The following is a 115,343-nucleotide window of genomic DNA, read 5'->3' as shown; positions in this document are numbered from 1 at the left end:
CGGGCCGCTGGCCTTGCTGAGAACCGGCGATATGGTCGAACTCGATATCCCGGCACGCAGCCTCAATATGCTGGTTTCTGACGACGAACTGGCTGCCCGCCGCGCGGCGTGGCCAACGCCGGAACCCAGATATGAACGTGGCTACGGCTTCGTCTTTTCCAAACATGTCGAGCAGGCCGACAAGGGCTGCGATTTCGATTTCTTGAAAAACGATTTTGGCCGTCCGGTTGACGAGCCGGTCATTTATTAAGGGGCAAACCGATGTCAGACTATATTCTCTCCGACGAAACACGCGCGAAATTGAAGAAGGTTTCAACCGCATCCGTTGCCACGGCTCTCTATAAGCGCGGACTGCGTAATCAGTTTATTCAGGGTTCGGTTCAGGTGGCGCGTAAACCTGAAAACATGGTCGGTCAGGCTTTTACGCTGCGCTATATTCCGGCGCGCGAAGATCGCAATCCGATCACGGTCTTCCGCAATCCCGATCACAAGCAGCGTGTGGCCATCGAAACCTGTCCTTCGGGCTGGGTGTTGGTTATGGACGCGCGCAAGGATGCGCGTGCGGCGACCGCAGGTTCCATTCTGGTGACGCGACTTGCCCTGCGGGGCGCTGCCGGGATTGTTTCGGACGGCGGCTTTCGCGATGTGAAGGGTATTGGTGAACTCGACATGCCCGCTTACTGCGCCAAGGCATCGGCCCCGACAAACCTCACTTTGCATGAAGCCATCGACATCAATGTTCCGATTTCCTGCGGGGATGCAGCGGTGTTTCCGGGTGATGTCCTGGTGGGCGATGCCGATGGGGTCATGGTCATCCCCGCACATCTTTGCGAGGAAATTGCCGATGAATGCATCGGAATGGAAGTCTTTGAAGATTTCGTTCTTGAAGAGGTGAAGAACGGCGCGGCAATTATCGGCCTTTACCCTTGTACGAAGGAGGAAAACCAGCGAAAATTCGACGATTGGCGTAAGGGCAGGCCGGAATGACAGGGCGTTGAGCGACACGCGCATATGCTTTCCCGTCAAGGTTATCGGCATCAGCTGACCTTCGCTTCGCGGGCGATCCGGATGAGCATCTGGTTGAGAGCGGCAATGGACGCGCGCGTATCGCCACGCCGCCAGACAAAGGCGGATTGAATCGGCGGCAGATTTATTTCCACGAAAGCCAGGCGCGGTGTGGCAAAATATTGCGCGGCTCTTTTCGTCAAAAAGAACACACCATGGCCTGCCACCGCTGCCGCAATACCTTCACGCACGGTTCGGATCATCGGGCCGGGCTTCAAAGAAATGCCCGCCGGCGTTTTCAATGGAAAATGATATTCCGACCATTTTGTGCCCGTTTGCGTCGCGGGCACGCGCAACATTGTTTCCCCGCACAATTCTTCCGCATCAATGTGATCGTATCTTGCCAGGCGGTGCTCAAGGTTCACGCAGACCACCCTTGGGTCCGACATGACGATCGGTCCAGATTCAAGCCCCGCCAATCCAACAGGCAGACGACAGAAAGCCATGTCGACTTCATCATGGACGATCGCGGAAAACTGCGTCTCATAAGATAATTCGATGAATTCCAACGCCAGATTGGGGTATTCAAGCTGGCAGCTATGGGCGAATGGCTGGTAAAGCTCGTAAAATCCGCCGCCCAGAAAGCCGATCCGCAGGACTTCTCCAATCTTGTTGTCTCCTCGCTCGGCCTCACGCATCGCGCTGCGGATCGCCTTGACCGGGTCACGGACCCGATGGGCCAGAATTTCTCCCGTTTCCGTCAATGTCACCCGCCTGCTTGTCCGGTCGAACAAACACCGCCCAAGGCGCGCCTCAAGACGGCGCAAATGCTCCGAGACGGAAGACTGGCTCATGCTCAATCTCTCGGCCGTCTTACCAAAGTGCAGTTCCTCACTCAAAACGAGGAAGACCTCCAGTGAACGAATGTCCATCGGCAAACCCGCTATAAATGGCAATTAATCGGAAAATCCGATTGATTGCCATCATATATCAATTTGATCGATCGTAAAGCGACTGTCATTCTGAAGCCTGACAGGCCTCTTCAGGCTGCGGGAATTGAGGAACTTCAAGTGGATCATATCAGTAGAAAAGTTCAGTATTCGGTCGCAGGTGACGAAATTGTCGGCACTTTCTATCTCCCGACAGGATCGGATCAGGCCAATCTCGGCTGTGTTGTGCTGGGTCATGGCTGGGGTATGGTCGCAGGTGGCGACCTTGAGGATTATGCAAAAGCGATTGTCGCACGGGGCCTCGCAGCCCTGACCTTCGACTATCGTAACCTCGGCAAGAGCGGTGGCGCACCGCGGCAGCATATCGATCCATCGAAACAGGTTGAGGATTACAAGGCAGCAATAAGTTTCGTTCGAAGCCAGCCGGAAGTGGATGGCGCGCGCATTGGAGTATGGGGGTCAAGCTATGGCGGCGGTCATGCCCTGACCGTGACGGCGACCGATCCGCGCGTGCGCTGCGTCGTTAGTCAGGTTCCCACGATCAGCAGCTGGCAGGCAGCCCGCGCACGCATGGATCAAGCGGCGTGGAGCGGGCAATGGCAGACCTTTATCGCCGACCGGGAAGCGGTGTTCCACGGTGCCGAACCCGCCACGATCCAATCGGTGAGCGAGGATCCCGATGCTCCCGTGGCATATCGCGGTCGGGATTCTTTCGACTATATGACGGAAGAGGGACGCAACTGTCCGGAATGGCGAAACTATACGACGATCGCATCCCTTGAGCTTGCCCGCAACTATGAGCCGGGGAGTTATCTCTATCGCATCACCGACGTTCCGGTTCTGATGATCATCGCCGACAGTGACACGATTACTCCGACTGACTTGCAGCGCGCGGCATTCACCGCGTTGTCGACGGAAAAGAAGCTGCTCGTGGTGCAGGGCGGCCATTATTCCGTCTATCGGGAGCATTTTCAGACAACAAGCACGGCCGCAGCCGACTGGTTTGCGGCACATCTCAAATAATCAATCAACTCCTGGGAGGAGTATTCATGGCTATTTCGCTGGCGCCCTATCAGGGGCGGCTGAAATCCTTGCGCGCGGCGGCAGTCGGCAATGCGCTGGAATGGTTCGACTGGACCTTATACGGCACATTCTCTGTCTATCTGGCGCGCAATCTCTTTGACAAGGCCGACCCCCGCTCTGCCTTGCTGTCCACCCTTGCCGTCTTCGCGGTTGGTTTCGTCGCACGACCGGTGGGCGGTCTGGTCTTTGGCCGCCTGGGCGACAGGTTCGGGCGCAAGAACATAATGGTTCTTACCATGGTTCTTCTGGCGCTCAGCAGCTTGGGCATGGCGCTCATCCCGAACTACCAGCAAATCGGCATCCTGGCCTCGGCCCTTCTGTTGTTCTTCCGCCTGTTGCAGGGACTGGCGCATGGAGGGGAGACCGGCGTTTCCTACACTTATGTTGCCGAAATCGCGCCGAAAAAATGGCGGGGCCTGTGGTCGAGCTCAGTCTTTGTGAGTGTTACGATCGGCGTGATCGCGGCAACCGCTGTGGCTGCGGCGCTGACCTCGTTCCTGGGCACGGAAGCGATGAATACCTATGGCTGGCGCATCGGCTTCGCGATTGGCGGGCTGCTGGGTATCTATGCACTGTTTCTGCGTCGCAACGCTGAAGAGTCGCATGTCTTCAAGGTGGAGCAAGATGCAACGCAGCCACAGCGCAAGCTGTCGCGCGGTGAAATCATCCGCATTGCGCGCAACATCATCATGATCGCGGCTGCGTCCAATGTCACCTATTATACCTGGGTTACATTCGCCCCGTCGACCGCCATTGCACGCGGCATGGATGCATCGGGAGCCTATATCGCGAGCCTTATCGCGCAGGTTCTCTGCCTGCTCTGGTTGCCGGTATGCGGCTGGCTTTCTGATCGGGTTGGACGCCGGCCGATGGTTGTCGTGTGGGGTGTGTGCGTCATACTTCTAACCTACCCGATTTCCGCCATGGTTACGACGGAGCCCTATACACTGTTTCTGGCTCAAATTCTGGGCTTGGGCGCCTGGTCGCTGCTTGCGGCTATTTTCCCGGCTGTTCTGTCCGAGCAGGTTCCGACGCAGGCCAGGGCGCAGGGCGTGGGATTTGTGTCTTCCCTTTCGGTTGCGCTCTTCGGTGGAACCGCGCCCTATCTCAACACCTATCTCTCAGGCGCGGGGCTGGAACACATCTACGTTGTCTATGTCATGGTGCTTGGCGCTCTTGCAGTGTTCGCCGGATTTATCATCCGCGAAACCGCGGGCGAGGATCTGGCCGATATCGGCCTCCCAGACAGCAACGCCTCTTCAACTTCCTATTCGGGCAACAAGGCAGTGTCAGCGCATGAATAGTCCCATTGATCTCACCGGCAAGATAGCAGTCGTCACCGGCGCAAATGGCGGTATCGGTAAAGCAATTGTCGCCACGTTGCGCGATCATGGCGCCACGGTGGTGGCAACAGACCGGCAAATCGATACCGACGCCCATTCAGATGTTCACAGGCTCGACGTCAGTGACGTTGCGGCACTGAGATCCTTCGCGTCGGATGTGAGCGCGAATTATGGCGGGCTGGATATCTGGATCAACAATGCCGGAAGCCTGTCGCGGTCGTCGCTGCTTGAACTTGAGGAGGCTGACTGGAACAAGGCGCAGGACGTCAATCTGCGTTCGGTGGTCTTCGGCAGCCAGGCGGCGGCACAATCCATGGCCCGGACCGGCGGCGGCGCGATCATCAATCTCTCCAGCTATGCGGGATTGAAGGCGCGGCCGAACTGTATCGATTACGCATCGGCAAAAGCCGGGGTCCATCACGCCACGAAATGCCTTGCGGTGGAACTCGGCCCTCTCGGGATAAGGGTAAATGCGATAGCGCCCGGCTATATCAACACCCGAATGAGCGGCTGGATGCACGACAACCCGGACCTGCGGTCCGAATACCTCGCGAAAACCCCATTGGGCCGGTTGGGCGAACCCGAGGAAATCGCCATGGGTGCGCTCTATCTCGCCAGCCCGATGTCTTCTTTCATGACCGGCCATACACTCGTTATCGATGGAGGAATTATCCATGGCTAATTTCTGGAATGACAAAACCGTTATCGTGACGGGTGCCGCGCAGGGCCAGGGTGCCGCCGAAGTGCGTGCATTGTTCGATCTCGGCGCCACCGTCTTCGCGCTCGATGTGGTCGACGCCAAAGATCCGCGCTGGGCCTCGCTTCAGGATCACGCGAAAAGCGATCCGGGCAGGCTTAGAATCCAGCAGCTCGATGTCGCTGACGAGTTTGCGTGGGAAAAACTTGCCGAAAGCCTCTCGGCCGAAAATGTCCGGGTCCATGGTCTCATCAACAATGCCGGTATCACCTTGCGCAAGACGGTGGGCCAGACCACGCCGGAGGAATGGCGGCGCGTCCTGTCGATCAATCTCGACGGTGCGTTTTTCGGCATTCACTATATCGCTCCCTTGATGCAATCGGGCGGGGCGATCGTCAATATTTCATCCACGGCGGGGCTCACGGGCTATTTCAGCGCGGCTTATACCGCCAGCAAATGGGCATTGAGAGGCCTCACGCGCTCGGCCGCGCAAGAACTTGCCGATCGCAATATCCGGGTCAACAGCATTTGTCCGGGCCTGGTGGAAACGCCGATGATCCATAAGGCCAATGCGGTCCACGACGCGGAAAAAGCAAAGCTTTTTCACGAGGGGAACCGGCAGGCGACCCTTCTCTCGCGCGGTGCCGCTCCGGAAGAAATCGCCAGCGTGGCAACCTTTCTTCTCGGGCCCGATGCTTCCTTTATAACCGCAGCCGATATTCCGGTCGACGGTGGAATGACCGGTGGCGGCATCTACTGGAAAATCGGAAAGATGACAGGAAATCTGTGATGAGAACAGCGGTTGTGACCGGTGCTGCCAAGGGAATAGGCGAAGCGGTTGCCAACCGCCTTGAAGCCGATGGCATAAAAGTCATCCGCGCCGATATAAATGGCAATGCGCCGGTTCGTCTCGACGTCAGCGACAGCCATGCGGTTGAAACTTTTTTCGCCACGCATCGCGACATCGATATTGTGGTCAACAGCGCCGGTATTGCCGGGCCAAGCGCATCCGTGGCAGAAACCACGGATGCCGATTGGGCCAGAACCATATCGGTGAATCTGACCGGCACGTTTTTCATGTGCCGGGCTGCTGCCCGGATCATGTCGGAAAGAGGATGGGGACGCATCGTCAACTTTGCGAGCATTGCAGGCAAGGAAGGCAATCAGAACCAGGGCGCCTATTCCGCCAGCAAGGGCGGTGTCATTGCCCTGACCAAATCCCTGGGCAAGGAGCTGGCCCATTCAGGTGTCATTGTAAACGCAATCGCCCCCGGCCTCATCGGCACCGATATCGTGTCGGACATGTCGGAAGAAAACCGAGCGCGATCCCTGTCCAAAATCCCGATGGGACGGATGGGAAAGGTGTGCGAGGTCGCAGAACTGACCGCGTGGCTCGTGTCGGACAAGGTGTCCTTCTCGACAGGAGCCGTCTACGATATTTCCGGCGGGCGGGCGACTTATTGATCCCTGATCCGGCCCCTCGTGATGCAATGCCACTCCATGACACGTGGTGCAAGGCGCAGGCGGCGCCGTGGATTGGGGGCCGGATAAAGGTACAACAGAAAAACGCAACAAGCGTGCCTGCGCGAACGGTTTCGTACAGCCCAATAAGCTCGGCTTGGTTATGTTGCGCCGACAGCCGTTTCGACTTCACGCAGCGATTTGGCGATGATTTCGAACATCTCGTCCGCCTGGTTGCGCGTGATGATCAAGGGCGGGCAGAAGGCAACGGCATCGGTCATGTTGCGTGAAATGAGGCCATTGCGCTGCATCGCCGCATTCATCAGGCCCCCGAGGGTGCCCGGCATATCGACGGACTTTCCGGCCTTGTCATTCACCAGTTCCACCGCCGATATCAGCCCCACGCCGCGCACTTCTCCCACCAGCGGGCTCGATTTCAGACCTTCCAGCCGTCCGAGGAAGTGCGCGCCGATATCGCGGGCGTTTTCCACCAGATTGCGTTCCCGGATGATGGCGAGGTTTTCCAGCGCAACGGCAGCGCCGAGCGGATGGCCGCCCGCTGTAAACCCATGGCCGAACGTGCCTATCCGGTTGCTTTCATCCGCGATGGGATCGAAGACGCGCGCATTGACCATCAGCGCCGAGAACGGAATATAGCTCGACGTAATCTGCTTCGACATGACCATGATGTCGGGGCGGATATCGTAAGTGTGCGAACCGAACATGTTCCCCGTTCGGCCAAACCCGCAGATCACCTCATCGGCGACGAACAGAATGTCGTATTTCGCAAGGACAGCCTGGATTTTCGCGAAATAGGTTCTGGGCGGGGTCACGACGCCTCCCGCGCCCATGACCGGTTCCGCAAAGAATGCCGCGATGGTTTCCGGCCCTTCACGCCGGATCAGCGCATCGAGGTCCTCGGCGCATCGTGTCGCGAAGTCTTCTTCCGTTTCACCGGGGCGCCCATCCTTCCAGTAATGGGGCGAAGACGTGTGCAGAACGCGGTCGATGGGAAGGTCGAAAGAACGATGATTATTCGGAAGGCCGGTGAGGCTCGCGGCTGCGATCGTCACGCCATGATAACCGCGCTGCCGGGCGATGACCTTCTTCTTTTCCGGCTTGCCCATGGCGTTGGAGCGGTACCAGATCATCTTGAGCGCGGTGTCGTTGGCCTCAGAGCCTGAGTTTGTATAGAAAACCTTGCTCATCGGAACCGGAGCAAGCGCGATGAGCTGCTCGGCAAACTCGATGGCGGGGCCGTGGCTCTTGTGCCCGAAATTGTGATAGAAGGGCAGCTTCAGCATCTGCCGGTTAACCGCATCCACCAGCCGCTGCTCCTTGAAGCCCACGCCGACGCTCCACAGGCCGGACAGCCCTTCGATATAGCGGTTGCCCTCATTGTCGAAGACATAGATGCCTTCGCCGTTTTCGATAATCATCGGCCCGACTTCCAGATGCTTTTTCGCATTGGTATAGCCGTGGAAATGAAATTCGATATCCTTGGCTTCGAGCGTATCGTCGAAATTCGGGAACGTGTTCATGAAAACTATCCTTGCCTGAAGAGTTTGTTCGGGGATCAGCCCGCCGCCAGAAACCAGGAGCGGCGCGCCTGGTTCAGGCCCAGTGCGTAGATGACAAAGGCTGTCACCGCCGTGGCGGGCGCGGAAAGCTCTGCATAAGCCCCGCCCCAGATGTGCAGGGCAATACCCAGCGCCGCCGCGACGAACCAGGCGCTGATGCCGAGCGGGTTGAAGGCGGGGACATGGCTGGAGCGGTATTCGATGGTGCCGCCGACCAGCGCGCTGTAACGGTCGATGAGGATATGCGCCATGGCGACCGCCACCCAGGCGACCACGAAGATGCCCTGATAGGCAAGGGCGGTCAGCAGATAGGCGAAGACATCCGCGAGCATCAGCATATAGACAATCGCACCCACCGCTATCGCCCAGCCGAACCGGCCGAACGGCAAGCGTCCGAAGAGTTGCACCAGGGCCTCCAGATTGACGGCGGCGAGGTAATAATTGGCCGTGTTGATGCGGGTCTGCGTGACCCAGACGAACAGCAGTCCCCATATGCCCATCAGCTTCAGCAGCGCCAGCAACACGCTGACTTCGGAAAGTGCGCCCAGATCCGGCACCGTGCCGATCATGAACATTCCGAAAAGGCCGCTGACGATGAAAGCCATCGCGTAGAAGGGCATTCCGAAATTGAACCAGGCATGGTAGCCCGCATCCTCTTCGCGACCGAAGCGGGCATAGTCGAAGGTGAACATCATCAGCACCCAGACGCCCATATAATAGACGAAGCAGGACCACCATCCGCCAGCCAGCGCACCGGCCTCCGGCCCGAGGTTCAGCCATTTGTCGCTGTAGCCATATTCACCGATGGCAAGCGCCACGGCAACGATCAGGCCCAGAATGTAGAAGGGCAAAAGCACACCGTTGAACTTGTCGAGCCAAGTCTGGATGCTGCCGAAAATCAGCGGTACGCTATAAAGCACCACAATCAGGCCAGCGACCGGATAGGAAATGGCAGGCACGATGGTGGTGATGCCGACGGCGATGACCGAGCCTTCGAAAACCGCATAATAGATTGCCGTGGCGCAGAAGATGAGCGTTGCGAGCCCCGCTCCCACATTGCCGAACAGGACGCGGGAGAAAAGCGCGACTGAAAGCCCGGTGCGAATGGCAAACCGGCTCAGCACCGCGTTGACAAGGCCGTAAACGACGACCGACAGCACCATGCCGATGATGGCGTTGCGCGTACCGAAATTGAGCGCCATCGCTGCCCCCACGACGATGTAGAAGACAGCGCTGCACACCGCCCACCATGCCATGGTCAGGGCCGCTTTCGGCATTCGCGCATGGGGCGGTACTGCCATGTTGGAAAAGTCGGAAGTCTCAGCCTCGCTGGCCGATAATGTGCCTGCCATTGTCAAACTCCTCCCAGGTTCGAAACAGCCGCCCCGCACTGACGGCGGGGTGCGCCGTCAGTTTTGTCTTGTCAGCAGATAGCTGCCGCTTTCATGCAGAACGCTTGTCCAGCCGGGTTCGATGACGATGGTTGTCGTCACCTCCTCGATGATGGCCGGGCCTTCTATCCTTGATCCGGCGCCAAGCTTCCCGCCGTCATAGATCGGGGTGGAAACAGGTTTTCCCGATTGATCGAAGATCGCATCGCGATGGCCTTTCAGCGCATCCTTTTCCTGGCCGTTTTCGGCAAGTTTCGGCGGACGGACTTTCTCTATACGGCCATAGATGGTCGATTCCAGATTGACGACTTCAACGGCGCTGTGCCGCTCGGCATAGGTATAAAGTTCCTCATGGCGCGCGTGGAATGCGTCCTTCACCTTTTCAATCGTTGTCTCATCGATCGGGAAAGTACCGATATCAACCGTGCATTCGTGCACCTGGCCGACATAGCGCATGTCGATCGAACGCTTGATGTCGATGCCTTCCGGCGCAAAGCCATCTGCCTCCAGATGCGCCACGCCCTTCGCCTCGATCTCCTTGAACAGGCTGTCGATCCGCTCATAGGCGGCCGCATTGTCGAGACGGACGGGGGCTGGCGCCATATAGTTGTATTTGACGTCCGAGATGATCTGGCCGAAGGCGCAAAGGCCGGAGGCGAGTTTCGGCAGGATGATCGTGTCGATCCCCATTTCCCGCGCCAGCGCCGTGATATGCGCCGCCGTTGCGCCGCCCGCGCCGACCAGCACGAAATCACGCGGATCATAACCGCGTTCGACCGAAACGCGCCGGATGCCGTTGACCATGCTGTTATTGACGATGGCGAACATGCCATAGGCTGCTTGTTCCACGGAAATGCCGAGCGGTTCGGCCACCCGCGCCACGGCCGCACGTGCCTTTTCAAGGTCAAGCGGCAGCTTGCCGCCCAAAAGCCCTTGCGGATTGAGGTAGCCGAGCACGAGATTGGCATCGGAGGTGGTGGGTTCCACGCCGCCACGGCCATAACAGGCCGGACCGGGCTCGGAGCCCGCCGATTGCGGGCCGACCTGCAAAAGACCGAGTGGGTCGATCCAGCCGATCGAGCCGCCGCCCGCCCCCAGCGTCTCCACCTGGATCATCGGCACGCCGATGCGATAGCGCAGGAAGTCGATGTTCTTGTTGAGATTGGTCTGGCCGTTACGGGTGAGCGTGATATCGAAGGAGGTTCCGCCCATATCGACCGTGATGACATTTTTCTGCTCGAAGGGGGCGCCCGCATAAAGCCCGGCCTGCGGCGCGGAGGCTGGGCCGGAATTGATGGCATAGACCGAGCGGTCGGTCATGACCTGCCCCACGGCCAGCCCGCCGTTCGACTGGAAATAGCGCACCGGCTGTTTCGCGCCGAGTTTGCGGAAATAGGCATCGACCGCGGTAACATAACGGCGCATGACCGGCGCGAGATAGGCATTGGTCGCGGCGGTGGAGGTGCGCGTATATTCACGCACCTGCGGGTAGAGCTCGCTGCCGACCGTCAGGATGGCATCCGGCATCATTTCACGCACGATCTCGGCCGCCCGCCGTTCATGGCTCTGATCGAGCACTGACCAGACGAAGGATATGGCGACAGTCTCGACACCTTCCTCCAGGAACAGCCGGCAGGCTTCACGCACATCCTCTTCGTGAAGGGGGGTGCGTATGGTGCCGTCCGACAGGATGCGCTCGCGCACACCGCGCCGCAGATAGCGCGGGACAAGCATCGTTGCCGCGGGATATTCGGGATCGTAGCGGAAGCCGTCTTCCTTGTGGCCGTTGCGGATTTCGATGGAATCCTCATGGCCCGCCGTGCAGATCAGCCCGGTCTTGCCGCCGCGATGGGTGATGAGCGCATTGAGGCCGACCGTCGTGCCATTGATGCACAGGTCGCAGCTGGCAATGATGTCCTCTATCGGTTTGCCGAGTTCTGCGGAGATGAGCCCAAGGCCGTTCTCGATTGCCTTTGTGGGGTCAGAAGGCGTGGAGAGGGCCTTGAACAGCTTGACCTCGCCTGTTTCGCGGTCTGCGATGACAAAATCGGTAAAGGTGCCGCCAGCGTCGATGCCGAGGCGATAGGAGTGCATGGTCATGTCTGGTCTTCCTTACGCAGTGGCTCAAGAGCATTTCCAGCAAAGGTGTGAAACGGTTTTGCGTTCGGAAATGCGGCAAAAACAAATAGATAGAGCGGTTCCGACGATTCCGTTTAAACCGGAACCGCTCTCAGGCGTGCAGTCGCAGCCGTATCGACTTCGAGTGTCCGGGCATTGGCGATCACCACGCCATAGTCGAGGCGAGCGCCTTCGATGGAAACAAGGCCGTTGCGCACGTCCCAGACAACCTTTTCGACCGGCCGCTCGAAAGGATTGCCATAGCCGCCGCCGCCGGGATTGAGGTTGGTGATCGTCTGGCCCGGCTTGATGGTTTCGATGATATTCTTGCGGGCCACCTCGACATTGCCGTCGCGGCGAAGCTCGACACGACCGACCTTGGTGTCCACCATCGTCGATTTTGCGCCCGCAGCGCCCATGGCAGGAATGCGGCGTCCTTCACCGAAGCCGATACACATCATGTCGCCATTGAGGGGCTCGACCTCCCAGGCCGTGCCCGAACCGCCGCGGAATTTGCCCGCGCCGCCTGAATCCGTCATCAGCGAATAGCGATGAATGACGATGGGATAGGAATATTCCAGCAGCTCGACATCGCCCGATGTCAGCGCGCCGAAACAGCATTCCGGGCCGACTGCGTGCCAGCCGTCCTGCTTCGGGGTCGCCCCGCCGCCGGAAATGATGGTGGCGAGAACCATGGTCACGAACTCCTCATTGGTGCGGGCATCGCGGCCGGCAATGTTGAGACCGTTGGCATGTCCCCAGGAGGCCGCGACCTTCGACGGCATCGCCTTCTCGAATGCGAGGCGGACGGCATCGGTAAGCGTTTCCATGGGCGTGGTTGTGCAGTTCATGTGCGGGGCTGGCTCCTGCGCATTGCAGAGCGTACCCTTCGGGCCGAAATCGACACTGACGCAGCGATAGAGCCCCTCATTGTAGGGCGGCGGCAGCGCGGCAAACATCATCAGCCCAAGATAAACGCCCGAATGGGAATTTCCCTCATAGGAATTGATGAAATAAGGCACCTGCGGTGGGCTATCGATGGCGATATGGCAGCTGTCGCCCGTGATCGTCACCTTGGCCTTGATTTCAAAATCTCCGAAACCGTGCCCGGCATCTTCCAGGATGGCCGAACCTTCATAGGTACCGTCCGGCACGGTGGCGATCAGCGTGCGCATATGCCTTTCAGCCATGTCGAGCAGCGTATCCACACAGGCGTCCACCTCAGCCTTGCCGTATTTGTCCAGCATGGCGATCAGGTTGCGCTCGCCCACCTGACAGGCGCCGATCAGCGCGCGGAAATCGCCCTCCTGATCGCGACGCGCACGCATATTGGTGAGGATCATGTTGAGAACATCGTGGCGCGGCTTGCCGCGATCCCAGATCTTGACGGGCGGAATGCGCAGGCATTCGGCGTAGATCTCGGTCGCATTGGGGTTATAGCCCGCCGGAACCGGCCCGCCGATATCGGTCAGATGGCCCTTGCAGACGGTCCAGTACACCAGTTCGCCCTTGTAGAAGACGGGCTTATACATGCAGGTATCGATGGCATGGCTGCCGCCAAAGGCGGGATCGTTGTGAAGGAACAGGTCGCCCTCATGGATATCGTCACCGAAGAAGGCTGCTACTGCCTTCATGGCCGGAATGAGGGAGCCCAGATGGATCGGAATATCCTGCCCCTGAAGGATCATCTCGGGCCGCGCATTGAAGAGCGCGGTTGAATAATCATGCGCCAGGTTGAAGACCGACGATCGTGCGGTTTTCTCCAGGGCAAGCGTCATTTCGCGCTGGGTTGTCTCAAGCATTCCGCGCACGACCGAGAGCGTGATCGGATCGACTTTGGAAGTCTGGGAATGTAGCATCGTGTTCCCGCTGGTTGAGGGCGAGAACCGGCAACCCGGAAACCGTTCTGTCGTCGTGTTGAAAGTCTGTTCTGTTCCCTGGCCGCCGGTATCTGTCGCACCGTTGAAGCTGACATCAATCTAGGCAGAATTTTTCGCGGCGGTCTTTGCAGGGAAGGAACAATAAATTGCGCGGGAATGCACAGCATGTCATTTTTGTTGCATAGCAAATAATCATGTGTGTACCCTTTTATCCAAAAAGGGGAAGCCGCATGAAGACGAGCATCACCACAAGCGCGACTCGCGCACCCGATCGCAGCCGTCACTGGCACGATGCCATCGCTTCGGCCTATTTTCCGCTGGACCTTCATTTTCGCGAGGCCGACCGTTTTTCCGGTGACCTGACGACGTGGGAATTCGGAAACGTCTCAATTTCCCGGCTGACCAGCGACGCGCTGCAATATCTGCGCCTGCCCCATCATTTCGGCAGCTCGCGGGAAGAAGAGTTTCTCGTCACCGTTCCCGTAAAGGCGGAGGTATATTTTTCGCAGTGTGGCCGGGACGTCCGATGCCGACCGGGCGGCTTTTTCCTGGAGCGCAGCAGCGAGCCTTATCATTTCAGCCATGCCGAGGCGGCGGATATGTGGGTGCTGAAGGTCGAGGGGGACGCGCTCGGCGGCCGTATGCGCGCGCCTGACCGTTTCTGCACGCTTCAATTCGGGGCGAACAACGGCGCAGGCGGTCTCTTTACCGATATGTTGCAGCTTCTGCCCGATCGCTTCGACGGCATGACGCAGGAGGCGCGCATCACCGTCGGCCGGCAATTGGTCGATCTGCTCGTCCTGGCTATCAAGGCCGATGACCGTGTGCTGACTTCAGGCAATTCGACGGTGCGCAGCGCTCATCTCGCCCGCATCGAAGCCTATATACGCACCAATCTGCAAGATTTTCGGCTCGACCCGGATCGCATTGCGCGGGCGTGCGGGATTTCCACCCGCTACCTGCATGAACTGTTCAAGGATACCGGCCAGACGGTTCGCCACTGGATACGGGAGCAGCGCCTCGCGGCATGCCGGGAGGCGCTGGAGGACCCTGATAATATCCAGACCGCCGCCGAAATCGCCTATAGTTGGGGTTTCAACGATCAGGCCCAGTTCTCTCGCGCCTTCAAGGCGCAGTTCGGCCTGCCTCCCGGCGAGTTCCGGCAGAAAAAATGGATTGGGTAGGCTCAGGACCTGCTCATTTGATCCCGGACTTTGGGAACTGCGCGGTTCTCGATCGAGGTCCAGGCCGGTACACGACAATCTGACTGCCCCCAGCGACAACCGACAGAGCATGCGCTATCAAACGGTGTGGTTATCGAAGGATGCAGAATGGTGAATCTCGATCGCTCCGTATTGGCTGATCTCAACATATTCGTGACGATCGTACGTCGGCAGAGCATGAAACAGGCTGCGAACGAGCTTGGGGTCACCACCTCCGCACTCAGCCATCGCATGCGCAAGCTGGAGGCAGATCTGGGCGTTCGGCTGCTTAACCGCACCAGCCGTTCCCTCACGCCGACCGAAGCCGGCGCAGCGCTGGCGGGTCAGCTCGAGGCTGGATTGCGGACGATTGCGGAAGCCCTCGAAGCGCTGACCAGCCAGCGGGATTTTCCCTCCGGGCGCATAAGGCTCAATGCGCTGCGCGACGCCGCGCGCCTCATCATCGCTCCCATTTTGCCGCGCTACACGCAGACCTATCCTGACATGCATCTCGACATCACCATTGATGACCAGATGGTGGATATTGTCGCCGAAGGGTTCGATGCGGGGATTCGTTATGGCGACCGGGTGCCGCAGGATATGATTGGTGTTGCGCTGACCGGCCCTCTGCAATGGATCGTGGTTGGCGCTCCGGCATTGATTGCCAGGCTTGGGCGTCCCGAAACGCCGGACGATCTGCTCCGTTTGCCATGCATAGAGACGAGGCTTGGCGACAATTCCCGCTATGCTTGGGAACTGGGAAACGGCGCATCGCTGCGGCGCGTGGACGTAAGGGGCCCGATCTGCGCCAATGAGACCGAGCAAGCCATAGAAGCTGCCCTTGGCGGCATTGGCTTTGCCTATTGTCTGGAGCCGCTGGTGCAGAAATATATCGATGCGGGCGCACTTGAAGCAGTGCTGCCGGATTGGGCTTCGGAGGGACCGCCCCTGACCATGTATTATCCCAGCCGGCGGCAGGTTCCTGCCGGCCTGCGGCGGCTGATCGATCTTATCCGTGAAGAGCAGGGTTTGACGAAATTGGTCGTCGCGGAAGAAACGGGAGCATTTTGATCCACCAATTGTTGAAAGATGCTCATCCTTTCGTTGATTTCAAATCAATCTCTTCTTGTTGCCTTACGCGACCGGCGGGTCCAAATATGCGCCAAGCCTGACATGCGTGGGTTTGGCGCCGCCTTCCATGCATGGTCAAACCGTTTCATTCATGGAGAAGCGTCATGCATTATTCTGCCGCGGCAGATCGCTATCAGACGAATATGATCTATCGCCGGACTGGCCGCAGCGGCATTGATCTGCCCGCCGTCTCGCTGGGCCTGTGGCACAATTTCGGCGGCAGGGATGTCTTTGAAAATGGTCGCGCCATCCTGCGTCGCGCCTTCGATCTGGGTGTCACCCACTTCGATCTGGCGAATAATTATGGCCCGCCTCCGGGATCTGCCGAAGAAAACTTCGGCCGCATCATGGCCAGTGATTTTCGGCCCTATCGCGACGAGATGATTATCTCCTCGAAAGCCGGTTGGGATATGTGGCCGGGGCCCTATGGCGGCATCGGTGGCAGCCGCAAATATCTGATCGCCAGTCTCGACCAGTCGCTGAAGCGTATGGGGCTTGATTATGTCGACATTTTCTATTCGCACCGTGTCGATGCCACGACGCCGCTGGAAGAAACGATGGGTGCACTTGCGCATCTGCATCGACAGGGCAAGGCGCTTTATGTCGGCATTTCCAGCTATTCGCCGGAACTTACACAAAAGGCGGCGGCGATCCTGAAGGAAGAGCGCGTGCCGCTTTTCATCCATCAGCCCAATTACAATATGTTCAATCGCTGGATCGAGAACGGGCTTCTCGATACGCTGGAGGGGCTGGGCACCGGCTGCATCGTCTTCTCGCCGCTGGCGCAGGGTTTGCTGACATCGCGCTATCTGAACGGCATTCCGGAAGGCGCGCGGGCGAATCAGGGCGGGTCCTTGAAGGCAAGCGCACAGAACGAGGAACTGCTGGGCCGCATCCGGGCGCTGAACGCGATTGCGGAACGCCGCGGACAGACTTTGGCCCAGATGGCGATTGCCTGGACACTTCGCGATCCGCGTGTCACCTCTTCACTGATTGGGGCAAGCTCTGTGGCGCAGCTCGAAAACTCTCTTGGCGCCTTGAGGGGACTGGACTTCAGCACCGAGGAATTGGCCGAAATCGACCAATATGCGCATGATGGCGGCACTGACTGGTGGAAGAGTTCGACTTCACTCTGATGTGTTGAATCTGAAGAGCGGAATATCAAAAGGCCGTGCGCTTTGCGTGCGGCCTTTTTGCTTGGAATATGGCGGCGCGAAAGCAATTCACCTGGGCTGACGAAGTTGCTATAGGCGGATGGGGTTCAAGACTGGCGTTCTGTCTTTCGCGCGGCCAGGCAATCGGGGAAATATATTCAGGACGATGTCGCTGCGGTCGATAAAGGGGAGTTTGAAATATCCGCTGATCCGGGCGGGGCTGGAGGCCATCGCCTTTTCCGGCGCGTCGGCGCTGTTCCCTTCTGCCGGTGGGCGTGGCGTTGTCTTCACGATGCATCACGTCAAGCCGGAAGATGCAGCGGACCGGATGGACCCGAACGCCATTCTTTCGATTACGCCGCAAACGCTCGAAATGGCGATAGAAACGGCCTTGGAGGCAGGGCTTGTTCCGGTGCACCTGCATGATTTGCCGAAGCTTCTCGGCGAGCCGGATGACAACCGCAAATATGTCGCCTTCACACTGGATGACGGCTACCGGAACAATGCGGAATTCGCGGCTCCCGTCTTTGCCCGGTACAATATTCCCTACACGATCTTCATCACGACCGGCTTTGTGGAACGCAGCCGATCCATGTGGTGGCGAACCATTGCCGCTCTTGTGACGGAAGCCGACAGCTTCCCGTTCGACTTCGGCAAAGGCGTGGTCGATGTCCGTTCGGCAAACCCGGCACAAAAATCCGCGGCCTTCGCCCGGCTTGTCCAGTTCATGCAGTGTTTCGACGAGGATGAGGCGGTTGCCCGCATTGATGCGGCAGCGAAGACGGTCGGGATCGATGCAATTGCTCTTGTCGATGAATCGGTGATGAGCACATCGGCGTTGCGCAGCCTCGCGCGCGATCCGCTTGTGCATTTTGGAGCGCACACGGTCACGCATGTCAATTTGCGTCGTGTCGATGATAAAAGACTGGCAATGGAAATCTCTCACTCGCGCGCTCGGGTGGAACTTTACACAGGCTGCACGCCACGATCCTTTGCCTATCCCTATGGATGGAAGACGGCGGTCGGCGAGCGTGAAGTCAAAGCCGTTTCCGAAGCAGGCTTCGATGCGGGTGTGACGACGCAACCGGGTGTCTTGCAGCAGACAAGCAATATGCAGGTGGCAGCGATCCCGCGAATTTCGCTCAACGGCTATTTTCAGAAGAAACGCTATATCAAGGCGCTTGTTTCGGGCCTGCCGTTCAAGCTGCTTTAGCTGGGTTTCGAGAATCTGCGTCCAAAACACGAAAGGCCGCCTGTCGGCAGCCTTCGTAAAGCCCGATCTGAAGAAAAACTGGAGCGGGCGAAGGGATTCGAACCCTCGACCCCAACCTTGGCAAGGTTGTGCTCTACCCCTGAGCTACACCCGCTCGCGCCAGTCGTTCCGGAAACCGTTCGTTTCCGTCAGGCAGGCGCTATATGGACCAACGCTTCCGAGATTGCAACAGGGAAATTTGCTTCTTTGTGCAAGAAATTTTCCCCTTCACTTCAAAGCTGTGGATGAAATCAGCGCCCGAGGCGTGTGACGCTGATAAGCGAGGCGAATAGCGCAAATCCGGATGCGAAGAAGAGAATATAGGGTGTTCCTTCCACGCCCCATTGCGACAGCAGAAATGCGACGAATGCCGCCCCCAGCGACTGGCCGAGAAGGCGCGCCGTGCCCAGCATGCCGCTTGCCGCACCGCTGCGTGCGCGTGGCGTGGAGGTAATCATCATGCGGTTGTTGGGTGCCTGAAACAGTCCGAAACCGACGCCGCAGATTGCCATGCGCCAACAAATATCGGCGATCGACGGATGTTCCGGCAGCATGCCGACCAGAGCAAGCCCGATGGCGAATATGATAAGGCCGAGCAGGCCCAGGATCGCCGGCGAATGCTTGTCGGACAGTTTGCCCGATAGCGGTGCGACGATGGCAAGGGCGATGGGCCAGGGCATCATCAGGAAGCCGACTTCAATCGGCTTGAAGCCAAAGACGATCTGAAACAGAAACGGCAAGGAGATGAACGCCATCATCTGCGCCAGAAACGACATGATCGACGTGCAGATGGAAAGCGTGAAAACCGGAATGCGCAGGAGATCGAGCGGAAGCAGCGGGTCCGCCATGCGCAACGACCGCCGCGTGAGAAGAGCGCCTGCGAGCACACAGCCGGCTGCCTGCAACAGCACGACCGAAGAACCGATTTCGTTGCCTGCACTGTCGATGGTCGTGACCAGCAAGCCAAAGGTGAGTGCTGACAGGATTGCGCTGACCATATCGAATTTACGAGCAGAGCGGTCATTGTCGGGCAGGCTTTTGAGTCCCATCACGACGGCTGCGACGCCGAGTGGAATATTGATGACGAAAAGCCAGGGCCAGCTCAGCGAAGACAGCATCACTCCGGCAAGTGTTGGCCCGATGGTCGATGAAACGGCGACGAAGAGCGCGTTGAGGCCGATAGCGGTGCCGAATTTCGCCTGCGGCACCGTATAGCGCAGAAGGGCCGTGTTCACGCTCATCAGCCCCGCGGCACCCAGACCTTGTACGATGCGGGCGAAAGTGAGCGCTTCCAGCGAGCGCGAGAAGACGCAGGCCACGGAAGCGAGCGTAAACAAGGCCACCCCGCCAAGATAGACGCGCCGATAGCCATGGATTTCGCCGAGTGCTGCCAGCGGCAGCAGCGTGACCACGATGGCAAGCTGGTAGCCGTTGACGATCCAGATCGAAGCGGCAGGCCCGGCCGAAAAATCGGCGGCGATCGTCGGCAGGGCGACATTTGCAATCGTGCCATCGATGACGGCGAGTGTCAGGCCCACCATCAGGGTCGCCCATGCCCAATAGATTCTCGGTTTGGGCAAACCGTCCGGAGCTGCGGACGTGGCTTGCTGGATGGCAGTTTCGTGCTTCATGTCGTGACCAGTGTTCGGGACCAGAGCGGCAGGCGGTTCCGTTTGAACCGTTCCAGATGCCGCAGAATAAGAGACAGGCTTCCTGTAACCTTAACCGTATCGGGAAGGTCAGCAAGCTATCTATCCGAAAAATGCCGGGCGGACACTGTTTTCGGGCCACAAACTGGCCGGATAACGCTATTGTGTGCCGCTTTCCGCCAGAACCGGCAGTTTCATCACATGCGCATATTTGCGGGGATTGAAGCGCAGATAGAGCGGGCAGATGCTTGCGACCAGAACGAGATGCATGATCCAGCCCGACGCGAACGAGCCGGTCAGCCCATGCAGGAAAGCGGTGGCGAGGGGGCCGAGAGCGGCGATCAGGAAACCGCCGCCCTGCATCATGGCGGCCAGCGCGCCTGCTTCTTCCGGCCTTGGCAGATGATCGAGCGATGTAATCATGGCAAGCGCGAAGCTGCCGCCGAGGCCAGCGCCGCAGATGGCGGACCAGAAGAAGGGCGAAAGCTGCGGTGCGAAGGCAAGGCCTGCGAAGCCGACGGCTTGCATGGCCAATGTCAGCAGCAGCCACGGGCGGCGATCGATGCTGTGGCGGGCGAGAAGCGGCAGGCCAAAGGCCGAGAGCGCCTGTGCCACGGCCATCGCCGCGACGAGATTGCCGGTGGTGGAGGCCGCCAGCCCCAGCGACTGGTAATAGGGGGCGAGCCAGGCGACCATGGATGAATAGCCTGCATTGACGAGACCGAAGGCGACCATCAGCACCCATGTGCGTGGGCGGCGCAACAGATGGCTGGTGATTCCCGATCTTTTGCCCGCCGCCGCGGTTTCGCGGAGAATGGGAATTGCAGTCAGCAGCGCCAGCACGGCTGGAATGGCAAGGACGGCGAGTGCGAATCGCCAGCGATGCTCTGCGCCTGCAAGCCAGGGGGACAGCCTTGCGCCGAGTGCCCCGCCGGCCATGATCATGGCGGAATAGAGCCCCGTCACCGTGGCAATGCGCGATGGGAAATTGGCCTTGATGAGGCCGGGCATCAGGGCCTGGATCATCGCCACGCCCGCGCCGCACAAAATGGCGGTCAGCACCAGCGAAACACCATCAGGAACAATGCCGCGCAGGAGGGAGCCGGCAGCAAGAACCGCAAGTGACGCGAACATGCTGCGGCGGGTGCCGAACAGCGACTGGATGCGCGGCGCGGCGAAAGCGCCAAGCCCCATCAGCATCATGGGCAGAAAGGTGAGCAGGGAAAGCGCACCGAAACCCATGCCGGTATCGGCTGCGATGTCTGAAAGAACGGGCCCCGGCGCGGTCAGGAACGGACGCAGGTTGAGGCCGATCAGGACGACAAGCGCGATGAGCGCGAGGTTTGCTGCGTACTTGCTGCCGGTTGCCGGATGGGGGGTGGTTTGCATGGTTCAGGCGCCTGCCTTGTTCTTGTTTTTCCAGGCCTGGTAGAGTTCGGGATCGTTTTTCAGTGGCACATGCTTGAAACTGATGCCGGTTTGCGCGCTCGGAGGCTTGGCAAGTTCGGCAGCGATTTTCGCAGTCGAAAGACCGAAAGGTTCGGCCTGTTCGTTGGAATAGGCGAAACGGATTTTTTCGATGCCTGCCATGCGCATCGCGGCAAAGCACATGGGGCAGGGCTGGCCGCTGGCATAGACTTCACAGCCATCGAGGCGCGGCGATTGCAGCGCCTTGCCTGCCGCGCGCAGCGCCAGCAATTCGGCATGGGCGGTCGGGTCGCAATCGGCCTGCATGCGATTGACGCCTGTGGCGATGACCTTGTCGCCCTTGACGACCACGGCGCCGAACGGGCGACCGCCTTGTTCGATATTGTCGAAGGCAAGCCTTATGGCCTGATCGAGAAATGTGCTGTCGCTGGTCATTTCGCGCCCGCCTTTTCCAGCAGGGCAACCATGGGCGCATAGCCGCGGCTGCGGGCATGTTGAAGCGGCGTGACGCCATCATTGTCCGCCAGATTGACGTCGGCTCCGGCATCGATGAGAAGCTTGACGATATCGACATGGCGCTGGCCGCCATCGCCCAGCATGATGGCCTCAAGAAGCGCTGTCCAGCCAAGATTGTTGACGTGGTCGACCTTGACGCCAGCCTTGATCAGCGTTCGCACCGTTTCGACATGCCCGCGTTCGGCGGCGGGAATGAGCGCCGTTCCGCCATAGCGATTGGTGCTTTTGAGGTCCGCGCCATGCGCAAGCGTCAGTTTCAGGATTTCGAGATGTCCGCGCGCACCCGCATAAAGATAGGGACTGTCCTTGATGGCATCCTTGGCGTTGACGTCGGCGCCAGCATCAATGAGCGCGCGGGCGACATCGACGTGATTGGCATGGGTGGCTGCAAGAAGTGCCGTCTCACCATTCTTCCCGCGCGCTTCAAGGTCTGCTCCGGCCTTGATGGCAGCGTTGACGGTAGCCAGATCGCCAGATGCTGCGGCCTGAAGAAGGGAGGCCTGGGCCTTTGCTGCGGCGTGGTGGCCGGGCAATGTCGGTTCGCTCATAATAAATGTCCCCGCAATCAAAGCCAGGGCACTCAAGCTGAATATCGTTTGACGCATCGGCTGGTTCTCCTGCTTGTTGCGTTCATACAAGCCGACTGTCATATTTGGAAATTAAATGTTTAACTGGTATCCAGTGGCTTTATGAATACTATTTTCAACCTTGATCTCCTGCGGGCCTTCGTGGCTGTCGTCGACAGTCGCAGTTTTACGGCAGCGGCCTTGCAGTTGCACTCGACCCAATCGACCGTAAGCCAGAAGATCATGCGGCTGGAGGACGCTGCCGAACAGGCGCTTCTGGACCGTGCCCGGCATGATGTGCGGCCGACCGATGCAGGCGAAAAGCTGCTGGGTTATGCGCGCCGCATCCTGCATCTGCATGACGAGGCCGCAGCCGCGATGGCCGGGACGGCGCTTGCCTCCGTGTTCCGCCTTGGCCTGCCGGAAGATTTTGCCTCAAGGCTGGTGACGCCCGCGTTGGCACGTTTCATGCGCGCGCATCCCAATACGAAGCTCGAAGTGACGAGCGGTCTCAGCCGCGATTTGCAGAAAGGTTTCGAGACAGGGGAATTCGATCTCGTCATGGTGAAGCAGAAGCGCGGCGAAACGGCCGGCGTCATGCACTGGCCGGAGCCGCTTTCATGGCTCGATAGCGCCGATTTTCCCGTTTCCCATGTCGATCCGCTGCCGCTCGTCGTCTTTCCGCCGAACGGGCTTTATCGCAGCGACATGATGGAAGCCCTCGACCGGGCGGGCAGGCGCTGGCATGTGGTTTTCACCAGTTCAAGCCTTGCGAGTATCCAGAGCGCGGTTGCGGAAGGGCTGGGTGTCAGCCTGCTGCCGACGCGCGTGGCGCTGCCCGGTCATCGGGCTGTGCCTGCCGCAGCGGGACTGCCATCCGTGGAGCCGATGGAGATCGTCATCCGGCATATGGACAATGGCTCCTCTATTGGCGGTTTTGACCAGATCCGCCAGCTTGCCGAAATGCTGGCGGAAATCGTTGGCGAATAAGCGCTCTCCAACCGGCCGCCGATGCCCTCCGCGACAGTTCTTGTCGTTTTGAACCAAGTTTGCGAAATTTCCGGTCTTTCAATCGCCTGTTTATTTCTGAAAAGCGCATTCGTTTTCAGATTGACTGATTTTGTATCCAGGATATTCTGTGCAAAAAAGTTGGGAGGCTTTTCTATTGACGGCTTTTGAATGGCGCAGTCAGACCCGTTTGCTGGACGAAGTGGCGGAAGCGCTTCGCGAGCGGATTTATGCGGGTGATTATGCGCCGGGCGCGATACTCCGGCAGGAGCATATTGCGGCTGAATTCGGCATCAGCCGGACGCCGCTGCGCGAGGCCTTGCGTGTTCTGGAGCGTGACGGGCTTGTCATTCACCTGCCGGGCCGGGGGGTGCGGGTCGCATCCGCCGATCTCACGCGCCTGATCGATGCTTATGCGGTGCGCGAGGTGCTGGACGGCGTGGCCGCGCGTTTTGCCGCCGAACGGGCAAGCGATGCGGATATCGCAAGGCTGCGCGCGCATGTTGCGGGACAGGGTGCGGTTGTCGATCCGTGGGACCCGAAAGCCTATACCCAATCCAATGTCGATTTTCACATGGCGGTGATGAGCACGGCGGGCAATGCCTCGCTGATTGCCTTCGTGCCGCTCCTGCGCATGACATCGCAGGTTTTTGCGCCGTCCTTTTCGCTGTCGGTGGACCGGGCACGCGATGCAATCCGTGAACATGGAGCCATTGTCGAAGCCATTGCGGCGCGCGATGGCGAGGAGGCCGAGCGGCTGGCGCGGGCGCATATTCGCGCAACCACGGCAAGGTTGGAGGCCGAAATGCCTCTTCGGGAGAATGACAATGAAGCATGAAAACAAGACGGGAGGAGCGGGCTTGCTCCGTTATGGCAATTTTATCGCGGGCGTGTGGCAGGATGCCGTTGGCGGCGAGCACATCACGCTCAAGAATCCGTCCGATGGCAGCGATTTGGCGCTGATTGCGCGCGGCGCCAAGGCCGATATCGACCTGGCGGTGGCTGCGGCCCGCAGCGCGCTTTCCGGCGACTGGGGCAGACTGACGGCGACCGAGCGCGGCCGCGTGCTGCACCGTATTTCGGAAGAGGTTTTGAAGAATATCGACCTTCTGACCGATCTGGAATCGAAGGATGTCGGCAAGCCGATCACACAGGCTCGCGCCGATGTGGTGGCGCTCGCACGCTATCTCGAATTCTATGGCGCGTCCGCCGACAAGGTGCATGGCGACACGCTGCCCTATCAGAACGGCTTCACGGTCCTGTCGATCTATGAGCCGCATGGTGTCACGGGCCATATCATTCCGTGGAACTATCCGATGCAGATTCTGGGGCGCAGCCTTGGCGCGGCACTGGCCATGGGCAATGCAGCCGTGGTCAAGCCTGCCGAAGAAGCCTGCCTCACCATTCTGGAATTTGCCAGGATCGCCGAAAAGGCCGGCCTTCCGAAAGGCGCGCTCAATGTCGTGACCGGGCTTGGCGCGGAGGCAGGCGCGGCGCTCTCCGAACATCCCGACGTCAACCATATCTCGTTTACCGGCTCCGTTCGCACCGGCGAGGCGGTGCAGGCTGCGGCGGCGAAGAACACCGTGCCGGTGACGCTGGAACTCGGCGGAAAATCGCCGCAGATCGTCTTCGCCGATGCCGATCTCGACCGCGCCTTGCCGTTTCTGGTCAATGCGGGCATCCAGAATGCCGGGCAGACCTGCTCGGCCTCGTCGCGCATTCTGGTCGAGCGCAGCATTTATGAAGAAGTCGTCGCCCGCATGAGTGAACGCTACCGCGCGTTGAAGGTTGGCCCGGCCAGCGCCGATCTGTCGGTTGGCCCGGTGGTGTCCGAGCGCCAGAAGGCGATTGTCGATAGCTATCTTGATCTTGCCAGACAGGATGGCCTGGCGATTGCCGCGCAGGGTGTGCTGGCTGAAGACGCGCCGGAAGGCGGGGCCTATGTCCTGCCAACGCTGATCCGTGACGTGCCTGCCGATCATCGTCTGGCGCAGGAAGAAATTTTTGGCCCCGTACAGGTCATCCTGCCTTTCGACACGGAAGAAGAAGCCGTCGTGATTGCCAATGGCACGCATTATGGCCTCGTCTGCGGCATCTGGACCAAGGATGGCGGACGGCAGTTCCGCCTCGCCCATGCCATCCATTCAGGTCAGGTGTTCATCAACAATTACGGCGCGGGTGGCGGTATCGAACTGCCGTTCGGCGGCGTGAAAAAATCCGGCCATGGCCGTGAGAAGGGTTTCGAGGCGCTCTATGGATTCGCCTCGCTGAAGACGATTTCCGTATATCATGGTTAGGGTAAAGCACGATGTCGCTTGAAGGTAAGGTCGCGCTCATCACGGGAGCAGGTTCGGGGTTTGGCGAAGGCATGGCAAAGCGCTTTGCCGATGGCGGCGCAAAGGTCGTCATCGTGGACCGCGACGAGGCGGGCGCGAAACGCGTTGCGGGTGAAATCGGCGATGCGGCGCTGGCCGTGGCCGCCGATATTTCCAGGGAGGCCGATGTCGATGCGGCGGTGGAAGCCGCCCTGTCGAAATTCGGCAAGGTCGATATTCTCATCAACAATGCCGGTATCGGCCACAAGCCGCAAAATGCCGAACTGGTGGAGCCGGAAGAATTCGACCGTATTCTTGGCGTCAATGTACGCGGCGTCTATCTGATGACGCGCAAGCTCATTCCGCACATGAAAAAGAATGGGGAAGGCGTCATTCTAAATGTCGCTTCGACCGGTGCTGGTCGTCCGCGTCCGAACCTTGCCTGGTACAACGCGACCAAGGGCTGGGTTGTTTCGGTGACGAAGGCGCTGGCCATCGAGCTTGCACCGGCGAAGATTCGCGTGGTCGCACTGAATCCGGTTGCCGGTGAAACGCCGCTTCTCACCACCTTCATGGGTGAGGACACCGAGGAAATCCGCAAGAAATTCCGCGATTCCATCCCGATGGGCCGCCTGTTGAAACCCGACGATCTGGCTGAAGCTGCGGCTTTCCTTTGTTCGCCTCAAGCCTCTATGATTACAGGGGTTGCGCTCGACGTGGATGGCGGGCGCTCGATTTAGATAAAGAAGGATACAGGGGAACAATGGGTAAATTGCTGAAAGCCGGGCTGATAACAGCCGCGATGCTGGCATCGATCAACGGTGCTTTTGCGAAGGATACGCTGGTGGTCGGCGAAGTGCTGGAGCCGCCGGGTCTGGATCCGACGGCCAATGCCGCCGCCGGTATCCGGCAAGTTACCTATGCGAACCTTTATGAAGGGCTGGTGCGCATTGTCGAAGACGGCACGGTGAAGCCGCTTCTGGCTGAAAGCTGGACCGTCTCCGACGACAAGAAGACCTATACCTTCAAGCTGCATGATGGTGTGAAGTTTCACGATGGCACGCCCTTCGACTGCTCGGTCGTGAAATTCTCCTATGAACGCGCGGTTGCGCCCGATTCCACCAATGCGCAGAAGGGTCTGTTCGAACCCATCGAAAAGACAGAATGTCCCGATCCGCTGACTGCGGTGGTGACGCTGAAGCGCCCGACATCGAACTTCCTGTTCAATATGGGCTGGGGCGATGCGGTGATGGTCGCGCCGAACACGGCTGCGGGCAACAAGACCAAGCCGGTCGGCACCGGCCCGTTCAAGTTCAAGCGCTGGGTGCAGGGTGATCGCGTGGAGCTGGAGCGCAACCCGGATTACTGGGGCGAGCCTGCAAAGCTTTCCGCCGTCACCTTCCGCTTCGTCAGCGATCCGTCGGCCGCCGCCGCCGCCATTCTTGCGGGCGATATCGATGCCTTCCCGATGTTCCAGGCCCCGGAACTCATCAGCCGCTTCAAGAGCGACGACAAGCTTCAGGTGGAAGTGGGCGATACGGCGGGCAAGGTTCTGCTGTCGCTCAACAATGCCAAGGCGCCGTTCGACAATGTGAAGGTGCGTCAGGCGCTGGCCCATGCCATCGACAGCAAGGCGCTGATCGAAGGCGTTTATTCCGGTTTCGGCACGCCGATCGGCTCGCATTATGCGCCGGTCGATCCGGGCTATGTCGATCTCTCGCAGACCTATCCGTACGATCCGGCAAAGGCGAAACAATTGCTGGAAGAGGCGGGCGTTCCGGCTGGAACGTCGATCACCATCACGCTGCCGCCTCCGGCCTATGCGCGTCGCGGTGGCGAGATCATTGCGGCCATGCTGGCGGAAGTGGGCATTCAGGCCAATCTTGTGCCGATCGAGTTCGCCCAATGGCTGGATCAGGTGTTCAAGCGGTCGGATTTCGATGCGACGATTATCGCGCATACCGAAGCGCGCGATCTCGATATCTATGCCCGCGACAAATACTATTTCAATTATAACAACCCCGAATACAAGGCGCTCTACAAGGCCTATGCCGAAGCCGGTAGCGATGAGGAACAGCTCGAACTGGTGAAGAAGTTGCAGGAAAAGCTTGCCGCCGACGAGCCGAACATCTTCCTCTATGCGCTGCCGAAAATCGGTGTGTGGAACAAAAACGTCAAGGGTCTGTGGAAGAACATGCCGATTCCGGCAGACGATGTGACCCAGGCCTATTGGGCCGAATAAAAACATCCGCCCCGGCCCTTTGGCAAAGGGGCGGATAACAACACGAATGGCCGCGCACCCCATAAAGACAAGGGGAGGGCGTGCGGCGGATTGGAATGTGGAAAGCGGATATCCGTCTTTTCAAGGAGGTCGTTTTGCTGGCTTACATATCCGGGCGGTTGGTTTCGCTCCTGCTGACGACGCTTGCGGCTTCCGTCATCGTCTTCCTGCTGATGCAGGTGCTGCCGGGCGATCCGGCGGCGGTGATCCTCGGCATCAATGCGCAGCCCGAGACGCTGGCCGCATTGCACAAGCAGCTCGGCCTCGATCAGCCGCTCTGGTGGCGCTATCTCACATGGATCGGCGGCTTTCTGAAAGGTGATTTCGGCACAAGCTACACCTATTCCGTGCCGATCAGCGAGTTGCTCGGGCCGCGCATCATGGTCACGCTGCCGCTGGCGCTTCTGTCCATGGTGCTGTCGGTGGCCGTCGCCATTCCGGTCGGTGTCTATGCCGCGTCCAAGCGCGGCAAGACCGGCGACGTGCTTTCCATGGGCGTGGCGCAGGTCGGCGTTGCGATCCCGAATTTCTGGCTCGGCCTGCTTCTGATCCTGCTGTTTGCCTTGCAGCTTGGCTGGTTTCCGGCTTCGGGCTTCGCGGGCTGGGAAGGCGGGTTCTGGAACGGCATCCGTTCGCTGTTCCTGCCCGCATTGGCGCTTGCCCTGCCGCTTGCCGCCATCCTGGCCCGCGTCACCCGATCCGCCGTCATCGAAACGCTGGGCGAGGATTTCGTTCGCACCGCGCGCGCCAAGGGGCTGACACGCAAGGCAGCACTCTGGCGGCATGCCGTGCCCAATGCGTTGATCCCGGTCGTCACCATCATCGGCCTGCAATTTTCCTTTCTGCTGGCGGGAACCATCATCATCGAAAACGTCTTCAATCTGCCCGGCCTTGGAAGGCTGGTGTTTCAGGCCATCGCCCAGCGCGATCTCGTGACCGTGCAGTCGCTGGTGACGCTGCTTGCCGCTTCCGTCATCGCGGTCAATTTCGTTGTCGATCTGGTCTATGGCTTCATCGATCCGCGCCTTTCGACGGGAGGCAGCCGATGAGCGAAGCGCAGGCTCTCCCGAAACCGGGTGTGTTCAAAACGGTGCTGCTGAGCCGCAGTCTGTCGATCGGCTCACTCATCACGATCATTCTGGTCGCGATGGCTGTCATTTCCTACGCCTGGACGCCCTATTCCCCGACCGCGATGAACTTTCGCGACAAATTGCAGGGGCCGGGTCTAAGCCATCTGTTCGGGACGGATAATTTCGGGCGCGACGTGTTTTCCATGATCATGGTCGGCGCGCGCAATTCCATCGCCGTGTCGATCATCGCCGTCCTGGTCGGCGCGGGCATCGGCATTCCGCTCGGGTCGCTTGCGGCGGCGCGCGGCGGGCTGATCGACGGCTTCGTCATGCGCATGACCGATCTCGCCTTTGCGTTTCCGGCCCTTCTTACCGCTGTCATCATAACCGCGATCTTCGGACCCGGCGCCGTCAATGCGATGATCGCCATCGGCATTTTCAACATTCCGGTCTTTGCGCGCGTCACACGCGGCGCTTCGCTTGGTTTGTGGAAGCGCGAATATGTGCAGGCGGCGCGTTGTGCGGGCCGTGGCGATATATCGATCACGCTTTTGCATGTGCTGCCCAACATCAACCACGTGCTGATCGTGCAGGCGACGATCCAGTTCGCGCTCGCCATCGTGGCCGAAGCGGGCCTGTCCTATGTCGGGCTGGGCACCCAGCCGCCGATGCCAAGCTGGGGCAAGATGCTCAACGACGCACAGACCTATATTTATGATGCGCCATGGCTCGCCATTTTCCCCGGTCTTGCCATCACGCTTGCCGTGCTTGGCCTCAACATGCTGGGCGACGGTTTGCGCGATGTGCTTGACCCGCGCGTGAGGAGGCAGAGATGACGGCACCTTTGCTCGAAATGGAGAACATGTCGGTCGAACTGCCGATCGGCCTCAAGGTTGCGGATATCGTGTCCGATATCACTTTGACGCTCAATCGCGGCGAACGCCTCGGCGTGGTGGGTGAATCCGGCAGCGGCAAGTCGATCACTGCTCTTGCCGCCATGGGCCTTCTGCCCGACCGGATGCGCGTGCGCGGCACTTTGCGCTTCGACGGGCAGGACCTTGCCGCCATGCCGGAGGCAGAATTGTGCAAAATGCGCGGGCGGCGCATGGCGATGATCTTTCAGGAGCCGATGACGGCGCTCAATCCGGTCAAGTCCATCGGCGCGCAGATTGCGGAAGGCCGTCGCCTGCATCTGGGCGAAAGCCGCGCCGATGCGGAGCGTGAAGCGCGCCGCCTTTTGGATCGCGTTGGTTTGCCTGCACCCCGCTTCAATCTCGATCTTTATCCGCACCAGCTTTCCGGCGGGCAGCGCCAGCGCGTGATGATCGCCATGGCGATTGCCTGTAAGCCGGACCTGCTGATCGCCGACGAGCCGACCACGGCGCTGGATGTGACGGTGCAGGCGCAGATTCTCGACCTGATGGACGAGCTGATCGACGAAACCGGCACGGCGCTGATGCTTATCACCCATGATCTTGGTGTGGTTTCGGAAATGACCGACCGCATCGCGGTCATGTATGCGGGCCGCATCGTCGAGACGGGGCGCACGGACGCGGTGTTCCACCGCATGGCGCATCCCTATGCACGCGGCCTGTTCGCGGCCTCGCCCCATGGGGCCGCGCTGGTGCGGGACAAGAGCAAGACCCGGCAGCGCCTTGCCGCCATTCCCGGCGTCGTGCCCGACCCGCTGGCGCGCCCGCCTTACTGCACCTTTGCCGACCGCTGCGCTTTTGTCGAGGGCGATTGCCGTCAGGCAATCCCGCCGCTCGACCGGCTTGGCGAGGATGAAGGCATCGCGCATCGCGCCGCCTGTTTCCATCCCCGCGACGGGGAGGTGGTGTTATGAGCAAGATGATTTTGCAGGTGCGCGATGTCGTGCGCGAGTACCAGCTTCCGCGTCCGTCATTCCTTTCCAGGCCGGGTTCCTTGCGTGTCCTGCATGGCGTGAATGTCGAGATCGAAGCAGGGCAGAGCCTTGGCATTGTCGGCGAAAGCGGTTCCGGAAAATCCACGCTGGCACGCGCCGTGATGGGGCTGGAGCGTCCGCAATCCGGCCAGATTCTCATCAACGGACAGGATATTTATGCGCTGGATCGCTCAGGCCTGCGCGAGGCGCGCAAGGGCTTTCAGGCGATCTTTCAGGACCCCTATGGCTCGCTTGATCCGCGCCATACCGTCAAGCGCATCATTTCCGAGCCGATTGTATCGCTGGAACGCGGCACAAGCGCCAAAGACCGCGACGACCGCGTGGCGGAAGTGCTGGAAGCCGTCGGTCTGCCCAAGGCTTCGGCGGAAAAATATCCGCACGAGTTTTCCGGCGGGCAGCGCCAGCGCATTGCGATTGCGCGGGCATTGATCACAAAGCCGGCCCTGATCGTTGCCGATGAGCCGGTTTCGGCGCTGGATGTTTCGATCCAGGCGCAGGTGTTGAACCTGATGATGGATTTGCAGGAAAAGTTCGGCCTCTCCTATCTGTTCATCAGCCATGATCTTGGCGTCGTGCGCGCCATTACCGACCGTGTTGCCGTGATCTATCGCGGCAATATCGTCGAGCAGGGGCCGACGAACGAGGTCTTCGACAACCCGCGGCACGATTATACGCGGGCGCTGGTTGATGCCGTGCCGAAACCGTTCTCAGGACGCCGCAAACGGGCGCGACGCTCCGATGTCATAACCTTGCTTGAGTGATTTGAGGAAATACCCAATGTCGAATCCAGCCGATTTGTCAGCCGTCGAACTCGTGTCCGCCTATAAGACGAAGTCGCTGTCGCCGGTCGAAGTCACGGAGGCCGTCATCACCCGCATCGAAGCCTATGAGCCGAAGCTGAATGCGCTTTGGGCTTATGATCCGGATGCGGCGCGGGCGGCGGCCAAGGCCTCGGAAGCGCGCTGGGCAAAGGGTGAGCCTGCCGGTCCCATCGACGGTGTGCCGCTGACGATCAAGGAAAACATCGCGACCGAGGGAACGCCCGTGCCGCTTGGCTGCGCGGCGCTGCCGTTGAAGCCTGCCGCCGCCGATGCACCGCCTGCGGCGCGCACCCGTGAGGCTGGCGGCGTGCTGCTGGCCAAGACCACCATGCCGGATCTGGGCATGTTGTCGTCAGGCCTATCGAGCTTCCACAAGTTGGCGCGCAATCCGTGGGACCTCAATACCAATCCGGGCGGTTCGAGCGCGGGCGCGGGAAGTGCGGCTGCCGCCGGCTACGGCCCGCTCCATATCGGCACCGATATTGGCGGCTCCATCCGCCTGCCTGCGGGCTGGTGCGGTCTGGTCGGACTGAAGCCCTCCTTCGGGCGTATACCCATCGATCCGCCGTTCCTTGGTCGCGTTGCAGGGCCGATGACGCGCACGGTGGCTGACAGCGCGCTTTACATGTCGGTGCTGTCGAAGCCCGACAGCCGCGACGGCATGAGCCTGCCCCCGCAGGATATCGACTGGATGAACCTCGACATCGACGTCAAGGGCCTGAAGATCGGCCTGTGGCTTGATGCCGGTTTCGGCGAGCCGGTGGGTGCGGAAACAAAGGCGGCAGTGGAAGCGGCTGCGAAGCTGTTTGCCGATGCTGGCGCGATCATCGAGCCGGTCGCTCCCTTCCTCAACCGCACCATGATCGACGGTCTGGATCGTTTCTGGCGCGCGCGTTCCTGGTCCGACATCAAAAAGATGACGCCGGAAAACCGGGCGAAAATCCTGCCTTACATCTGCCAGTGGACAGAAACGGCCGAAGGGCTTTCCGGCGAGGAAGTCTATCTCGGTTTTGCCCAGATGGACGCCATGCGCAACGCCGCCCTTGCCGCATCGAAGGGTTTTGATTTCATCATCTCGCCAACCGCGCCGATGCCAACCTATCCGGCGGAATGGGCCTCGCCAATCAACGATCCGCAACGTCCGTTCGAACATATCGCCTTCACCGTTGCGATGAACATGTCGGAGCAGCCGGCCATTTCGATCAATTGCGGTTATACGGCAAAGGGCCTGCCCATCGGCTTGCAGATTTTCGGCCAGCGTTTCGACGATTTGGGCGTGTTGCGATTGGCGCGTGCTTATGAGCAGATACGGCCAGTGCAGAGGCCGTGGCCGGTCCTCTAGATTCCGCCTCTGGCTGCCTGCAAATGGCGTCGCTCTGCGCTTCCGGTGCTCATGTACGTTAAGTACACTCCGCTCCGGTTCTCGAGCGCCACCATTTTCGGCTACCCATAGACGGAATCATCCGCACCGCAAGAAAAGGGCGCTGAATGCGGCCCTTTTACTTCTTTGCCCGTAGAGGCGCCCGTTCCTTGTAACGATCCATGGCGGTGAGCTTCTGGATCAGCGGGTCGGCGTCGCGCCAGCCGTAGATCTCGGTGCGCAGATATTCGAGTTCGGCTTCGAGTTCTTCTTCGCCGATCTCCGTCCACCATGATTTCGGACGCCCATCGCTGCCATCCGACCAGCGATAGCCGCGCGCCTTCAGGTGATCCTTCATGTCGAACGGGCTATTCTCGGCATAGATGCGCATCCGCGCGTGCTGGCTTGCCTTCAGCAGTTCGGCAAAGGGCGTGGTTTCGCCGGATTTTTCCTTCAGTACGGCCAACAGCGCCTGGCAGTCATCTTCGGCCCGGTGTCCGTTGTGGAAATAGCCGCTCTGGCCGATCAGATAACCGAGCTTGGTGCCTTCAAAACCGCGTGCGGTCCAGTCGATCTCCTTGACCGAACAGGCCCATGGCTTGTTGGCGAAGGCAATCGAGAACCGTTCGAGAAACGGGCGGTCGAAACCGGCATTATGCGCGATGATGATATCAGCCTCGCCGATGAGCGCGTCGAGTTCCTCACGCGGGATCGTCTGGCCTTTCACCATGTCGTCGGTAATGCCGGTGATGCGGGTGATGTCCGCCGGGATCGGTTTTGAGGGCTGTTGCAGCGCGCCGAATGTGGCGCAGACATCGCCTATCGATCCATCATCGGCGTAGCGAAAGGCCACCGCACCGATTTCGATGATTTCCTCCTGCGCCGGATTGAGGCCGGTCGTTTCCGTATCCACCACCACGCCGAGACGCGGGAAGGCGATCCTGTCGGCATCAGGAACCGTCGGCGGCGGATCGAGCCGTTGCAGGATGCGGTAGCGCCCGCTGTCTTTCAGGCGCCTCACCATTTCCGCTTCATCGATGCCGGTCGTCTTGCCGGGCCTGGTGCGGGCAGGGCGCAGTTCTGCCCGTTCCTCTCCTTCCTCCGGGGAAGGAGCAAAAAGGTCGAACTGATGGCGCATGTAACATCTCCGCAAGGGGGAACCGGATTTGGCAAAGAATGCCATTTTGCGGTGCTGTAACCAAGGCCGCAATCGTATAAATAACAGGTAATCATCCTGTCGAGCCGCGGCAAGGCCGGGTGCTTGCATCGGAAAAGGCATGAGGAGGGGACTTCGTGGCAGATTATGATTACTGCGTCATCGGCGGCGGCATTGTCGGGCTGGCGACAGCAAAGGCATTGCAGGAAGCCGAGCCGGGCGCAAGCATCATCCTGCTCGAGAAGGAAGGCGATTTCGCGCGTCACCAGACGGGACACAATAGCGGCGTCATCCATGCGGGCATCTATTACCAGCCGGGTTCATTGAAGGCACAGCTTTGCCGCGCGGGTGCGCAAGCCACCAAAGCGTTCTGCGAGCAATATTCCATTCCGTTCGAAACCTGCGGCAAGCTTCTGGTCGCCACTTCTTCCCAGGAGGTTGAACGCATGGAGGCGCTCGCCAGGCGCGCGGTCCAGAACGACATCACCTTCCAGCATGTGGACCAGCAGGCGTTGCGCAAGGTCGAGCCTGCGCTTGCAGGCCTCGGGGCGCTGCTCGTTCCCGCGACCGGCATCGTGGATTATGCAAGGGTTTCGCGCGCCATGGCTGCGGAAATCGTCGAGCGCGGCGGCATCGTGCGGCTCAATGCGCCGGTGACGGCAATCCGGGAGGATGACAGGGGCGTCACGGTGACGACGAACGGGGAGACTGTGCGCGCTTCCAGGCTCGTTGCCTGCGCCGGGCTGCAATCCGACCGCGTGGCGCGGCTTGCCGGGCTGGACATCAGCCATCGCATCGTTCCGTTTCGTGGCGAATACTACACCCTGCCGCAATCGAAGGCGCATATCGTCAGGCACCTGATCTATCCGATCCCCGATCCCGACCTGCCGTTTCTTGGCATTCATCTGACGCGGACCATCGATGGCGGCGTGACGGTGGGGCCGAATGCGGTTCTTGGTTTTTCGCGCGAGGGCTATGCCAAGGGCAGTTTCCGCGCTGGCGATGTCGCGGACATGTCGACATTTCCGGGCTTCTGGAAAATGGCGATGAAGAATTGGCGCTCGGCCCTGTCCGAGTTCAGCAATTCCGCCTCCCGCGCGCGCTATCTGAAGGAATGCCGCAAATATTGCCCGTCGCTACAGCTTGCCGACCTTGGCGCGCCGGGCGCTGGCATCCGCGCGCAGGCGGTTCTGGATGACGGGACGCTGGTGCATGATTTTCTGTTCAAGGAGACAGAGCGGATGCTGCATGTGTGCAATGCGCCGTCACCGGCCGCGACCTCATCCATCCCCATCGGTCGCATGATTGCGGAAAAGCTTCTGGGGATAAGTTTGAAGGTAAAAACTGCGTGAAAATAGTTTTTCGCTGGAGGATGTTGTTTCCAGTTATTTTTTAGCATTCACTTAATCTCGAAACTGCTCTTTTAGACTTTAGTGTTCATAAATATTCTGAACTAAAAACTTGACTTCGAGCCGCCTTTGTAATTGCACATGGGCTTCAATCTGAAATGCCGTTTTCTTGCATTCCCATTTTTAACCGATTTAGGGCCTGTTCGTGAAGTTTGTGCCGCCGCTGGTAGTCTTGCTGTTTGCTGCGACGATGTTGGGCGTCTGGATGCTCGACACGAAGCGCCGGCATCTTTTGCTTTTCGGCCTGAGCTTCGCATGTTTTGCTTTCGGGCTTCTGGTGCCGATATCGCTGATCTCCAACAGCCTGACCCTGACCTCGCCCTTTGCCACGACGTTCCATTTCCTGGGCGGCTGGCTGCTCTGCCAAGGTGTCATGACGCGCATGGGCGGGCATTATTCCCGCGTGGCATCGGGCCTGATCGGGCTCGCTCTTTTCGGAGCCATGGCCTATTTCATTGCTAATGATGCGAGTTATCAGCGGATCGCGCCTGCGGTCAATCTGGCTTTGGGCAGTCTGATCGCGGTCCTGTGCATCCAGGCTCGCGATCTTGCCCGACGGAGCTGGATCGAACGCGTGCTGTTTGGCGCATTGCTGTTGCTGGTGATGCATTTCTCTGTGCAGGCTGGACTGTCAGTTGGCCTTTCCACCGATATTGCACGGCCGTCCGACCTCATTCATTCGCGTTACTGGCAGGGTGTCATGATATTCGGCGCCTTTGCGGGGGTTTTTGCCGGCCTGGTTCTGCTGGTCGTGACCACGTCGGATGTAGTGAGCGAACTCCAGGCGGAACGGGATGCCGATCCGCTGACAGGTGTTCTCAACCGGCGTGGCCTGGAGCGCCATGCGCATGTGCGCCTGACAGAGGCCCAGCGCGGTGATTATGGGGTCATCATTGCCGATATCGATCACTTCAAGTCGATCAACGATGAACTGGGCCACGCAACCGGAGACCGCGTTCTGGTCGAATTTGCCCGCATTCTGCAAATGGCGGCGGCCGGCACGTCGATCGTCGGGCGCGTCGGCGGCGAGGAATTTGTTCTTCTCGTTCATGGCGATGCACAAGCCTGTGAGCGTCTGGGCAACAGGCTCTGCGGAATTGTCGCCCGGCATCGGTTCTCCATGCTGCCCGCAGACCGTGGAATGACGTGCAGTTTCGGCATAGCCATGGTGCGGGGCGGCGAAACATTGTGGGAGACGGCCGCGCGCGCCGATCTTGCCCTGATGCGCGTGAAACATCGCGGGCGCAATCGCGTGGCGGTGGAGGGGCTGGAGTTTCCCAGTGCCAAACAGGGCACCTATCTGCTGACGGCCTGAACCGGTTCTGAGCCGGATTTCTTCATCGCGTAAAGGATTTGGTTACCATAATTAGCGATGCTGGAGGCGACCTTCCAGTCACCGCTTTGCCATGTCCTGTTCGTCTTTTTGCCGAACTGACATGCAAGGCGGTGCCGCGAAAGTTGATTTCCACTCGGATTTGTATCATGGCGTGTGTAACAGAAGTGTATGGCCATGCGGCTGCGCGTAGCAACGGCATCAGGCTTCCGTTCGGTTTCAAGGGCTTTACGCGCATTGCGCTCTTCGCCGCGACGGGGCTCGTGGCCGGAAGCTGGATGATGACCGCGCTTGGCACGCTGGAAACGGTCGTGCCCGCCTTTGCGCCTGTCGCGCCGGTCATGCGCCGTGTTGCGTTGACGGCTCCGCAGGCGCTTGCCGTCGTCGATCACAAGATCGTGCCCTCGCAGCGGATCAGGCGAAGCTTCATCAAGGCCTACACTGCCGATACGGCTTATTCCAATCTCGATTGGCGCCGCACAAAAAGCGCAGGCGACGAACCGATCATCGCCGATATCGGGCCCGATTCCGTGATCGAGGACAAGCCTGTCGATACGGCATCCCTCGTCGAATTGCGTGCCGATCGCGTGCGGCGGGAAGAACCCGCCACGGCGGCGGTCGCCTATGCGCCAATGCCGGCTGCATCGGGCGCTGCGTCGGCGTTCAGCAAGATCGAACCGCTTTCGCAAGCAGAAGAAGCCGATGCTGCTGAAAAGCAAGCCGGTCTTCCAATTGGCAATGCCATTCCTGTTCCGCAGTTTGCGCCTGACCAGAAGACGGACATGGCCGCGGAAGACGACGCCACCCCTGACGCATTCCTGCCCGATGATGTGCCGCTGCCGGGCGCAAGACCATCGCTCCGCCGCTCGCGTATGCGTGAGAGGACCGAGCTTGCCTATGCACCGGAAAGCGGAGCCACGGAAGAACCGCGTCCCGGCCTTTTCAGCCCGCTTCTCAATCAGGCCGCCCGCAGCAAGGTTGCCATCTACGACATTTCCGCAGCCACCGTTTACCTGCCGAGCGGCGAGCGTCTGGAAGCTCATTCCGGCCTTGGACCAATGCGGGACAATCCGCGTTATGTGAACCAGAAGAATCGCGGGCCGACCCCGCCACACACCTATGATCTGCGCATGCGCGAGGCATTGTTCCACGGTGTCGAGGCGATCCGTCTCACGCCCGTCGACGGCAACAACCGCTATAATCGCGACGGGCTTCTGGCACATACTTTCATGCTGGGGCGGCGTGGCGATTCCAATGGCTGCGTGGTGTTCAAGGACTATCCGCGCTTCCTGCGCGCCTTCAAGCGCGGCGAGTTCAACAAGCTGGTTGTCGTGACGCGAATGCAGTCTTCGAAGCCTGCGCGGATCGCCTCGCTTTTCTGATAGATTGCCGCCGTCGGACGATTTTTCGAAAGATGAGGGGGGCACAAAGAAATGTGATCCCCAATTCCTTGCGAGGCGCATCAGAATTGATAGAAATCTATCATCGAAACCGATGGGAGATTTCCATGAAGCTTTATTACAAGGCTGGTGCCTGTTCGCTCGCACCGCATATCATTTTGAGCGAGGCGGGCCTGCCTTACGAGCTGGAAGCGGTGGACCTCAAGGCCAAGAAAACGGCCGATGGTGCCGACTATTTCGCGATCAATCCGCGTGGCGCGGTCCCGGCTCTGGAAGTAAAGCCCGGCAGCGTCATCACGCAGAACGCGGCAATCCTTCAATATATTGGCGACCATTCGGATGTGGCTGCATTCAAGCCTGCCTATGGCTCGATGGAACGCGCCCGCTTGCAGGAAGCGCTCGGTTTCTGTTCCGATCTGCATTCGGCCTTCGGCGGTCTGTTTGCACCCAATCTGACCGAGGAAGCCAAGGCCGGCGTCATAGCCAATATCAATCGTCGCATGGGCCAGTTTGAAGCTATGCTGTCCGACAAAAACGCCTATTGGCTCGGCGATGATTTCACGCAAGCCGATGCCTATGCCTCGGTCATCATCGGCTGGGGTGTCGGCCTCAAGCTCGATCTGAGTGCCTATCCCAAGGCGTTAAAACTGCGCGAGCGCGTGCTGGCCCGCCCGAATGTGCAGAAAGCATTCAAGGAAGAGGGCCTGCTTTAACATGCCGCCCGAAAGCGGGAACCGTTTTCGGGAAAAAGACATGCGATAAATAAAGTAAAGCCGCCGGGCGTTACAAGCCCGGCAGCTTCTGAATGGGCAGACAGGTTGGTTCAGGCGTCCGTTCTGGAATAAGGCCATTTCCAGTCGCGAATTTCCGGCATGTCCTCACCGTGGGTGCGCACATAGTTTTTGTGAAGCGCCAGTTTTTCCGTCAGTTCCGCTGTCAGGGACGCCGCGGTTCCATCCGCCAATGGAAGCCGTGCGATAGCTTCCATGGCAAGGTGGAAGCGATCCAGCTCATTCAGCACGGTCATATCGAAGGGCGTCGTTGTCGTGCCCTGTTCGATGAAGCCCCTTACATGGAAATTGGGGTGGTTGGTGCGTTTATAGACCAGCCGGTGAATGAGATAGGGATAACCATGATAGGCGAAAATGACCGGCCTGTTGGTGGTGAATATCCGGTCGAATTCCTCGTCGGAAATGCCATGCGGGTGGTGTTGCGGCGACTGGAGAACCATAAGGTCCACCACATTGACGACGCGAATGCGCAGATGCGGCAGCGACTTGCGCAGGATGTCCACCGCAGCGAGGGTTTCCATCGTTGGCACGTCGCCGGCGCAGGCCATCACGATATCCGGTTCCAGTCCGTCCTCGGTGCCGGCCCAGTCCCATATGCCGAGCCCGGCTTCGCAATGACGCACGGCCTCATCCATCGGGAGCCACTGCGGCTCCGGCTGTTTTCCGGCCACGATGACGTTCACCCGGTTCCATGTCTTGAGACAATGATCGCCGACCCACAGCAATGTGTTGGCATCCGGCGGAAAATAGACACGCACGATATCCGCGCTCTTGTTGGCGACGAGATCGACGAAGCCGGGGTCCTGATGCGAAAAGCCGTTATGGTCCTGCCGCCATACATGCGAGGTCAGCAGGTAATTGAGCGAGGAGATGGGTTCGCGCCATGTCAGTTCACGCGCCACCTGCAGCCATTTTGCATGCTGGTTGAACATGGAATCGACGATATGGATGAAGGCTTCATAACAGGAAAAGAAACCATGCCGCCCGGTCAGAAGGTAGCCTTCCAGCCAGCCCTGACACAAATGCTCGCTCAAGACCTCCATGACGCGACCATCTGCCGACAGATGGTCGTCTATGTCGCGTGTTTCCGCCATCCACACCCGGTCGGTCGCCTCGAATACGGCGCTCAAACGGTTGGAAGCGGTTTCGTCCGGGCCGAAAACACGGAAATTCTTTTCGGTTTCGTTCAGTTTGAGCACATCCCGCAGATATTCGCCAAGGATTTTGGTCGATTGCGCCTCTATCACGCCGGGTTCTGAAACCGGGACGGCATATTCGCGGAAGTCCGGCGTATGCAACTCCTTGCGCAACAGGCCTCCATTGGCATGGGGATTGGCCCCCATCCGCGATTTGCCCTTCGGTGCGAGCGCGCGCAGTTCCGGTCTGAGGGCGCCTTTTTCGTCGAACAGGTCCGAGGGATCGTAGCTTTTCATCCACGCTTCGAGGATCTTGCGGTGCGCATCGTTTTCACGGCAGTTGGAGACGGGTACCTGATGGGAGCGCCAGTAATTCTCGACGACAAGCCCGTCGACGACCTTGGGGCCGGTCCAGCCTTTCGGGCTGCGCAATATGATCATCGGCCAGCGTGGGCGTTCGGGCGATTTTACATCGGCATTTTTCTTGATGGTGGCGATCCGGTCGAAGATCGCATCGAGTGTTGCCGCCATTTTCTGGTGCATGGCAGCGGGGTCGCTGCCCTCGATGAAGTGCGGTTCATAGCCATAGCCTCTGAAAAGGTCGGCCAGATCATCGTCCGAAAGGCGCGCAAGCACGGTGGGATTGGCGATCTTGTAGCCGTTCAGATGCAGGATCGGCAGGACTGTGCCGTCCCGGGCGGGGTTGAGAAATTTGTTGGAATGCCAGGAGGTGGCAAGCGCGCCGGTTTCCGCTTCGCCGTCGCCCACCACACAGGCGACGACCAGATCGGGATTGTCGAACGCCGCACCATAAGCATGAACGAGCGCATAGCCAAGCTCACCGCCTTCATGGATTGACCCCGGCGTTTCCGGTGCCACATGGCTTGGTATGCCGCCTGGAAAGGAAAACTGCCGGAACAGCCGACACATTCCGGCTTCATCCTCGCTCACCGCAGGATAGATTTCGGAATAGGTGCCTTCCAGATAGGTATTCGCCACCATGCCGGGCCCGCCATGACCGGGGCCGCACACATAGATCACATCGGCGTTTCGTTCGCGAATGATGCGGTTGAGATGCGCATATATGAAGTTGAGGCCCGGTGTCGTGCCCCAATGGCCGAGCAGCCGCGGCTTGATATGCTCCGGCTTCAGCGGTTCGCGCAGCAGGGGATTTTCCATCAGGTAAATCTGCCCGACGGAGAGATAGTTCGCGGCACGCCAATAACGGTCGATAAGGGAAAGCTCTTGCGGTGCCAGGGGTCCGTGGGCCGATGCGTTACTCATGTCTGATCTCCTTCGCTGGTTTTGCGTGCGTGCCGCTGGCATCTATGACCGTTCTTGAATGACCTCGAGCGCTTCCGAGGCGATGATCTGCTCTTCATCTGTCGCAAGGACGAAGGCGGCTGTTTTGCTGGACTGTTTCGTAATCCGGAAAGCGTTCTCATCATTGGCGGCTGTATCCAGATCGATGCCGAGCCATGCGAGGCGCTGGCATATGGCTGCGCGGATTGCGGGCTGATGCTCGCCAATTCCTGCGGTAAAGATGAGCGCATCCAGCCCGCCGAGCGTGGATGCGAGCCGACAGACTTCGCCTGCTATGCGCAGGGTAAACACATCAAGCGCTTCGCGGGCTTCAGCCGCGCCGCTCGCGAGCAATTGCCGGGTATCCCCGCTCAATCCCGAAAGGCCAAGCAGGCCGGAGCGATGGTACAGCATGTCCGAGATCGCATCGGCCTGCATGTTCTCCTGTTGCAGCAGATGGAGCAACACGCCGGGGTCCAGTGCGCCGCAGCGTGTGGCCATGGGAATGCCGTCGAGGGTCGAGAAGCTCATGCTTGTGTCCAGGCTCGCCCCCTTCTTCATGGCGCACAGGCTGGCGCCGCTTCCCAGATGTGCGGCGACGATTTTCCCTTGGGCGAGCGCCGGTTCACATGCGCTGAAATTGCGGATGATGGATTTGTAGGAAAGACCGTGAAAGCCGAAGCGTTTTATGCCGCGCCGATGCAGATCGGCGGGAATGGCAAAGCGCCGTATGGGGTCGGGGATGGTCTGGTGAAAAGCCGTGTCAAAGGATGCCGTCTGGGCAAGATGGGGAAAGAGCTTTCCGATCGCCCGGACAAGCGCGATGCTTTTGGGCTGGTGAAGCGGGGCGAAAATCGACAGGCGTTCCATGGCATCGATATTTGCCTCGTTCACGAGAACCGGTTCCGCGAACTGGTCTCCCCCGAACACGACACGATGCCCGACTGCCAATATGCGGGCCGGATCGATTCTGGATGCCAGTCTGGCGAAGAGTTCGTCCAGAATCGCAACCATATCGTCCGAGCCGGAGGCGGAAAGGGCGATTTCCATATCGCCGTTTGCACCGTGGGATCGAAAACGCAAGGGCGATCCGTTCAGATCGATCTCGCCTCTCGATAATTTTCGGATTGTTGTTCCATCATAGGCGAACGTGCCGATCTTCACCGTCGAAGAACCGGCGTTGAACGTGATGAGGTGCTTGTCCACGCGGCGGCATCCTTGCTCATGCTTGCTACACTGCAACATAGAGAGTTATTGCGGGCCGGGGAGAGGTCATCTTTAGATCATGCAGGTTTGTTTTGCCGAGCGACCCTGGCTGGCCGGACTGACGGCTGTTGATCATTCACAAGTTCTTGTTCGCTAAAATTGTGTTTGCTTGTCATGCAGGAAGCGCTAAAGTAATCACAGATGATGGGGGGTGACGCTGGTTCGGCGTCGGCAGATCGTCTTACAGCTTAGTCTATCTGACGGCCTGCGGGGGGCTTTATGCGTATTCGGACGGGGTTTTTTGCCGCCGCTTTTCCGTATGGAAAAGTTCGGACTGCCTTCAGGCGCTTTCAGAAGTTATCGCCAGCTTTCCTTTTTGCCGCCGTGGTCGCCATGCTGCATGCGTGTCTTGTGACACCGTCTTATGCGGATGTGCCGATAGCCGGTGATGTGAACATGGTGGTCGCTTATGGTAGCAGCAACAACCCGATCACGTTGCCCCTGACCGGAGGCATAGCGAACAATGTGTCTGTGGTGACGTTAGCGAGCCACGGCACAGTCGGGTTTGGTGCCGGTACATCATTCTCTTATACACCGAGCCCAGGCTATGCCGGTCCGGATAGCTTTACTTTTGTAGCCACAAATGCGAGCGGCAGCTCATCGCCAGCGACGGTGACGATTACCGTTTCACCGCCCACCATAAACTTTGCACCATTCAATCCACCGACGGGTGTTGCAGGCGCAGCCTATAGCTATTTCATCGGAGGCGCCAGCGGCGGCGCTGCTCCTTATAGCTACAGCATATTTTCCGGCAGCTTGCCTGATGGAATGTCGCTCAGAGGTGACGGGTATTTGAGCGGTATTCCGAGACGGACCGGAAGTTTCAATTTTCAGATAAAAGTCACAGACAGTTCGAAGGGAACGGGACCGTTTTCATCAACATCGATGCCACTTACTCTCGTTGTTGCGGCGCCACTTCTGGACCTGTTTCCGCAAGTCAATTCTTTGCCGCCCGCTGCAGTTGGTGTTCCATACAGCCAGACCTTTGCAGGCACCGGAGGAAACGCTCCTTATTTGTTCAGCCTCGCCGGGACGCTTCCGGCAGGCCTGGCATTTTCGACGGCAGGGGTGTTGAGCGGCACGCCGACTAAATCGGGGTCATTTACCTTTGTCGTCCAGGCCTCCGACGCGACCACTGGAGCGGGGGCACCATTCGGGTTCGGGCGAACTTATACCATCACTGTCGACGGACAGGCTCCGGGCCAGCCGACCATCACAGCCGTGACAGCCGGTGAAGGCGAAGCCGTCGTGACATTCGATCCACCGGCGGATACCGGCGGTTCACCCATCAATGATTATACGGTTACATCCAGTCCAGGCGGTTTGGCTGCTACAGCTCCTGGAAGCCCGATCACAGTGACCGGCCTTACCAATGGTACGGCATATAGTTTCACGGTTGTCGCCAGAAATAATTCTGGAACCGGGCCGGCCTCGACACCTTCAATCTCCTTAACGCCGATGGCGAAACAGACGATCAATTTTCCGAATCCTGGAAATATGAGTTTTGGCGCGACGCCAACGTTGACTGCGCTTTCGACATCCGGCTTGCCGGTGGTGTTTTCCTCGGCAACGACCAATGTTTGTACGATTACTCCGATGGGTTCCCTGACCATGATGGCGCCCGGAACCTGTACAATCAATGCAGACCAAGCGGGGAATGGCGCTTTCTATCCCGCAATGACGGTAAGGCAGTCTTTTTTGATTGTCGTACCGGGTGGAGCCGTTTCTCTCGCCACGCCTTCGACACTGCCTGCCGCAACCGGGGGGCACCCGTACAGTGTCCCTATAGCGGCGGACGGTGGCGTGCAGCCTTACCAATTCCAGGTGGTGGGTGGGGGCGCGCTCCCGCCTGGATTGACGCTATCCAGTTCGGGAATATTGTCCGGCATACCCCACTCAACCGGCACCTTTAATTTTACAGTCCGTGTCGTGGACGCCGCAACGCAGTCAGCCGATCAATTGTATCAGCTTACCGTCAATGCGCCGACGATAGATATCAGCCCTGCAACCTTGCCTTCGGGTCAGGTCGGGACTGTTTTTTCGGCAACCAGTTTTATCGCTATCGGCGGGACAGGCCCTTATGAATATGCGGTCATTGCGGGGGGCCTTCCCGCAGGCCTGACATTATCCCAATCGGGAATGCTGAGCGGAGTGCCCAGTGTCTCCGGCCCATTTAACTTTACGGTCAGCGCAACGGATGCATTCCAGTTTAGAAGTTCGCGGGCTTACAGCGTAACGATAGCTGTTGCGGCTCCGGTCGCCTCCAACAAGACTGTAACCATCCCTTACAATACAGCCGTATCGATAGATCTGACGGATTCGATCGCGGGTACGGATATAACTGGCGTGGCAGTGACGGCGCTTCCTGCACATGGCAGCATCGCGATTTCAGGCAAGATTGTCACCTATGTTCCATCCCCCACCTATTTTGGTGGTGCGGACAGTTTCACCTATACTGCGACAAATGCCGGGGGAACTTCAGCCGTAGCCACGGTAACCATCAATGTCGAACCGCGATCGCCGCTTGTTTTCGCACCGGGAGCGGGGTCGTTGCCGGACGCGACGGCCGGAAATACCTATGCCGCAACCATAGCCGCAACGAATGGAACAGCTCCCTATGCCTATGCAATCACGTCAGGAACCTTACCGGACGGATTGAGCTTCAACCCTTCCACCGGTGCCATCAGCGGAACGCCGACAGCGGTGAGCATCAGCAGCTTCACCGTGACGGCAACGGATGGAATCGGCTTCGTGGGTACTGCCGCCTACACGTTGCGGGTTTCCGCACCGTCCATTTCTATCCCGCCCCTCAATGCCGCCGTCATTGCCGGTAACAGCGCAACTGTCGATCTCACGTCAGGAGCCACAGGTGGACCTTTTACCGGAGCCCGCCTGATCTCCCTTTCCCCACCATCGGCCGGGACCGCGATCATAACGCTGGGAGACACGGCAGCGGCATCTGAAACGGTTGTCGCCGACATCATAAGGGCTGGCCGTTACAAGCTGAAATTCACTGCATCGCCTGATTTTTCAGGAACCGCGATTGCAACTTTCACGCTCAGCAACGCCTATGGAACATCGCCTGCCGGCTCGGTGACGTTTTCCATCACGCCGCGCGCGGACCCATCCAGAGATCCCGATGTCGTCGGGCTGGTGAATGCGCAGGCCGAAGCCTCCAGACGATTTGCGAACGCGCAAATATCGAATTTCAACGATCGGCTGGAACAGTTGCATGGCGGCGGCTGTCTGCAGAATCAATGGGGATTGACGGTCAGCGACAGTCGAAACGGCACTGCCAGAAGCGACGAGAAAGCTGGTGGGCCCAAACCTTACTCTGCAAACGAGCCATTGTCGCAGCATCCTGGCGCCAATCAGCAGAAGGACCGGAGCAGGAGCGACACAAACAACACCGATCGTTGCTCAGCGTTCGGAAACGGCAGCATGGCCGTCTGGACCGGGGGCTTCGTCAATTTCGGTTCGATGGATGTCGGTGTTCAAAATTTCGACTATACAACGGTCGGCGTGAGCGCGGGCTTGGATTATCGGTTTAATGCTTCCTTTGCCGCGGGCGTAGGTTTCGGCTACGGAAGCGATGAAAGCCGGATAGGCCAGAACGGAACGGAAAGCGATGCAAGCGCATATGCCATGGCGCTTTATGGCAGCTATCATCCGACACCTGAAACATATCTCGATATTGTGGCGGGCTATGGCCAGATGAATTTCGATTCGCGACGTTTTGCGACCGATACAAGCAGCTTCGCCTATGGTTCGCGCGACGGGCATCAGTATTTCGGTTCGCTTACGGCGGGTTATCAATACAGGAACGACGGACTGCTGATATCCCCCTATGGACGATTGACGGCATCGAGGTCAAAACTGGATTCCTTCTCCGAAAAAGGGGCTGACTGGGCCAATCTTTACTATGGGTCCCAGTCTGTCGAGACGTTGACTGGGCTGCTGGGGCTGCGGCTTGCCTATCAGATCGATACCGGCTGGGGCACCCTCACGCCGCGCGGGCGCCTGGAATATGGTCACGACTTTGCCGGACAAAGTTCGCTTGGATTAGGTTACGCAGACGTTTCGGGACGCCGTTACGATCTTGAAACCCATGATACCGGGGATGATTTCGCCACAATAAGCCTGGGAGCCGACTTCGGCATCGGCACAGGTCTTGCGGTGAGCGCCGAATATGGGACATCGGTTGGCCAGACCGGAACCACGCCGCAACAGGTAAGATTGCGGATCAGCCAACAGTTTTGATTTCCGTAGATGCCGGAAATGTTCCCACTATTTGTTTTGGTGCAGTTTCCGACGCATCGAGGTTTGGTTAACCTGGATTGCGTTCACCGAAACCGGCATAGATGTCTGCTCTGGTCTGGGGCACGGCGGCGATGCCGCGCTTGCGTTTGGAGGCGAGCGTCTGGTTGATCTGGACGGTTCCCCTCTCGAATGCCAGCGAACATCCTGCAAGATAAAGGAGCCAGAGGCGTGCCTTTGGATAGCCTATTTCCGCAACCGCAGCGTCGAAATTGGCATGGAGGCGCTCGCACCATAGACGGCACGTGCGCCCATAATGGTCACGCAGGTTTTCCACGTCATGGACCTCGAAGCCATGCCCTTCAAGGTTTTCGACTGTCATGCCCAGATGATCGAGTTCACCACCCGGGAAAATATACTTCACCAGCGCCCGATGTTCCGCGCTTTTGCGCTTGAAGGCTTTTTTGTTCTTTTTCATGCGCCGCGTGATTGCGTGGTGCATATAGAGCCCGCCGGGGCGTAGCAGACGATTCACCGCGCTGAAATAGCCGTCATAGTTGGCAATGCCCACATGTTCGAACATGCCCACCGACGAAATCTTGTCGAATTCGCCGTCAAGCTCGGCATAGGATTTGATATGGATGGTGATCTTGTCTTCAAGCCCCGCCTGTCTGATCCTCTCGCGGGCGAGTGCCGTTTGAGCCTCCGACAGGGAGACGCCGGTGCCGATCACGCCAAACTTCTGTACTGCATAGATGAGCAAGGCTCCCCACCCGCAACCGATATCCAGAAGGCGATCGCCGGGTTTCAGCCGCAATTTGCGACAGATGAGTTCGAGCTTGTCTTCCTGAGCCTGATCAAGGTCGTTTGCCCAATCGGTAAAGTAACCGCATGTGTAAACCATCCGGTCATCAAGAAATAGACTGTAGAATGCGTTGGAGACGTCGTAATGATGGGTTATGGCATCCTTGCTCGATCCGCTGACGAACGGCTCTTTGCCGTCGAGGGCCTGGCGCGCATCGGATTTGCCGGCGAACAAAAGGGCGGGAAGATCTTTCAGAAGCTGCCATTTGGGCAATTCCTTCAGCCTTTTCTTCACGCTTCCGTCTGTTCTGGCATTGGCAAGGTCGAAGATCGTGCCATTGCGGATATCGACACGGCCGGACGTCCAGATATCGATCAATGAATCATAATTTGGCTTGAGAAGAAGCTGTCGAACGATTGCCGGGTCATTGATGACCAGTGCCGGGCCACCGAACGCGCCGATGCGCGTGCCATCCCATAACTCCACATCGAACTGTGGGCGCAGTGTTTCGATAACTGTCCGGATGATGCGCACGGACCTGGATTCAACTGTCATGCCACGCCTCTCTATCGAGATTCCGGAAGATAAGCTTTCCAAGCTGACCGTAGCCTAAGCTGTTTCATGATTGCAGTCATAAAATCGTGACGGTTGGCGTCGTGTACCGGTCGTTTCATGCGGGTTTTATAAGAAGTGTCTGATGTTTTGCGCCGTGAAGCGATAGAAACAGGGATATGCGGTTATGATTCGATGAAACAGGATTTCTGCTCACTGAAGCACATGAAGAGGCGGACGGCATGGAGTTTCCCCGTGATATTGTGGATGCTGCCAGAGATTTATGGCTTGAAGTCTCTGGAACCAATGACGAAACGGCGTATCTCGATGCCATCGCGCTGGCAATCTTGAGGGAGCGGCAACGCTGCGCGACGATTGCACTTTGTATCTTTGACGATGAAGAATGGTCGGATGATTATCGCATGGCGGGTGGACTTGTCGCGGACGCAATTCTCACAAACGACCGTATTACCGATTAGGCGCAGCCCGGAAAGCGCGAAGCGCATTTCGGGGAAAGATATGCGTCAAACAGACTTTTGAAGCCCATCAGAAGTAAAGTTGAAGCTGATTGCACACGGAAATGAAACCGTAAGGCAATGGAACATTCGGGAGCGGGGGAAGAAGGACAAGATTTCCCGCATGCGTGCTCCGATGAGGATAGTTTGGCTATGGACGTGAAGCCGAAATAGAATAGACAGGAATTCTGCGGCTCATGAGGTGGCTGGGGCTTTTTTCTTCTTCTTGATCTGCCCCCGCGCGATTTTGATCCGCATGCAATCATCTTCCATAGTGAGTTGTCAGAAATGTCCGAATTCGTACCTGTAATCGCGTTGCATGGCGGCGCTGGAACCATTCTCAAGGCGAATATGACGCCGAAGAGGGAAGCGGCCTATCACGCGGGTCTGCGTGAATGCCTCCAGGCGGGACTGGACGTATTGCGCGGCGGTGGAAAAGCCCTCGATGCCGTGACCGCATCTGTTATGGCGCTGGAAGAAAACCCGCTTTTCAACGCTGGCCGTGGTGCGGTTTTTACCACGGATGAAAAGCATGAAATGGATGCCGCCATCATGGATGGCGCAACGCGAGCATGCGGCGCAATTTCCGGTATTTGCGGACCGCGCCATCCTGTTCTGGCTGCACGGGCGGTCATGGAACGGACTGAGCACGTGTTTTTTGCAGGCGAAGGCGCAAAACGTTTCTGTGAGACTGCCGGCCTTGAAATGATGGCTCCGGAATGGTTTTCGACAGAACAGCGCCGCAAGGCATTGCATGACGAAATGGAGCGCCGCCGCAGTGGTGCAGCCGACGATGGCGATCCCGCCCGCAAGCACGGAACGGTTGGCGCGGTCGCTTTGGACAGTTTCGGGCATCTGGCTGCGGCCACATCCACGGGCGGCATGACCGCCAAGACGCCGGGGCGCGTCGGGGACAGCCCGGTCATCGGTGCGGGAACCTGGGCGGACGACCAGACCGCTGCGCTTTCAGCCACCGGACATGGAGAATACTTCATTCGTTGGGCCGTCGGCCACGAAGTGGATGCGCGGATGCGTTGGGCCGGGCAATCGCTCGAAGAAGCGGCTGGCACAGTCATTCGCGAACTCGGCGAAATTGGCGGTTCCGGCGGCCTTGTCGCTGTGGATCGCAAGGGTAATGTCAGCCTGCCGTTCAACAGTCCGGGCATGTACCGTGCCTGGTGCGGTATGGATGGTGAGATTCATACCGGCATCTATCGGTAGAGCCGCAGTTTTCACCATGAGTGCGGGGCTGGCCAAAGCGTTGCCAGCCTCTTCTTTCCCAAATGTAAAGCTGGTTTCAGAGACTACTCCAAAAGTTGGCAACTTTTCGGGGTTATGCTCGCAGTACACTATGCTCTGATACTCAAGGATCACCATTTTCGCCATGGCCTGCCGATTCTTGGAACAGGCCGTCCTATTCCAGATTGGAATGGTAAGTCCAAAATTGCATTGGCCAACGCATAAATTTGCTGCCTATAAATTTAAAACAACAAAACTGACGGTCATGGGAGATCGTCCCTCGGCTCATCTTCAAGTTATTCAAAAGACAAGAAGATCGGCTTCGGGAAACGATGACTGACGCGCCATTCAAACGAGCGCCAAATGGGGAAATAAATGACGGAAGCCACGCGCGCTCCGAAGGAGAATTTGTGTCCTTCAGGTAAAAATGCGCAACTATTCAAAGAATTGACGCCACAAGGCAAATTCGTTGGCACGGCAGGCCTCGCGCAACCGACACATGAATTTCGCATGCGGGTCAGCGATATACATGAACTTTCCATTTTGGAATTTGGCAATCCGCAAGGTATTCCGGTCGTCTTCCTGCATGGCGGTCCCGGTGCGGGCGTCTCGGCCAGGCAGATCGCCAGTTTCGATCTTGATGTCTATCGCGTCATCACCTTCGATCAGCGTGGTGCGGGGCGTTCCATCCCCAACGCCGAGATTGCAGAAAACACCACGCAGCATTTGATCGCGGATATGGAAGCACTGCGCGAAAAACTGGGGATCGATCGCTGGCTTGTCGCTGGCGGCTCCTGGGGCTCGTGTCTCTCGCTTGCCTATGGCATTGCGCATCCACAACGCTGTCTCGGCTTTCGGCTGCACGGTATCTTTCTGGGCGGGCAGGAGGATATCGACTGGTGGTTCCACGGCTGCCGCGCCATTTTCCCCGATCACTGGCAGGAGTTTGCCGAATTCGTGCCGGAAAGCGAGCGTGGCGATCTACTGGCTGCGTATTACAAGCGGCTCACCTCGGGCGATCCGGCGCAGGAACAGGCCGCGGCCCGGAGCTTGCGCGGCTTTTCGGCGCGCACCCAGACATTCGAGCCGGATACCCACCACGTCTCCCGGCTTTTGAAGCCGGAAGCAGCCTTGGCGGTATCGCGCATTTTCACCCATTACTGCGTCAACCGAGCTTTTCTACCCGATAATTATCTCATCGAAAATATTGATCGTATTCGTCACCTGCCGACCGAAATCGTGCAGGCGCGCTACGACACGGTGACGCCGATGATGACGGCCTGGAAACTCAAGGAAGCCTGGCCGGAAGCGAAATTCACCATCGTCACCCTTGCCAATCACCAGTCGACGATCGGTCCTATGGCCGATGCACTGGCTGCTGCCTCCACCCGGCTGGTGCGGCAGCTGGCATCCCCCCACTCATCAATGCCTGGAATTGAGGAAAGTTCGATGTTCGATACAAGGACTGACGCCGACACGTCGCTTTCGATGGCGCACTACATCGATATCTGCAAGGCGGTGAAGCCTGCGGTCTCGCCAGATGGAGAACTTCTGGTCTATCTCAGCGATGAAAGCGGCACGGCGCAGGTCTGGGCGCGTCCGCTTGCGGGTGGCACGCCGCGTCAGCTCACCACTCTGCCGGAACCGGTTGGCAACCTTGCCTTCAATCCCAAGAACCGTGACCTGCTTATCACGACCGATTGGGGGGGCGACGAACGCCACCAGCTCTGGCTGATCGAGAACGCGGAAGGCGAGCCGCGTCTTCTCACCACCAATACTACGGTGGTTCACGCCTGGGGCTGTTGGTCGCCGGACGGCACGCAGATCGCCTATGGCGCCAATTATCGCGACCGTTCGCACATGGACATTCATGTGATGACGGTAGCCACCGGTGAGACGAAATGTGTTTATGAGGGTACCGGCTGGCGCACGCCCGCTGCCTTTTCCCCCGACGGCAAGTCGCTTCTGGTCAATGATTGCCAGCGTGCCATGACGGATCAGGATTTGTGCCGTCTCAATCTCGAAACAGGTGCCTATGAAAACATCCTGCCACATGAAGGCCGGGCACGTTATCAGGCGCCGAAATTCTTCAAGGATGGTTCCGGCATCCTGTTGATTGCCGATCAGGAACGGGAATATCTCTCGGTCATGGTCAAGCCGCACGGTGCGGAATCATTGACGGAACTTGCCGCTTTTGACCGGCAGGATGTCGAAGCGCTCGCCATATCGCCGGACCAGAGCAGGATAGCGCTCGTCCTCAATCGTCAGGGCTGGAACGATCTGGTGCTAATCGACCGTGATGGCGCGGTGCTGAAAGAGTTTGAACTGCCGTTTGCTGCCGTGGTGGCTTCGGTCGCATGGACGCCGGATGGCACATCGCTAATCATGCCGATGGAGGGTGCTGCGACGCCGGGGGATATCTGGCGCTGTGACGTCGAAAAAGGTGTCTTCACCCGCCTGACCGATGCGCCGAAGGCCAATGTGAAGCTGCCGACCTTTCTGGAACCCACGGTAGTGAGCGCTGCAAGTTTCGACGGACTGGATGTTCCCTATTTCATCTATAAGCCGGATCGCGACGCCGGCCCTGACGGATATCCGGTGATGATTATCGTGCATGGTGGCCCTGAAGCCCAGTGGAAACCGGATTTCCGGGCGGATATTCAGTATATGCTGGCGCGTGGCATCATGGTCATCGCGCCAAATATTCGCGGCAGCACCGGTTATGGCCGTGCCTACCAGCATCTCGATGACCGTGAATTGCGCATGGACAGCGTCGCCGATCTCAAGGCGGTGCGCATGGCGGTCGCGGCACGTGGCGATGTGGATGAGAGCCGCATCGGTGTGTTCGGTCGTTCCTATGGCGGGTTCATGGTTCTGTCGGCCATGACGGAATATCCCGACCTTTGGAAGCTGGGCGTCGAATATTATGGGATCGCCAATTTCCTCACCCTGCTGCAGACCACGGGACCGTGGCGCAAGGAGCTACGCGCCATCGAATATGGAGATGCCGAAACCATGCGGGATCAACTGGAACGGTTCTCACCCATCAATCGCATCGGCAATATCGTCGCCCCATTGATGATCGCGCACGGTCTGGAAGACCCGCGCGTCACGCCATGCGAGAGCGAAATGGTCTATTCGTGTCTGCGCGGCCTCGGAAAACCGGTCGAATATCTGCGCGTCCCGCATGAAGGCCATGGCTTTGCGCGCATTGAAAATCGCCGCCGTGTGTTCGGCGCTCTGGCCCGTTTCATCGACGAGAATTTGTAATAGCCTTATTGGGAGAGTACGCCATGAAGAATGGTGAAGAGATCTGGGATCTGGTGGACGCGAAGAAAGCTGATTTTGAAGCCTTGAGCGACCGCGTCTGGGGCATGCCCGAGATCGCCTATACCGAATACAAGTCCTGTGCCGAACATACCGGAATGTTGAAGGAGCAGGGGTTCCGTATCACCGAGAATGTGGCTGGCATTCCCACGGCCGTGATGGGGGAAGCGGGCGAGGGTGGACCTGTCATCGCCATTCTGGGTGAATACGACGCTTTGCCGGGCTTGAGCCAGGAAGCGGGTATCGCAGAACCACGCCCTATTCCCGGCACGGGACATGGCCACGGCTGCGGCCACAATCTTCTGGGATCGGCTTCCATTCTGGCGGCAACGGCTGTCAAGGACTGGCTGGAGAAAACCGGCAAGAAGGGGCGTGTACGCTATTACGGTTGCCCGGCGGAAGAAGGCGGTGCGGCCAAGTCGTTCATGGCGCGTGCTGGCGCTTTCGATGATGTCGATATTGCCATCTGCTGGCATCCGGCTTCGTTTACGCAGGTCGATGACGCGCAGTCGCTCGCCAATACCCGAATGGATTTCGAATTTACGGGACGGGCCTCCCATGCCGCCGCGGCACCGCATCTGGGGCGTTCGGCTCTGGATGCGGTAGAGCTGATGAGTGTGGGCTGCAATTATCTGCGCGAACACATCCCGTCTGATTGCCGCCTTCACTACGCTTATCTCAATGCGGGCGGCATCGCGCCAAACGTCGTGCAGGCCAAGGCCAAGGTGCGCTATGCCATTCGTGCAACCGATCTGCCGGGCATGTTTGCGTTGAATGAGCGGGTAAAGAAAGTCGCTCTGGGGGCTGCGATGATGACGGAAACGGCCGTCGATATCTCCATCATGAGCGCGGTTTCGAACCTCTTGGGCAACACGCCACTGGAAATCGCCATGCACTCCAACATGGAGCGTCTGGGCGGTGTGCCGTTCGATGACGCGGACCGTGCCTTTGCGGCGAAGATTCAGGCCACGCTTTCCAAGGAAGACATAGAGACCGATTATCTGCGCGTCGGCCAGCCTCTCGCGGACAATGAACCGCTCTGCGACTACGTATTGCCGCGGGAACAGAAGGGTGTGCCAATGATCGGTTCTACCGATCTGGGCGATGTGAGCTGGGTCGTACCGACCGTTCAGGCGCGCGTGGCAACGCATGCGATAGGCTCGCCCGGTCATTCGTGGCAGATCACTGCGCAAGGCAAGATGCCGGCTGCGCACAAGGGAATGGTCTATGCTGCCAAGGTCATGGCGGGGACTGCGCTTGATGTTCTTCAGGACGAGAAAATCCTGAATGAAGCCAAGGCCGATCACAAGGCCCGCACAGCGAAGACGCCCTACACCTGCCCGATCCCGCCGGAAGTCAATCCACCGCTTCAACCGCGCCCGGCCGATTGACCGGTTGAGTGCAAGCCACCTTCTGAGAATGCCCAACCATAAAAGGGGATAAAAATGCAAAGACAGAAGACATTTTATCTGCGCTGCACCGCCACACTCGCGCTTGCAGCCAGTATGGGTATCGCGACCATCACAGCTGAGGCCGCGTCGCCACCCAATGCGCTTGTCATGGCCTGGAACATCGACGCCATCAGCACTTTCGATCCGGCGCAGATCGGGGAGGCGGCCACCAACGAGATTATTCAGAACATCTGCGACCCGCTGGTGGATTTCGATCCGGCAGACGAAACCAAGATCGTACCGCAACTCGCAAAGAGCTGGGACGTCTCGCAGGACGGGTTGCAGATCACGTTCCACATGCGCGACGACCTGAAGTTCGACAATGGCGACAAGGCGACGGCGGGCGATATGGCCTGGTCGCTTCAGCGTGCGGTCAAACTCGGGTTCGGCAATGCCGCGACGCTGACGGAATATGGTTTCACCAAGGACAATGTGGATCAGACCATCTCGGCGCCGGACGACAACACGGTCGTTTTCAAGCTCGACAAACCTTATCCGGTCAATCTCATTCTGGCAGCCATTGCCGCCAACCGCGTCGCCAGCCTTTTGAACCAGAAGGTGCTGATGGAAAATCAGGTCGATGGCGATATGGGCAACAAATATCTGGCTACCCGGTCGGAATGCGTTGGCCCCTACAAGCTGATGCGGTGGAATCCCGCCGAAGTGGTCATTCTTCAGGCGACCGACAATTACTGGGGCGAGGCGCCCAAGCTCAAGCAGGTTCTGATCCGCCATGTCTCGGAAGCGGGAACCCAGCGGCTGCTGCTCGAAAAGGGCGATATCGACATTGCCCGCGACCTGACGCCCGAAGACCTGCGCGATCTGGAAACTCAGGACAAGGTGACGGCCTCGCGCTCGCTGAAGCCCTCGCTGTTCTACTGGAACTTCAACAATGCCGATCCGATCTTCGCCAATGAGAAGGTGCGTCTCGCGATGCGTTATCTCATCGACTATGAGGGCCTTGGCAAGACGGTCATCAACAATGTCGGTGTACCGCGTGCGAGCTTCGTGCAGCTCGGTGCCTTCGGCGCCTTGGACGAGAAGGAGGGGCAGCCCTTCAAGCTCGACCTGGAAAAGGCCCGCGAGCTGTTGAAGGAAGCCGGTTACGAGAAAGGCTTCGAAACGACGATGTTCATCAGCACCGCGCCCTATGCGGCTCCGATTGCCCAGAGCATTCAGGATGCCGCCGCCAAGGTGGGCGTGAAGATCAAGATCGAGCGCATGGCCAATGCGCAACTGTTCAGCCGTATTCGCGGTCGCGAGTTCCAGACCTCGCTCATGGGCTGGCAGACCACTGTTCCAGACGCGCATGGCAATGCTTCGCGCCAGATTTTCAATCCCGACAATCGGGCGGAAGCCAAGCAGACCATGTATCCGAGCTGGCGCGCGAGCTATTTCAACGAGGCCGTCAACAAGGAGGTTGAGGCGGCCCTGTTCGAAAAGGACGAGGCCAAGCGCAGGCAGATGTATATCGATCTGCAGAAAGAGATGATGGAAAAGGGACCGCACGCCTTCATCTTCCAGATCTATAATGTCGCCGGTGTCAACAAGGCGATGAAGAACTGGAGCTGGAACGGCTTCCGCGTCTACTACGATCTCGCCGCGAAATAACAAGAATGGTGCTCCCGGTTGCTTCGCTCGAAGCAGCCGGGCGGGTCTGTTTCGATGGATGACCGTATGGCCGCTTGCTTCGCGACTTTGGTCTGGCATCCCCTTTTTCTCTTTCCGGGAATTTGCAGATGACGACGCATGAAATCATGGAAGACATGGAGGAGGCCGACCGCGACAGGGAAGCCGGCCCCGTACTTCTGTTTCTCGCCGCCACAGCGCGTCTGATCGTTTCAGTGGCGATTACGCTTCTGGGATTGGTCACATTGACCTTTTTCATCAGCCGCCTTTTGCCGCTTGATCCGGTTATCGCCATGCTGGGGGACAATGTTTCTCAGGAGGCCTATGACACCATGTATCGCAAGCTGGGCCTCGACCAGCCGTTGATCGTGCAATACGGCCTGTATCTCAAGAATGCGCTGATGTTCGATTTCGGCAATGCGTTGACCTCTGGACGTCCTGTTCTTGAGGATATTGCACGTGTCTTCCCTGCGACTATCGAACTGGCGACCGTGGCTATCGTCATCGGCACCACGTTCGGCATTCCGCTTGGCGTCTTTTCTGCCATGTACCGCAATTCGCCGCTGGACCACGCCGTTCGCATGGTCAGTCTGCTCGGCTATTCCACGCCGAACTTCTGGCTCGGCCTGATGGCGCTGCTGATCTTCTACGCTACGCTCGGCTGGATCGGCGGGCCGGGACGGATCGACTTCATCTATGAATATTCCGTCGAGCCGACGACCGGATTCCTCCTACTCGACAGCGCGATGCAGGGCCAATGGGATGCATTCTGGAATGCGGTAAGCCATATCATCATGCCTGCGCTGATCCTGGCTTTCGGCTCCATGGCCTATATCAGCCGCATGACGCGCGGTTTCATGATCGAGCAGCTCAATCAGGAATATATCATCACCGCGCGCGTCAAGGGACTGTCCTGGGCCCGCACCGTCTGGGGCCATGCTTTCCGCAACGTCGCGGTTCAGGTCGTGACGGTCGTTGCGCTGTCCTATGCGTTCCTGCTGGAAGGCGCTGTCCTGACCGAGACTGTGTTCGCATGGCCGGGCTTTGGGCGCTACCTCACCAATGCGCTTCTGGCGGGGGACATGAACGCGGTGGTCGGCTGCACGCTTATCGTCGGTATTCTGTTCGTCGGCATCAATCTGATCAGCGATCTTCTGTATCGCGTTTTCGATCCCCGTACACGATAGGAAACAGTCGATGAACACGCACACCAGCACATCGCCGGCACAAGTTTCCGGTTCTTTGCGGGCCTGGCTCACGGCTCCCGTACCTACTTCCGCCTTCCAGGCCAATCTACAACAATTGCGCCGTTCCTGGTTCAAGTTGATGGCCAACACATCCGCCATCTTCGGCCTGGCCGTGATCGTGCTTCTGGTACTGGTTGCCATTTTCGCGCCGCTGATCGCCACGCACGACATCGGCGCCAACGATCTCGCCAACCGGCTTCAGCCACCGTCATGGGAACATTTCTTCGGTACGGACGAGCTGGGTCGCGATATCTTCAGCCGTCTGGTCTATGGTTCGCGTATCACGCTCTATATCGTGACGCTGACGGCCATCATCGCCGCCCCCATCGGCCTCGTTATTGGCACCACTGCGGGCTATATGGGCGGTTGGGTTGATACGGCGCTGATGCGCATTGTCGATATTTTCCTTGCCTTTCCCAGTCTCGTGTTGGCGCTGGCCTTTGCCGCAGCGCTCGGGCCGGGCATCGAGAACGCCGTCATTGCCATTTCACTCGCCGCATGGCCGCCGATCGCGCGTCTCGCCCGCGCTGAAACCTTGACCATTCGCTCGTCCGATTATGTGGCTGCCATCCGCCTGCAAGGAGCTTCCACCATGCGGGTGATTGCGAAACATGTCGTGCCAATGTGCATCCCCTCGGTGGTGATCCGCATCACGCTCAACATGTCGTCGATCATTCTCACCGCCGCCGGTCTTGGTTTTCTCGGACTTGGCGCGCAGCCGCCAAGTCCGGAATGGGGAGCGATGCTTTCCAGTGGTCGCGAATTCATGATGACCTCTTGGTGGCTCGCTGCTGTGCCCGGCACCGCAATCCTGCTGGCGAGCCTTGCCTTCAACCTGTTCGGCGACGGCCTGCGTGACGTCCTCGACCCCAGAAACGGATAAGATCAATGACAAAACCATTGCTTGAAGTCGATGATCTGTGGGTGTCGTTTCCCGGTACGGATCGCAGCATCGATGTCGTTCGCGGCATCAGCTTTTCCATCGGACGTGAAAAGGTCGGCATCGTAGGCGAATCCGGTTCCGGCAAATCGATGACCGGGCGCTCGATCCTCAAGCTGACGCCAAAGGCGGCACAGATCCGCGCCAGGACTTTGCGTTTCGGCGAGGTTGACCTGCTGTCGGCCAGCGAGCGCCAGATGCGCAGCGTGCGCGGCAACCGGATTTCGATGATCCTTCAGGACCCGAAATATTCGCTCAACCCGCTGATCCGTATCGGCGACCAGATCATGGAAGCTTATCGCCTCCACCATCGGGTGAAATCGGCAGAAGCGCGGCAAAAGACGCTTGCCATGCTGGAGGCCGTGCATATTCGCGATCCCGAGCGTGTCATGCGTCTGTTCCCGCACGAGATTTCCGGAGGCATGGGCCAGCGCGTGATGATCGCCATGATGCTGATCCCCGAACCGGACATGATTATTGCCGATGAGCCCACCTCTGCGCTCGACGTGACCGTGCGACGTCAGGTGCTGACCGTGCTGGACGAACTGGTCAGCCGTTCTGGCACCGGGCTGATGTTCATCAGTCACGATCTCAATCTGGTGGCGGATTTTTGCGACCGGGTGCTGGTCATGTATGCGGGGCGCATCATGGAAGACCTGCCGGCGAAGGACCTGCACAAGGCGCGCCATCCCTATACGCAGGCGCTGCTGGCCAGCCTTCCGCGGCTCGACCATCCGGTTGATATGCTGAAGGTGCCCGAACGCGACAAAAGCTGGTTGACCGAACCGACGCTGGTGGGAGGAAACTCATGACACATGGTGCCAATCCTCCATTCGTGGATGTTTCGAACCTCTCCATCAGCTTCGGCAAGGGGCGCAAACGCGCCACCGTCGTCAGGAAGGTGAAGTTTCATATCGAGCGTGGTGAGGCCTATGGTCTGATCGGTGAATCCGGTTGTGGCAAGTCCACGATCCTGCGTGCTCTTGCCGGTCTTATCCCGCATTACCAGGGCAGCTTCGTCTTTGGCGGACAGGAGATGGGCGGCCAGCGCGACAAGGCATTTTTCCGTCGTGTGCAGATGGTGTTTCAGGACCCATATGCCTCGCTGCATCCGCGCAAGCAGGTGCACAGGGTGCTGGCGGAATCGCTTGCCATTCACGGCATGGATCGCAGGGATGAGCGCATCCGCGACGTGCTACAGGCAGTGGGCCTCGGTCCAGGTTTCCTTTATCGCTATCCGCATGAACTGTCTGGTGGCCAGCGCCAGCGCGTCGCCATAGCGCGTGCCTTGATCATCGAGCCGGATGTGCTGCTTCTCGATGAGCCGACATCCGCTCTCGATGTTTCCGTGCAGGCGGAAATTCTCAATCTGCTCAAGGTGCTGCGTCGTGAGCGCAATCTCACCTACCTCATGGTTTCGCACGATCTCGCCGTGGTGGCGCATATCTGCGAGCGTGTCGGCGTCATGCACAAGGGCATCATTCTGGAAGAATTGACGGCAGACGATCTCCGCCATTCGCGCGCCGGGACTGACTATACGCAGGAATTTCTCCGGGCCAGCGTGGAAGCCGTCGCACACAATCAGGCTAGGGAAATACAGGTATGAACTATCATTCGGTGGCCAATCCGGGACAGGAATGGGAACGTCTGAAAAGCCCCGCTGCGGCGGGCTGGTCGGAAGCCGAGCTTCGCGCTGTCGATGCCTGCGCGGACGGGCAGGAAACCGACGCGCTGATGATCGTTCAGGGCAACAAGATCGTCCACACCTATGGCGATATCACGCATAAATATCTCTGCCATTCCATCCGCAAGAGCATCCTTGCCGCGCTCATGGGACAGGATGTGGCCGATGGTACCATTGATCTCAGCCTGACGCTGGAACAGCTTGATATTGATGACAATGAGGGCTTGAGTGAGGTGGAGCGGCAAGCAACCGTCTACGATCTCCTGACTGCGCGTTCCGGCATCTATCATCCTGCCGGGTATGAAACCCCATGGATGCGAATGATAAAGGAAAAACGTCATTCCCACGCGCCTGGCACTTTCTGGTGCTATAACAACTGGGACTTCAATGCGCTTGGCACTATTTTCGAGCAATTGACCGGTAAGACCGTGCACCAGGCTTTCGACGAACGCATCGCAAAGCCCCTCGGATTTGAGGATTTCTCGCTTCATGGCGACAGGCCGGACGGTTGGCACGACCGCTTCACGGAGAGCAGACATGCCGCTTATCCCTTCCGCCTTTCCACGCGCGATCTGGCGCGTTTCGGTCAGCTCTATCTGCGCAATGGCCGCTGGAATGGTGTGTCTGTTCTGCCCGACGGCTGGACACAGGAATGCGTGATGCCTTATTCGCATGCCGGTGCGCGCGGCGCTTACGGCTATATGTGGTGGCTGGAGCGCGATGGCGTTTTCTTTCCCGGCGTGGTGACACCGAAAGGCAGTTATGCAGGCTTCGGCGCGGGCGGCCATTTCTGCATCGTGTTGCCTGCGCTCGATATGGTGATCGTGCATCGTGTAGACACGGATGTCGCGGGACGTCAGCTGAACCGGCACAAGTTCGGACGTCTTTTGAAACTCATTCTTGATGCTTTTCAGGGGTGAGATCATGCAGCGGGTGGAGATGACAGTCGCGGCTGCGATCGCTTCGGCATGTGCAAGAACTAGGGCGAGTACCCATGCGCGAGAATTGGCGCGCGACGCTATTCTGGACACGCTGGCCTGCATGGTGGCCGGCCGCGACGATGACAGCACGCAAAGCGTGGCGGCAGCTTTCGCGAGCTATAACATGGATGGCCCAGCGCTGTTGATAACCGGCGGCAAGGCCAGCCCGATGCTTGCGGCGATGACTAATGGGACGTCGGCGCACGCACTCGATTTCGACGATAATTTCCTGCCGGGTATGAGTCACGCCTCGGCAGTCATCGTTCCCGCAATCATGGCGCTGGCGGATATGGAGGAAACGGCGGGCGCCCGCCTTATCGACGCTTATCTGGCGGGGCTGCAAGCACAGGCGCTTGTGGGCGAGGGGCTGGGACAGTCCCATTATACGGCTGGTTGGCATGGCACCTCGACGGTCGGCAGCATTGGTACGGCGGTCGCCACCGCGCATATGCTGTGCCTCGATGTCAAAGCGACCGCGCAGGCAATCACCATCGCGGCCAGTTTTGCCTCTGGCACCAAGGGACAGTTCGGAACTCTTATCAAGCCATTTCATGCGGGCATGGCCGCACGCAATGCGGTTGAGGCCGCCCTTCTTGCAAGGGCGGGAATGCAAGCGCGATCCGACATTCTGGAAGGCGAGCAGGGTATTCGTGAGTTGTTTGCAGGCGATCCGCGCCTTGGCTGGAATATCGAACATATCCTCACCGATAGACCGCATGTGATTGAAACGGCTGGTGTCATGCCGAAACGGCATCCCTGTTGTGGGTCGACACACATGATCGTCGATGGGTTGCTCGATCTCCGGGCCGAGCACGGGTTCGACGCCGAGGATGTCGCCGCCGTGGATGCATTGGTCGGGATCGCGAACTACCGAAATCTCGCCTATCCTCAGCCCTCCGACCAGATGCAGGCGCGTTTTTCCATGCAATATTGTGTGGCACGCGCCCTGCGTCAGGGGTATCTTGCACTTGCGGATTTCACGCCACAGGCTGTGAGTGCTTTCGTCGATGATCCGTTACTCCGTGTCGTCGGCATGCGCAGCTATTCGATGGAGGAAGAGCAGGCATCAGCGGAAAAACTGCCGCATGTTGCCACTGTGACGCTGAAGGACGGTCGGGTGCTCCGTGCGTCGCGCAGCTTCGCCGTCGGCACCTTGCAACAACCTTTCAGCGCTGATGATCGAACGCGCAAATTTCTCGATTGCTGTTCGTCGCTCCCGATGGCGGATCAGATCTATTCGGACTTGCGTTGCCTTGACGATGCCCCGAATCTCAAAGCTGTTGCGGCACTTTTCCCTGATCATGATCGGTCAGGCTCGGGGTGAGGTTTCCGGCGCTGTGTTCGCATTTCTGGGAAACCAGCTGCGACGCTCGGCGCCAGAAAAGCTCGGCCTGCTTGTTCCGAAATTGCGGTGTCCGGTAAACGCGAATTTCAATCAACAGATCGGTGTTCGGTTCACCCGCCCGCACCAGCACGCCGCGCTTCATTTCATCATCGACAAGGCTCTCAGGTATCCATGCCACACCGTGGCCGGAAACTGCCATCGCTTTCAGCGCAACAGACATTCCGTTTTCGTAGACGGTATTCAACTGAAAACCGTGCTTTTCGAACAGCCAGGGCAGGGCAAGAGAGAAAAACGAATTTCCACGGTAACTGAGGAAATCGGTCGGCAGCGACTTGTCCTTGAGACTGTGGAGTGCCTGCCCCTTTGGCGTGGGGGCGGATACCGGAATGACCCTTTCTGTTCCCAATGCCAGGAAGGGATAGCCGCCAAGATCATCCATCTGGGGAACTGCCGGATGGGCATAGGTCAGGAAGAAGTCGCAATGCCCGCTGACGAGCGTGGATATATTGCCGACGAAAGAGGAATGCGGGTCGGCGAAACGTGCACGGAATGAAGCGCCGGATGCTTCGATCTGTGCCATCCAATGCGGAAAGAATGTGAGCGACAAGGTATTGAGCGTCGCGAAAGAAATGATTTCCCACGTCGCACTATAACCATCGCTGACGCTCTTGCGGGCGCTGAGCAGCATTTCAAGAGCATCTTGTGCCCGCGGAAGAAAAATTTCCCCCGCCTTTGTCAGACCTATAGGATTCAAAGAACGGTCAACCAATGGAAGGCCGACCCAGTCTTCAAGCTGTTTGATACGTTTGCTGAGTGCAGATTGCGTAATATTGCGGTCTCCAGCCGCGCGGGAATAGCTCCTGTGCTCTGCGAGACTGACGAAATCTTCAAGCCATTTCAGTTCCATGGTCCGTCCGGTGCATCAGATAAGCAAAAGTGATCCTGCCCTGATTTATAACGCGATCCGGCCGGATTCAGGTAGAGCTCGTCCGATATTTTAGACCGAACGATAATCTGGGTGACAGCGGCGAACGGACTGGCTTGAACGCTGCCCGCTATATCGAGTCGCGCACGCGCTCCCATGCCTTCGTCAGATGCCGCCCAAGCACTTCGGACAGTCGTGTCGGATCGCGAGCTTCCAAAGCTGTAATCATTTCTTCATGCTCCGCGACCGCCGCCGCCCACTTCTCCGCGCCTTCATGCCCCACAAAGCGGATGCGCTTCAACCGCGTCTGGAGCATCTGGTGAATGTCCGCCAGCGTGGGGTTCTTTGCAAGGCGAACAATGGCCAGATGTATCTGCTGGTTGAGCTTGTAATATTGCAGGCGGTCAGAATGCTTATAACGCTCGACCATTTCATCATGCAGCGCCCGAACCTCGGCAATGTCCTGGTCGGTCGCCAGCTCGCAGGCGAGTTTCCCGGCAAGCTCCTCCAATGTGCGCAGAACAGTGAGCATGTCCTTTACGTCGGCCGGACTGAAACGCTTTACGACGGCGCCGCGGCTTGGAACAAGCTCGACCAGACCTTCGCTGGCCAGATATTTGATCGCCTCGCGCAGCGGCGTCCGGGACACGCCCAATTGCTCTCCAAGCTGACCTTCATGCAGGCGAGTGCCAGGTTCCAGTTGCCCTTCGATAATCATATCGCGCAGATGGTTGACGAGCATGTCGTGCAAGGCGGTGCGGCGGAACGCCTGTGAGCCGTTGTCGGTCTGCTCGGTTTTCTGAATGTCGTCCATCGGCCTTTTTCTCAAAGAGTGAGTTCGAATCCTCATCTCACCAACTTGAGGCGAAGATGGCTGGCCTGCCTTCAACCGTCAACATAAAATGCTGCATACAGAATACAAAATTCTTGCACCTTGCGAAAGATTGTCATATGCATGCTGCATACAGAATGCAGATGAGGAGGATGCTGATGACCGTCACTGGCACTGAACCGAGCGTGATTGCGCTTGCAATGGGAGATCCGGCCGGTGTCAGCCCCGAGCTGACCGCACGTCTTCTCGCTTTGCCGGATGTCAGAGAGGAAGCGCATCTCATCGTCTTTGGTGATCGCCGCATTCTGGACGATGGAGCCCGTATCGCAGGCGTCGAGCTTGATCTGCAGGATGCCAGCCTCGAAAACGCCCCAGGCATGTCGACGGACAGGCATGTGTTCGTAGACCTCAGGAATCTTGATCCCAAAGACGTTGTCCGTGGTGAAGCGACGCTGATTGGCGGGACCTTCGCGACTCATAATTTTCGTACTGCCTTAAAATTCGCCGATGCTGGACATGCGCAGGCTGTTTGCTTCACGCCGTTTAACAAACAGGCGATGCGATTTGCCTATCCAGGTTACGACGACGAAATCCGCTTTGTTGCCGATGTGCTGAACTTCACTGGTAAGGTGCGCGAGTTCAACGTGCTGGAGAAGGTCTGGAATGCGCGCGTGACGTCGCATATTCCGCTCAAGGAGGTGGCTTCGGCGCTGACGCTTGAAGGAATTCTTGCCGAGCTTGATCTGGCCTGGGCGTGCCTGAAGAAGGCGGGTTATGACAGTCCGAAAATCGCGGTGGCCGGGCTCAATCCGCATGCCGGAGACGGTGGCAGCTTTGGCATGGAAGAGATCGATATTATCGAACCCGCAGTAAAGGCAGCCAAGGCCAAGGGGTTCGATGTGGATGGGCCGTTCCCGGCTGATACAGTGTTCCTGCGTGCGCTGAAGGATGGCTTTCAGGCGGTGCTGACCATGTATCACGATCAGGGTCAGATCGCGATGAAGCTGATGGGATTCGACAAAGGGGTGACCATGATGGGCGGATTGCCGTTCCCGCTTTGCACGCCTGCCCATGGCACGGCTTACGATATCGCAGGAAAAGGTGTCGCCGACGTGGGAGCCACGCGCGAAGCGATCCTGCTTGCGGCACGGATGGCGAAAAGGGCAGCGACGCTTTCGGACGCTGCCTGATTTTCGACATCTTGACACGATCGGCATGGGGGGAGGCCCATGCCGCTTAACCGGGAGGATAGACCATGAAGAAGTCTTTGCACATTGCTTGCCTGGCCGCAGGAGTGGCGGTGATCGCATCGTCCGCGCAGGCATTCGAACCGACGCGGCCTGTGGAATTCGTCGTGACCGCTGGACCAGGTGGGGGTACGGATATTTTCGCGCGCACGATCCAGTCGATCATCGGCAAGTACGATCTGATGAGCGCGCCTATCGTCGTCACGAACAAGGGCAGTGCAGGCGGCGCCGAGGGTTTCGTCTATACTGCGGGGTACAAGGGTGATCCCTACAAGCTCGCTTTCGGCACCAACAACGCATACCTCCTGCCCGTGCGCGCCAAGGTTCCTTATAAATCGACAGATCTTGTTCCCGTTTCGGCACTGGCTTCGGATGAATTCATTCTTTGGGTCAACGGAAAATCCGACTTCAAGACAGCCGCAGAATTTGTCGCCAAGGCCAAGGACGACGCAGGCATGAAGGTTGGCGGAAGCCAGTCCAAGGATGTTGACCAGATTCTCACCTCCATGATTAACGATGCCACCGGCTCAAAGCTTGGCTACATCCCGTTCAAGAGCGGTGGCGAAGCTGCGGTTCAGCTTGCAGGCGAGCATATCGCTGCCAATGTCAACAATCCGAGCGAAAACCTCGGTCAGTGGCAGGCCGGCATGGTAAAGCCGCTTTGTGTCTTCAAGGCCGAAAGGCTCAAGGGTGAAGGCAAGGTCGCGGGCGATATGGGATGGAGCGACATTGCGACCTGCAAGGAAACAGGCATTCCAATCGAAAATTACTCCATGCCGCGCACAGTATGGCTTCCGGCAGGCGTGGATCAGGACGTCGTGGATTACTATGCAGGCGTACTCAAGAAAGTTGCCGAGACCCCGGAATGGGCGAAATATCTTGCCGATAGTTCACAGTCAGCCGCCTATATGAGCGGTAACGACCTGTCATCCTTTATCAAGAACGATGAAACGGCGGTTACGGCTGTGCTGAAGCGTGAAGGCTGGCTCGCCAACTGATGTTCTGTGCATTCGTGCAGACGCCGTTGGCGTCTGCATCCTCCATCGAAGGAGCTCATCCCATGAGTGAGAAAGGCGAAGGCGGAATTTCGCGCTTCAGTGTCGAGGCGGGCGTGGCTCTCCTCACGGGCGCACTGGGGGCGGCTGTCTGTTACGGCTCGCTACAGGCTGGCACAGGCTGGACGGAGATGGGGCCGGATGCCGGTTATTTTCCGTTCTATATCGGCTTGTTGATCATCTTCGGAAGCGCCGTCAATCTCGTTACCGCATTTTTGAAACATCGTCATAGTGGCGAAATCTTCGTTGAGATGAACCGGCTGAAGCCCGTTCTTGGCTTCGCACTGCCGCTCGTCGGCTTCGCAGCCATATCGACGGTTTTGGGACTCTATGTCGGGACCGCTCTCTACATTGCTGGAGCGATGATGTTTCAAGGGCGTTACAAATGGTGGGCGTCGTTGCCCGCCGGTATTGCCGTTTCTCTCTTCTTCTTCGTCATTTTTGAAATCGGCTTCAAGGTTCCGCTCCTTAAGGGCCCGGTCGAGGCTTTCTTCGGGATTTATTGATGCCGGAAAGTCCGATGTCTTTGGAGGAAAGACATGGAAAACTTCAGTCTCCTGATGGATGGCTTTGCCCACATCCTCAGCTTCAATCACGTGTTGCTGATGATGCTTGGGGTGACGCTTGGAATTCTGGTTGGCGTTTTGCCCGGGCTGGGGGCGCCAAATGGCGTTTCGCTGCTTTTGCCGCTGACCTTCTCGATGGACCCCATTTCCGCGATTATTCTGCTTTCCTGTATGTATTGGGGAGCATTGTTCGGTGGTTCGACGACGTCCATCCTGTTCAATATTCCAGGTGAACCATCGTCCGTCGCCACTACCTTCGATGGATATCCGATGGCGAAAGCCGGACATGCGAGCCGTGCCCTGACGCTGGCATTTGTTTCGGCCGGCATCGGCGCGCTGGCTGGCGTGGTGATGATTACCCTGCTTTCCAGCTGGGTCGCCAATTTCGCGCTGCGGTTTTCTTCACCTGAATATTTTGCCGTCTATTTTCTGGCTTTCGCCAGTTTCATATCCATGGGCGCACAATCGCCCTTCAAAACGCTCGTTTCGATGATGATCGGTTTTGCCTTTGCTTCGGTGGGCATGGACACGATCTCCGGAAACTTGCGCCTGACATTCGACATACCGGAACTCATCAAGGGAATTTCCTTCCTGATTGCGGTGATGGGCCTGTTCGGGATCGGTGAACTGTTGCTGACGACGGAAGAGGGGCTTCGGTTCGACGGTATCAAGGCGCGTGTGCGTCTTGGCGAGATCGGGCGCACGCTTCTGGAAATGCCGCGTTACTGGTTTACGCTTGCACGCTCCACGCTTATCGGTATCTGGATGGGGATAACGCCCGCCGGGCCAACTGCGGCATCCTTCATGAGCTACGGCGTCGCCCGCCGCTCTGCACGCGATAAATCGAAATTCGGTAAGGGCGATCCCCGTGGCATCGTGGCGCCGGAAACGGCTGACCACTCTGCTGGCACCTCCGCGCTTCTCCCCATGCTGGCACTTGGCGTTCCGGGTTCGGCGACCGCTGCCGTCATGATGGGCGGGCTGATGATCTGGGGCCTTACGCCCGGCCCGACATTGTTCACGGATCGCCCGGATTTTGTCTGGGGCCTGATCGCCTCCATGTATCTCGGCAATATCGTCGCCGTTATTCTGGTGATTGCGACCGTCCCGCTTTATGCCTCAATCCTGCGCGTGCCGTTTTCGATTATCGGGCCGATGATTGTAGCGGTCATTTTCTCCGGCGCTTATCAGGTTGCCAATTCGATAACCGATGTCTGGCTGGTGATCGCATTCGGCGTGCTTGGCTATATCTTCAAGAAGCTTGATTATCCACTGGCGCCATTGGTTCTTGCGATGGTACTCGGAGACAAGGCTGAAGATGCATTCCGTCAGTCGATGATGATGTCGGGCGGTCAGCTTTCGGTGTTCTGGTCGAATGGGCTCGTTGCTTCACTGATGACGCTCGGCGTTTTCCTGCTGGTCTCACCAGCCATCTTCTGGGCGATTGGCAAGCTGCGAAACCGGAAACCTGAAATTCCTTCCAGCAATGGCAACGTGGCCTGATCGAGATGGATCATGCAAAAGAACAGGACTGTAAGTTGACACAGACAACTGCCAAATGGACACGCGAAACATGGCCCATTGCAGCTGCGATGATCCAGTATCCCAATATCCTGCCGGATGGCAGCTCGGTGCAGGATCAATCAGCAGAAGAGTGGCACCGCACTTTGACCGACGTTGCGGATGCAGGTTTTACCGAACTTGATCCGACTGACAGCTGGTTGCGACTGGCCGACTTGTCACCTGCCCGCCTCGCTGAATTTATGTCTGTTGCCAAATCGCTGGGCTTCACCATACCTGCGATTTCGACCTCGCGGCGCAGCGTGATCGACGCACGACACGGCGAGGAATATCTGGCCTACGGTCACAGGGTCATCGATACCGCTAAGGAAATTGGCGCGAGCTGCGTTTCCTTCGGGCTTTTTGAACCGCTGACGGACGCGCAGAAACAGGCATTATGGTTCTGGACCGTCAATGGCGCGCGGAACCCGGACGATCCGGCTGTCTGGAAAAAGGCAGTCGAACGGATAAGCGAACTCGGTCGCCATGCAGAGAAGCTAGGCATAGAGCTATCGCTTGAAATGTATGAGGACACCTATCTTGGCACTGCGGACAGTTCAGTTCGCTTTATTGAGGAGGTTGGCCTCGGCAATGTCGGGATCAACGCCGATCTAGGCAATCTCATCCGCCTGCACCGTCCTGTCGAGCATTGGCAGAAGATGATGGAGAAGGTGGCGCCTTACGCAAAATTCTGGCACGTCAAAAACTATACGCGAACGGAAGATCCGGCGTCCGGTGTCATCGTCACGCATCCGGCACCCCTTGAGAGCGGGATCATCAATTACCGCGCAGCGATCCGGATGGCGCTGGATCATGGATTTGCCAGCCCATTTCTCTGCGAGCATTATGGTGGCGACGGGCTTTCCGTTTCGGCTACAAATCGCGATTATCTGCGCCGCATTTTGCCGCGCGGCCGATGACTCAGATCGAGGACTGTTTCAATGACGACGATTTTCGATGCGCCGGAGGCGTTTGCTTCCACTGCCTTGGCCGGTTTTGCAAATATTTATAGCCGCTATGTACGCCATGTGCGTGGCGGCGTCGTCCGTTCCACCAAAGTGCCGCAAGGCAAGGTTGCGGTGGTTGTCGGTGGCGGTTCCGGTCATTACCCGGCATTTGCGGGCTATGTCGGGCCGGGTCTCGCGGATGCCGCAGTTGCCGGTGATGTGTTTGCTTCGCCTTCCACCGCGGCGGTGGCCCGTGTTTGCCGTCAGGCGCACAGGGGCGGCGGTATTCTGCTGGGCTTTGGCAACTATGCTGGCGATGTGCTCAATTTCGGCGTTGCTGCCGAGCGTTTGCGCGCAGAAGGCATCGATGTCCGTATCGTGCCCGTAACCGACGATGTCGCCAGCGCTCCGGCGGATATGCATGAAAAGCGGCGCGGTATCGCTGGCGATCTGGTTGTGTTCAAGATTGCGGGAGCCGCTGCCGAAGCCGGTTTGTCACTGGATGAGGTCGAGCGGCTTGCCCGTCATGCCAATGCGAACACCGTTTCCTTCGGCGTCGCGTTCAAGGGCTGCACATTGCCCGGAGCGCCGCATCCGCTTTTTACGGTACCGGAAGGCCAGATGGCACTCGGTCTCGGCATTCACGGCGAACCGGGTATCAAGGAAGAGGCGATCCTGCCTGCCTCCGGTCTGGCGAGCCTGCTGGTGGAGAAGCTTCTGGCAGAGCGCCCCAAGGGAACGCAGAAAGTGGGCGTTATCCTGAACGGCCTCGGTGCCACGAAATATGAGGAATTATTCGTCCTGTGGACGGCGATTGCATCGCTCTTGGAAAAATCCGGGCTTGGTGTTGTGGCGCCGGAAGCGGGTGAATTCGTCACCAGCCTCGATATGCAGGGCTGTTCGCTGACCCTTCTCTGGCTTGACGATGAACTGGAGCGCTACTGGACGGCTGCTTGCGACACGCCGGTTCTGCGGCGCGGCGAAGCAATCGCAGTCGAGCCTGCGACCGACATGATCGCTGACGATGATGCGGCACCTGATTTTGCTCCGGCAGATGAGGCAGGCCGTGCAGGCGGCGCGTGTGTGCAGGGTATTTTGAACGCTGTCGCTGACGCGCTGGTCGAGGCCGAGGAAGAACTTGGGCGTATCGATGCCTTTGCCGGCGACGGGGATCATGGACAGGGCATGCGGCGCGGTTCCGCTGCCGCAAGGGAGGCAGCCGATCAGGCCGCCAAGGCCGGAGCGGGGAGCGCCAGCCTATTGGCTGTTGCGGGCGATGCCTGGGCCGACCGGGCTGGCGGCACTTCCGGCGCGCTGTGGGGGCTGTTGCTGCGCGCGTGGAGCACGGAGCTTTCTGACAATGGCGCCATTGATGAGGGCGCAGTCGTTCGCGGCGGCAGGCGTGCGCTTGATGCCGTAACCACGCTTGGTCGCGCGAAGCCCGGTGACAAGACATTGGTGGATGCCTTCGTTCCCTTCGTGGAAACGCTCGAAGGCGCATTTGCATCCGGCAAGCCGCTGGCCGATGCATGGAATGAAGCGGCAGAAGCCGCAAAGGCTGCTGCCGAAGCTACAGCACCGCTTGTTCCCAAACTCGGCCGTGCAAGGCCATTGGCCGAAAAGAGCATTGGTCATCCGGATGCGGGCGCCATTTCGCTGGCGCTGGTCGCAGAAACCATCGGCAAGCAATTGAAGCGCTGAACAGCCGATCAGACGGGCTGACCGAATGTCAGCCCGTCTGGCAATCTCCGTGCTACGGATCAGGCGGAGAGGATCTGGTAGAAATTATCAAGCTTTCCCGGCGTCGAATGCGCCACCAGCATGACCAGATTTTCCTGATCGAACACGCGAAACCAGTCTTCCCACTCAACGACTTCCAGACCGCCAGCATCCAATGGCTGCTCGACATCGGCAACGAATTCCGGCGCGAAAACAATCCGCAGAACAGGGGCTGCGTCCGGGTCCGTAGACGTGCTGACAAATGCCGGGTTTCCATTGCGGGCGGCCACCCAGTCACGAATGGCTTCATGCGTATCGAGGGTAATGGTTTCGCTCATTTGAGGCTTTCCTTCCAGATACTCAATGCGAGCAACATCATTTGCCCTGACGTCGTGCAAGTCAAATCCTGTCAGGACTTGCGTGCAGTCTTCAGAATTTCGACGACCATTTCGGATGCCTTGTTGAGCGAACCGACCGGCAGGAACTCGTAGATCGAGTGGAAGTTGTGTGCGCCGCAGAACAGGTTGGGGCAGGGCAGGCCTTTTTCGGACAGCACCGCACCGTCATAGCCGCCACGCATCGGCAGCGGCGTTGGTGTGACGCCTATTGCCTTCATGGCCTGAAGCGCCAGAACGACCGGGTAGCGATTTTCGCCTTCCAGGCTTTCGGCAGCATTCCGGTAGACGGCCTTGTAGTCCACGTGAACCGTGCCGTCGCCGTGGAGCTGGTTGAAACTCGCGGCGAGGTTTTCGATAAAGGCACGGCGCGTTTCGTAACCATCCTTCGTGAAATCGCGGATATCGATAATCAGGCTTGTCTCGGCAACAGTGCCGTGGATGCCCTTGGCCCAGTAATAGCCTTCGGTGCCTTCCGTATATTCCGGGCGTTCACCGCCCGGCAGCATCGCGATGAACTGCTGGGCATAGAGAATGGCATTGCGCAGCTTGCCCTTGGCCGACATCGGGTGGGCTGGCTGTCCTTTGAAAGTGAGGCGAAACTCACCGGCGTTCCAGTTTTCGTACACGATCTCGCCGACCGCGCAGCAGTCGAGCGTATAGGCAAAGTCGGCGTTGAGGGAAGCAACGTCGAGCGCCTTGGCTCCCAGCAGCCCGATTTCCTCATCGGGAACGAAGACAACCTTGACCGTGCCGTGCTTGATTTCGGGATGGGTGGTCAGGACCTGCATGGCATGCATGATCTCGGCGATTGCGGACTTGTTGTCGGCGCCAAGCAGGCTGGTGCCGTCCGTGACGATGATCCGGTCCCCGACATAACGTTCCAGTTCCGGGAATTCGGCAAGCCGCATGACGGCGCCGGTCGTCTCGTTGAGCACGATATCGCCGCCCTTGTAATCGACGACGTGAGCGTTTGTATCGGTGGTGTATTCGCTGGACGTATCGAGATGGGCGACCCAGGCAATGGTTGGAAAGTTTTGACCGGCATTCGAGACATTGGCAGGCAATGTGCCGACGACGATTGAATGGTCTCGCTCTTCAACTTCCATGCCCATGGCGCGCATTTCGCTGGCGAGCAATCTGGCGAGGTCGGTCTGTCCGACGCTCGACGGGAGTTTGTCCGCATTGGGCACAGCGGTCGTGTTGATGCGGGTATAGGCTAGAAAGCGGTCTACGATATCCATGTCATTCTCTCGGCTAGAGCATTACCAGCAAAAAGCGTGAAGCGGTTTCGCGCCGGATAATGCGTAAAAACAAATAGATAGGGCGCCCTTGCAAACGCACTGCGCCCTAAAGAAGAAGCGGGCGTTTCCGCCCGCCAACCATAATTTCATCGCCGGTTGTCAAACTGGCGGGGGAGAGGCCTATTCCTCAATGTCGACATCTTCGAACAAATATCCGCCGAAGGGGTCGATGCGGAAGTCCTTGACCTTCTTGCTGACGGGCTGTTCGACGATCTGATGCGCGATCGTCAGCCAGGGAGCCTGCTCCTTGAAGACCACCTGCGCCTGCTCGTAGAGCCTGGTGCGCTCTGCCTGATCGGTCGTCAGCTTGGCCGCCTGAATGAGCTTCTCGAAATCCTCATTGCACCAGTTTGCACGGTTGGCGCTGCCAATGGCCTGACAGCTCAAAAGTGCGGCGAGGAAATTGTCGGGGTCGGCAATGCCACCGGTCCAGCCGAGCATCACGGCACCGTCGCGATCTTTCTCCAGCGAGCGTTTCAGATATTCGCCCCAGTCAAGGCTGACGATTTCCGCGGTGACGCCGACCTTGGCGAAGTCGGATTGAATGAGTTCGGCTGCGCGACGCGCATTGGGCATATAGGGCCGCTGCACGGGCATGGCCCATATCTTCATCTTCAGATCCTTGACGCCTGCCTCATCGAGCAGCTTGCGCGCTTGTTCGGGATCGTAAGGATCGTCCTTGACGTTCTTGTTGTAGCCCCAGACGCTTGGCGGCAGCGGGTTGACCGACGGGACAGCCGAGCCCAGATAGACCGCATCAATGATAGCCGACTTGTTGACCGCCATGTTCAGCGCCTTGCGGACACGCACGTCATCGAACGGCTTCTGCTGCGTGTTATAGGCGAGGAAGGACAGGTTCAGGCCTTCCTTGCTCAGCATTTCGACAGCCGGGTCTTTCTTCATTTCCGCAATATCGGCGGGATTGGGAGCGGCGATGACATGACACTCACCCGATTTCAGCTTCTGGTAGCGCACCGCCGCATCCGGTGTGATTGCAAAGATGAGATTGTCGATCTTCTGCTTGCCAGCCCAGTAATCGGGATTGGCCTGATAACGGATGGCGCTATCCTTCTGATAGGCGACAAACTGATAAGGTCCGGTTCCGACAGGCTGCTGGCTGAATTCTGCAATGCGGCCTTCCGCGACGAGCTTGTCGGCATATTCCTTCGACTGGATGACGGCAAAAGTCAGCGACAGCGTCGAGATAAAGGTCGCTTCGGGATGCGTCAGCACAAACTTGACGGTGTGATCGTCGATCTTTTCGATTTTCTCGATCAGCGAGGGAAAGGAATAGGCGCCGAACTGCGGCCATGTGCCCTGATTGTAGTAGGGATTGTCCTTGTTGCCCTGACGGTCGAAGGTGAAGATCACGTCGTCCGCGTTGAATTCACGCGTCGGGGTGAAAAAACTCGTGGTGTGGAACTTCACGCCCTTGCGCAGGTGAAACGTATATTCCTTGCCATCGGCGGACACGTCCCAGCTTTCGGCAAGGCCGGGTTTCAGCTCGGTCGAGCCGCGCTTGATCTTGATGAGCCCGTTGGACACATTGCGCGCCGACGCATCATAGACGGCGCCGGATGTCGTCTGCGCGGCATCGAACATTTCAGGAGATGCCTCGGAGCAATAGATCAATGTCTTGGCGAAGACCTGCCCTACTGCCGTGCTGTTGAGCGCAGCCGCGACCAGTGCGGCTGAAAATAGTTTTCCGTAAGTATTCATGAGGCTGCATTTCCTTATTGTCGACGCGACCGCCCCTCCGCGGTTTTCTGTTCAGCATCAGCTTGTCGAGATGATTCTAAACGACGGCGCGTTTCATAATGATCGCGTAACGCTGGATGAGGCAAGCCGAAAAGCCGTTCCACGGATTTGAGGCAGGCACATATGGCCGGACAATTCAGTCTGCCCTTGCTTTTGTGAAAGAGATTGCGGACGTTATTGCCTGGTCTCCATCAGGGAGAACAAATGGGAGGAAGAAATGCAGTATAGCAGGCAGCATTACAGACTGAAATCGCTTTCCCTTGCCGTCGTCATCGCCATTGCGGGGCATCTGCCTTTGGCCCATGCAGCATCGCCAGCCCCGGCAGAAGGCAAAAACGGCATGGTGGTCACGGCCCAGCATCTTGCCTCGCAGGTGGGTGTCGATGTGCTGAAAAACGGCGGCAATGCCGTCGATGCGGCTGTTGCTGTTGGTTATGCCCTGGCGGTCGTCTATCCGACAGCAGGCAATCTGGGCGGGGGCGGCTTCATGACGATCCGCTTCAAGGACGGCAAAAGCACCTTTCTGGATTTCCGCGAACGCGCGCCGCTCGCCGCGACCAAGACGATGTATCTGGATAAGGATGGCAAGCCGGTCGAAGGCGCCAGTACCGAAACCTATCTTGCCATCGGCGTGCCGGGAACGGTGGCGGGTCTTGAACAGGCGCGCGAAAAATACGGCAGCCGCAAGCGTGAGGAACTGATTGAGCCAGCGCTGAAACTGGCCAAGGAGGGTTTTACGCTGGAATTGGGTGACATTCTTTCCTTTGCCGATGGCAATGAACGGCTGGCGAAAGACCCTGCTGCCGCGAAAATCTTTCTGAAGGACGGAAAGCCGCTCAGCCTGGGCGAGAAACTTGTCCAGCCGGATTTAGCAAAATCGCTCTCGGCCATTTCGGAAAAAGGGGCATCGGCTTTCTATCAAGGCGATATCGCCGATCTGATCGTCAAATCGAGCAAGGAAAATGGCGGCATTCTCGCCAAAGCCGATTTCGAGCAATACAAGGTCCGTGAACTGGAGCCGGTCAAGTGCAGCTATCGCGGCTATGACATCGTCTCATCGCCGCCGCCTTCTTCCGGCGGATTGATTATCTGCGAAATCCTGAACGTGCTTGAGGGCTATCCGGTTTCCTATCTGGGCTATGGTTCTGCGGAAACCACACGTTTGATGGTGGAAGCAATGCGCCACGCCTATGTCGATCGCAACACGGCCTTGGGCGATCCTGATTTCGTCGAAAATCCAATCGAAAAGCTCACCAGCAAGGCCTATGCAGAAGAAATCCGGGGCCGTATCGATCCTTATCGCGCGGGCGTCAGCGAGGCGCTGAAACCGGCTGAATTCAAGGAATCCAACGAGACGACGCATTATTCCATCGTGGACAAGGACGGCAATGCGGTTGCCGTGACCTATACGCTGAACGGATCGTTCGGCACGGCGAAGGTGGCGGAAGGCACCGGCATTCTCCTCAACAACGAGATGGACGACTTCACCATCAAGCCGGGTGTGGCCAATCTCTACGGCCTCATACAGGGGGAAGCCAATGCCATCGAACCGCGCAAGTCGCCGCTTTCCTCGATGAGCCCGACCATCGTGTCGAAGGATGGCAAGCCGTTCATGGTCATCGGCAGTCCTGGCGGTTCGCGCATCATCACGATCACGCTTCAGGCGATCATGAATGTCATCGATCACGGTATGGACATTCAGGAGGCGATCGATGCTCCGCGCATCCATCACCAATGGTTGCCGGACCGGGTGTACACGGAAGCGAATGCGCTTTCGCCCGATACGATCAGGCTGCTGACGGGCATGGGCTATACGGTCGGAGAAGACAAGGACTGGCCGGTTTGGGGTGAGGCGGCAGGCATTCTTGTCGGTGGCAAGGACATGGCCGCCATCGAAAAGGGCGGCGACAACCGTTATTACGGTGCCATCGACAGCCGCGCCGTTGCGGGAGCGGCGATGGGTTATTAGAGCATTTCCAGCAAAAGTGTGAAACGCCTCCGCGGGGAAATCAGTCCACTGGACTGATTTCTGATCCCGCTTCGATGCGTAGGATAATGCGATAAAACAAATAGTTAGAGCATTTTTGAGCCAAAAGTGTGAAACGGTTTTGCGCAAGGGAAATCAGTCCGCCGGACTGATTTCCACACGCAGGCGGTTCCCGCTTTGGGCAGGCATGCCCATGCCTTGACTATTCAGCCTAACCGCAATTGTGCCTCGGAAGGCAATTCGCCTGTCGTCCAGCGAATGGCCGTCTCGGGAAATTCAAGGTCGAAATGGGCGCGCTTCAGAAGTGCATTCGTGATGACGGCGCTTCTCCAGGCCATCAGGCTCAGTTGGGGTTCGGCAATGCCGTGGCAAAGCCTGCCGGCATTGAGTACAAAGATACGGCGGTCGGCCGGGCCGTTCCAGTCGAGAGCAAAATCAGCGCCCACGCGCAATGACCTGCCTTCAACCTCCGACAACCGATCCTGAATTGGAGAGAGGCATTCGGGCAGGGAGAATTTGTAACCCGTGGCCAGGATCAGATGGTCGGCACCCAGCATCTCGATCGTGCCGTCGAAACCGTTGCGCATCACGATCGACAGGCTTGCGCCATCCTGCTTGAGGTCCAGGACTTCACGATATGGCAGCAAGGTGGCCCGCAGGGCATCGCCATCCAGATGGCGCTGTTCATAGAGGCGCCGATAGATAGCCCTGATGGTCGATGCGGAAATGCCGTCGCTTGCGAGCTTCTGGTGTTCGACGATCGCATGTCGCCGTGGTTCTGCAAGCCGGTGGAACTCTGCCACATATTGCGGGGTGAAGTGCTCGTCGGTGAAGGGTGAATCGTCAAGCGGCTGGAAGTTCGGCCGTCTGCTGATCCAGCTGATCTCATTATCCGAGCCCTGGCGTTCGAGCAGATGCTGGAATATCTCCGCACCGCTTTGTCCACCGCCGATAACCACAATCCGCTTGCCCTGCAACTTATCCAGTTTCTGCACGGCTTCGCTTGAATGGAAGGCGCGATCACCCATCACGGGTTTGGCCCATTCCGGTATATGGGGCTTCAATCCCACGCCCAGAGACAGATTGCGGGCCATGCGAACCTCATTATCGAAGGCAAGCTCGAAATGATTGCCGTCAAACGTGACCGCCCGGATGTTCCTGCCGAAATTCAGGCTCGGGATGTTCCCCGCGGCCCATGACAGATACCGGGCGAATTCCTTGCGGGGGATGGCGTCGTAATCGGCATTGAGAAACTCATAAAACCGTTTGTGAGCGACCAGATAGGCTGCAAATGTCCATGGGCTCGTCGGGTTCGTGGCCGTGACCAGGTCTTTCATGAAGGAGGTCTGGAGTTCGGCGCCGGGCAGCATCATGCCCGGGTGCCAGTCGAAAAAGGGTTTGCTGTCAAAAAACTGGACGTCAATGCCGTCGATTGAATCCAGCTGTGCCGCCAGGCTGAGATTGAATGGGCCGACGCCAATTCCGCACAGATCGAGAATGGAATGTGTCATACTGAAACTCCTTCATGGATATTGGTTTGCGCCTTCCGGGAGGAGAGAGACGCCATTTCTGCCAGGTGGAGAGGATTGTTCAGTTCGGTGCCAAGAGCGGGAACAGGCCGCTCATTGGTGTCGCCATAACCAATCGCAAGGCGAACGCGATTGATGGCGATGCGCGGTACTTGCGGAAGGAACAGGTCGAAGAGCCTGTATCGTTCGGCCAGTTCCGGGTGGCCTTGCTGATAAAGCCTCAGCCGGGCCGCAAGGCGCGTGTAGAACGATAATTCGGGATAACCATCGTGCGCGACCAGCGTTTCGGAAAGAAAGCGCAGCACGCTTGCACAATGCCCGGTCTGGAAATGTTGTTGCAGATGGGCCGCCGGTCGACGCTTCAATGTCGCCTTTACCTCTGCGGACAATGTCGCCAGTTCCGGAAACTCCTGGTCGATCAGATCGGTGTCGCCCTGGAAATCCTTGATCGCCACACCGGCGGGAATATCACCGTCCAGAAGAAGCGTGACATTCTGGCCATGCGCGATAAACCCCACGCCATAGCAGCACAGGAAATGGTAGAGCGGGACCGCAACCGCATCGAAGAGACGGTCGAGCCATTGGTCATGGGACAGGCCGGAGCGTTCGATCAGGGCGCTTATGACAGGGCGCCCGGCATTGTCGGACTGCGCCAATGCGCCCATCATCATGGGGCGACAGCCTTGCGGCAAATGCTTTTCCGGGCTCTCCCGCCAGATGGTCCCCAACATCTCGCAGAACTGATAGGGGGCGTCCGTCAGGGCTGCGAAGTGCGGATGGGGGTAAAACGCACCGGCAACCTCCTGCAATATCCGGACATGTTCCAGCACCGGATCGCTTTTGGCTGTCTCGGCAAGCCAATGAGACAGCGTCGGCCCGATCCGCATGTATTTGCCGGGAACCCCGCGCCAGGCCGACGTATTCAGGATAGTAAGCGGCAGCTTGACATGAAGCGCCTCTCCCCGGACCTGGTTGGCGAGTGTCCGCAGGGACTGCTGTGCAATATAGGCATCGCCGAAGCAGCCAAGCGGCACCAGTCGCCCGGATGCAATCTCGCTGGCATATTGGCTGACAATCATCGATTGCCATTGCCAGGGATGGACGGGCAGGAGCATATGCGTATCGAGGCTGATGCCTGCATCCCCCATTGCCGCGAGCAGGTTGTGCCGCTCTTCCGTGCCGAGGCTCCCGGCGAGCAGTTCATGCTCCGCAAGACCGTCTGCAAATGAGAGCTGGCAATGGCTGCGCGCGGCAGCCAGCCAGAAAAGCTGGATCGGCGCGGAGAATTCCGGCGCATTGGCTTCGATATCCTGCAACCCCCAGCCCAGCCGTCCCTTGTTTGCCGGGGCCTTCGGATGTCCGTCGAGGAGCGTCTGCAATTTTGTGTCGGGCAGGCTTGCCAGCTCATCCGCATGGAAGGCGGAGCGGCGTGTCACGATACGGGCATCCGCCAACAGCGTATTATAGAGTTCCTTTGCGTAAGTGCAGAAAGTGGCGGGCGAAATGCCCAGAACCTCACGCGCATCGGCCAGGAAGCCGACCGCATCGTTTGCCACGGCTTGCCCGTCCGGTGTCACCCGGACAAGGCTTGTCGGATCGATATGCAACTGCCCCCAGATGCGGCGGCGCGCTTCAAAACGGTAGGAGACAGCGTCGCCAAGCGTCAGCGTCCATGCTGTTTCCGCCGCGTCCAAGGCTACGGGCGCGAAGCCTTCCTCATAGGATAATTCCGAGATGGCCTTGGCAATGGCCGTCCGGTTCACCGCGCCCCATGTCTCGGCGTCAACCGCCCGGCGGCCCGGAAGCGGACCAAGGAGAGGCCGGCGGCTCATAGCGGCACCTCCTTGAAGAAGCGGTCCCGCTCGCAGCACATCAGCGCCGCGCGCTTATGCGGAAAATCGAATTCCTTCACCTTGTAGAAAGCCATGTCTCCGCAATAGCTGAGCATCTTTTGATGGGATGCCCGTGGTTCGCCAACGATGCGCCGCGTTCGGGGTTCATCAAGGAAAAGATAGTGGTTGACCGAGCGGAAAAGCGCGAGTGTCTTCGGGCGGCCGAGATGGCGCGGATTGCCGATCAGGCCGTGCCAGCCGCGGTCGAAATCCTCGTTCTCATAATACGGACCGAGACGGTCCTCGCGCGCCCAGTAGAATTCGAAATAGCCGGTCGGCTCGTTGTCGAAGCTCGCAATGACGCCAAAGATATGCGGGTCACGCTCCTGGTCCAGAAGATAGGCGTCAAGCGCCTCGGGGCTTTGCGCAAGCTCCCAGAAATAGGAGACACGTCCCTGATTCATCCAGCCATGGAACAGGTCCAGATCCGTTCGCCGATCGATGGGGCGCAAGGAAACGGTCTTGTTCAGCTCCGGTATCCAGCGTTCGTAAAACACGCCGGACGGTCGCGGGGGGCGAAGCAATGGCAGCCGGTCATCGGGACCGAGTGCCGACCGGATGGCCGGATAAGGCATATGGGCGGCCTGCTTGCGCCACAACAGTGGCAACTGACGTAAAACAATGCGCTCGACTATGGCCAATCCTTCGATTTCCCGTAAAGCCAGGGCGCTGACAGGCGCGAGCAGGCTGGCGGATGGCAATGCCAGGGTAGGGGCGTCGTGAAAACGCAGAAAAACAGCATCAAGCAGGGCGGCAAGCAGCATGGTCGCATCGCCATGCAATGGATCGAGCCTGACATTTTCGAGCGTAATTGTCTGCCGGGCGAGATTGAGCTGTGCTTCGGCGCGAAACGCACCGGCTTCTCCGAACAGGGTTATGCGTCCGCTCTTGTCCAGCCTTGCCGCAAGCCGCTCGGCATTTGTCGCGCAATAATGCCAGGACAATTCACCGTCTATTCCCGCGGATGGCGAAAGGCGTTCGCTGATGTTGCTCTTTGTTTGAACATTCATGGATTCACCGTGTCGAAAGGGGATTGGAAAACCGGATGTAAGAGGCAAGGGGGTCGGTCACGTCTGTGTTTTCATTGACGTTTCCAGCGGAGATCATGAAATTCCCCTTGGCGGCCAGTGTGGGGCTGTGCAGGAGATATTCCAGCGTGGTCCTGTCCCGGAGAGGCTCCTTGCCAAGCTGTTCCAGAAAGTGCTGGAGGCTTGCAAAAAGTTCGCTTTCATCCACGAAACGGGCAGAACCCAGCGCGGCAATCAGTGCGAAAACACCGTTGATGAATAGATAGTACCCAGCCAGCCGGGCGGCGTCGTCACTGTCGAAAACATGGTCGGTCGCAGCCCCTGCCTCGGGCAGATATTCGCGCAGAAACGGCAAGAACGAGCGGACGTAACCCGTCCCCTGGCAATCGCGGAAATAGAGCGCATTCGGCCAGCCGTCCTGAAGGCCGAGAACGATATTTTGCTGATGCGCACCGAAAATCAGGCCGTAATCACCCTGGGCGATCATGAAAGGCGCGATGACGATTTCCAGAAAGCGTTCGAACCAGCGTTTCGCCACATCGCTCTCCGGGGCGCCTTCGGACGCCGCGATCCGGCGTATGAGGTCTGCGACATGGCTGCCGCTCCCATCCGGATGGCGTTCGCAAAGGGCGGCAAGAACGGCGGCATGCGGTTGCTGCGCGCCACGAAACGGGTTTTCCCGGAAAACTGCAATCGTTTCACTGTCGATGGAACCATCCGGCAAACGCAGGGATATCCAGCCCGGTTCGCCCATGATGTGAAAATCTGGAAAACGATTCTTCAGCGCCTTGCCGATCGTTCCCGTTATCAATCGATGGACATTCATGCCGCGCAGGCATTCTCTCGGTTCCACGATGCGGCGCGAATTGGTCAGCCGGAGGCTGAGCGAAAATTTGAGCATCCAGTCGCTGTCGGGAGAATATATGGCGCGCAGCGAGCTGGTCGCGCGCCAGCAAGGATGGCCGCTGCCAAGATCGGTGATCTTGCCCTGACGTTCCAGTTGCTGGATGTCGGGGCGCAGCGACAGGCGGGCCGCCTGCCATGGATGCAGCGGAATGAGCGGTCGTCCGGCTGCTTTTTCGATCAGCCGGGAATCCGATGCCGCAATGGATGCAATGGCATCGGCCATGGTGAAGCCCTCGACCGTTCCCTGCGCCACGAGTTCCGGTTCGACAGCCCACCACCGCAAGGCAAAGACATTGCCATATTCCGGGCCGAAGCGGCGGTTGTCCTCATCGGTGAATTCGTCCCGGCTGCGCGGAAACGGGTGTACCGCATGGCCGAAGCGCAACGCTGTTTCAGCCGTTATGAAATCGGGACCCGGTTCAGAAAAAGGGCGTTCATCGGCTCTTTCGCGGACAAGGGTTGCGATCGATCGCATACTGTCCAGCACCCTGTGCTGGAACAGCAGTCTTGCATCCGGCGAAACGCTGCCGCCGATCCCGTCCTCCTTGAGAAGCAGGAGCGCCAGTTCCGGCAAGCTTATGGGTTCCAGCCGGTCCCCATCGGTTTTCCACATCGGCGCGCCAAAGCTGTGATATCCGGCCAGCGACCAGAAAATAACGGGCACCCTGACCTCGGCATCCGACGCTGCAAGCTTCAAAAGCAGGATCTTTTTGGCTTTACCGTCTGTCGATGGCGGTTTGTCTTCAATTATTTCCCAGTTTTTCCATTCTCTTATTAATGAATTTAGAAATATATTCTCTGATGCGCCCGTATTTTCTATAGAAAATACTTTATTCATTTCAGTTTCTCCGAAATAAATTCTGATTTTTATTTACTTTGTATTTTTATATTGCTAACGATGTCGAAATTTTTGCATGTGGTGATTTCCATGAATATCGACATGACTGCGCATAAGATTGCTTCCCGTCTTTCTGTTACTGTTTCGACCATTGGCTTCAATCAGACGGCGTTCATCGCGCTTGTTCCTTTGATTGCGACCGCAACGGGCCTTCAAACGGGAGAGATCGGTTTCGCGGCAGGACTTGGCGCGATTGCCTTCGTTGTCAGTGCGCCTTTGTGCGGAATGCTCGGTGCCCGGATGGGCGCACAGCGCGCCCTGTCCTGGCTGGGGCTCGTACTTGTGCTGGCGCAGCTCATCTTTCTGGCGTTGATGATCGCCGGTCCGTTGCCCTATGTGCTGGCGCTCGGCCTGCTCGTCATATCGCGTGTCGTCTATGGGGCGGCTTCTGCGGGAATCATGCCCATTGCGCAGGCCTGGATATCCGGATTGCTGCCGCAGAAGGAGCGTACCGTTGCCTTGGCACGGCTCAGCGCCGGTCTTGGCATTGGCCGGATTCTCGGTTCGGCTGCGGCAGTGACCGCCAGCGTCATGCCTCTGCTGCCGGTCATCCTGCTCGTTGCAAGCCCGCTCAGCCTGCTGCTGGTGCCGGCTGCGAAGAAGGTGGGCGGCAAAGCCGGCCAACGCACCAGTGGAAGGACCTGTCTTTCTCCATTCGACAGGCGCCTGTTGCCGTTCCTTGGGCTTGGATTTCTTGTCACCATGTGCTTCGGACAAGTCCAGATGGTTCTCGGGCCGTTGCTGCAACTGCGTCTCGCCGTCGGCCCAGCCGGGGCGACCGCTGCGGCGGGGATCACGCTGATCGTCGTGGCGCTCGCGATGATCGCGACGCAAATACTGGTCATTCCCCGGTTGCGGCTTGACAACGGAAGCTGCGTTATTCTCGGCACGGTTCTTCTGGCCGCTGGTGTGCTGTTCGTGGCGGCAGTCCCCCTCGCATATGCAAGCCTGGGCGGGCTGGTGATGGGTGGCGCAGGAATGGCGATAGCTACGCCCAATTATCTTGGATGGCTCACCGGCCAGATGGAGCAGGCAGAACAGGGGGGGGCGGCTGGCTGGCTTGCCAGCGCCCATGTGCTCGGCCAGGGAGCGGGCGCAATCTCCGGCGGCTATTTTTTCACCATCTCCGCGCAAGCGCCGCTTGTTGCCAGCGCGCTCCTTGCCGCCATGGCCGCGCTTCTGGCCTTCTCGATGAAGATGCGCACTCTGTGAAGAAGAGGCATGTCGGGTCATGACCGCTCCCCGGAAGCGGCGTCAATGCCTGTCGTCGGCAATGTTTTGAGCATGCTGATCGTGGCAAGTACGGCCAGTCCCGAAAGGACCGTGGCGAGAGCGAAGAGAAAGCCGTATCCCAGGCGATCTGCGAGAATGCCGGAAGCCATCGAGCCGGCCAGATAGACAAGAATCTGCGCGCAGGCGAGGATCGTAAAATCGGTTCCGGGCTGATCGGGCGATGTGACGCTCATGAAAAGGCTGTAGAGCGCAACGATCTCCATGTAGCGGATGATCGTCTGAAACGCCGACGCCCCGTAAAGTGGCCAGATTCCGCCCAGTGCGCCGAAGGCATGCAGGGTGAACAGCAGGAAGCAGATCGTTCTCAGTCCGCCGAGAAGTCCAAGCACAGAAGCAACACCGTTGCGGCGGAGAAGAACGGCGGCGATGGCGGAGCCGGCAATGCCTGCGGTTGCGGCGGCGGCCCCCGACAGATAGCCGATCACGTCGAGCGGAACGCCGGCATCGACCAGATAAGGCCCCTCCATCGCCTTCATCAGCCCTTCGCTTGCACGGTAAATGAGCGCAATCCACAGAACCTGCCGCGCTTCGGCGCGACGCAGGAAATGCATGATCGAGGGGCGCGAAAGAACGCGCCCGTCCGGCGCGGGGGCCGGATCGGTTTCCCGCATCGAAAAGGCGGCGATCAGGGGAATGAACGAAAGAAATGCGACCGTGCCAAGCATGACCGTCCAGCCCGCATGGTGATAAAGCACCAGCCCCAGCGTTCCGCCGATCAGCACGCCGAAGGCGACCGCACCTCCCTGGATGGCATTGCCAAGAGGTCTGTCGGCCTCATCGAGATATTTCGCGGCATAGCCATCGGTCGCGATGTCCTGTGTGGCGAGCAAAAGCGAGGCGATGAAGCCGACAATGAAAATTCCGGTAACATTATCCGGTCCGAGCGGGATGAGGCACACAATGGCCGCGATGATCCCGCTTTGCGTGAGAATGACCCAGCCCGCCCGGTGAGAGCGTGCCCATGGCCGGAAGCGGTCGACCAGCGGCGCCCATGCAAATTTGAGGACCAGGGGCAGAAGCAGGATGGAAAACATGCCGATGGCGGTGCGCGACACATCCTGCTCTCGCAGGATGGGCGGCAGGGCGGCGGCGAACAGGTAGGTCGGGATGCCTTGTGCCAGATAAAGACCGGCAAGAACACAGAACAGCCGTGTTCGTGATGAGGGGCGGGCGATGGAAGAGGAGGCCGCTGTCATCCCGGATACCCCTTTTGGGACTGGCGGCCTGCGGGGCAGGCCGTGGTGCTGAAAAGCATCTTCATCGCCCGGCCTTGTTCTAGAATGTTACTTTATAGGAGAGGAAAAGGCTGCGTCCCAATCCCGCGACGGGTGCGTTGCGCGTGGCTGTTGCGGTGGGATTGACGTAATAGGTGTCGAAGACATTGCGGATCGCGAGACTTGCTTCGCTGCCGTTCTCGAAAGTTTTCGAGAAGGCCAGGTTGACCAGCGTGGCGCCGTCTATCTCCCGGTCTTTGATGCGGTCGCGACCGGAGAAATATTCCACTTCGCCCCGGACCTTGTAACCACCATCGAAGGACACCGTTGTATAGGCGAGGCTCTTCCATGTGGTCGGTATGCGATTGTTGGGGAGGTATTCGTCCGAACCGATGCTGCCGTCGCGATCGGCATCGTATCGGCCCTCCTGATAGGCAAGCAGGCCGCCGATGGTGAACATCGCGTTGATGTCGTAGTCGGCGCGGGCCTCTACGCCCCAGATGCGCTCCTTCTGCTGACTTACGCGGTTTGCCGCGACGTCGTAGTTCACGCCGTTCCTGGAGGTGGACAAATAACTGCTCACGGTGCCGCGAAGGTCGCCCCAATCGCCGCGCAGACCCACTTCATACGTATTGACCAGTTGGGGTTTTGGCGCGATGTCGGCATAGCTGATCTTGAAATCGGGCGTGCCACGGCAGCCAAAGCTTGCGGCGAGCGATCCATAGGCGTCGCAGATTTCCGCACGTGAATTGAGGCCGGCGCGGCGGGTGAATGCGCCAATATCGGTCAGGCTGTAGCCTTGCGAGAAATTGCCGAATGCCTGCACTTCCTGCGTAACGTCGTAGACCGCTCCGGCGTTGAAGGTCCATGCATTATAGTCGAACGAACCGCCGATGACGCTGATGGCGGGATAGACATTCGCCAAAGATCTGGCAGGCCAGGCAACGGCCGCCGGACGGGTGAAATCGTTTACGTTCAGGTAAAACTGGTCGAAACGCGCGCCGCCCTGCAAGCGGAACCGCTCCGTGACGGGAACTTCGGCCTGCGCAAAAGCCGCAACGGAATTCTGCGTCATCGGGGCGATTGCATTTTCATCGTTCAGGAGGGTCTGCGCCACCTTGTCATGGGTGTAGTCCACGCCCCAGGTCAGCTTGCTGCCATTGGTGATGAAGTCCATCGGCGTCGTGACGGTCATGTTCACGCCCGAGCGGTCGAAATCATATTTCGACTGGTTGAACCACGCGGTCGGCTGACGGGGATCGCCCGAATAATAGACCTGGCTATTCACGGATGAAAGTTCGGTGAACGGCGACTGCTTGAAGATCTTGTTATAGAAGGCCTTCACTTCGAGATTGCCGAGCACGAAATCCTGATCGGTATATTTTGCCATCAGATATTTGGAATCCTCACGCAGCGGTTCGCCCGTATAGGGTGAACCGAAGCGTGGCGAGACCGGGTTCGTCGTGTAGTCGGTGAACCATTCCGGCTTCTGCTTGGCATAGGTCCAGTCGAAACTGGCTTCAAACCGGCGCGGCCCGCTTTCATAGCCGACAACGCCGAAGAAATTGCCATCGACCATCCGGTCGCCGCCGCCTTGTCCCAGCATGCCGTCGGATGGCATTTCATTGCCATGTCCGTCATAGGTCCGGCGCGTCCAGTCGCCCGTTCCGGAGAAGAAATAATCGAATTTTTCCTTGCGGCCTTCGATGGAGACGCTGGCTTCCGGCGCTGTCGATTTGCCGAGGTTTTCCGTATAGCCGGTAAGGCCGGTGCGTACCGTGACGGTGGGCTTGTCGCTGGTGCCGCGCTTGGTGATGAAATTGATCGTTCCGCCGGTCGCGCCCGCGCCATAGAGGCTGGAAGCCCCGTTGACAACCTCTATGCGCTCGATCGAATTGAGATCGATCATCGACAGGATGCGTGACAGATCGCGCAGCGGCGTATTGCGGGGGACGCCGTCAACCATGATCAGAACGCCGCGGCCCCGAAATGTTTCCGATGCACCCGATATCGTCTGGTTGCTTGGTGCAAAACCGGGAACCAGGCGCGAAATCAGATCGCTGGCATTCGGCGAGATTCGCATCGCTGCTTCGATCTGTTCCTGATCGATGACCTGTACGGATTGCGCGACCGCAGCAATCGAACTCTCATTGCGGCCGGCGGTGATGATGATCTGATCCAGCCGGGTGACGCCTGCTTCACCGTCTGTGGGCGCCTGTGCATATGCTGCCGTTGTCAATCCGCAACCTGAGAGCAGCAGAATTATGAATTGCCTGTTCATCTTTTTCCCCGAGTAAGAATAGTCAATGGAATCAGCTTGATAGCCTGCCAGCCATGCCGGTTTTCCATCAGTTCGTCGAAATTGCCCCTGGACACGAAAGACAGGATGCCCGGCTGTGAGGATGGCCCATGGATATCTCCGTTTGTCGTTCGCGCGTCCTTTGGCGGAGACAGGACTGGCCGTCCCCGCAAAAGTGGTTTAAACTGGATCATTATTATCAACTTTAGAGGATGGCTTGTGCGCCCGGCTTGGTTTTCTGCGAAAATTGATAGGACTAGGGCGAACCGGCCCGAGGTCATTTATCCGTGTTGCAAGGATGCATCATGATTCCGTCCAGGCAGATTGAAACGATCGTTCCACAGCACTTCGACATTGCTGAAATAGGAGAAGAGAAGGGCCGCAAGCTCTGCGCTTCGATGCTCGCGCCCATGGTGGGGGATGTCTCGCTGGTCAAGGACGGGGCTGCGGGCGGCGCTGTCCGGGGGGCTTGCTGCTTTGTCGGCTCCCTTCGAATCATGACCTGTTATTTTCCGGGCTGCGCCATTGGAATCCGCGGCAATGGGGATGGCTTGCCCGACCAGCTGCTCATGGTGCGAAGCATGGAGGGGCCGCTTCGCGTCCATCAATCCGGCCAGACCTTGAACCTGAAACCGGGAGACGTGACTTTTCTGTCATCGGACAGACCATTCGATTGGTGGCTTCCCGACGGTGGACGCATCGATTGCGGCAGTTTGCCTGCGAATTATTTTCCGGTTTCGAAACAGAAAGTGGGAAGTTTCCTGATGCGCCCAATTCCGCAGGCGCATCCTCCGTTGAAGCTGCTCATCACGCACTGCGCCTATCTGCTCATGCGGGCGCACGCGCCGGGCGAAGCCGAAATGATCGTCGCGCATTTCCGGCAGGTTCTGCCGATGGTCCTGGAGTTTCTTCAGGATGGCAATCGTAATGTCCGCACAGGGACGAGCCTGGGGCAGATCAAGGCTTTCATGGAAACGCGCCTGTCCGATGCGGCCCTCGACCTGGGCTCCGTTGCTGCAAAGTTTGGCGTTACCCCCAGGCAGGTGCAAAAGCTCTTTCAGGCAGAAGAGACGACATTTTCCCGTTATGTGCTTGAGCGCCGCCTGGATATGGCGCGGTTGCGCATTTTACACCAGAACAATCGCTCCATCAGTTCAATTGCCTACGAGGTTGGTTTTGGCGATCTGTCTTATTTCAATCGTGTGTTTCGACGATGTTTCGGCATGACGCCCTCGGCAATGCGAGGCCGGTCGGATATGGCACCCCGTCATCGGAACAATTGGGCGGCTTCGTGAGTCTGCTCGGTTTCGGCAAGTCCATGTCCTGATCCTGCTTCGATCAGATAGGATACACGGTCCAAAACAAACAGTTGGAGCGTCGATCTGGTTCAATCAGGTCGAAATGCGCCCTACGCTCCCCACAGCATGACTTGTCCAGAACAGAGCCGGGTTCTATTCCATCGAAATCTTGCGGTTTATCGAAATGATCTCAGGCTATTTTTCCTGCCATACATAATGGCCGCCTCCAATATCCACGCTTTCCAGATGTGGCGCCACATAATCAAGCGCCTTGACCGGGCTTGGAAGTTCACCCTCACTGGCGACAAACAATCGCCGCTCGCGATCTGGATCGGCAATCGGAACCGCCGACATCAGGCGGCGTGTGTAGTCATGTGCGGGATGTTCGAAGACCTGCGCGCGCGTCCCCGTCTCGACAAAGCGTCCAGCATACATAACCGCGACGCGATGGCTGATCTGCTCCACGACGGCCATGTCGTGACTGATGAACAGATAGGACATGCCGGTTTCGTTCTGGATGTCCTGCAGAAGATCCAGCACCTGCGCCTGGATCGAAACGTCGAGAGCCGCCACGCTTTCATCCGCAACGATCAGCTTAGGAGAAAGCGATAGAGCGCGCGCAATGCAGATGCGCTGCCGCTGGCCGCCGGAGAATTCGTGCGGGTAGCGTTTCATCTGGTCGGCAGAAAGGCCGACGCGGCGGAAGAGATATTCGACACGGTCCTTCAATTCGCTGCCCGATGCCAGGCCGTGGATCACAAGCGGCTCTGCCACAAGGTCGCCAACCCGCATACGCGGGTCAAGGGAAGCATAAGGGTCCTGAAAGATCATCTGAATATCACGAAGAACAGGCCGCATCGCCGTTCGGCTCAGGCCCTTTGTGCTCCGTCCGTCAATGCGGATATCGCCGCTCCACGGAACCAGATTGAGCAGGGCCTTGCCGGTCGTGGACTTGCCGCAGCCGGATTCCCCCACCAGCGACAGCGTTTCCCCGCGATGAACGGTGAAGGATACGCCTTCCACGGCATGAACGCGCCGGACGGGGCGCTGCAATATGCCGCCCTTTATGTCGAACCGGACGACGAGATTCTCCACTTCGAGAACGGGGCGGCCCGGTTCAGACATCTGCTTGGGCATCTGCTCGGGCTTTGGCTCGGCGGGGGCACGTTTGGGGCGATCCGTGCCGGTCATTTCGCCGAGCCGCGGGACGGCATCCAGCAATCGCTGCGTATATTCATCCCGCGGGTGATGGAACACCTCCCGCAGCGGACCCTGCTCGACCTGCCGCCCCTTGTTCATCACGAGGACATGGTCCGCCATTTCGGCGACGACGCCCATATCATGCGTGATGAGAATGACCGAGATGCCGTTCTCGGCCTGCAACTTGCGAATGAGCGCGAGTATCTGTGACTGTACCGTCACGTCCAGTGCGGTTGTGGGTTCATCGGCGATGAGGATTTCGGGCTTCTGGGCAAGCGCCATGGCGATCATGACGCGCTGGCGCATGCCGCCGGAGAGTTCGTAGGGGTATTGCAGCAGACGGCGGCCGGAATCGGAAATCTGCACCTGATCGAGCAATTCCTTGCAGCGCTGCTTCAGCGCGGTGCCGGACAGGCTGCCATTCGGCCCCGCTTCATTGGCGACGGCTTCCGCCAGTTGTCGCCCAACGGTCAGAACCGGGTTCAGCGAGGTCATGGGCTCCTGAAAGATCATCCCGATGTGACGCCCGCGCACGCCGCGCATCTGGTTTTCATTGAACTTGAGGATATCGCGACCGTTCATCACGGCGGAGCCGCCGGTCACGCGCGCCAATGTCTTCGGCAAAAGCTGCATGAGGGAAAGCACCGTCATGGATTTGCCGGAACCGCTTTCGCCGGCAATGCACAAGGTCTCCCCGGATTGCAGATCGAAGGAAAGCCGGTCGACCACGGTGCGCGCACCGTCGGGTGTCGCAACCTGCGTCACCAGATCTCTTACCTGCAAAAGCGGAGAAGGCGTGTTCATGTCTGTGCTCGCTGAGTGATGGAAGAGGGCGGCGCGAACCGCCCTCCTGGGCCTTATTCAAAAACCGAACGTGGGAAGTAGAACGACACGACCCAGTTCGGCTGATCGACGATTTCGCTGATACGCAGATCGCCGCAGGCCGAACAGAGCATATAGGCATCCACCGGATTGAGGTTCTGCGTCTGGCAAAGAAGATCGATCATGTTGGAAAGGGCGGCTTTCGCGCCCTCCCACAGATCGGACCCGATACCGGTGGTCACTTCGTAACCGCTGGTGTCGAGGTGCCGCGTCACTGGCCCCGGCGTGGTGAACCGGGGCATCTTCAGTGGCGTATCCTTGATGAGATCGAGCGTCAGCGCGACATTCATCGCGCTTTCGATGGCGGTGCCGCAAACTTCCCCATCGCCCTGGGCCGCATGGGTGTCGCCGATGGAGAACAAAGCGCCCTCAACCTCGATCGGCAGGTAAAGCGTGGTCCCCGCCGCAAGATCACGAATATCGAGATTGCCGCCCACACGGCGCGGCGGCACAACCGAATGGAGACCTTTTTCCGCCGGTGCGACACCGATGGTTCCCGCGAAAGGCTTCAACGGAACACGGGCATGCTCTCCAAAGAGTGCCGGTTCCAGCGTCGTGGGATTATAGTTCCACAAGGCCAGCGCCGGTTCCTTGAAGTCGTCGGCCAGAAGTCCGAAGCCCGGAATGTTCGCGGTCCAGCCGAAGCCGGAGGGGTCAAACTGGTGGATGGTAATTTTCAGCACATCGCCCGGCTTGGCGCCATCGATGAAGATGGGGCCGGTAACCGGATTGACCGTGGAAAAATCCATCGTCGACACATCGGCGACCGTGCTGCCGCGATGATAGTGGCCTGCGCCGCTGTCAAGACATTCGAATTTCAGGGTCGAGCCGGGCGCAACCGTTTCCGCTGGCTGGAACGCATTGTCCCAGCCGAAATGGTGATGCCGGCCATGAATGGTATATTGGCAATTATTGCACATCTTTTGCATAAACCTCGTCGTAATTGACCGGAATGTGGACAGGATCGACGAAGATCGCGTCGGGACCGCCCAGACGTTCGGAGCGAACCGAGAAGCGCTCCTCGTTGAAGACCGGCGCCCATGGCGCATCGTCCATGATCTTCAGGTAGATATCGCGCCACAGCGCTTCACGCTCCTGCTTGCGGGCAGGGTCAACGATGGCGTCGGCTTCCTGCGCCTTCCTGTCCAGTTCTTCATTGCAGTACCAGGACCAGTTCCAGCCGCCCTGAACCGCGCCGCTGCAACCCAGGATCGGGCCATAGAAGTTGGATGGATCGGGGAAATCGGCAATCCAGCCCATGCCGCCGGACCAGATCATCGGCGCGTCGTCTGGCTCGCCACCGGCTGCGATGACATTGGCCTGCGCCAGCGACTTGATCGCGGCCTTGATGCCGATGGCGGCCAGGTCCTGCTGGATGGCCTGCGCGATGCGCGGCTGCGGATCGGTATTGGCCACGAACAGCTCGGTTTCAAACCCGTCGCCCATGCCGGCTTCGGCAAGCAGAGCCTTGGCTTTTTCCGGATCGTACGGGTAGCCCTTGTAATCCTTGGCATAGCCCGGCATGGACGGCGGCAGCGGCTGATTGGCGGGAACCGCGCGGCCGTTGATGATACGCACGATGCGGTCCTTGTTGATGGCCATATTGACCGCCTGACGCACCTTCACATTGTCGAAAGGCTTGATCTTGACGTTCATGGTCACGTAGCCGGTGTGCAGCTGGCCGCCCTGAATGATCAGGTCCTTGAACTTCGGATCCTTGGTGACTTCGATGAATTTCGCAGGCGGAATGCCGTCGCCGGGAATGTCGACTTCCCCGTTTTGCAAACGCAGGAGCGCAACGACCGGCTCCTGGCCGACCTCGAAGGTGATCTGGTCGAGCTTCGGCAGGGACGGATTGTAATAATCCTTGAAACGTTCAAAGACGATGCGCTGGCCAAGCGTCCATTCGGTCATTTTGAAAGCGCCCGAACCGACCGGATGCTTGCCGAAATCCGCGCCGTATTTCTCGACCTCCTCCTTGGGCACGATATGGGCGAAATTCAGCGCCAGCACATGCAGGAAGGTGGCATCGGGACGGCTCAGTTCGAACTTGACGGTGTAGGGGGCAACCACGGTGATGCCGGAAAGCGTCTCGGACTTGCCCGTGGATGCATCCTCAAAGCCGACGATGGAGCCGAAGAAGCCCGCGCCGGGGCTCTGGGTCTTCGGGTTGACGACGCGCTCGATGGAATATTTGACGTCATCGGCGTTCAGTTCGCGACCATTGTGGAACTTCACCCCCTTGCGCAGCTTGAAGGTGAAGGTCTTGCCGTCTTCGGAGATGGTGTAATCGTCCGCGATTTCCTTGCGCAGGTCGGTGGTGCCCGGCTCATAGTCCATCAGACCGTCGAACAGCGACTTGATCATCGACCAGTTCTGCCAGTCATAGCCGATGGCGGGATCGAGCGTCGAAACGTCGTCCTTGTAAGTCACGATCATCGAGCCGCCCTGCTTGATATCGGCAGCCTGCGCGCCGAACGAGATGGCGAGGCCAAGCGCCAGGGCTGATATGCCGGATAGAAAAGTCTTTTTCATTGGTGTCCCTTTCTCTGGAGTCTTTTGGTGTCACCGCAGCTTGATGCGCGGATCGATCAGTGGCGTGATGAGGTCGGCGAGCAGGTTGCCCAGAACAATGGCGCAGGCGGATATGATCGTGACCCCCATGATGATGGGAATGTCCACACGCTGGATTGCCTGCCATGCAAGCTGGCCGATGCCGGGCCATCCGAAAACGCTTTCAACGACGACGATACCCGACATGAACAGGCCGATGTCGATGCCGATCATGGCGATGATCGGCAGGATGGCATTGGGCATGGCGTGGCGCAGCAGGATCTTCCAGCGCGCCAGCCCCTTGGCGCGGGCGGTGCGGATATAATCCTGGCGAAGAACGTCGAGCAGCGAGGAGCGCATCATGCGCGAATACCAGCCTGCGCCCAGAAGGCCGAGCGTCAGGGAAGGCAGGACCAGATGCTGGAACGTGCCGTAACCGCCGATCGGAAACCAGCCGAGTTTGACCGCAAATATGTAGAGCATCAGAATGCCGATGACGAATTGCGGCGCCGAAACGCCGATGAATGAGAAGATCATTAGCGCATTGTCGGTGTGGCTGCCGCGCCGGGTGGCTGCGATGACGCCCATGGTGAGACCGATGGCAAGTTCGCAGAAGATGGCTCCGGCCATCAGCAGCAGGCTTGCGGGCAGGCGCGACCAGATGAGGGCGGCCACTTCGGTTTTCTGAAGATAGGAGCGTCCCAGATCGCCCTGGAGAAGCCCTTTCAGATAGCGCAGATATTGCTCGTAGAAGGGCAGGTTGAGGCCCAGCTGTTCGCGGATGTTCTCGACCGTCTGCGCCGTGGCGCTGCGGCCTGCGATCTGGCGTGCTGGATCGGCCGGCACCAGATAAAGCAGGATGAAGGTCACGAAGCTGATGCCGATCAGGATCATCACGGTCTGGATGAGGCGGCGGGCAATATAGGCAAGCATCAGTGGTGTCCCTGCTGTGTTGGGTCGAGCACATCGCGCAAGGCATCACCGACGAGGTTGAAGGCGAGCGCCAGCAAGAGGATCGCCGCGCCGGGAATGAAGACGAGCCACGGCGCACTCGTGAAATAGGTCTGGTTTTCGAAGATGATGTTGCCCCAGGAAGCCGTCGGCGGCTGCACGCCGATGCCGAGGAAGGACAGCGTCGCCTCCAGAAGGACGGTGGTGGCGATACCGAGCGTCGCCCAGACGATCATCGTGGAAAAAAGATGCGGCAGGATATGCTTCAGGATGATGCGCGGCGCCCCTGCGCCCATGGCGCGCTCCGCCTCGATGAAATCGCGTTCGGAGAGAGAGCGGGTTTCCGTGTAGAGCACGCGCGCAATCTGCACCCAGTTGACCATGGCGATCACCATTGCGACGATCCAGAGGCTGGGCTTGAAGATCGCCGCGAGAACGATCGCCAGCAGCAAAGCTGGGAAGGCCATCATCAGATCGGTGAACCGCATCAGCACGGTTTCCACCCAGCCGCGAAAATATCCGGCGCAAATGCCGACGGTCGAGCCGATCAGCACGGCGATGCCGTTGGCCACCACGCCGATGATCAGCGATGTCTGCGCCCCATAGATCAGGCGGGAAAACAGATCGCGCCCAACTAGGTCGGTGCCGAACCAGAATTTCATATTCGGTGCCAGCGGCGCGCCTTCCAGAGTGAGGCCGTCGAAAAACTGTTCATTCGGATCAAACGGAACGATCCAGGGCGCGAAGAGCGCGGCGGCAACCGTGACGACGATGACGACAAGCCCGAATGCCGCCAGCGGTCGGCGGACGATGCGGCTGAGAACGCCGCGTTCGGCTTTTTTCTGGCCAACCGGAAGAGTGTCAAGCGCGCTCACGATCGTTCCCCGTCTGCGTTTCGCTCAAGAACCGCCGTGCGCATGCCTCGACGCTGATGCGCTCGGCCATCGCGGCAAGGCGCAGCTTCTGATAAGCCTGCCTGGCGGAAATATTGTCGGCGAACATCAGGATCGCCGTTGCCTGTGCAATGGCTTCGCGCCCGGCAAGGCTGTCGCGCAGTTCGCCGATTTCGGTTGCCAGCGCATGACGACGCTGGAAATTGTGCATGGCGATCACCAGCGCGCTATAGACGCCCGCACTGCCGATGGGCTTGAGAAGTTGCGCATCGGCACCCTGGTTGAGTGCCCAGCCGATCCGGCCCGGCGCTTCCGAGCCGATCAGGGCGACTGTGGGCACGGGGGCCTGCTGCGGCGGCCAGGGAAACTGCTCGTCATAGCCCATGTCGACATCGAAAAAGACGATATTGAACCGGGAAATGTCGGCCTGTTCGGGCAGGTTCGGCCAGCATTCGACGGCCTCCACGCCGATCCGGCGCAATTGCTGCACGATGGCATCGACATTCGTGTGGCGCCGATGAACAATCAGCGCGGTCCAGTTTTCGAATGCGCCCCAACTGGCGACGGTGAAGGCCTGATCGGTCGTAGTCATTTGACGAGCCTTAGAAAGCCGGACTGCTGGCCCGGATTGGCGGATGTTTGAAGATGCGTTCGAGCCATGAACGGGTCGGGCTGAATGGAAATCCCGGCCTCATGCACGATTTCAAAGCTGCAATCCTGCCTGGCCCGTCCGATATGGGCCGGCAGGGCGATGTGGTTCGTCCGCGGTTCAACGAGCACATTTCCCAGCGGCGTGCTGGTGGTGTGCGTCTGGACGGCGGCCAGCACTTTTTCAACATCGTCGGTGCCAGCCCGTTCGATGCCGGCGGCGATCATGAGAACACTGGAATAGGCCTGGGCAAAAGTGGCCGATAGGCTGCCGTCAAAGCCGTTGTTCCGGACTGCTTCGAGAAATGTGCGGTTGGTTTCCCCCGGCAGCGTGCGGAAATAGCTGCTCACGCTGTAATTGCCCGCAGCCGCGCTGCCGACATGCTCCAGTTCGCTTTCATAGAGATTGCAGCTGAGAACAGGCCTCGCGGCGGTGCGGAAATCGCTGTTTCTGCGGCCCAGTTCCGCATAAGCGCGCAGAAATGTGTAGGACGATTCGCCGATCAGGTTGTTGAGGATGAAATCGGGCTTCTTGCTTTCGATTTCCCGAATGAGATGGTCGATATCCGTGTCGCCGATTGCAATGGCGCGTTCGCCAAGGACTTCGCCTCCGGCGGCATTCAGCATTTCGCGTGCAAGACGATTGGTTTCCCAGCCCCATATATAGTTCGAACCGAGCAATATGGCGCGATTGCCGAAGCGGGGCATAATGAAATCGATCAGCGGTACAAGATGCTGGTTCGCGCAGGCTGCCGCATAAACGACGCGGTCACTGGCCTCAAAACCTTCATAGACGCAGGGATACCAGAGCAAGGCGTCGCGTTTCTCGACAACGGGAATGACTTCCTTGCGGCTCCAGGATGTCGTGCAGCCGACGATATGCCTGACACCGTCCTGTGCGATCAGATTTTCGCTCAGCGGTGCATAACGGTCGGGATTGCCGCGCGGGTCGGCAATGCGTGGCACAAGGCTGAACGGAAGCGCACGATCATTGACGGCCCTGATCGCCTCCATGGCTCCGCAATAGCCCTCGTAGCCCAGCTTTTCGTAGGGGCCGGAATGCGAGAACAGGACGCCGACAGGAATGTCTTCTTTGTTGTTTTGAGCCATGCGGAACGCCAAACAAAAAAGCCCCACCCGGAATTTTCTGATTCCGGGAAGGGCCCAAATGCCAATTATCAATTTCGCAGGGAAATTACCGAATTTCGGCTGTTTTCGTCAAGCTATTTCTTGTTGCTGCTATTTTAAGCAATTTTATTATTAGATAGGCAAAGTTCGGACCTTTTGTGCGTTCAGTGCGGCGCTGTCGCAAGGCTTGCCCTGGGGCTTGCTGTTTAAGGTGGCCGACGGAGGGCCAAAAGGGCGCACGTCCATAACATCACCGCCCAGAGCAATTTCATCAAAGCAATGTCAGGATACGCCGTGCCGTCGCCTTTGCCGACCATGGGTTCTGGCCAGTCGCAAGGCGGCCATCGGTAACTGCATGCGACATAAAGGGCAACAACGCCTTCTGGCATCGCGCGCTACGCTTCTTCATTTCAGCCTCGCTGTTTTACGCAATATCCTGCGCATTGAGCCGGGGACGGAAATCAGGCGCGCTGACAGCGTCGCAATGTACTGTTTAACAGGAGACGCCTGGTCCGCCGGGGTTGAAACGCACCTCAAAGCCGTCCTCGCGGCCTTCTCGCGGCGAAAAAAGGTCAATCGTCCCGCCTGTACCCGTGGCGATGGCCTTTGCAATGGCAAGCCCAAGTCCGGTGCCGTCGGCCTTGGTGACACCGCGCTCGAAGCGGTGTGACAGCCGCTCGAGAATATCGGGCGGAACGGCAGGGCCGCCATTGGCAACGCTCAGTTTTCCGGCGGCGGCAAGCGTCACCTCCACCGGCTCGTCCTGCGGGCCGTGTTTCAGCGCATTTTCAATGAGGTTGCGCGCCAGAATGGCGAAGGCGTCGGCATCGATATCGGCCTTGACTGCCGTGTCGGGCGTTGAAAGCCGGATGCGGTTTTCAGTACTGCCGGGCTGTGAAAGCTCCCGCACGACCATGCGCAGGATCATGGCCATATCGATGGGTTCCGCGGCATGAAGGCGCCCGCCTTCGGCCTTGGCAAGCTGCATCAGCTTTTCCGAAAGGCGCGACAGGCGGCGCAGGGCTGCCTCGATCTGTTCACCGCGATTGCGTGCGGCCGCATCCGGCGTTTCGGCGATCAGCCGCTGCGTTTGGGCAAGGGCGGCGGCTATCGGCGTGCGCAGTTCATGGGCCGAATTGGCGGTGAAGGAGCGTTCGGCCTCCAGCGCGCGTTTGAGCTTGTCCAGAAGGCGGTTGACTGCCTGCGCGATGGGGCTGATTTCCAGGGGCAGGTCATTGACCGCGACAGGCGAAAGGTCGCCGCTGCCCCGCGCTTCGATATCGGAGCGGAAGGTCCAGAGCGGCGACATGGAGACGCGCACGATGCCCCATACCCCGATCAGGCTCAGCGGAATGACGAGGCCGAGCGGCAGCGCCAGCCGCCACAGAACCTGCCTAGCCACGCCGCGGCGCGCGCCCAGCGGTTCGGCGACCGCGATATTGACCGCGCCCTGCAAGGCGGCATCGAAATAGATGCGGTGGGTGGGCGTGGTCTGGAAACCCATGGTGGTGAAAGGCGGGAAGACCGACAGGTCCGCACTGTGCGATTGCAGCAAGACCTCACCCGCCTTGTTGCGCACCACATAGGTGAAATATTCATCATGTTCGCGCAGTGTCGCCATGCGCTGGTTGATCTCGTCATCGCTTTCGCGTTCGGTGATGTCGAGAACGGCGAGCGGCAGGATGCGCTGTGCCGTTTCCTCCAGCGCGCTGTCGAAGACGACATTCATCTCGCGGCTGAGCTGTGCGGCGGTCACAAGGGCGGCAATGGTCCACAGCAGCGTGATGCCAAGCCCCAGCCACAAGGAAATGCGCCATTGCAGGCTGCGCGGGCGCATTATCGCGCTGCTCCCGGCTTGCTGCCCAGCCGGTAGCCGATGCCGCGAACCGTCTCGATGATGGCATGGCCGAGCTTTTTGCGCAGGCGGCTCACATGGACCTCCATCGTGTTGCTTTCGACTTCCGTATCGAACGAATAGAGATGTTCCTCAAGCTGGGCCTTGGACATGGTCTGGCCCGGATGCTGGAGAAAGGCTTCCAGCAGCGCCCATTCGCGCGCGGTAAGGCAAAGCGCGCGCCCTTCGCGCAGGACGGTCCTGGCGGCAAGGTCGATTTGCAGGCCGCCGATTTCGATCAGGGGATTGGGATTGCCGCTATAGCGCCGCGCCACGGCGTTCAGCCGGGCGGAAAGCTCGCAGAGATCGAAGGGCTTGGTCAGATAATCGTCGGCGCCGGCGTTCAATCCCTGGATGCGGTCGGAAATCTGGTCCAATGCCGTCAATATGATGACGGGTGTGGTGCAGCCCTTCATGCGCAGATCGCGCAGGAAAGGGAGGCCCTGCCCATCCGGCAGCATCAGGTCGAGGAGCACGAGATCGTAATGCGCGCTGCGCATGTAATCATCGGCGGCATCCAGACGCATGACCCAATCGACGCAATGGCCGTCGGCCGCGATGTGGTCGCGCACGGCGGCGCCGAGGATGGCATCGTCTTCGATCAGGATAATTCTCATGCCTTGGTCGTTCCTGTTTGCCTGCCGCTTTTGCCGGATAAACCTGACAATTGCCTGACAGGAAAAATTTTTCGGCTTCAGGTGCTTGTCAGGAAACGGTGACATGAATGCGGCATCGGAACTTGGAGACAGGACAAAGACATGAAGAAAATCCTCCTGATGACTGCACTTGCTGCCGCAATTGCCGCGCCGCAGGCCGCCTTGGCGGATGACGATTGCAATGTGCCGATGGACAAGTGGCAGTCGCGCGATGCGGTTCAGCAGATGGCGACTTCGCTCGGCTGGAACGTCAAGCGGATCAAGATCGATGACGGCTGCTATGAGATCAAGGGGCTGAACGGGGCCGGAAAGCCCTTCAAGGCCAAGATCAATCCGCAAAGCCTCGCCATCATGAAACTGAAGGTCAGGGGCATGGATGACGACCGCGATCATCGGCATGACCGCAAGCAGCGTGGCGACGCCGCTCGCCCGTCGGACGGAGCGCCCGCCAACAAGCTGATCCAGAAGGGCACCACGCCGAAGGTTCAGGTGCAGTAGCGAGCCTTTTCCGGTTTTCCCCGGCCAACCGTGCTTTGCTTGCCGGGCGGACAGGCCCTCCGTCAACATTCAGACCATTTTGCACCGGCCTTGCCGCGCCGGTGCGAAAGCTCCGCTTTTGCATATTTCCAGAATGAAGGTCGATACCCATGAAATCGCTTCTGTCAGCACTTGCTTTCACCACTGCCCTGACATTTCCCGGTCTGGCGCTGGCGCAGCCGGTCACGCTGACCACCACGCTCAATAATTATGGCGGCGACGGAGCCTATATCGCGCTCTATGTGACGGATGCTGAGGGCGCTTATGCCGGAAGCCTGTGGATGGCGGGCGGCAAGTCGAAATATTACCAGCATCTGACGGGCTGGTATCGCGCCACCGGTGGCGATATGGCCGAGATCGACGGCATCACGGGTGCAAGCGTCGGTGCGGGCCGCACGCTGGAAATCACGCTTGATCTGGCCGATGCGCTGTTCGATGCGGGCTATACGTTGCATGTGGATGCGGCGGTTGAGGATATGCAGGACAGTCCCGACGAAATCGCCATACCGCTGACAAGCAAAGACAGCGGCTCCCCGGTTCGTGGACGGCGTTATATCGCCAATTTCACCTATACGAAGTAAGGAGCTGGCCATGATCCGCTGGTTGCATCGCTGGCCCGGTATAATAGCGGCTGTTCTTTTGATGGTGCTGGCATTGAGCGGCACTGCCCTGTCGGTCTTCCCGGCGATGGAGAGGCTTTCCGCGCCGCAGGCTGAGGCGGGCCTTTCTGTCGCCGATCTCACGGGGCGCATTCAGGCGAATTATCCGACAGTCGAGCAGGTGCGGCGCGCACCTTCCGGCAAGATCACCGCTTACTGGTTCGATGCGGGCACGCCGCAATCGGCCGTCATCGATCCCGCCACCGGGCAGGGTGTCGCTCCGGCAAACCCGAACGGGGTGGAACAATGGCTGAAAGGTTTGCACCGTTCGCTCTTTCTGGGGAACAGCGGGCGCATCGTCATTGCCGTTGGCGGCCTGGTCATGCTGGGGCTCAGCATAACGGGCGCCTTTCTGGTTGCCCGGCGCACGGGCGGCTGGAAAAACTGGTTCAAGCCGCTGCGCGGTGCCGCCAGCGGAAGGCTGCATACGCAAGTGGCGCGCATTGCCGTTCTGGGTCTGCTCCTGTCTTCGGCAACCGCCGCCTGGATGTCGGCATCTACCTTCGATCTTCTGCCCGAAAACCCGGTTGTCGCCGAACCGGCCGGTGCAAGCGGTGAAACGGGCATGAAGCCGGCCTTCATCGCGACGCTGAGGGGAACGCCGGTTTCAAGCTTCAAGGAATTGACCTTTCCCTATCCCGGCGATGCGACGGATATGTTCGTGCTGAAAACGGACCAGGGGACCGGCTATCTGGATCAGGGCACCGGCGCATTGCTGGGCTGGCATGACTACACCGTCTGGCAGCACATCTCCCAGACCGTCAAAATGCTTCATACGGGCAAGGGCGCCGCTCTTCTCGGTCTCATCCTCGGCCTGTCATCGCTGACGGTGCCCTTTCTGGGCATTACCGGCATCGTGCTGTGGATCGCGGGAAGGCGCGCCCGCCCGCATATTCGCGATAATGCCGCAGCCGGAAAGGCAGACACGATTGTGCTGGTCGGCAGCGAGGGCGGCAGCAGCTGGGGTTTTGCCGCGACGCTTCACGCTGCCTTGCGCGCGAAGGGCGAGAGCGTCCATATTGGCGCAATGTCTTCTTTCAACCCGGCGCGCTATGCGAAAGCGCAGCGTATCCTGATCCTTGCCGCCACCTATGGAAATGGCGATGCGCCTGCCTCGGCCAAAGGCTTTCTGGATCGTCTGGCCGCCCTGCCGAAAGCGCCTGCCGCACCCCTTGCGGTGCTGGGCTTCGGCGACCGCAGCTTCCCGGATTACTGTGCCTTCGCAAAAGCCGTTGCGGATGCGGCGCAGGCAAAAGGCTGGAAGGAGCTTATGCCGTTCGAGACGGTCGATCGCCAGTCCACGCAGGATTTTGCCCGCTGGGGGCGGGGGCTGGGCGCCGCCATCGGCACCGAACTTGAGCTTGTCCATCAGCCGGTCATTCCGACGGTGACGGCGCTGACGCTTGTTTCGCGCCGGGACTACGGTGTCGATGTGCAGGCCCCAACCGCCATCCTGCGCTTTGCCCTGCCGCAGCCGACATTCTGGCAGCGGTTGAGCGGCGACGGGTTCAGCCGCTTCGAGGCGGGGGATCTGCTGGGGATCGTTCCCGAAGGCTCGGCTGTTCCGCGTTTCTATTCGCTTGCTTCCGGAAGCCGCGACGGCTTTGTCGAGATCGTGGTGAAAAAACATCCGGCAGGGCTTTGCTCCGGCCAGCTCTTCGAGCTTCAGTCCGGCGGCACAATGCGTGCCTTCCTGCGGCGCAACGCGAATTTTCACGCCGGAAAGGGCGGCAAGCCGCTGATCCTGATCGGTGCGGGCACGGGCATCGGGCCGCTGGCGGGTATCATACGCGCCAACAGGCGGCATCGCCCGGTTCACCTGTTTTTCGGCATGCGCCATCCGGCAAGCGATTTCTTCTACGGCGAGGATTTGCAGGCATGGCAAAGGGACGGCCATCTGCAAAATCTCACCACTGCCTGTTCCCGTGTCGACAATCCAAGCTACGTGCAGGACGCCTTGCGCAAGGAGGCGGCGGAGGTTGTCCGTCTCGTCAACAAGGGCGCGCGGATCATGGTCTGCGGCGGGCGCGAGATGGCGGCGGGCGTTTCTGCGGCGCTTGCCGAGATTCTGGCCCCGGCCGGGCTGACGCCAGCCGTCCTGAAAGCGGAGGAGCGCTATGTCGAAGATGTCTACTGACCTCAAACGCAATGCGCTGAACGGTCTCACCATGGGCACGCGCTGGTCGGCAACTTTTTACGCTCCTGCCGGCTTCGATCCCGCGCCCTTGCAAGGCGCGTTGCAACAGGCGGTGGATGCGGTGGACATGCAGATGTCCACCTGGAAGCCGGACAGCGATCTCATGCGCCTCAACCGCGCACCGGTCAGCGAATGGGTGGCTGTTCCCGCCTGCCTGATGGAGGTGCTGCGTCTTGCAATCGAGATCGGCCGTATTTCCGGCGGGGCTTTCGATGCAGCCATGGGCGATGCGGTGACGGCATGGGGCTTCGGCCCCATCCAGGCCGATCAGAAGCGGATAGGCGAGGCGCTGGCCCGACCGCGCATTGCCGCATATGACGCGCTGGAGCTTGATGTTTCAGGTGGGCGAGCGCGCAAGAAAGCTCCCATTGCGCTTGATCTCAACGGCATTGCCAAAGGCTATGGCGTGGATCGGCTGGCTGATACGCTTGAGCGCTTCGGCATCCACGCCGGTTTGGTGGGCATAGACGGCGAAATGCGGGCGCTGGAACTTCGTCCGGATGGCGCGCCGTGGAACATCGCGGTCGAGACGCCGGATTATAACCGCCGCGCGCCGCATTCCATGCTGGCGCTGCACAATGCCGCCGTCGCTACATCCGGCGACTACCGGCATTGGGTCGCGGCTGGCGGACACAGGTTGTCGCACACGATGGACCCGCGCCGGGGCGCTCCGCTTGCGGCTTCTCCTGCTTCCGTCACCGTTGTGGCAAGAAGCTGCGCGCAGGCCGATGCCTGGGCAACGGCGCTCATGGTGCTCGGCCCTGTGGCTGGGGCAGGGCTTGCGGATCGTCTCGGCCTCGATGTTCTGTTTCTGATGCGTGACGGCGAAACCATTTACCCGCAAACGGTCGGCGCACTTTTCTCCGGCGCTCCCTGTCCGGTGTGAAGTGCGCAATAGCGGTGAGCAAAGCAGTCACCATTATTCTATGCAGGGTCGGCTGATGCGGGTGAAATCATCAACCGGATGTGTAACCGGCAATATCATATGGCAGTGACCGGGATAATCCGGGATTAAGTGGGATTTCGCGATATAGAACGGAAAAACCCCGGAAAACCGGGGCTTTCATGAAATCCACAACTACTCGCCTCAAATCTGCAAGGCAAAATCAAATGGCAGGGCGAGGCTTTGACATCAAACTTAAATTGATCGCCCGAACCACATGACGCGTCCTGCGATATGCAACTGATCTATCTCGCCTTCTGTGATCTCTTCGGGCGGATATCGTGGATTGTCACTGATCAACTGAACAGAACCATTCATCCGAGCATGGATGCGCTTCACCAACACCATTGATCCGTACACCAACACGTAAATCGCATTGTCTTTAAAGCGGTTGATCGACGTATCTACCAAAAGGGCGTCTCCATCATGGATTGTTTCCATCATGCTGTCGCCACGGGCGGTGAGCACTCTAGCGCAGTCCGGGCGAATGCCTCTCGCCTTCAACCAATCAGTCTGAAACGCAAGAAAATCAAGAGCATCTTCAGTGTAAATGATTGATCCGGTGCCCGCAGACGGCTGAATATCGAGCCGTGGGATAAGCGCATATCCGTTATCCGAATTCACAATACTTGGCTCAGATGTTGCGGGCAGCGTTTGACCCGTATGCTTTGGGCCTTTGCCTGTTGCCAGCCAGTCCAGCGTTACGCCGCCAGCGTCTGCGATCTGTATGAGCTTTTCTAGCCCAGGCATTGTTCCATTCAAGTACTGCCGGAACGTCGAATCGCTGATTCCCGCTTTTTTCGAAAAAGCGTGAACAGATTCCCCGTCAACGATCTGCCCTAAGCGTTCTGCGAACGTTGTTCCCATAATTACGTCAACTCTGACCCTTCGCCAGACATATGAAATTGGCAGCGAAATTGTTAAAATCGCTGCGATATCAATATGTTGGCCTAATATTCACGTAATTACGTAAAACGAATAAGTCTGACCGCAAATAATCACGGTTTTACGTTGACTTATTCGCATAATTACGCGAATATCCGTTGCGACACTGTTTCAACACCTACACCCAAGCCAACCGACCTCTTGCACAGGTCAGAAAACAGGGAGCAACCATGACGAACCCAAGAAAGTGGGACCGTGCAGCAATCAAGGATGAGCTACTACGGCAGAATAAGACCCTGACCGGAATAGCCCGCGATGCTGGCATGTATCCCGCAGCTTGCCGTGCCGGAATCATCGGAGCCAGTCGGCCTGGAGCGGAAGCAATTGCCGCTGCCCTTGGCGTTCCGTTCCGCGAGATGTTTCCCGACATGTACACGCGCGGTCGTCATGACGGGGTGGATAGTAGCAGCAACAAGTCTGGCGGCGGAAGGCCAAAACGTCACGCGAACGCTGACGGTGCACAGACTGCTGCCTGACGCTTCCGTCAGCCTTTTTCCATCATCCTGACAATCGAAAGCATCCAACATGATTATTGCTGACATTAATCCGTCGCTCGTGGACGTTTCCGCCGAACACAAGAAGGTGTCGCCAGACGCGTCATTTGCCATTGCCGAAGACTTCAAGGTTCGCGGACAGCGACAGCCAATCGAAGTGATCGAACAGAAGAACGGACGTTACCAGCTGGTTTTCGGTGCAAAGCGCCTTGCAGCTGCCGCCTTGCTTAAGACTACCGTAATCGCGGCAATACGCCAGCCGGACGAATTTGCCGACCAGGCAGAAATTCGTCTGACCGGCATTGCCGAGAACTTCTATCGACACAGCTTGACCGTTCTGGAACGCAGCGTTGATGTTGCCGATTGGTGCGCAATCTGGCGGGCAGCTCACCCCGTAAAGCGCGGGCCTAAAACGCAGCCGCAATCGGAAACCGAATTTAGTACCAACTTGGTACTTAATTCGACCGACGCTGAAATCATGGAACAAGGCGAGGCATTTGCGCTGAGTTTCTCGGAGGCGGCACAACGTTTCCTGAAGATCGGTCGCAATGAAGTTTTCCGCTCAATCAAGATTGCTGGCATTCCGGCCGACCTGCGAGACCGCATGGCGATATTCCTTCCGCTTTGCGACAATCAGCAAGCGCTTCTGTCTATCGCAAACGAACCATATGAGCGTGCATCGGCGATCATTGAGCTGGTGCTTGATGGCAAGGCGCTGACCGTTACTGAAGCCATTATCCAGATCGACGGCACACCGAAGCCGAACGAACCCGCACGTTGGGAAAAGATTGCCGACCGCTTTGCACGGTTGAAGCCGTCCGAACAAGATCATTTCTTTGCGCTGCATGAAGCGGCGGTGCTGCGTTGGTTCGCAGAACGTCAGGCTGCACGTTAATGACCAAGCGCCGCGACCCTCTCACCAAGGACTTGTTCGAGTGGACGCCTCCCCAGGTGGCGATCCGCTACGAAGAAGGCGTGACCGGTCGCGGCTCGCTCGATAACCAGATTGCCCGCTTGGTAGCTCGCGCTCTGCGTGACGCACGTGATGACAACAAGGGCCGGTCGGAAATTGCGGCCTCCATGACGCGCTATCTGGATCGGTCGATCTCCACGACGATGCTGGACAAATGGGCATCCGAGGCGAGCGGTGAACATCGCATCCCGCTCGACGCGTTCATCGCACTTGTCCACGCGACCGACGCCAAGGAACTGCTCGGCTTCGTGCCCGGCATGTTCGGCCTGACGGTTATCGCCAACGAATACGCCGACCTGATCGAAGACAGGTTGCTTGAAGATCACATCGAAGAATTGCAGGCGCGACGGCAGGTGCTGTCAGCCAAGCGAAAGGCTGCACGTCGATGAACGAGATTATCCGTGTCAATCCCGCGCCAGTCGCCGCCATGAAGGAATGGCTGACGGCGAAACAGATTGCAGAAGAAAAATTGCCGGGCATTCCGCATTCGGAAAGTGGCGTAATTCGTCATGCGAAGCGGCACAACTGGAGTTCCTACCCATCACTCTGCCGTGGTCGCGCCGATGTCGGCGGTGGTTTGCAGTATCATTATCGTTTACTGCCTACTCTCCCGCAGATTGCCTATGTCCAGCGCTACATGGTCACGGGCCGTGTCGAGCCACTACCGCAGGCCGAGTCAGAAATCCCCACGACAGTCCCCTTGAGTGACCGCGCCCAACGTGAGCGGGATGCGCGCCTTGCCGTCGTTGCGGCTTTTGAATTGTTCTTGAAGGGCCTTAATCTCAGCGTTCAAGGCGCATTGTTCGTATTCTGCGACCGCTACAACGTTGGCATGATCCAGGTGGACCCATGGGTCAAGGAAACCCTGCCGAGTATTTCTCAGCGTTCAGTTTTCCGTTGGCGCGCGGCGAAAGCAAAAGGCGCGAAAGATGCGCTTGCCGTAGACCGCTCCGAAGCCCGCAAGGGCAAGGGTTTGCTGGAAACCGCCAACAACGGCGATGTCCGCTCCTTTGTTCTCGCCTGGATCGCGGCTAACCCGCATTTGTCGGCTGATATCATCCGTGGCTATTGCGAGGACCATTTTGGTTCGGAATTGACCGATCGCAATGGCGAAATGAAGCCGTTGCCTCCTGTGCGTACGTTTCGACACTTCATCGCTGCGCTGAAAGCCGAGGAGAAGCTCGTCCTGACCAAGATCACGGACCCGGACAAGTTCCGCTCTACCATGAAGCTTTCCGGCACCGGCACCTATCGGCATATTGATGAACCGAACGCGCTCTGGATGATCGACGCATCGCCCGTTGACGCCCTATGCGTGGATGGGCGCTATTCGATGTATGCCTGCATCGACATTGCCACACGCCGTCTCGTCATAACCCTATCGAAGACGCCGCGTGCTTCAGCGGTTGCCCTGCTTATCCGCAAGGCGATCCTGCAGATGGGTGCCGCCGCTGTTATCAAAACGGATAATGGTTCGGATTTCGTGGCAATAGCCACCAAGCGCCTGTTCAGCAATCTCGACATCACCGCCGACATTTCGGACGCATACAGCCCGGAGCAGAAAGGCCATGTCGAGCGCGTAATCAAGACGTTCCAGCATAATGTCTGCCCGCAGCTGCCGGGTTATATCGGGCACTCTGTTGCCGATCGTAAGGCAATCGAAGGCCGGAAAAGCTTCGCACAGCGCCTCGGCGCAGATGAACATGAACTGTTCGAAGTATCGCTTACGGCCGCGCAGCTCCAGCAGCATATCGATGACTGGCTGGAGTTCGTTTACCACGAAAGCGCCCATAGCGGCCTGAAGGGGCGGACACCGAACGAAGTCGCCCAGGCTTCCACAACGCCGATCCGTCGCATCGACGAACGCGCGCTTGATACACTGCTGATGCCGGTTGCCGGTAAGAACGGCCTGCGCAAGATGACCAAACAGGGCATCAAGGACAACGGCCTGCATTACGTTTCCGGCACGATCATGGTTGGTACGGAAGTGTTCTGCCGCCGCGATCCGCTCGATATGGGAAAGATGTATGTATTCTCCGCTGAAGGCGGTGAGTTTCTCGACGTGGCGATCTGCCCAGAGCTGGCGGGCGTCAATCCGCAGGAATACGTCAAGGCGCAGAAGGACATTGCCGCCGATATCGTTCGCCAGCGCGAACGCGAGATCAAGGCAGATATCCGGGAACTGAAAAAGGGTCCATCCGGTATCGAACGCACCCTTCGCCTTGCCAAGCGCAAAGCAGCCGAAAAAGCTGGCCAGACCGCTAACGTCATCCAGTTGCCGAAGCGCGAAGAGCAGCATTCGACACCGGCCATTGCCGCCGCCATCGATGCCGCCACACTTCCGCAGGCAGGTATCCAGCCCAAGCCGCTCAACGAAAAGGCGGCAGAGTTGCATGAAGCGATCAAGCGCGAGGCCGAGGATCGGAAGTCTTCGACGGTTGTCCATCTCGATCCGGATGCGGGTCTAAGCGCCAATGCGCGCCGCTTCAAATGGGCGATGGACCTTGAAACCAAGATCGCCGCTGGTGTCGAACTGGATGCAGACACTGCCGCGCAGCTCGTCCGCTTTCAGGCCACGGCGGCATACCGAACCATCAAGGACACAGCAAAGGATTTTGGACTTGAGCAAGCGCTGAAGATCGCTCGCTAAAAAAATAAAACCCCGTTGGCGCGGGGTTTCGAATGCAATTTCCAAGACAATGAGGAAAAAATGACTGGTAACGAACCGATTGTCAATGGCGGCGATACTGCACCGATCAAGAATGTGGCTGCGTGCCTCAATCTCGTCCGGTCGCTCCAGAACCGCCACCCGCTGCAGCCGAACCTTGGCGTTTTTGCCGGGTTCTCTGGCTATGGCAAGAGCGTGGCCGCGCTCTATGCCATGAACAAGACGGCTGCGGCTTATGTCGAGCCATCCGACACCTGGACGAAAAAGAAGCTGCTCACCGCCATCCTGTCCGAGCTTGGTCAGCCCGACGCGAGAGGCACCTTGTCCGATCTGGAAGATGAGATCATAGGCACTCTGGCCCGTGATCCGAAGCGTCCCCTCATCATTGATGAATCAGACAAACTGGTCGATCGGAACATGATCGAGTTGGTGCGCATGATCGCCAAGAAGAGCAACGTTCCGGTGCTGTTGATCGGTGAAGAGCTGTTCCCGAAAAAACTGGAGCGCGTTGATCGGTTCCGTGACCTCGTGCTGGAATGGGGTTACGCGCAGCCTTGCGACTTGGACGATACGCGCACTCTGGCCAAAACCTTCTGCCGCTCTGTTTCGATTTCGGATGACTTGCTGGATCAGGCGCGCATGGAAGGTGACGGTCGCGTCCGCCGCATCTGCAACACGCTTCATTCCATCGCCAACACCGCCGACGAACTCGGCCTGAAGGAAATCGGCCTCGCGCAATATCAGCAACATGGCGCAGGCTATTTCTGCACCGGCGCCGTTCCCTCCCGCAACCGGAGGGCCGCTTGATGGGCATCGTTCTCAAGGTTACCGCCGTTAAAGGCAAAAGCCCCAAGCGTGGCTTCGATCACTACTGGATGGTCATGATGGACTACGCAGTAGCCGAACGCACCTTTACCGCTCGCGACGTGTTCAATCGTTCAAACGCGCCACAATCGGACATCAACGATTTCATGCGGCGGCTGGCGAAGGCTGGCTTTATCGAGCCTGTCGCTTCTGACCGGGATGCTGCGACGTACAAGGTCGCCATCCGCCAGTCGATGACACCCAAGGTACGCCGCGACGGCACTGTGATCGAAGGCGTCAGCAAACAGAAAGCCATGTGGAACCACATGCGCATGAGTGCAGGTGCGCAAGGTTTCACTGCGCAGGATATTTCCATCTGGGCGTCCACCGATGAAACACGCATCGGCATCGAGGCGGCGAAATCTTACATCAAGTTTCTGGCCAAAGCTGGCTACCTGATTGAGATGCAGAAAGGAAAATCCGGCAATCTCGGTATCTATCGGCTTTCGCCGGACATGAACACCGGACCGCTGCCGCCGATTATCCTGCGAGCCAAGGGCGTCTTTGACCAGAATCGTCATGAGATCGTTGGCCCGGTTGTGACCGAAGAGGTGCAACCATGATCGCCGCCAAGCTCTCCAACATCGACAAGGCACGCACCGCCTGGGGAAATGTCATTCCTGACTGGATCGTCATTCTGGCGGAAGCCTGTGACCATGAAAGTCAGTCGGCGATTTCCCGCAAGGTCGGTTATTCGGCTTCCGCCGTCAGCCAGGTTCTCTCCAACAGCTATCAGAACGGCGATATCGGCCGGGTTGAACAAGCTGTTCGCGGTGCCTTGATGGCTGAGACCGTTGATTGCCCGGTCCTCGGCGATTTGCCACGCAACACCTGTGTGCTCTGGCAGCGCAAGCCTTTCGCAACAACCAACGCCCATCGCATCCGCATGTTTCAGGCATGCCGGAGGGGATGCCCGCACAGCCTTATCAAGGAAGGAGCATAACCATGGATGCCGATCTTTATGCATTGAGTGACACGCTTTTCGCATGGCGTCGGTCGTTCCTGAAGTACGAGACGCAAGGCGTTTTCCTAACTCCGGCTGATGTCCAGAATTTTAACGCAGCGCTCTACGAATGCGGCGCTCTCGCTGTCAAGCGCGAACATGAGATCAGCCGCCACCGCTGGAACGGCATGGGCCGCAGCGATGACCGAACCCGACAAGCCCTGCTGGATCAACTCTACCAGGGCGACACCAACGTCGTCCTCTTCAAACCCAATTTCACCCTACGCGCCGACCGCGCCTGAGCCACCAGAACACAAGGAAACGACAATGACCGAAGCACTTGCAGCCTGCATCCTGGAAGAACAGCCAGAACAGGGCGTCACCATGGTGAATGGCAAACCCTATATGGCTAATGCCAAGGGAGCACTCGTACCGCTCGAACTGGTGAAGCCTGCCGACAAACTTCGTGACGAGACCGTCCGCAAGGTGATGGGGTACGCAAAGGACATCTCGGCGCAAATCAGCCGCTTCCGCAAGCACAGCATGACCGACCTCGACAGCCTGGATGAAGTTCTGGAGCAGGAATACAACGCCCGTCCAGGCGGCGTGAAGGGAAACCGGACCTATCAGACCATTGATGGCCTGAAGATGGTCAAGGTCAGCATCAACGATTTCGAGGTTGCGGGTCCCGAACTTCAGGTCGCGAAAAGCCTCATTGATGAATGCCTAAATGAATGGACGGACGGTGCGCGTGCTGAAATCCGCGCCATCATCACCCGTGCCTTCGACACGGATAAGGAAGGCAAGATCAACCTGAAGGAAATCAAGAAGCTGACCAAGCTCGATATTTCCGATCAACGTTGGAAGGACGCCATGCGCGCCATCGAGGACGCCATCGACGTCCAATATTCCAAACAGTACGTCCGGTTCTACGAGCGCGCTTCTGTTCAGGATGACTGGACAGCTGTCACCGTAGACATCGCCAAAGCGTGAGGTGCGGCAATGTGTGATTGCATCAAAAACGTGGACGAGAAGCTTGCCGAGCGGAATACCCGTCTGACCCAAGCCCTCGTATTCGGCAACCGTGCGGCTCCAACGATCATGCTCCAAACAGAGGTCATCGAGAAGAAGCGCGGTGCCAAGCCTGTCGGCATGTTCCTGTCCTACTGCCCGTTCTGCGGCGAGAAGTATCCGGAAGGCGGTGCAGCATGATCCGCTTTCACTTTCAGGACAACGGTCAGGACTTCCTTTGGTGGGACGTAGAAGACCAGGGCGGCGGCGTTGGCAAAGTTGTCGGCGCAGGCCCGTTTCAGGCGTGGGCTTGGGCCGATGGCAGTCATTTCGTGAACCTCGCACTGCCGCACGGTGTTGGTGACAAACTGGTAACCACGGATGACTTGGTGCGCTCTCAGGAGACTGGTTACAGTCTGACGCTCCACCATCGTGTTGTCCGTGTCGAACACCTTCGTGGGCTGGCAGGTGCAGCATGAGCGCCAGCCAGAAATCCCGCACCCGCCATCAACAAGGTCGTGTATCGGGCATTCTGCTGTCAGGCGTTTGCGTGGTGTTCAGTCCTTCAGGAACGGATTTCTATGCCGTGCCTGAAGGCATCGACGGCCCGACCTTCTGCCGCAACATGGTTGATCGGTATGCACGTCCGTTTGCTCCAGAACATCATGCACCGATGCCCGCACGTTCCGTTTTCTTGCGCACCTTCGCGCCGCTTTATGCGGCGATAGCAGCACTGTTTCGCCGAAAGGTAATTCTGAAATGAGCAACCATTCTCAAAAGACATGGACTGATGATCGCAAACAGGTCGTCGCCGAGCTGCTCCGCGAAGGTCTCTCTGCCGGTCAGATGAGCAAGCGCCTCGGTATCAGCCGCAATGCGATTATCAGCGTCATTCACCGCGACAAGACGCTGAGCGAGATCGGGCTTCGGTCCGGTGTCGGTGGTGCACGAAAGCCGAAGGCGGAATCGTCACCTTATAAATCCGGACGCATGAAAACAGCGGCTCGGTCTCCAGCTCGGTACGTACAATCCGCACCAGTGGTCGTGCCGGTTGCTGAGGCGGAGCCCGTGTTCATTTGCGAGGACGTCGCCGAGATCGAAACGCCGATCGATCCGCTCGGCCTGCCGTTAGCTGACCTAAACCTTCGCCAATGCCGGTTCGCGGTTAACAACGCAGCCAAGGGCGAACAGCATCTGTTTTGCGGCCATCCGGTGAAGATCGGTTCCAGCTTCTGTGAGCATCATCATCGCCGGGTCTTTGTGCGTCCGACGAAGGCAGGTGTGGCATGACTACACCCATCATAAATGCCGTCTGGTTAGAAGAGTTCATCAGCTGGAATTTTGCCACGTTCGGCCCTGGACGGCGCACAGAAGGCACAATCGATCATATCCGAAAGGAACTGATCGAGATCGAGACCAATCCAACTGATCCGAAGGAATGGGCTGACATTGTCCTGTTGGCACTCAACGGCATGGCGCGGCTCGATTTGTCGCCCGAACAGATCATCAAGATCATCATCGCGAAACAGGCATGCAACTTCATTCGCCGGTGGCCGGACTGGAGAAGCGCGGACCCGTTGAAAGCCGTAGAGCATATTCGGGAAGCTGACACCTTCAATCCGTTCGGGTCCGGACCAGTTCCAATCGCGCCGAGGGAGGATTGATATGAAATCCACCGCCGCCATACACGTCGCGAAGAAGCAACTTGATCTTGACGACGATACCTATCGAGCGATCTGCATTCGCATCACCGGCAAGCATTCGTCTGCGGCAATGACCGAAGGCGAGCGCCTGAAGCTGATCGATGAGTTTCGTCGCCAAGGTTTCAAGCCCGCTTCAAAAGGGTCTCGAAAGCGCCTTGAAGGCAAGTTCGCCGGTAAGCTTCAGGCTCTCTGGATTGCTGGTTGGAACCTTGGTGTTTTCGACAATCCCGCTGATGAAGCCCTGCTGGCCTTCGTGAAGCGCCAGACGAAAATCGATCATGTCCGTTTCGTCCATGATTGGGCCGACGCGCGTATCGCGATTGAGAGCATCAAGAAGTGGATTGAACGCGAAGTCGGTCCAGTCTGGCAGGAAGATATGTTCATGCAGGGCTGGAGGCGAACAGACGGCGCGAAGGTTGCCGCTGCGCAATGGAGTGTGCTTTCGCAGCAAGGCAGACTGCCAGAGCCGGGCAGCTTCACCCGATACGTTCGGGCGGTTCTTGGTCTCGATGACCAGTTCGATTTTGAAGAACTGAAGCCGCAGAACTGGCAGCCGGTGATGAACGCGCTTGGCGCAGAAATCAGAAAAGCGGCGCGGCCATGATTTTCACGGTCCGCGCCACATCAGAAACGATATCAATTCGCCGGGAAACTTCCGGGCGGATGGCGCGGCTATTTAATGAAGCCGTAGGATTTAGCGATATTCTTGATGGACGTGCATTGTGCGGTTTTCTCAGACCCTGTCATTGTTTGCATCTGATCTTTTCGGGTCCGCGTCCACAGCCCCAAAGTTCCGGGAAAGCTGGTCACGTCGCTTGGAACATTTTCGGTGACGTACTTTTGTATCTCGTCTTGGTCGTAGCTCAGACCGCAAACATCTTCGGCGGCAAGCACGGTACCAAGATCATTAGCGACTTTCTGTTCATCAAAATTTGCGGCCGAGGCGATCGCGCCACTGCCAAAAAGCACCAAGCCAACCAGTACCAGTCTCATA

At 58.6% G+C, this 115,343-nt stretch carries 100 protein-coding genes, 1 tRNA gene and 1 pseudogene (1 of these 102 running past the window's edge); 65 read left to right on the top strand and 37 right to left on the bottom strand.

Features of this window, described 5'->3' with window-relative positions:
* Both araD and AVM02_RS18465 read left to right on the top strand, forming a co-directional pair.
* A protein-coding gene (gene araD / locus AVM02_RS18470) for an L-arabinonate dehydratase (protein WP_411508363.1) crosses the window boundary here: on the top strand, window positions 1–250 show its end. 1,484 nt of this gene lie to the left of the window's left edge; the window shows 250 of its 1,734 coding nt (coding positions 1,485–1,734); its start codon lies off the left edge, out of view; it ends in the stop codon at window positions 248–250.
* 11 nt (window positions 251–261) lie between these two features.
* Window positions 262–987, top strand: a complete 726-nt coding sequence (locus tag AVM02_RS18465; protein ID WP_411508362.1) for a ribonuclease activity regulator RraA — start codon at window positions 262–264, stop codon at window positions 985–987.
* A 50-nt stretch (window positions 988–1,037) separates the two neighbouring features.
* On the opposite strand, the gene AVM02_RS18460 is transcribed toward AVM02_RS18465, so the two are convergent.
* Complete coding sequence (locus AVM02_RS18460; RefSeq protein WP_411508375.1) at window positions 1,038–1,937, bottom strand: LysR family transcriptional regulator; 900 nt, start codon at window positions 1,935–1,937, stop codon at window positions 1,038–1,040.
* 138 nt (window positions 1,938–2,075) lie between these two features.
* Here AVM02_RS18460 and AVM02_RS18455 point away from each other — a divergent pair, with 138 nt between their 5' ends.
* Genes AVM02_RS18455 through AVM02_RS18435 form a run of 5 tightly spaced genes read left to right on the top strand, consistent with a single transcriptional unit; the run spans window position 2,076 to window position 6,542 of the window.
* Window positions 2,076–2,978, top strand: coding sequence for an alpha/beta hydrolase (locus tag AVM02_RS18455; protein ID WP_411508361.1), 903 nt, complete (start codon window positions 2,076–2,078; stop codon window positions 2,976–2,978).
* A 26-nt stretch (window positions 2,979–3,004) separates the two neighbouring features.
* Window positions 3,005–4,342, top strand: coding sequence for an MFS transporter (locus AVM02_RS18450; RefSeq protein WP_411508360.1), 1,338 nt, complete (start codon window positions 3,005–3,007; stop codon window positions 4,340–4,342).
* A complete protein-coding gene (locus AVM02_RS18445; protein WP_411508359.1) occupies window positions 4,335–5,063 on the top strand; it encodes an SDR family NAD(P)-dependent oxidoreductase in 729 nt (242 codons plus the stop codon). The genes AVM02_RS18450 and AVM02_RS18445 overlap by 8 nt, the downstream gene beginning before the upstream one ends.
* Window positions 5,056–5,868, top strand: coding sequence for an SDR family NAD(P)-dependent oxidoreductase (locus AVM02_RS18440; protein ID WP_411508358.1), 813 nt, complete (start codon window positions 5,056–5,058; stop codon window positions 5,866–5,868). Before AVM02_RS18445 ends, AVM02_RS18440 begins: the two co-directional genes overlap by 8 nt.
* Window positions 5,868–6,542 (top strand): SDR family oxidoreductase, encoded by a 675-nt coding sequence (locus AVM02_RS18435; protein WP_411508357.1) that lies wholly within the window; start codon window positions 5,868–5,870, stop codon window positions 6,540–6,542. Before AVM02_RS18440 ends, AVM02_RS18435 begins: the two co-directional genes overlap by 1 nt.
* 158 nt (window positions 6,543–6,700) lie before the next feature.
* On the opposite strand, the gene AVM02_RS18430 is transcribed toward AVM02_RS18435, so the two are convergent.
* The 4 genes from AVM02_RS18430 to AVM02_RS18415 all read right to left on the bottom strand — a co-directional run bounded on the left by AVM02_RS18430 (window position 6,701) and on the right by AVM02_RS18415 (window position 13,487).
* Entirely contained in the window at window positions 6,701–8,080 is a 1,380-nt protein-coding gene (locus AVM02_RS18430; RefSeq protein WP_411508356.1) for an aspartate aminotransferase family protein, read from the bottom strand.
* A 35-nt stretch (window positions 8,081–8,115) separates the two neighbouring features.
* Complete coding sequence (locus AVM02_RS18425) at window positions 8,116–9,471, bottom strand: purine-cytosine permease family protein (RefSeq protein WP_411508355.1); 1,356 nt, start codon at window positions 9,469–9,471, stop codon at window positions 8,116–8,118.
* Between the two features lie 57 nt (window positions 9,472–9,528).
* Window positions 9,529–11,610: a hydantoinase/oxoprolinase family protein gene (locus AVM02_RS18420; protein WP_006187728.1), complete on the bottom strand. Its 2,082-nt coding sequence runs from the start codon at window positions 11,608–11,610 to the stop codon at window positions 9,529–9,531.
* 113 nt (window positions 11,611–11,723) lie between these two features.
* Window positions 11,724–13,487, bottom strand: a complete 1,764-nt coding sequence (locus tag AVM02_RS18415) for a hydantoinase B/oxoprolinase family protein (protein ID WP_411508354.1) — start codon at window positions 13,485–13,487, stop codon at window positions 11,724–11,726.
* A 251-nt stretch (window positions 13,488–13,738) separates the two neighbouring features.
* On the opposite strand from AVM02_RS18415, the gene AVM02_RS18410 reads away from it, so the two are divergent.
* The 4 genes from AVM02_RS18410 to AVM02_RS18395 all read left to right on the top strand — a co-directional run bounded on the left by AVM02_RS18410 (window position 13,739) and on the right by AVM02_RS18395 (window position 18,208).
* Window positions 13,739–14,692: a helix-turn-helix domain-containing protein gene (locus tag AVM02_RS18410; RefSeq protein ID WP_411508353.1), complete on the top strand. Its 954-nt coding sequence runs from the start codon at window positions 13,739–13,741 to the stop codon at window positions 14,690–14,692.
* A 147-nt stretch (window positions 14,693–14,839) separates the two neighbouring features.
* Window positions 14,840–15,781: a LysR family transcriptional regulator gene (locus AVM02_RS18405; protein ID WP_411508352.1), complete on the top strand. Its 942-nt coding sequence runs from the start codon at window positions 14,840–14,842 to the stop codon at window positions 15,779–15,781.
* Between the two features lie 164 nt (window positions 15,782–15,945).
* Entirely contained in the window at window positions 15,946–16,977 is a 1,032-nt protein-coding gene (mgrA, locus tag AVM02_RS18400; protein ID WP_411508351.1) for an L-glyceraldehyde 3-phosphate reductase, read from the top strand.
* 211 nt (window positions 16,978–17,188) lie between these two features.
* On the top strand, window positions 17,189–18,208 hold the full coding sequence (locus AVM02_RS18395; RefSeq protein ID WP_411508350.1) for a polysaccharide deacetylase family protein: 1,020 nt from the start codon (window positions 17,189–17,191) through the stop codon (window positions 18,206–18,208).
* A gap of 79 nt (window positions 18,209–18,287) precedes the next feature.
* Here the strand turns inward: AVM02_RS18395 and AVM02_RS18390 are convergent.
* The 5 genes from AVM02_RS18390 to AVM02_RS18370 form a co-directional block, all read right to left on the bottom strand.
* Window positions 18,288–18,362, bottom strand: a tRNA-Gly gene (locus tag AVM02_RS18390).
* A gap of 136 nt (window positions 18,363–18,498) precedes the next feature.
* The gene (locus AVM02_RS18385; protein WP_411508349.1) at window positions 18,499–19,878 is read right to left on the bottom strand and encodes an MFS transporter; all 1,380 of its coding nucleotides are present in this window, start codon (window positions 19,876–19,878) and stop codon (window positions 18,499–18,501) included.
* Between the two features lie 177 nt (window positions 19,879–20,055).
* Window positions 20,056–21,285 (bottom strand): cyanate transporter, encoded by a 1,230-nt coding sequence (locus AVM02_RS18380; RefSeq protein ID WP_411508348.1) that lies wholly within the window; start codon window positions 21,283–21,285, stop codon window positions 20,056–20,058.
* Between the two features lie 3 nt (window positions 21,286–21,288).
* On the bottom strand, window positions 21,289–21,759 hold the full coding sequence (locus tag AVM02_RS18375) for a nucleoside deaminase (RefSeq protein WP_411508347.1): 471 nt from the start codon (window positions 21,757–21,759) through the stop codon (window positions 21,289–21,291).
* Window positions 21,756–22,388: an ankyrin repeat domain-containing protein gene (locus tag AVM02_RS18370; protein ID WP_411508346.1), complete on the bottom strand. Its 633-nt coding sequence runs from the start codon at window positions 22,386–22,388 to the stop codon at window positions 21,756–21,758. Before AVM02_RS18370 ends, AVM02_RS18375 begins: the two co-directional genes overlap by 4 nt.
* Before the next feature lie 141 nt (window positions 22,389–22,529).
* Between AVM02_RS18370 and AVM02_RS18365 the strand changes: the two genes are divergently transcribed.
* The 10 genes from AVM02_RS18365 (at window position 22,530) to AVM02_RS18320 (ending at window position 33,173) form a co-directional block, all read left to right on the top strand.
* The gene (locus tag AVM02_RS18365) at window positions 22,530–23,396 is read left to right on the top strand and encodes a LysR substrate-binding domain-containing protein (RefSeq protein ID WP_411508345.1); all 867 of its coding nucleotides are present in this window, start codon (window positions 22,530–22,532) and stop codon (window positions 23,394–23,396) included.
* Window positions 23,397–23,571: 175 nt separating this feature from the next.
* Complete coding sequence (locus AVM02_RS18360; RefSeq protein WP_411508344.1) at window positions 23,572–24,252, top strand: GntR family transcriptional regulator; 681 nt, start codon at window positions 23,572–23,574, stop codon at window positions 24,250–24,252.
* Window positions 24,242–25,714: an aldehyde dehydrogenase family protein gene (locus AVM02_RS18355; protein WP_411508343.1), complete on the top strand. Its 1,473-nt coding sequence runs from the start codon at window positions 24,242–24,244 to the stop codon at window positions 25,712–25,714. Before AVM02_RS18360 ends, AVM02_RS18355 begins: the two co-directional genes overlap by 11 nt.
* 11 nt (window positions 25,715–25,725) lie before the next feature.
* A complete protein-coding gene (locus tag AVM02_RS18350; protein WP_411508342.1) occupies window positions 25,726–26,472 on the top strand; it encodes an SDR family oxidoreductase in 747 nt (248 codons plus the stop codon).
* Window positions 26,473–26,495: 23 nt separating this feature from the next.
* Window positions 26,496–27,974 (top strand): ABC transporter substrate-binding protein, encoded by a 1,479-nt coding sequence (locus tag AVM02_RS18345; protein WP_411508341.1) that lies wholly within the window; start codon window positions 26,496–26,498, stop codon window positions 27,972–27,974.
* 134 nt (window positions 27,975–28,108) lie between these two features.
* Window positions 28,109–29,062, top strand: coding sequence for an ABC transporter permease (locus tag AVM02_RS18340; RefSeq protein ID WP_121987369.1), 954 nt, complete (start codon window positions 28,109–28,111; stop codon window positions 29,060–29,062).
* Window positions 29,059–29,919 (top strand): ABC transporter permease, encoded by an 861-nt coding sequence (locus tag AVM02_RS18335; RefSeq protein WP_411508340.1) that lies wholly within the window; start codon window positions 29,059–29,061, stop codon window positions 29,917–29,919. The genes AVM02_RS18340 and AVM02_RS18335 overlap by 4 nt, the downstream gene beginning before the upstream one ends.
* Window positions 29,916–30,929, top strand: coding sequence for an ABC transporter ATP-binding protein (locus AVM02_RS18330; RefSeq protein WP_411508339.1), 1,014 nt, complete (start codon window positions 29,916–29,918; stop codon window positions 30,927–30,929). Before AVM02_RS18335 ends, AVM02_RS18330 begins: the two co-directional genes overlap by 4 nt.
* Window positions 30,926–31,771: an ATP-binding cassette domain-containing protein gene (locus tag AVM02_RS18325; protein ID WP_411508338.1), complete on the top strand. Its 846-nt coding sequence runs from the start codon at window positions 30,926–30,928 to the stop codon at window positions 31,769–31,771. Before AVM02_RS18330 ends, AVM02_RS18325 begins: the two co-directional genes overlap by 4 nt.
* Before the next feature lie 16 nt (window positions 31,772–31,787).
* Entirely contained in the window at window positions 31,788–33,173 is a 1,386-nt protein-coding gene (locus AVM02_RS18320) for an amidase (protein WP_411508337.1), read from the top strand.
* Window positions 33,174–33,330: 157 nt separating this feature from the next.
* Here AVM02_RS18320 and AVM02_RS18315 read toward each other — a convergent pair whose 3' ends face one another.
* On the bottom strand, window positions 33,331–34,329 hold the full coding sequence (locus AVM02_RS18315; protein ID WP_411508336.1) for a 3'-5' exonuclease: 999 nt from the start codon (window positions 34,327–34,329) through the stop codon (window positions 33,331–33,333).
* 155 nt (window positions 34,330–34,484) lie between these two features.
* Between AVM02_RS18315 and lhgO the strand changes: the two genes are divergently transcribed.
* The 4 genes from lhgO (at window position 34,485) to gst (ending at window position 39,202) form a co-directional block, all read left to right on the top strand.
* Window positions 34,485–35,699 (top strand): L-2-hydroxyglutarate oxidase, encoded by a 1,215-nt coding sequence (lhgO, locus tag AVM02_RS18310; protein ID WP_411508335.1) that lies wholly within the window; start codon window positions 34,485–34,487, stop codon window positions 35,697–35,699.
* A gap of 202 nt (window positions 35,700–35,901) precedes the next feature.
* The gene (locus AVM02_RS18305) at window positions 35,902–37,071 is read left to right on the top strand and encodes a GGDEF domain-containing protein (RefSeq protein ID WP_411508334.1); all 1,170 of its coding nucleotides are present in this window, start codon (window positions 35,902–35,904) and stop codon (window positions 37,069–37,071) included.
* 167 nt (window positions 37,072–37,238) lie between these two features.
* A complete protein-coding gene (locus AVM02_RS18300) occupies window positions 37,239–38,471 on the top strand; it encodes a DUF2778 domain-containing protein (RefSeq protein WP_411508333.1) in 1,233 nt (410 codons plus the stop codon).
* Between the two features lie 125 nt (window positions 38,472–38,596).
* Complete coding sequence (gene gst / locus AVM02_RS18295) at window positions 38,597–39,202, top strand: glutathione transferase (protein WP_411508332.1); 606 nt, start codon at window positions 38,597–38,599, stop codon at window positions 39,200–39,202.
* Between the two features lie 110 nt (window positions 39,203–39,312).
* On the opposite strand, the gene AVM02_RS18290 is transcribed toward gst, so the two are convergent.
* Window positions 39,313–41,700, bottom strand: a complete 2,388-nt coding sequence (locus tag AVM02_RS18290; protein ID WP_411508331.1) for a phosphoketolase — start codon at window positions 41,698–41,700, stop codon at window positions 39,313–39,315.
* Between the two features lie 42 nt (window positions 41,701–41,742).
* Entirely contained in the window at window positions 41,743–42,924 is a 1,182-nt protein-coding gene (locus AVM02_RS18285) for an acetate/propionate family kinase (RefSeq protein ID WP_411508330.1), read from the bottom strand.
* Between the two features lie 279 nt (window positions 42,925–43,203).
* Here AVM02_RS18285 and AVM02_RS18280 point away from each other — a divergent pair, with 279 nt between their 5' ends.
* Window positions 43,204–47,244 (top strand): putative Ig domain-containing protein, encoded by a 4,041-nt coding sequence (locus tag AVM02_RS18280; protein ID WP_411508329.1) that lies wholly within the window; start codon window positions 43,204–43,206, stop codon window positions 47,242–47,244.
* 67 nt (window positions 47,245–47,311) lie between these two features.
* Here the strand turns inward: AVM02_RS18280 and AVM02_RS18275 are convergent, their stop codons facing one another.
* Complete coding sequence (locus AVM02_RS18275; protein ID WP_411508328.1) at window positions 47,312–48,601, bottom strand: class I SAM-dependent methyltransferase; 1,290 nt, start codon at window positions 48,599–48,601, stop codon at window positions 47,312–47,314.
* A 239-nt stretch (window positions 48,602–48,840) separates the two neighbouring features.
* Here AVM02_RS18275 and AVM02_RS18270 point away from each other — a divergent pair, with 239 nt between their 5' ends.
* The 11 genes from AVM02_RS18270 to AVM02_RS18220 all read left to right on the top strand — a co-directional run bounded on the left by AVM02_RS18270 (window position 48,841) and on the right by AVM02_RS18220 (window position 62,934).
* A complete protein-coding gene (locus tag AVM02_RS18270; RefSeq protein WP_411508327.1) occupies window positions 48,841–49,077 on the top strand; it encodes a hypothetical protein in 237 nt (78 codons plus the stop codon).
* A 324-nt stretch (window positions 49,078–49,401) separates the two neighbouring features.
* Window positions 49,402–50,334 (top strand): isoaspartyl peptidase/L-asparaginase family protein, encoded by a 933-nt coding sequence (locus AVM02_RS18265; RefSeq protein WP_411508326.1) that lies wholly within the window; start codon window positions 49,402–49,404, stop codon window positions 50,332–50,334.
* Between the two features lie 393 nt (window positions 50,335–50,727).
* Window positions 50,728–53,622, top strand: a complete 2,895-nt coding sequence (pip, locus tag AVM02_RS18260; RefSeq protein WP_411508325.1) for a prolyl aminopeptidase — start codon at window positions 50,728–50,730, stop codon at window positions 53,620–53,622.
* Window positions 53,623–53,645: 23 nt separating this feature from the next.
* Entirely contained in the window at window positions 53,646–55,070 is a 1,425-nt protein-coding gene (locus AVM02_RS18255) for a M20 family metallopeptidase (protein ID WP_411508324.1), read from the top strand.
* Between the two features lie 54 nt (window positions 55,071–55,124).
* Window positions 55,125–56,741: an ABC transporter substrate-binding protein gene (locus AVM02_RS18250; RefSeq protein ID WP_411508323.1), complete on the top strand. Its 1,617-nt coding sequence runs from the start codon at window positions 55,125–55,127 to the stop codon at window positions 56,739–56,741.
* A 128-nt stretch (window positions 56,742–56,869) separates the two neighbouring features.
* Complete coding sequence (locus AVM02_RS18245; RefSeq protein WP_411508322.1) at window positions 56,870–57,946, top strand: ABC transporter permease; 1,077 nt, start codon at window positions 56,870–56,872, stop codon at window positions 57,944–57,946.
* 10 nt (window positions 57,947–57,956) lie between these two features.
* Window positions 57,957–58,889, top strand: coding sequence for a nickel transporter permease (gene nikC / locus AVM02_RS18240; protein ID WP_411508321.1), 933 nt, complete (start codon window positions 57,957–57,959; stop codon window positions 58,887–58,889).
* Between the two features lie 5 nt (window positions 58,890–58,894).
* Entirely contained in the window at window positions 58,895–59,758 is an 864-nt protein-coding gene (locus AVM02_RS18235; RefSeq protein ID WP_411508320.1) for an ABC transporter ATP-binding protein, read from the top strand.
* Entirely contained in the window at window positions 59,755–60,552 is a 798-nt protein-coding gene (locus tag AVM02_RS18230; protein ID WP_411508319.1) for an ABC transporter ATP-binding protein, read from the top strand. The genes AVM02_RS18235 and AVM02_RS18230 overlap by 4 nt, the downstream gene beginning before the upstream one ends.
* Window positions 60,549–61,550 (top strand): serine hydrolase domain-containing protein, encoded by a 1,002-nt coding sequence (locus tag AVM02_RS18225; RefSeq protein WP_411508318.1) that lies wholly within the window; start codon window positions 60,549–60,551, stop codon window positions 61,548–61,550. The genes AVM02_RS18230 and AVM02_RS18225 overlap by 4 nt, the downstream gene beginning before the upstream one ends.
* Before the next feature lie 4 nt (window positions 61,551–61,554).
* Entirely contained in the window at window positions 61,555–62,934 is a 1,380-nt protein-coding gene (locus tag AVM02_RS18220; protein ID WP_411508317.1) for an MmgE/PrpD family protein, read from the top strand.
* Here AVM02_RS18220 and AVM02_RS18215 read toward each other — a convergent pair.
* Both AVM02_RS18215 and AVM02_RS18210 read right to left on the bottom strand, forming a co-directional pair.
* Window positions 62,882–63,862 carry a LysR family transcriptional regulator gene (locus tag AVM02_RS18215; protein WP_411508316.1) on the bottom strand — a complete coding sequence of 327 codons (981 nt, stop codon included), beginning with the start codon at window positions 63,860–63,862 and terminating at the stop codon, window positions 62,882–62,884. The two genes, AVM02_RS18220 and AVM02_RS18215, sit on opposite strands and share 53 nt — an antisense overlap.
* 148 nt (window positions 63,863–64,010) lie before the next feature.
* Window positions 64,011–64,694 (bottom strand): GntR family transcriptional regulator, encoded by a 684-nt coding sequence (locus AVM02_RS18210; RefSeq protein ID WP_411508315.1) that lies wholly within the window; start codon window positions 64,692–64,694, stop codon window positions 64,011–64,013.
* 176 nt (window positions 64,695–64,870) lie between these two features.
* On the opposite strand from AVM02_RS18210, the gene AVM02_RS18205 reads away from it, so the two are divergent.
* The 6 genes from AVM02_RS18205 (at window position 64,871) to AVM02_RS18180 (ending at window position 71,788) form a co-directional block, all read left to right on the top strand.
* Window positions 64,871–65,902, top strand: coding sequence for a 4-hydroxythreonine-4-phosphate dehydrogenase PdxA (locus AVM02_RS18205; RefSeq protein ID WP_411508374.1), 1,032 nt, complete (start codon window positions 64,871–64,873; stop codon window positions 65,900–65,902).
* Window positions 65,903–65,967: 65 nt separating this feature from the next.
* Window positions 65,968–66,957, top strand: coding sequence for a Bug family tripartite tricarboxylate transporter substrate binding protein (locus tag AVM02_RS18200; protein WP_411508314.1), 990 nt, complete (start codon window positions 65,968–65,970; stop codon window positions 66,955–66,957).
* A gap of 62 nt (window positions 66,958–67,019) precedes the next feature.
* Window positions 67,020–67,520, top strand: a complete 501-nt coding sequence (locus tag AVM02_RS18195) for a tripartite tricarboxylate transporter TctB family protein (RefSeq protein ID WP_411508313.1) — start codon at window positions 67,020–67,022, stop codon at window positions 67,518–67,520.
* Window positions 67,521–67,553: 33 nt separating this feature from the next.
* Window positions 67,554–69,083, top strand: a complete 1,530-nt coding sequence (locus tag AVM02_RS18190; protein ID WP_411508312.1) for a tripartite tricarboxylate transporter permease — start codon at window positions 67,554–67,556, stop codon at window positions 69,081–69,083.
* A gap of 5 nt (window positions 69,084–69,088) precedes the next feature.
* Window positions 69,089–70,060 carry a sugar phosphate isomerase/epimerase family protein gene (locus tag AVM02_RS18185; protein ID WP_411508311.1) on the top strand — a complete coding sequence of 324 codons (972 nt, stop codon included), beginning with the start codon at window positions 69,089–69,091 and terminating at the stop codon, window positions 70,058–70,060.
* Window positions 70,061–70,081: 21 nt separating this feature from the next.
* Window positions 70,082–71,788 carry a dihydroxyacetone kinase family protein gene (locus AVM02_RS18180; RefSeq protein ID WP_411508310.1) on the top strand — a complete coding sequence of 569 codons (1,707 nt, stop codon included), beginning with the start codon at window positions 70,082–70,084 and terminating at the stop codon, window positions 71,786–71,788.
* Between the two features lie 59 nt (window positions 71,789–71,847).
* Here the strand turns inward: AVM02_RS18180 and AVM02_RS18175 are convergent, their stop codons facing one another.
* The 3 genes from AVM02_RS18175 to AVM02_RS18165 all read right to left on the bottom strand — a co-directional run bounded on the left by AVM02_RS18175 (window position 71,848) and on the right by AVM02_RS18165 (window position 75,224).
* Complete coding sequence (locus tag AVM02_RS18175; RefSeq protein ID WP_411508309.1) at window positions 71,848–72,144, bottom strand: hypothetical protein; 297 nt, start codon at window positions 72,142–72,144, stop codon at window positions 71,848–71,850.
* 71 nt (window positions 72,145–72,215) lie between these two features.
* Complete coding sequence (pepT, locus tag AVM02_RS18170; RefSeq protein ID WP_411508308.1) at window positions 72,216–73,445, bottom strand: peptidase T; 1,230 nt, start codon at window positions 73,443–73,445, stop codon at window positions 72,216–72,218.
* Between the two features lie 180 nt (window positions 73,446–73,625).
* Entirely contained in the window at window positions 73,626–75,224 is a 1,599-nt protein-coding gene (locus AVM02_RS18165) for an ABC transporter substrate-binding protein (RefSeq protein WP_411508307.1), read from the bottom strand.
* Window positions 75,225–75,480: 256 nt separating this feature from the next.
* Here AVM02_RS18165 and ggt point away from each other — a divergent pair, with 256 nt between their 5' ends.
* Window positions 75,481–77,232 carry a gamma-glutamyltransferase gene (gene ggt, locus AVM02_RS18160; RefSeq protein ID WP_411508306.1) on the top strand — a complete coding sequence of 584 codons (1,752 nt, stop codon included), beginning with the start codon at window positions 75,481–75,483 and terminating at the stop codon, window positions 77,230–77,232.
* Window positions 77,233–77,456: 224 nt separating this feature from the next.
* Here the strand turns inward: ggt and AVM02_RS18155 are convergent, their stop codons facing one another.
* The 4 genes from AVM02_RS18155 to AVM02_RS18140 are packed head-to-tail and all read right to left on the bottom strand — an operon-like array spanning window position 77,457 to window position 83,302.
* The gene (locus AVM02_RS18155) at window positions 77,457–78,761 is read right to left on the bottom strand and encodes a lysine N(6)-hydroxylase/L-ornithine N(5)-oxygenase family protein (RefSeq protein ID WP_411508305.1); all 1,305 of its coding nucleotides are present in this window, start codon (window positions 78,759–78,761) and stop codon (window positions 77,457–77,459) included.
* Window positions 78,758–80,611, bottom strand: a complete 1,854-nt coding sequence (locus AVM02_RS18150; RefSeq protein WP_411508304.1) for an IucA/IucC family protein — start codon at window positions 80,609–80,611, stop codon at window positions 78,758–78,760. The genes AVM02_RS18155 and AVM02_RS18150 overlap by 4 nt, the downstream gene beginning before the upstream one ends.
* The gene (locus AVM02_RS18145; protein ID WP_411508303.1) at window positions 80,608–81,681 is read right to left on the bottom strand and encodes a GNAT family N-acetyltransferase; all 1,074 of its coding nucleotides are present in this window, start codon (window positions 81,679–81,681) and stop codon (window positions 80,608–80,610) included. The genes AVM02_RS18150 and AVM02_RS18145 overlap by 4 nt, the downstream gene beginning before the upstream one ends.
* A 4-nt stretch (window positions 81,682–81,685) precedes the next feature.
* Window positions 81,686–83,302, bottom strand: coding sequence for an IucA/IucC family protein (locus AVM02_RS18140; protein WP_411508302.1), 1,617 nt, complete (start codon window positions 83,300–83,302; stop codon window positions 81,686–81,688).
* 243 nt (window positions 83,303–83,545) lie between these two features.
* Between AVM02_RS18140 and AVM02_RS18135 the strand changes: the two genes are divergently transcribed.
* On the top strand, window positions 83,546–84,715 hold the full coding sequence (locus AVM02_RS18135) for an MFS transporter (RefSeq protein ID WP_411508301.1): 1,170 nt from the start codon (window positions 83,546–83,548) through the stop codon (window positions 84,713–84,715).
* 17 nt (window positions 84,716–84,732) lie between these two features.
* Here the strand turns inward: AVM02_RS18135 and AVM02_RS18130 are convergent, their stop codons facing one another.
* The gene (locus tag AVM02_RS18130; protein ID WP_411508300.1) at window positions 84,733–85,992 is read right to left on the bottom strand and encodes an MFS transporter; all 1,260 of its coding nucleotides are present in this window, start codon (window positions 85,990–85,992) and stop codon (window positions 84,733–84,735) included.
* A 79-nt stretch (window positions 85,993–86,071) separates the two neighbouring features.
* A complete protein-coding gene (locus AVM02_RS18125) occupies window positions 86,072–88,249 on the bottom strand; it encodes a TonB-dependent receptor (RefSeq protein WP_411508299.1) in 2,178 nt (725 codons plus the stop codon).
* Window positions 88,250–88,614: 365 nt separating this feature from the next.
* Here AVM02_RS18125 and AVM02_RS18120 point away from each other — a divergent pair, with 365 nt between their 5' ends.
* A complete protein-coding gene (locus AVM02_RS18120) occupies window positions 88,615–89,604 on the top strand; it encodes a helix-turn-helix transcriptional regulator (RefSeq protein WP_411508298.1) in 990 nt (329 codons plus the stop codon).
* A 198-nt stretch (window positions 89,605–89,802) separates the two neighbouring features.
* On the opposite strand, the gene AVM02_RS18115 is transcribed toward AVM02_RS18120, so the two are convergent.
* The 10 genes and pseudogenes from AVM02_RS18115 to AVM02_RS18070 all read right to left on the bottom strand — a co-directional run bounded on the left by AVM02_RS18115 (window position 89,803) and on the right by AVM02_RS18070 (window position 100,373).
* Window positions 89,803–91,611: an ABC transporter ATP-binding protein gene (locus tag AVM02_RS18115; RefSeq protein ID WP_411508297.1), complete on the bottom strand. Its 1,809-nt coding sequence runs from the start codon at window positions 91,609–91,611 to the stop codon at window positions 89,803–89,805.
* 53 nt (window positions 91,612–91,664) lie between these two features.
* On the bottom strand, window positions 91,665–92,609 hold the full coding sequence (locus AVM02_RS18110; protein ID WP_411508296.1) for an acetamidase/formamidase family protein: 945 nt from the start codon (window positions 92,607–92,609) through the stop codon (window positions 91,665–91,667).
* Window positions 92,599–94,224, bottom strand: coding sequence for an ABC transporter substrate-binding protein (locus AVM02_RS18105; protein ID WP_411508295.1), 1,626 nt, complete (start codon window positions 94,222–94,224; stop codon window positions 92,599–92,601). Before AVM02_RS18105 ends, AVM02_RS18110 begins: the two co-directional genes overlap by 11 nt.
* A 30-nt stretch (window positions 94,225–94,254) precedes the next feature.
* Window positions 94,255–95,175, bottom strand: a complete 921-nt coding sequence (locus tag AVM02_RS18100; RefSeq protein WP_411508294.1) for an ABC transporter permease — start codon at window positions 95,173–95,175, stop codon at window positions 94,255–94,257.
* Complete coding sequence (locus tag AVM02_RS18095; protein WP_411508373.1) at window positions 95,175–96,005, bottom strand: ABC transporter permease; 831 nt, start codon at window positions 96,003–96,005, stop codon at window positions 95,175–95,177. Before AVM02_RS18095 ends, AVM02_RS18100 begins: the two co-directional genes overlap by 1 nt.
* A 49-nt stretch (window positions 96,006–96,054) precedes the next feature.
* The gene (locus AVM02_RS18090) at window positions 96,055–96,678 is read right to left on the bottom strand and encodes an ANTAR domain-containing response regulator (RefSeq protein WP_411508293.1); all 624 of its coding nucleotides are present in this window, start codon (window positions 96,676–96,678) and stop codon (window positions 96,055–96,057) included.
* Window positions 96,675–97,844: a transporter substrate-binding domain-containing protein gene (locus AVM02_RS18085; RefSeq protein ID WP_411508292.1), complete on the bottom strand. Its 1,170-nt coding sequence runs from the start codon at window positions 97,842–97,844 to the stop codon at window positions 96,675–96,677. The genes AVM02_RS18090 and AVM02_RS18085 overlap by 4 nt, the downstream gene beginning before the upstream one ends.
* A gap of 289 nt (window positions 97,845–98,133) precedes the next feature.
* Window positions 98,134–98,286, bottom strand: a pseudogene (locus AVM02_RS18080) (type 1 glutamine amidotransferase domain-containing protein); the annotation flags it as partial.
* A 69-nt stretch (window positions 98,287–98,355) separates the two neighbouring features.
* Window positions 98,356–99,702, bottom strand: coding sequence for a sensor histidine kinase (locus AVM02_RS18075; protein ID WP_411508372.1), 1,347 nt, complete (start codon window positions 99,700–99,702; stop codon window positions 98,356–98,358).
* Complete coding sequence (locus AVM02_RS18070; protein ID WP_411508291.1) at window positions 99,699–100,373, bottom strand: response regulator; 675 nt, start codon at window positions 100,371–100,373, stop codon at window positions 99,699–99,701. Before AVM02_RS18070 ends, AVM02_RS18075 begins: the two co-directional genes overlap by 4 nt.
* Before the next feature lie 141 nt (window positions 100,374–100,514).
* Between AVM02_RS18070 and AVM02_RS18065 the strand changes: the two genes are divergently transcribed.
* From AVM02_RS18065 to AVM02_RS18050, 4 genes are all read left to right on the top strand, one after another.
* A complete protein-coding gene (locus AVM02_RS18065; protein ID WP_411508290.1) occupies window positions 100,515–100,910 on the top strand; it encodes a PepSY domain-containing protein in 396 nt (131 codons plus the stop codon).
* A 149-nt stretch (window positions 100,911–101,059) separates the two neighbouring features.
* Window positions 101,060–101,530 carry a DUF2271 domain-containing protein gene (locus AVM02_RS18060; protein WP_411508289.1) on the top strand — a complete coding sequence of 157 codons (471 nt, stop codon included), beginning with the start codon at window positions 101,060–101,062 and terminating at the stop codon, window positions 101,528–101,530.
* Window positions 101,531–101,540: 10 nt separating this feature from the next.
* Complete coding sequence (locus AVM02_RS18055) at window positions 101,541–103,745, top strand: PepSY domain-containing protein (protein ID WP_411508288.1); 2,205 nt, start codon at window positions 101,541–101,543, stop codon at window positions 103,743–103,745.
* Window positions 103,726–104,691: an FAD:protein FMN transferase gene (locus AVM02_RS18050; RefSeq protein WP_411508287.1), complete on the top strand. Its 966-nt coding sequence runs from the start codon at window positions 103,726–103,728 to the stop codon at window positions 104,689–104,691. The genes AVM02_RS18055 and AVM02_RS18050 overlap by 20 nt, the downstream gene beginning before the upstream one ends.
* 252 nt (window positions 104,692–104,943) lie before the next feature.
* Here AVM02_RS18050 and AVM02_RS18045 read toward each other — a convergent pair whose 3' ends face one another.
* Complete coding sequence (locus AVM02_RS18045) at window positions 104,944–105,615, bottom strand: XRE family transcriptional regulator (RefSeq protein ID WP_411508286.1); 672 nt, start codon at window positions 105,613–105,615, stop codon at window positions 104,944–104,946.
* Window positions 105,616–105,863: 248 nt separating this feature from the next.
* Here AVM02_RS18045 and AVM02_RS18040 point away from each other — a divergent pair, with 248 nt between their 5' ends.
* From AVM02_RS18040 to AVM02_RS17970, 15 genes are read left to right on the top strand one after another with little or no spacing between them, the layout of a single operon-like run.
* Complete coding sequence (locus AVM02_RS18040) at window positions 105,864–106,169, top strand: helix-turn-helix domain-containing protein (protein WP_411508285.1); 306 nt, start codon at window positions 105,864–105,866, stop codon at window positions 106,167–106,169.
* 49 nt (window positions 106,170–106,218) lie between these two features.
* Window positions 106,219–107,082 carry a ParB N-terminal domain-containing protein gene (locus AVM02_RS18035; RefSeq protein WP_411508284.1) on the top strand — a complete coding sequence of 288 codons (864 nt, stop codon included), beginning with the start codon at window positions 106,219–106,221 and terminating at the stop codon, window positions 107,080–107,082.
* Window positions 107,082–107,549, top strand: coding sequence for a hypothetical protein (locus AVM02_RS18030; RefSeq protein ID WP_043062128.1), 468 nt, complete (start codon window positions 107,082–107,084; stop codon window positions 107,547–107,549). The genes AVM02_RS18035 and AVM02_RS18030 overlap by 1 nt, the downstream gene beginning before the upstream one ends.
* Complete coding sequence (locus tag AVM02_RS18025) at window positions 107,546–109,810, top strand: DDE-type integrase/transposase/recombinase (protein WP_411508283.1); 2,265 nt, start codon at window positions 107,546–107,548, stop codon at window positions 109,808–109,810. The genes AVM02_RS18030 and AVM02_RS18025 overlap by 4 nt, the downstream gene beginning before the upstream one ends.
* A gap of 60 nt (window positions 109,811–109,870) precedes the next feature.
* Window positions 109,871–110,635, top strand: a complete 765-nt coding sequence (locus AVM02_RS18020; protein ID WP_331664916.1) for an ATP-binding protein — start codon at window positions 109,871–109,873, stop codon at window positions 110,633–110,635.
* Complete coding sequence (locus tag AVM02_RS18015) at window positions 110,632–111,255, top strand: hypothetical protein (protein ID WP_411508282.1); 624 nt, start codon at window positions 110,632–110,634, stop codon at window positions 111,253–111,255. Before AVM02_RS18020 ends, AVM02_RS18015 begins: the two co-directional genes overlap by 4 nt.
* Window positions 111,252–111,635, top strand: a complete 384-nt coding sequence (locus AVM02_RS18010) for a transcriptional regulator (RefSeq protein ID WP_411508281.1) — start codon at window positions 111,252–111,254, stop codon at window positions 111,633–111,635. The genes AVM02_RS18015 and AVM02_RS18010 overlap by 4 nt, the downstream gene beginning before the upstream one ends.
* Window positions 111,636–111,637: 2 nt before the next feature.
* Window positions 111,638–111,937 (top strand): hypothetical protein, encoded by a 300-nt coding sequence (locus AVM02_RS18005; RefSeq protein ID WP_331664505.1) that lies wholly within the window; start codon window positions 111,638–111,640, stop codon window positions 111,935–111,937.
* A gap of 25 nt (window positions 111,938–111,962) precedes the next feature.
* Window positions 111,963–112,628, top strand: a complete 666-nt coding sequence (locus AVM02_RS18000; RefSeq protein WP_278555323.1) for a DUF3164 family protein — start codon at window positions 111,963–111,965, stop codon at window positions 112,626–112,628.
* Window positions 112,629–112,637: 9 nt separating this feature from the next.
* Entirely contained in the window at window positions 112,638–112,847 is a 210-nt protein-coding gene (locus AVM02_RS17995; RefSeq protein WP_331664504.1) for a hypothetical protein, read from the top strand.
* Window positions 112,844–113,125: a hypothetical protein gene (locus AVM02_RS17990; RefSeq protein WP_411508280.1), complete on the top strand. Its 282-nt coding sequence runs from the start codon at window positions 112,844–112,846 to the stop codon at window positions 113,123–113,125. Before AVM02_RS17995 ends, AVM02_RS17990 begins: the two co-directional genes overlap by 4 nt.
* Entirely contained in the window at window positions 113,122–113,409 is a 288-nt protein-coding gene (locus AVM02_RS17985) for a hypothetical protein (protein WP_411508279.1), read from the top strand. Before AVM02_RS17990 ends, AVM02_RS17985 begins: the two co-directional genes overlap by 4 nt.
* Complete coding sequence (locus AVM02_RS17980; RefSeq protein ID WP_411508278.1) at window positions 113,406–113,936, top strand: GcrA family cell cycle regulator; 531 nt, start codon at window positions 113,406–113,408, stop codon at window positions 113,934–113,936. Before AVM02_RS17985 ends, AVM02_RS17980 begins: the two co-directional genes overlap by 4 nt.
* Window positions 113,933–114,310 (top strand): dATP/dGTP pyrophosphohydrolase domain-containing protein, encoded by a 378-nt coding sequence (locus AVM02_RS17975; RefSeq protein WP_094543374.1) that lies wholly within the window; start codon window positions 113,933–113,935, stop codon window positions 114,308–114,310. Before AVM02_RS17980 ends, AVM02_RS17975 begins: the two co-directional genes overlap by 4 nt.
* Before the next feature lies 1 nt (window position 114,311).
* Window positions 114,312–114,953, top strand: coding sequence for a phage protein GemA/Gp16 family protein (locus AVM02_RS17970; RefSeq protein WP_411508277.1), 642 nt, complete (start codon window positions 114,312–114,314; stop codon window positions 114,951–114,953).
* A 68-nt stretch (window positions 114,954–115,021) separates the two neighbouring features.
* Here AVM02_RS17970 and AVM02_RS17965 read toward each other — a convergent pair whose 3' ends face one another.
* Window positions 115,022–115,342, bottom strand: a complete 321-nt coding sequence (locus AVM02_RS17965) for a signal recognition particle (RefSeq protein ID WP_411508276.1) — start codon at window positions 115,340–115,342, stop codon at window positions 115,022–115,024.
* Window position 115,343: the final 1 nt, after the last annotated feature.

The sequence above is a fragment of the Brucella anthropi genome (genome assembly GCF_046630315.1).
GTDB classification, from domain to species: Bacteria; Pseudomonadota; Alphaproteobacteria; order Rhizobiales; family Rhizobiaceae; genus Brucella; species Brucella anthropi_A.
This window is presented reverse-complemented; position numbering and strand designations above follow the sequence as displayed.

What these genes read in the sequence shown, in the direction of transcription:
- AVM02_RS18265 (WP_411508326.1), top strand. Translation starts at nt 49,402, where the DNA reads ATGTCCGAATTCGTACCTGTAATCGCGTTGCATGGCGGCGCTGGAACC.
- AVM02_RS18370 (WP_411508346.1), bottom strand. Translation starts at nt 22,388, where the DNA reads ATGAGCGAACCGACATTGCCCGGCCACCACGCCGCAGCAAAGGCCCAG.
- AVM02_RS18325 (WP_411508338.1), top strand. Translation starts at nt 30,926, where the DNA reads ATGAGCAAGATGATTTTGCAGGTGCGCGATGTCGTGCGCGAGTACCAG.
- AVM02_RS18185 (WP_411508311.1), top strand. Translation starts at nt 69,089, where the DNA reads ATGGATCATGCAAAAGAACAGGACTGTAAGTTGACACAGACAACTGCC.
- AVM02_RS18100 (WP_411508294.1), bottom strand. Translation starts at nt 95,175, where the DNA reads ATGCTTGCCTATATTGCCCGCCGCCTCATCCAGACCGTGATGATCCTG.
- AVM02_RS18115 (WP_411508297.1), bottom strand. Translation starts at nt 91,611, where the DNA reads ATGAACACGCCTTCTCCGCTTTTGCAGGTAAGAGATCTGGTGACGCAG.
- AVM02_RS18055 (WP_411508288.1), top strand. Translation starts at nt 101,541, where the DNA reads ATGATCCGCTGGTTGCATCGCTGGCCCGGTATAATAGCGGCTGTTCTT.
- AVM02_RS18010 (WP_411508281.1), top strand. Translation starts at nt 111,252, where the DNA reads ATGATCGCCGCCAAGCTCTCCAACATCGACAAGGCACGCACCGCCTGG.
- AVM02_RS18355 (WP_411508343.1), top strand. Translation starts at nt 24,242, where the DNA reads ATGAAGCATGAAAACAAGACGGGAGGAGCGGGCTTGCTCCGTTATGGC.
- AVM02_RS18150 (WP_411508304.1), bottom strand. Translation starts at nt 80,611, where the DNA reads ATGAGCCGCCGGCCTCTCCTTGGTCCGCTTCCGGGCCGCCGGGCGGTT.
- AVM02_RS18245 (WP_411508322.1), top strand. Translation starts at nt 56,870, where the DNA reads ATGACGACGCATGAAATCATGGAAGACATGGAGGAGGCCGACCGCGAC.
- AVM02_RS17985 (WP_411508279.1), top strand. Translation starts at nt 113,122, where the DNA reads ATGAGCGCCAGCCAGAAATCCCGCACCCGCCATCAACAAGGTCGTGTA.
- AVM02_RS18250 (WP_411508323.1), top strand. Translation starts at nt 55,125, where the DNA reads ATGCAAAGACAGAAGACATTTTATCTGCGCTGCACCGCCACACTCGCG.
- AVM02_RS18025 (WP_411508283.1), top strand. Translation starts at nt 107,546, where the DNA reads ATGAACGAGATTATCCGTGTCAATCCCGCGCCAGTCGCCGCCATGAAG.
- AVM02_RS18200 (WP_411508314.1), top strand. Translation starts at nt 65,968, where the DNA reads ATGAAGAAGTCTTTGCACATTGCTTGCCTGGCCGCAGGAGTGGCGGTG.
- AVM02_RS18120 (WP_411508298.1), top strand. Translation starts at nt 88,615, where the DNA reads ATGATTCCGTCCAGGCAGATTGAAACGATCGTTCCACAGCACTTCGAC.
- AVM02_RS18230 (WP_411508319.1), top strand. Translation starts at nt 59,755, where the DNA reads ATGACACATGGTGCCAATCCTCCATTCGTGGATGTTTCGAACCTCTCC.
- AVM02_RS18005 (WP_331664505.1), top strand. Translation starts at nt 111,638, where the DNA reads ATGGATGCCGATCTTTATGCATTGAGTGACACGCTTTTCGCATGGCGT.
- AVM02_RS18110 (WP_411508296.1), bottom strand. Translation starts at nt 92,609, where the DNA reads ATGTGCAATAATTGCCAATATACCATTCATGGCCGGCATCACCATTTC.
- AVM02_RS18155 (WP_411508305.1), bottom strand. Translation starts at nt 78,761, where the DNA reads ATGACACATTCCATTCTCGATCTGTGCGGAATTGGCGTCGGCCCATTC.
- gst (WP_411508332.1), top strand. Translation starts at nt 38,597, where the DNA reads ATGAAGCTTTATTACAAGGCTGGTGCCTGTTCGCTCGCACCGCATATC.
- AVM02_RS18465 (WP_411508362.1), top strand. Translation starts at nt 262, where the DNA reads ATGTCAGACTATATTCTCTCCGACGAAACACGCGCGAAATTGAAGAAG.
- AVM02_RS18210 (WP_411508315.1), bottom strand. Translation starts at nt 64,694, where the DNA reads ATGGACGACATTCAGAAAACCGAGCAGACCGACAACGGCTCACAGGCG.
- AVM02_RS18130 (WP_411508300.1), bottom strand. Translation starts at nt 85,992, where the DNA reads ATGACAGCGGCCTCCTCTTCCATCGCCCGCCCCTCATCACGAACACGG.
- AVM02_RS18440 (WP_411508358.1), top strand. Translation starts at nt 5,056, where the DNA reads ATGGCTAATTTCTGGAATGACAAAACCGTTATCGTGACGGGTGCCGCG.
- AVM02_RS18430 (WP_411508356.1), bottom strand. Translation starts at nt 8,080, where the DNA reads ATGAACACGTTCCCGAATTTCGACGATACGCTCGAAGCCAAGGATATC.
- AVM02_RS18050 (WP_411508287.1), top strand. Translation starts at nt 103,726, where the DNA reads ATGTCGAAGATGTCTACTGACCTCAAACGCAATGCGCTGAACGGTCTC.
- AVM02_RS18445 (WP_411508359.1), top strand. Translation starts at nt 4,335, where the DNA reads ATGAATAGTCCCATTGATCTCACCGGCAAGATAGCAGTCGTCACCGGC.
- AVM02_RS18220 (WP_411508317.1), top strand. Translation starts at nt 61,555, where the DNA reads ATGCAGCGGGTGGAGATGACAGTCGCGGCTGCGATCGCTTCGGCATGT.
- AVM02_RS18330 (WP_411508339.1), top strand. Translation starts at nt 29,916, where the DNA reads ATGACGGCACCTTTGCTCGAAATGGAGAACATGTCGGTCGAACTGCCG.
- AVM02_RS18450 (WP_411508360.1), top strand. Translation starts at nt 3,005, where the DNA reads ATGGCTATTTCGCTGGCGCCCTATCAGGGGCGGCTGAAATCCTTGCGC.
- AVM02_RS18205 (WP_411508374.1), top strand. Translation starts at nt 64,871, where the DNA reads ATGACCGTCACTGGCACTGAACCGAGCGTGATTGCGCTTGCAATGGGA.
- AVM02_RS18020 (WP_331664916.1), top strand. Translation starts at nt 109,871, where the DNA reads ATGACTGGTAACGAACCGATTGTCAATGGCGGCGATACTGCACCGATC.
- mgrA (WP_411508351.1), top strand. Translation starts at nt 15,946, where the DNA reads ATGCATTATTCTGCCGCGGCAGATCGCTATCAGACGAATATGATCTAT.
- AVM02_RS18365 (WP_411508345.1), top strand. Translation starts at nt 22,530, where the DNA reads ATGAATACTATTTTCAACCTTGATCTCCTGCGGGCCTTCGTGGCTGTC.
- AVM02_RS18405 (WP_411508352.1), top strand. Translation starts at nt 14,840, where the DNA reads ATGGTGAATCTCGATCGCTCCGTATTGGCTGATCTCAACATATTCGTG.
- AVM02_RS18335 (WP_411508340.1), top strand. Translation starts at nt 29,059, where the DNA reads ATGAGCGAAGCGCAGGCTCTCCCGAAACCGGGTGTGTTCAAAACGGTG.
- AVM02_RS18225 (WP_411508318.1), top strand. Translation starts at nt 60,549, where the DNA reads ATGAACTATCATTCGGTGGCCAATCCGGGACAGGAATGGGAACGTCTG.
- AVM02_RS18135 (WP_411508301.1), top strand. Translation starts at nt 83,546, where the DNA reads ATGACTGCGCATAAGATTGCTTCCCGTCTTTCTGTTACTGTTTCGACC.
- ggt (WP_411508306.1), top strand. Translation starts at nt 75,481, where the DNA reads ATGCAGTATAGCAGGCAGCATTACAGACTGAAATCGCTTTCCCTTGCC.
- AVM02_RS18280 (WP_411508329.1), top strand. Translation starts at nt 43,204, where the DNA reads ATGCGTATTCGGACGGGGTTTTTTGCCGCCGCTTTTCCGTATGGAAAA.
- AVM02_RS18180 (WP_411508310.1), top strand. Translation starts at nt 70,082, where the DNA reads ATGACGACGATTTTCGATGCGCCGGAGGCGTTTGCTTCCACTGCCTTG.
- AVM02_RS17975 (WP_094543374.1), top strand. Translation starts at nt 113,933, where the DNA reads ATGACTACACCCATCATAAATGCCGTCTGGTTAGAAGAGTTCATCAGC.
- AVM02_RS18165 (WP_411508307.1), bottom strand. Translation starts at nt 75,224, where the DNA reads ATGAATACTTACGGAAAACTATTTTCAGCCGCACTGGTCGCGGCTGCG.
- AVM02_RS18255 (WP_411508324.1), top strand. Translation starts at nt 53,646, where the DNA reads ATGAAGAATGGTGAAGAGATCTGGGATCTGGTGGACGCGAAGAAAGCT.
- AVM02_RS18000 (WP_278555323.1), top strand. Translation starts at nt 111,963, where the DNA reads ATGACCGAAGCACTTGCAGCCTGCATCCTGGAAGAACAGCCAGAACAG.
- AVM02_RS17990 (WP_411508280.1), top strand. Translation starts at nt 112,844, where the DNA reads ATGATCCGCTTTCACTTTCAGGACAACGGTCAGGACTTCCTTTGGTGG.
- AVM02_RS18290 (WP_411508331.1), bottom strand. Translation starts at nt 41,700, where the DNA reads ATGAGTAACGCATCGGCCCACGGACCCCTGGCACCGCAAGAGCTTTCC.
- AVM02_RS18045 (WP_411508286.1), bottom strand. Translation starts at nt 105,615, where the DNA reads ATGGGAACAACGTTCGCAGAACGCTTAGGGCAGATCGTTGACGGGGAA.
- AVM02_RS17970 (WP_411508277.1), top strand. Translation starts at nt 114,312, where the DNA reads ATGAAATCCACCGCCGCCATACACGTCGCGAAGAAGCAACTTGATCTT.
- AVM02_RS18270 (WP_411508327.1), top strand. Translation starts at nt 48,841, where the DNA reads ATGGAGTTTCCCCGTGATATTGTGGATGCTGCCAGAGATTTATGGCTT.
- AVM02_RS18410 (WP_411508353.1), top strand. Translation starts at nt 13,739, where the DNA reads ATGAAGACGAGCATCACCACAAGCGCGACTCGCGCACCCGATCGCAGC.
- AVM02_RS18385 (WP_411508349.1), bottom strand. Translation starts at nt 19,878, where the DNA reads ATGAAGCACGAAACTGCCATCCAGCAAGCCACGTCCGCAGCTCCGGAC.
- AVM02_RS18435 (WP_411508357.1), top strand. Translation starts at nt 5,868, where the DNA reads ATGAGAACAGCGGTTGTGACCGGTGCTGCCAAGGGAATAGGCGAAGCG.
- AVM02_RS18235 (WP_411508320.1), top strand. Translation starts at nt 58,895, where the DNA reads ATGACAAAACCATTGCTTGAAGTCGATGATCTGTGGGTGTCGTTTCCC.
- AVM02_RS18105 (WP_411508295.1), bottom strand. Translation starts at nt 94,224, where the DNA reads ATGAAAAAGACTTTTCTATCCGGCATATCAGCCCTGGCGCTTGGCCTC.
- AVM02_RS18040 (WP_411508285.1), top strand. Translation starts at nt 105,864, where the DNA reads ATGACGAACCCAAGAAAGTGGGACCGTGCAGCAATCAAGGATGAGCTA.
- AVM02_RS18375 (WP_411508347.1), bottom strand. Translation starts at nt 21,759, where the DNA reads ATGACCAGCGACAGCACATTTCTCGATCAGGCCATAAGGCTTGCCTTC.
- AVM02_RS18275 (WP_411508328.1), bottom strand. Translation starts at nt 48,601, where the DNA reads ATGACAGTTGAATCCAGGTCCGTGCGCATCATCCGGACAGTTATCGAA.
- AVM02_RS18380 (WP_411508348.1), bottom strand. Translation starts at nt 21,285, where the DNA reads ATGCAAACCACCCCCCATCCGGCAACCGGCAGCAAGTACGCAGCAAAC.
- AVM02_RS18090 (WP_411508293.1), bottom strand. Translation starts at nt 96,678, where the DNA reads ATGACTACGACCGATCAGGCCTTCACCGTCGCCAGTTGGGGCGCATTC.
- pepT (WP_411508308.1), bottom strand. Translation starts at nt 73,445, where the DNA reads ATGGATATCGTAGACCGCTTTCTAGCCTATACCCGCATCAACACGACC.
- AVM02_RS17995 (WP_331664504.1), top strand. Translation starts at nt 112,638, where the DNA reads ATGTGTGATTGCATCAAAAACGTGGACGAGAAGCTTGCCGAGCGGAAT.
- pip (WP_411508325.1), top strand. Translation starts at nt 50,728, where the DNA reads ATGACGGAAGCCACGCGCGCTCCGAAGGAGAATTTGTGTCCTTCAGGT.
- AVM02_RS18175 (WP_411508309.1), bottom strand. Translation starts at nt 72,144, where the DNA reads ATGAGCGAAACCATTACCCTCGATACGCATGAAGCCATTCGTGACTGG.
- AVM02_RS18085 (WP_411508292.1), bottom strand. Translation starts at nt 97,844, where the DNA reads ATGGCTCAAAACAACAAAGAAGACATTCCTGTCGGCGTCCTGTTCTCG.
- AVM02_RS18035 (WP_411508284.1), top strand. Translation starts at nt 106,219, where the DNA reads ATGATTATTGCTGACATTAATCCGTCGCTCGTGGACGTTTCCGCCGAA.
- AVM02_RS18195 (WP_411508313.1), top strand. Translation starts at nt 67,020, where the DNA reads ATGAGTGAGAAAGGCGAAGGCGGAATTTCGCGCTTCAGTGTCGAGGCG.
- nikC (WP_411508321.1), top strand. Translation starts at nt 57,957, where the DNA reads ATGAACACGCACACCAGCACATCGCCGGCACAAGTTTCCGGTTCTTTG.
- AVM02_RS18065 (WP_411508290.1), top strand. Translation starts at nt 100,515, where the DNA reads ATGAAGAAAATCCTCCTGATGACTGCACTTGCTGCCGCAATTGCCGCG.
- AVM02_RS18145 (WP_411508303.1), bottom strand. Translation starts at nt 81,681, where the DNA reads ATGAATGTTCAAACAAAGAGCAACATCAGCGAACGCCTTTCGCCATCC.
- AVM02_RS17980 (WP_411508278.1), top strand. Translation starts at nt 113,406, where the DNA reads ATGAGCAACCATTCTCAAAAGACATGGACTGATGATCGCAAACAGGTC.
- AVM02_RS18030 (WP_043062128.1), top strand. Translation starts at nt 107,082, where the DNA reads ATGACCAAGCGCCGCGACCCTCTCACCAAGGACTTGTTCGAGTGGACG.
- AVM02_RS18070 (WP_411508291.1), bottom strand. Translation starts at nt 100,373, where the DNA reads ATGAGAATTATCCTGATCGAAGACGATGCCATCCTCGGCGCCGCCGTG.
- AVM02_RS18415 (WP_411508354.1), bottom strand. Translation starts at nt 13,487, where the DNA reads ATGCTACATTCCCAGACTTCCAAAGTCGATCCGATCACGCTCTCGGTC.
- AVM02_RS18315 (WP_411508336.1), bottom strand. Translation starts at nt 34,329, where the DNA reads ATGCGCCATCAGTTCGACCTTTTTGCTCCTTCCCCGGAGGAAGGAGAG.
- AVM02_RS18320 (WP_411508337.1), top strand. Translation starts at nt 31,788, where the DNA reads ATGTCGAATCCAGCCGATTTGTCAGCCGTCGAACTCGTGTCCGCCTAT.
- AVM02_RS18190 (WP_411508312.1), top strand. Translation starts at nt 67,554, where the DNA reads ATGGAAAACTTCAGTCTCCTGATGGATGGCTTTGCCCACATCCTCAGC.
- AVM02_RS18425 (WP_411508355.1), bottom strand. Translation starts at nt 9,471, where the DNA reads ATGGCAGGCACATTATCGGCCAGCGAGGCTGAGACTTCCGACTTTTCC.
- AVM02_RS18345 (WP_411508341.1), top strand. Translation starts at nt 26,496, where the DNA reads ATGGGTAAATTGCTGAAAGCCGGGCTGATAACAGCCGCGATGCTGGCA.
- AVM02_RS18215 (WP_411508316.1), bottom strand. Translation starts at nt 63,862, where the DNA reads ATGGAACTGAAATGGCTTGAAGATTTCGTCAGTCTCGCAGAGCACAGG.
- AVM02_RS18060 (WP_411508289.1), top strand. Translation starts at nt 101,060, where the DNA reads ATGAAATCGCTTCTGTCAGCACTTGCTTTCACCACTGCCCTGACATTT.
- AVM02_RS18460 (WP_411508375.1), bottom strand. Translation starts at nt 1,937, where the DNA reads ATGGACATTCGTTCACTGGAGGTCTTCCTCGTTTTGAGTGAGGAACTG.
- AVM02_RS18420 (WP_006187728.1), bottom strand. Translation starts at nt 11,610, where the DNA reads ATGACCATGCACTCCTATCGCCTCGGCATCGACGCTGGCGGCACCTTT.
- AVM02_RS18350 (WP_411508342.1), top strand. Translation starts at nt 25,726, where the DNA reads ATGTCGCTTGAAGGTAAGGTCGCGCTCATCACGGGAGCAGGTTCGGGG.
- AVM02_RS17965 (WP_411508276.1), bottom strand. Translation starts at nt 115,342, where the DNA reads ATGAGACTGGTACTGGTTGGCTTGGTGCTTTTTGGCAGTGGCGCGATC.
- AVM02_RS18300 (WP_411508333.1), top strand. Translation starts at nt 37,239, where the DNA reads ATGGCGTGTGTAACAGAAGTGTATGGCCATGCGGCTGCGCGTAGCAAC.